The sequence below is a fragment of the Streptomyces sp. P17 genome, from assembly GCF_032436805.1.
Taxonomy (GTDB): Bacteria; Actinomycetota; Actinomycetes; order Streptomycetales; family Streptomycetaceae; genus Streptomyces.
Window position 1 is genome coordinate 1 of record NZ_JAVRBF010000023.1, and the last position, 112,773, is coordinate 112,773.

Annotated in this window: 102 protein-coding genes and 3 pseudogenes; 69 read left to right on the plus strand and 36 right to left on the minus strand. The window is 70.4% G+C overall.

The annotated features are described in order from the left end of the window. Nucleotides 1-211: pseudogene (locus tag RMT89_RS16670) on the minus strand (hypothetical protein); the annotation flags it as partial. Further along, nucleotides 208-1,191: an aldo/keto reductase gene (locus RMT89_RS16675; protein ID WP_315884536.1), complete on the minus strand. Its 984-nt coding sequence runs from the start codon at nt 1,189-1,191 to the stop codon at nt 208-210. The pseudogene RMT89_RS16670 and the gene RMT89_RS16675, both read right to left, overlap by 4 nt. Nucleotides 1,192-1,360: 169 nt before the next feature. Here RMT89_RS16675 and RMT89_RS16680 point away from each other — a divergent pair, with 169 nt between their 5' ends. Together RMT89_RS16680 and RMT89_RS16685 are read left to right on the plus strand one after the other, a co-directional pair. Next, on the plus strand, nt 1,361-2,416 hold the full coding sequence (locus RMT89_RS16680) for an LLM class F420-dependent oxidoreductase (RefSeq protein ID WP_315884537.1): 1,056 nt from the start codon (nt 1,361-1,363) through the stop codon (nt 2,414-2,416). A 225-nt stretch (nt 2,417-2,641) separates the two neighbouring features. Next, nucleotides 2,642-3,430 carry a ferritin-like domain-containing protein gene (locus RMT89_RS16685; RefSeq protein WP_315884538.1) on the plus strand — a complete coding sequence of 263 codons (789 nt, stop codon included), beginning with the start codon at nt 2,642-2,644 and terminating at the stop codon, nt 3,428-3,430. A 9-nt stretch (nt 3,431-3,439) separates the two neighbouring features. Here RMT89_RS16685 and corA read toward each other — a convergent pair whose 3' ends face one another. Further along, the gene (corA, locus tag RMT89_RS16690) at nt 3,440-4,438 is read right to left on the minus strand and encodes a magnesium/cobalt transporter CorA (RefSeq protein WP_315884539.1); all 999 of its coding nucleotides are present in this window, start codon (nt 4,436-4,438) and stop codon (nt 3,440-3,442) included. 62 nt (nt 4,439-4,500) lie between these two features. Between corA and RMT89_RS16695 the strand changes: the two genes are divergently transcribed. The 4 genes from RMT89_RS16695 to mshC all read left to right on the plus strand — a co-directional run bounded on the left by RMT89_RS16695 (nt 4,501) and on the right by mshC (nt 7,969). After that, nucleotides 4,501-5,187: a histidine phosphatase family protein gene (locus RMT89_RS16695; protein WP_315884540.1), complete on the plus strand. Its 687-nt coding sequence runs from the start codon at nt 4,501-4,503 to the stop codon at nt 5,185-5,187. 80 nt (nt 5,188-5,267) lie between these two features. Beyond that, nucleotides 5,268-5,858 carry a DUF3090 domain-containing protein gene (locus RMT89_RS16700; protein WP_315884541.1) on the plus strand — a complete coding sequence of 197 codons (591 nt, stop codon included), beginning with the start codon at nt 5,268-5,270 and terminating at the stop codon, nt 5,856-5,858. Continuing rightward, the gene (locus tag RMT89_RS16705) at nt 5,822-6,640 is read left to right on the plus strand and encodes an SCO1664 family protein (protein WP_315884542.1); all 819 of its coding nucleotides are present in this window, start codon (nt 5,822-5,824) and stop codon (nt 6,638-6,640) included. Before RMT89_RS16700 ends, RMT89_RS16705 begins: the two co-directional genes overlap by 37 nt. 99 nt (nt 6,641-6,739) lie before the next feature. Then, the gene (gene mshC / locus RMT89_RS16710) at nt 6,740-7,969 is read left to right on the plus strand and encodes a cysteine--1-D-myo-inosityl 2-amino-2-deoxy-alpha-D-glucopyranoside ligase (protein WP_315884543.1); all 1,230 of its coding nucleotides are present in this window, start codon (nt 6,740-6,742) and stop codon (nt 7,967-7,969) included. Nucleotides 7,970-8,030: 61 nt separating this feature from the next. Here the strand turns inward: mshC and RMT89_RS16715 are convergent, their stop codons facing one another. Together RMT89_RS16715 and RMT89_RS16720 are read right to left on the minus strand one after the other, a co-directional pair. After that, nucleotides 8,031-8,582 (minus strand): hypothetical protein, encoded by a 552-nt coding sequence (locus RMT89_RS16715; RefSeq protein ID WP_315884544.1) that lies wholly within the window; start codon nt 8,580-8,582, stop codon nt 8,031-8,033. 37 nt (nt 8,583-8,619) lie between these two features. Beyond that, nucleotides 8,620-10,338 carry a S8 family peptidase gene (locus RMT89_RS16720; protein WP_315884545.1) on the minus strand — a complete coding sequence of 573 codons (1,719 nt, stop codon included), beginning with the start codon at nt 10,336-10,338 and terminating at the stop codon, nt 8,620-8,622. Nucleotides 10,339-10,630: 292 nt separating this feature from the next. Here RMT89_RS16720 and RMT89_RS16725 point away from each other — a divergent pair, with 292 nt between their 5' ends. Next, nucleotides 10,631-11,590 (plus strand): superoxide dismutase, encoded by a 960-nt coding sequence (locus RMT89_RS16725; RefSeq protein WP_315884546.1) that lies wholly within the window; start codon nt 10,631-10,633, stop codon nt 11,588-11,590. A 45-nt stretch (nt 11,591-11,635) separates the two neighbouring features. Here the strand turns inward: RMT89_RS16725 and RMT89_RS16730 are convergent, their stop codons facing one another. The 6 genes from RMT89_RS16730 to RMT89_RS16755 form a co-directional block, all read right to left on the minus strand. Beyond that, nucleotides 11,636-12,607 carry a PAC2 family protein gene (locus tag RMT89_RS16730; RefSeq protein WP_315884547.1) on the minus strand — a complete coding sequence of 324 codons (972 nt, stop codon included), beginning with the start codon at nt 12,605-12,607 and terminating at the stop codon, nt 11,636-11,638. A gap of 143 nt (nt 12,608-12,750) precedes the next feature. Continuing rightward, nucleotides 12,751-13,422 (minus strand): FadR/GntR family transcriptional regulator, encoded by a 672-nt coding sequence (locus RMT89_RS16735; RefSeq protein WP_315884548.1) that lies wholly within the window; start codon nt 13,420-13,422, stop codon nt 12,751-12,753. Nucleotides 13,423-13,529: 107 nt separating this feature from the next. Then, on the minus strand, nt 13,530-15,146 hold the full coding sequence (locus RMT89_RS16740; protein ID WP_315884549.1) for a glycerol-3-phosphate dehydrogenase/oxidase: 1,617 nt from the start codon (nt 15,144-15,146) through the stop codon (nt 13,530-13,532). Between the two features lie 77 nt (nt 15,147-15,223). Then, nucleotides 15,224-16,765: a glycerol kinase GlpK gene (gene glpK, locus RMT89_RS16745; protein ID WP_315884550.1), complete on the minus strand. Its 1,542-nt coding sequence runs from the start codon at nt 16,763-16,765 to the stop codon at nt 15,224-15,226. A 50-nt stretch (nt 16,766-16,815) separates the two neighbouring features. Then, entirely contained in the window at nt 16,816-17,616 is an 801-nt protein-coding gene (locus RMT89_RS16750) for an MIP/aquaporin family protein (protein WP_315884551.1), read from the minus strand. A 337-nt stretch (nt 17,617-17,953) separates the two neighbouring features. After that, nucleotides 17,954-18,718, minus strand: coding sequence for an IclR family transcriptional regulator (locus tag RMT89_RS16755; RefSeq protein ID WP_315884552.1), 765 nt, complete (start codon nt 18,716-18,718; stop codon nt 17,954-17,956). Between the two features lie 304 nt (nt 18,719-19,022). On the opposite strand from RMT89_RS16755, the gene metH reads away from it, so the two are divergent. The 4 genes from metH (at nt 19,023) to RMT89_RS16775 (ending at nt 27,117) form a co-directional block, all read left to right on the plus strand. After that, a complete protein-coding gene (metH, locus tag RMT89_RS16760) occupies nt 19,023-22,538 on the plus strand; it encodes a methionine synthase (RefSeq protein WP_315884553.1) in 3,516 nt (1,171 codons plus the stop codon). Between the two features lie 172 nt (nt 22,539-22,710). Further along, nucleotides 22,711-23,412 (plus strand): HAD family phosphatase, encoded by a 702-nt coding sequence (locus RMT89_RS16765; RefSeq protein WP_315884554.1) that lies wholly within the window; start codon nt 22,711-22,713, stop codon nt 23,410-23,412. 444 nt (nt 23,413-23,856) lie between these two features. Continuing rightward, the gene (locus RMT89_RS16770; protein WP_315884555.1) at nt 23,857-25,461 is read left to right on the plus strand and encodes an ABC transporter substrate-binding protein; all 1,605 of its coding nucleotides are present in this window, start codon (nt 23,857-23,859) and stop codon (nt 25,459-25,461) included. Nucleotides 25,462-25,530: 69 nt separating this feature from the next. Next, nucleotides 25,531-27,117 carry an ABC transporter substrate-binding protein gene (locus RMT89_RS16775; protein WP_315884556.1) on the plus strand — a complete coding sequence of 529 codons (1,587 nt, stop codon included), beginning with the start codon at nt 25,531-25,533 and terminating at the stop codon, nt 27,115-27,117. Nucleotides 27,118-27,179: 62 nt separating this feature from the next. On the opposite strand, the gene RMT89_RS16780 is transcribed toward RMT89_RS16775, so the two are convergent. Both RMT89_RS16780 and RMT89_RS16785 read right to left on the minus strand, forming a co-directional pair. Continuing rightward, nucleotides 27,180-27,851 (minus strand): response regulator transcription factor, encoded by a 672-nt coding sequence (locus RMT89_RS16780; RefSeq protein ID WP_004002520.1) that lies wholly within the window; start codon nt 27,849-27,851, stop codon nt 27,180-27,182. Between the two features lie 14 nt (nt 27,852-27,865). Next, the gene (locus RMT89_RS16785; RefSeq protein ID WP_399498273.1) at nt 27,866-28,957 is read right to left on the minus strand and encodes a RecB family exonuclease; all 1,092 of its coding nucleotides are present in this window, start codon (nt 28,955-28,957) and stop codon (nt 27,866-27,868) included. Nucleotides 28,958-29,114: 157 nt separating this feature from the next. Between RMT89_RS16785 and RMT89_RS16790 the strand changes: the two genes are divergently transcribed. From RMT89_RS16790 to RMT89_RS16800, 3 genes are all read left to right on the plus strand, one after another. Beyond that, entirely contained in the window at nt 29,115-30,551 is a 1,437-nt protein-coding gene (locus RMT89_RS16790; RefSeq protein ID WP_315884557.1) for a site-2 protease family protein, read from the plus strand. Between the two features lie 38 nt (nt 30,552-30,589). Continuing rightward, nucleotides 30,590-31,492, plus strand: coding sequence for a tRNA (adenine-N1)-methyltransferase (locus RMT89_RS16795; protein WP_315884558.1), 903 nt, complete (start codon nt 30,590-30,592; stop codon nt 31,490-31,492). Nucleotides 31,493-31,705: 213 nt separating this feature from the next. Continuing rightward, complete coding sequence (locus RMT89_RS16800) at nt 31,706-32,284, plus strand: hypothetical protein (RefSeq protein WP_315884559.1); 579 nt, start codon at nt 31,706-31,708, stop codon at nt 32,282-32,284. 21 nt (nt 32,285-32,305) lie between these two features. On the opposite strand, the gene RMT89_RS16805 is transcribed toward RMT89_RS16800, so the two are convergent. Further along, the gene (locus tag RMT89_RS16805; RefSeq protein ID WP_315884560.1) at nt 32,306-32,608 is read right to left on the minus strand and encodes a ferredoxin; all 303 of its coding nucleotides are present in this window, start codon (nt 32,606-32,608) and stop codon (nt 32,306-32,308) included. A gap of 445 nt (nt 32,609-33,053) precedes the next feature. Here RMT89_RS16805 and arc point away from each other — a divergent pair, with 445 nt between their 5' ends. From arc to prcA, 6 genes are all read left to right on the plus strand, one after another. After that, a complete protein-coding gene (arc, locus tag RMT89_RS16810) occupies nt 33,054-34,820 on the plus strand; it encodes a proteasome ATPase (protein WP_315884561.1) in 1,767 nt (588 codons plus the stop codon). A 234-nt stretch (nt 34,821-35,054) separates the two neighbouring features. Next, nucleotides 35,055-36,566: a depupylase/deamidase Dop gene (gene dop, locus RMT89_RS16815; RefSeq protein WP_399498276.1), complete on the plus strand. Its 1,512-nt coding sequence runs from the start codon at nt 35,055-35,057 to the stop codon at nt 36,564-36,566. Between the two features lie 189 nt (nt 36,567-36,755). Further along, a complete protein-coding gene (locus RMT89_RS16820) occupies nt 36,756-36,974 on the plus strand; it encodes a ubiquitin-like protein Pup (protein WP_062722796.1) in 219 nt (72 codons plus the stop codon). Between the two features lie 402 nt (nt 36,975-37,376). Further along, nucleotides 37,377-37,610: an endonuclease VII domain-containing protein gene (locus RMT89_RS16825; protein ID WP_315884630.1), complete on the plus strand. Its 234-nt coding sequence runs from the start codon at nt 37,377-37,379 to the stop codon at nt 37,608-37,610. Continuing rightward, on the plus strand, nt 37,562-38,407 hold the full coding sequence (gene prcB / locus RMT89_RS16830; RefSeq protein WP_315884562.1) for a proteasome subunit beta: 846 nt from the start codon (nt 37,562-37,564) through the stop codon (nt 38,405-38,407). Before RMT89_RS16825 ends, prcB begins: the two co-directional genes overlap by 49 nt. A gap of 57 nt (nt 38,408-38,464) precedes the next feature. Further along, nucleotides 38,465-39,211 carry a proteasome subunit alpha gene (prcA, locus tag RMT89_RS16835; protein ID WP_315884563.1) on the plus strand — a complete coding sequence of 249 codons (747 nt, stop codon included), beginning with the start codon at nt 38,465-38,467 and terminating at the stop codon, nt 39,209-39,211. 57 nt (nt 39,212-39,268) lie between these two features. Here prcA and RMT89_RS16840 read toward each other — a convergent pair whose 3' ends face one another. Then, nucleotides 39,269-40,285: a LacI family DNA-binding transcriptional regulator gene (locus RMT89_RS16840; protein WP_315884564.1), complete on the minus strand. Its 1,017-nt coding sequence runs from the start codon at nt 40,283-40,285 to the stop codon at nt 39,269-39,271. A 104-nt stretch (nt 40,286-40,389) separates the two neighbouring features. Here RMT89_RS16840 and RMT89_RS16845 point away from each other — a divergent pair, with 104 nt between their 5' ends. From RMT89_RS16845 to RMT89_RS16920, 16 genes are all read left to right on the plus strand, one after another. Then, complete coding sequence (locus tag RMT89_RS16845) at nt 40,390-41,649, plus strand: MFS transporter (RefSeq protein WP_315884565.1); 1,260 nt, start codon at nt 40,390-40,392, stop codon at nt 41,647-41,649. Nucleotides 41,650-41,658: 9 nt separating this feature from the next. Beyond that, nucleotides 41,659-43,020, plus strand: a complete 1,362-nt coding sequence (gene pafA, locus RMT89_RS16850; RefSeq protein WP_186283315.1) for a Pup--protein ligase — start codon at nt 41,659-41,661, stop codon at nt 43,018-43,020. A gap of 130 nt (nt 43,021-43,150) precedes the next feature. Beyond that, on the plus strand, nt 43,151-44,152 hold the full coding sequence (locus tag RMT89_RS16855; protein WP_315884566.1) for an FKBP-type peptidyl-prolyl cis-trans isomerase: 1,002 nt from the start codon (nt 43,151-43,153) through the stop codon (nt 44,150-44,152). Nucleotides 44,153-44,213: 61 nt separating this feature from the next. After that, the gene (locus RMT89_RS16860; protein WP_315884567.1) at nt 44,214-44,585 is read left to right on the plus strand and encodes an FKBP-type peptidyl-prolyl cis-trans isomerase; all 372 of its coding nucleotides are present in this window, start codon (nt 44,214-44,216) and stop codon (nt 44,583-44,585) included. Nucleotides 44,586-44,714: 129 nt separating this feature from the next. Further along, nucleotides 44,715-45,668, plus strand: a complete 954-nt coding sequence (locus tag RMT89_RS16865; protein WP_315884568.1) for a WYL domain-containing protein — start codon at nt 44,715-44,717, stop codon at nt 45,666-45,668. Nucleotides 45,669-45,687: 19 nt separating this feature from the next. Next, entirely contained in the window at nt 45,688-46,695 is a 1,008-nt protein-coding gene (locus RMT89_RS16870) for a WYL domain-containing protein (protein ID WP_315884569.1), read from the plus strand. A gap of 113 nt (nt 46,696-46,808) precedes the next feature. Then, nucleotides 46,809-47,042 carry a hypothetical protein gene (locus RMT89_RS16875; RefSeq protein ID WP_399498297.1) on the plus strand — a complete coding sequence of 78 codons (234 nt, stop codon included), beginning with the start codon at nt 46,809-46,811 and terminating at the stop codon, nt 47,040-47,042. A gap of 10 nt (nt 47,043-47,052) precedes the next feature. Further along, entirely contained in the window at nt 47,053-47,247 is a 195-nt protein-coding gene (locus tag RMT89_RS16880) for a hypothetical protein (protein ID WP_315884571.1), read from the plus strand. A gap of 260 nt (nt 47,248-47,507) precedes the next feature. Beyond that, entirely contained in the window at nt 47,508-47,789 is a 282-nt protein-coding gene (gene tatA / locus RMT89_RS16885) for a Sec-independent protein translocase subunit TatA (protein ID WP_315884572.1), read from the plus strand. 47 nt (nt 47,790-47,836) lie between these two features. Beyond that, the gene (gene tatC / locus RMT89_RS16890) at nt 47,837-48,784 is read left to right on the plus strand and encodes a twin-arginine translocase subunit TatC (RefSeq protein WP_315884573.1); all 948 of its coding nucleotides are present in this window, start codon (nt 47,837-47,839) and stop codon (nt 48,782-48,784) included. A 327-nt stretch (nt 48,785-49,111) separates the two neighbouring features. After that, a complete protein-coding gene (locus RMT89_RS16895; protein ID WP_315884574.1) occupies nt 49,112-51,964 on the plus strand; it encodes a DEAD/DEAH box helicase in 2,853 nt (950 codons plus the stop codon). A gap of 360 nt (nt 51,965-52,324) precedes the next feature. Next, nucleotides 52,325-53,944 carry an ATP-binding protein gene (locus tag RMT89_RS16900; RefSeq protein WP_315884575.1) on the plus strand — a complete coding sequence of 540 codons (1,620 nt, stop codon included), beginning with the start codon at nt 52,325-52,327 and terminating at the stop codon, nt 53,942-53,944. Continuing rightward, the gene (locus tag RMT89_RS16905; protein WP_186283327.1) at nt 53,941-54,348 is read left to right on the plus strand and encodes a roadblock/LC7 domain-containing protein; all 408 of its coding nucleotides are present in this window, start codon (nt 53,941-53,943) and stop codon (nt 54,346-54,348) included. The genes RMT89_RS16900 and RMT89_RS16905 overlap by 4 nt, the downstream gene beginning before the upstream one ends. Beyond that, nucleotides 54,345-54,740: a DUF742 domain-containing protein gene (locus tag RMT89_RS16910; protein WP_315884576.1), complete on the plus strand. Its 396-nt coding sequence runs from the start codon at nt 54,345-54,347 to the stop codon at nt 54,738-54,740. Before RMT89_RS16905 ends, RMT89_RS16910 begins: the two co-directional genes overlap by 4 nt. Further along, complete coding sequence (locus tag RMT89_RS16915) at nt 54,721-55,341, plus strand: ATP/GTP-binding protein (RefSeq protein WP_315884577.1); 621 nt, start codon at nt 54,721-54,723, stop codon at nt 55,339-55,341. The genes RMT89_RS16910 and RMT89_RS16915 overlap by 20 nt, the downstream gene beginning before the upstream one ends. A gap of 50 nt (nt 55,342-55,391) precedes the next feature. Next, nucleotides 55,392-56,861, plus strand: coding sequence for a cytochrome P450 (locus RMT89_RS16920; protein ID WP_315884578.1), 1,470 nt, complete (start codon nt 55,392-55,394; stop codon nt 56,859-56,861). Here RMT89_RS16920 and RMT89_RS16925 read toward each other — a convergent pair. From RMT89_RS16925 to RMT89_RS16935, 3 genes are all read right to left on the minus strand, one after another. Continuing rightward, nucleotides 56,855-57,802: an RluA family pseudouridine synthase gene (locus RMT89_RS16925; RefSeq protein ID WP_315884579.1), complete on the minus strand. Its 948-nt coding sequence runs from the start codon at nt 57,800-57,802 to the stop codon at nt 56,855-56,857. The genes RMT89_RS16920 and RMT89_RS16925 overlap by 7 nt on opposite strands. 185 nt (nt 57,803-57,987) lie before the next feature. Beyond that, on the minus strand, nt 57,988-58,830 hold the full coding sequence (locus RMT89_RS16930; protein ID WP_315884580.1) for a siderophore-interacting protein: 843 nt from the start codon (nt 58,828-58,830) through the stop codon (nt 57,988-57,990). A 143-nt stretch (nt 58,831-58,973) separates the two neighbouring features. Then, the gene (locus tag RMT89_RS16935; protein WP_315884581.1) at nt 58,974-59,924 is read right to left on the minus strand and encodes a 5'-3' exonuclease; all 951 of its coding nucleotides are present in this window, start codon (nt 59,922-59,924) and stop codon (nt 58,974-58,976) included. A 170-nt stretch (nt 59,925-60,094) separates the two neighbouring features. Here RMT89_RS16935 and RMT89_RS16940 point away from each other — a divergent pair, with 170 nt between their 5' ends. From RMT89_RS16940 to RMT89_RS16955, 4 genes are all read left to right on the plus strand, one after another. Beyond that, nucleotides 60,095-61,183, plus strand: a complete 1,089-nt coding sequence (locus RMT89_RS16940) for a glycine betaine/L-proline ABC transporter ATP-binding protein (protein WP_315884582.1) — start codon at nt 60,095-60,097, stop codon at nt 61,181-61,183. Next, the gene (locus tag RMT89_RS16945) at nt 61,176-63,788 is read left to right on the plus strand and encodes an ABC transporter permease/substrate binding protein (protein WP_315884583.1); all 2,613 of its coding nucleotides are present in this window, start codon (nt 61,176-61,178) and stop codon (nt 63,786-63,788) included. The genes RMT89_RS16940 and RMT89_RS16945 overlap by 8 nt, the downstream gene beginning before the upstream one ends. 382 nt (nt 63,789-64,170) lie before the next feature. Beyond that, nucleotides 64,171-64,737 (plus strand): XRE family transcriptional regulator, encoded by a 567-nt coding sequence (locus RMT89_RS16950; RefSeq protein WP_315884584.1) that lies wholly within the window; start codon nt 64,171-64,173, stop codon nt 64,735-64,737. After that, entirely contained in the window at nt 64,737-65,456 is a 720-nt protein-coding gene (locus RMT89_RS16955; RefSeq protein ID WP_315884585.1) for a helical backbone metal receptor, read from the plus strand. Before RMT89_RS16950 ends, RMT89_RS16955 begins: the two co-directional genes overlap by 1 nt. Here RMT89_RS16955 and RMT89_RS16960 read toward each other — a convergent pair. Next, a complete protein-coding gene (locus RMT89_RS16960) occupies nt 65,368-66,513 on the minus strand; it encodes a TDT family transporter (protein WP_315884631.1) in 1,146 nt (381 codons plus the stop codon). The genes RMT89_RS16955 and RMT89_RS16960 overlap by 89 nt on opposite strands. 70 nt (nt 66,514-66,583) lie before the next feature. On the opposite strand from RMT89_RS16960, the gene RMT89_RS16965 reads away from it, so the two are divergent. Next, on the plus strand, nt 66,584-67,492 hold the full coding sequence (locus RMT89_RS16965) for a LysR family transcriptional regulator (protein WP_315884586.1): 909 nt from the start codon (nt 66,584-66,586) through the stop codon (nt 67,490-67,492). 79 nt (nt 67,493-67,571) lie between these two features. On the opposite strand, the gene RMT89_RS16970 is transcribed toward RMT89_RS16965, so the two are convergent. Together RMT89_RS16970 and RMT89_RS16975 are read right to left on the minus strand one after the other, a co-directional pair. Continuing rightward, nucleotides 67,572-68,270: a gamma-glutamyl-gamma-aminobutyrate hydrolase family protein gene (locus RMT89_RS16970; protein WP_315884587.1), complete on the minus strand. Its 699-nt coding sequence runs from the start codon at nt 68,268-68,270 to the stop codon at nt 67,572-67,574. A gap of 55 nt (nt 68,271-68,325) precedes the next feature. Next, nucleotides 68,326-69,060, minus strand: coding sequence for an FCD domain-containing protein (locus RMT89_RS16975; RefSeq protein WP_315884588.1), 735 nt, complete (start codon nt 69,058-69,060; stop codon nt 68,326-68,328). Nucleotides 69,061-69,147: 87 nt separating this feature from the next. On the opposite strand from RMT89_RS16975, the gene RMT89_RS16980 reads away from it, so the two are divergent. Genes RMT89_RS16980 through RMT89_RS16995 form a run of 4 tightly spaced genes read left to right on the plus strand, consistent with a single transcriptional unit; the run spans nt 69,148 to nt 73,606 of the window. Next, complete coding sequence (locus RMT89_RS16980; protein WP_315884589.1) at nt 69,148-70,506, plus strand: glutamine synthetase family protein; 1,359 nt, start codon at nt 69,148-69,150, stop codon at nt 70,504-70,506. 8 nt (nt 70,507-70,514) lie between these two features. After that, on the plus strand, nt 70,515-71,888 hold the full coding sequence (locus tag RMT89_RS16985; protein WP_315884590.1) for an aldehyde dehydrogenase family protein: 1,374 nt from the start codon (nt 70,515-70,517) through the stop codon (nt 71,886-71,888). Next, nucleotides 71,885-72,676, plus strand: coding sequence for a 3-oxoacyl-ACP reductase (locus tag RMT89_RS16990; RefSeq protein WP_315884591.1), 792 nt, complete (start codon nt 71,885-71,887; stop codon nt 72,674-72,676). The genes RMT89_RS16985 and RMT89_RS16990 overlap by 4 nt, the downstream gene beginning before the upstream one ends. Nucleotides 72,677-72,703: 27 nt before the next feature. After that, nucleotides 72,704-73,606 (plus strand): DUF2510 domain-containing protein, encoded by a 903-nt coding sequence (locus tag RMT89_RS16995; protein WP_315884632.1) that lies wholly within the window; start codon nt 72,704-72,706, stop codon nt 73,604-73,606. Here RMT89_RS16995 and RMT89_RS17000 read toward each other — a convergent pair. Then, nucleotides 73,603-74,805, minus strand: a complete 1,203-nt coding sequence (locus RMT89_RS17000) for an amino acid deaminase/aldolase (RefSeq protein ID WP_315884592.1) — start codon at nt 74,803-74,805, stop codon at nt 73,603-73,605. The two genes, RMT89_RS16995 and RMT89_RS17000, sit on opposite strands and share 4 nt — an antisense overlap. A gap of 1,236 nt (nt 74,806-76,041) precedes the next feature. Here RMT89_RS17000 and RMT89_RS17005 point away from each other — a divergent pair. Both RMT89_RS17005 and mycP read left to right on the plus strand, forming a co-directional pair. After that, on the plus strand, nt 76,042-76,755 hold the full coding sequence (locus RMT89_RS17005) for a hypothetical protein (RefSeq protein ID WP_315884593.1): 714 nt from the start codon (nt 76,042-76,044) through the stop codon (nt 76,753-76,755). Beyond that, nucleotides 76,752-77,930, plus strand: a complete 1,179-nt coding sequence (gene mycP, locus RMT89_RS17010; protein ID WP_315884594.1) for a type VII secretion-associated serine protease mycosin — start codon at nt 76,752-76,754, stop codon at nt 77,928-77,930. The genes RMT89_RS17005 and mycP overlap by 4 nt, the downstream gene beginning before the upstream one ends. 113 nt (nt 77,931-78,043) lie before the next feature. Here mycP and RMT89_RS17015 read toward each other — a convergent pair whose 3' ends face one another. Continuing rightward, the gene (locus RMT89_RS17015) at nt 78,044-78,979 is read right to left on the minus strand and encodes a serine hydrolase (protein WP_315884595.1); all 936 of its coding nucleotides are present in this window, start codon (nt 78,977-78,979) and stop codon (nt 78,044-78,046) included. 150 nt (nt 78,980-79,129) lie between these two features. Between RMT89_RS17015 and RMT89_RS17020 the strand changes: the two genes are divergently transcribed. After that, nucleotides 79,130-79,858: an SseB family protein gene (locus tag RMT89_RS17020; protein ID WP_315884596.1), complete on the plus strand. Its 729-nt coding sequence runs from the start codon at nt 79,130-79,132 to the stop codon at nt 79,856-79,858. Between the two features lie 4 nt (nt 79,859-79,862). On the opposite strand, the gene RMT89_RS17025 is transcribed toward RMT89_RS17020, so the two are convergent. Beyond that, complete coding sequence (locus RMT89_RS17025; RefSeq protein WP_315884597.1) at nt 79,863-80,231, minus strand: DUF1844 domain-containing protein; 369 nt, start codon at nt 80,229-80,231, stop codon at nt 79,863-79,865. Nucleotides 80,232-80,584: 353 nt separating this feature from the next. Between RMT89_RS17025 and infC the strand changes: the two are divergent. The 10 genes and pseudogenes from infC to RMT89_RS17075 all read left to right on the plus strand — a co-directional run bounded on the left by infC (nt 80,585) and on the right by RMT89_RS17075 (nt 91,715). Continuing rightward, a pseudogene (gene infC, locus RMT89_RS17030) lies at nt 80,585-81,257 on the plus strand (translation initiation factor IF-3). A 109-nt stretch (nt 81,258-81,366) separates the two neighbouring features. Further along, nucleotides 81,367-81,561, plus strand: a complete 195-nt coding sequence (rpmI, locus tag RMT89_RS17035; protein ID WP_007829094.1) for a 50S ribosomal protein L35 — start codon at nt 81,367-81,369, stop codon at nt 81,559-81,561. 110 nt (nt 81,562-81,671) lie between these two features. Further along, complete coding sequence (gene rplT, locus RMT89_RS17040) at nt 81,672-82,055, plus strand: 50S ribosomal protein L20 (protein ID WP_003977226.1); 384 nt, start codon at nt 81,672-81,674, stop codon at nt 82,053-82,055. A gap of 102 nt (nt 82,056-82,157) precedes the next feature. Beyond that, nucleotides 82,158-83,006 (plus strand): RNA methyltransferase, encoded by an 849-nt coding sequence (locus tag RMT89_RS17045; RefSeq protein ID WP_315884599.1) that lies wholly within the window; start codon nt 82,158-82,160, stop codon nt 83,004-83,006. A 51-nt stretch (nt 83,007-83,057) separates the two neighbouring features. Beyond that, nucleotides 83,058-84,215, plus strand: a complete 1,158-nt coding sequence (locus RMT89_RS17050; RefSeq protein WP_315884600.1) for an ATP-binding protein — start codon at nt 83,058-83,060, stop codon at nt 84,213-84,215. A 155-nt stretch (nt 84,216-84,370) separates the two neighbouring features. Further along, nucleotides 84,371-85,492 carry a phenylalanine--tRNA ligase subunit alpha gene (gene pheS, locus RMT89_RS17055; protein WP_315884601.1) on the plus strand — a complete coding sequence of 374 codons (1,122 nt, stop codon included), beginning with the start codon at nt 84,371-84,373 and terminating at the stop codon, nt 85,490-85,492. Continuing rightward, nucleotides 85,492-88,005, plus strand: a complete 2,514-nt coding sequence (pheT, locus tag RMT89_RS17060) for a phenylalanine--tRNA ligase subunit beta (RefSeq protein WP_315884602.1) — start codon at nt 85,492-85,494, stop codon at nt 88,003-88,005. The genes pheS and pheT overlap by 1 nt, the downstream gene beginning before the upstream one ends. Nucleotides 88,006-88,418: 413 nt before the next feature. Then, nucleotides 88,419-89,477 (plus strand): PP2C family protein-serine/threonine phosphatase, encoded by a 1,059-nt coding sequence (locus RMT89_RS17065; protein WP_315884603.1) that lies wholly within the window; start codon nt 88,419-88,421, stop codon nt 89,475-89,477. Nucleotides 89,478-89,759: 282 nt separating this feature from the next. Then, entirely contained in the window at nt 89,760-91,100 is a 1,341-nt protein-coding gene (locus tag RMT89_RS17070) for a transcriptional regulator (protein ID WP_315884604.1), read from the plus strand. Nucleotides 91,101-91,175: 75 nt separating this feature from the next. Continuing rightward, a complete protein-coding gene (locus RMT89_RS17075; RefSeq protein ID WP_315884605.1) occupies nt 91,176-91,715 on the plus strand; it encodes an NUDIX hydrolase in 540 nt (179 codons plus the stop codon). Here the strand turns inward: RMT89_RS17075 and RMT89_RS17080 are convergent. Together RMT89_RS17080 and RMT89_RS17085 are read right to left on the minus strand one after the other, a co-directional pair. After that, nucleotides 91,712-91,969 (minus strand): hypothetical protein, encoded by a 258-nt coding sequence (locus RMT89_RS17080; RefSeq protein WP_315884606.1) that lies wholly within the window; start codon nt 91,967-91,969, stop codon nt 91,712-91,714. The two genes, RMT89_RS17075 and RMT89_RS17080, sit on opposite strands and share 4 nt — an antisense overlap. Before the next feature lie 182 nt (nt 91,970-92,151). Further along, nucleotides 92,152-93,024 (minus strand): 3-hydroxybutyryl-CoA dehydrogenase, encoded by an 873-nt coding sequence (locus RMT89_RS17085; RefSeq protein ID WP_315884607.1) that lies wholly within the window; start codon nt 93,022-93,024, stop codon nt 92,152-92,154. A 174-nt stretch (nt 93,025-93,198) separates the two neighbouring features. Between RMT89_RS17085 and RMT89_RS17090 the strand changes: the two genes are divergently transcribed. Continuing rightward, on the plus strand, nt 93,199-94,419 hold the full coding sequence (locus RMT89_RS17090) for a family 10 glycosylhydrolase (RefSeq protein ID WP_315884608.1): 1,221 nt from the start codon (nt 93,199-93,201) through the stop codon (nt 94,417-94,419). 1 nt (nt 94,420) lies between these two features. Here the strand turns inward: RMT89_RS17090 and RMT89_RS17095 are convergent, their stop codons facing one another. Beyond that, nucleotides 94,421-94,618: a DUF1918 domain-containing protein gene (locus tag RMT89_RS17095; protein WP_315884609.1), complete on the minus strand. Its 198-nt coding sequence runs from the start codon at nt 94,616-94,618 to the stop codon at nt 94,421-94,423. Between the two features lie 92 nt (nt 94,619-94,710). Beyond that, entirely contained in the window at nt 94,711-95,646 is a 936-nt protein-coding gene (locus RMT89_RS17100) for a DMT family transporter (protein WP_315884610.1), read from the minus strand. Here RMT89_RS17100 and RMT89_RS17105 point away from each other — a divergent pair. The 3 genes from RMT89_RS17105 to RMT89_RS17115 all read left to right on the plus strand — a co-directional run bounded on the left by RMT89_RS17105 (nt 95,645) and on the right by RMT89_RS17115 (nt 98,260). Beyond that, nucleotides 95,645-97,081 (plus strand): PLP-dependent aminotransferase family protein, encoded by a 1,437-nt coding sequence (locus tag RMT89_RS17105; RefSeq protein ID WP_315884611.1) that lies wholly within the window; start codon nt 95,645-95,647, stop codon nt 97,079-97,081. The two genes, RMT89_RS17100 and RMT89_RS17105, sit on opposite strands and share 2 nt — an antisense overlap. 44 nt (nt 97,082-97,125) lie before the next feature. Continuing rightward, entirely contained in the window at nt 97,126-97,560 is a 435-nt protein-coding gene (locus tag RMT89_RS17110) for a GNAT family N-acetyltransferase (protein ID WP_315884612.1), read from the plus strand. Between the two features lie 106 nt (nt 97,561-97,666). Beyond that, nucleotides 97,667-98,260, plus strand: a complete 594-nt coding sequence (locus RMT89_RS17115; protein ID WP_315884613.1) for a histidine phosphatase family protein — start codon at nt 97,667-97,669, stop codon at nt 98,258-98,260. Here RMT89_RS17115 and RMT89_RS17120 read toward each other — a convergent pair. Continuing rightward, nucleotides 98,249-98,485 (minus strand): hypothetical protein, encoded by a 237-nt coding sequence (locus tag RMT89_RS17120; RefSeq protein ID WP_315884614.1) that lies wholly within the window; start codon nt 98,483-98,485, stop codon nt 98,249-98,251. The two genes, RMT89_RS17115 and RMT89_RS17120, sit on opposite strands and share 12 nt — an antisense overlap. A gap of 10 nt (nt 98,486-98,495) precedes the next feature. Continuing rightward, the gene (locus RMT89_RS17125; RefSeq protein WP_315884615.1) at nt 98,496-98,957 is read right to left on the minus strand and encodes a DUF6314 family protein; all 462 of its coding nucleotides are present in this window, start codon (nt 98,955-98,957) and stop codon (nt 98,496-98,498) included. A 143-nt stretch (nt 98,958-99,100) separates the two neighbouring features. Between RMT89_RS17125 and RMT89_RS17130 the strand changes: the two genes are divergently transcribed. The 7 genes from RMT89_RS17130 (at nt 99,101) to RMT89_RS17160 (ending at nt 107,670) form a co-directional block, all read left to right on the plus strand. Next, nucleotides 99,101-101,584 (plus strand): alpha-L-arabinofuranosidase C-terminal domain-containing protein, encoded by a 2,484-nt coding sequence (locus tag RMT89_RS17130; protein WP_315884616.1) that lies wholly within the window; start codon nt 99,101-99,103, stop codon nt 101,582-101,584. Nucleotides 101,585-101,799: 215 nt separating this feature from the next. Beyond that, nucleotides 101,800-102,759: a VCBS repeat-containing protein gene (locus RMT89_RS17135; protein ID WP_315884617.1), complete on the plus strand. Its 960-nt coding sequence runs from the start codon at nt 101,800-101,802 to the stop codon at nt 102,757-102,759. Nucleotides 102,760-102,836: 77 nt separating this feature from the next. Further along, the gene (gene argC, locus RMT89_RS17140) at nt 102,837-103,865 is read left to right on the plus strand and encodes an N-acetyl-gamma-glutamyl-phosphate reductase (RefSeq protein ID WP_315884618.1); all 1,029 of its coding nucleotides are present in this window, start codon (nt 102,837-102,839) and stop codon (nt 103,863-103,865) included. Then, nucleotides 103,862-105,013: a bifunctional glutamate N-acetyltransferase/amino-acid acetyltransferase ArgJ gene (gene argJ / locus RMT89_RS17145; protein ID WP_315884619.1), complete on the plus strand. Its 1,152-nt coding sequence runs from the start codon at nt 103,862-103,864 to the stop codon at nt 105,011-105,013. Before argC ends, argJ begins: the two co-directional genes overlap by 4 nt. Next, nucleotides 105,010-105,921 carry an acetylglutamate kinase gene (gene argB / locus RMT89_RS17150; RefSeq protein ID WP_315884620.1) on the plus strand — a complete coding sequence of 304 codons (912 nt, stop codon included), beginning with the start codon at nt 105,010-105,012 and terminating at the stop codon, nt 105,919-105,921. The genes argJ and argB overlap by 4 nt, the downstream gene beginning before the upstream one ends. Then, complete coding sequence (locus RMT89_RS17155) at nt 105,918-107,105, plus strand: acetylornithine transaminase (RefSeq protein WP_315884621.1); 1,188 nt, start codon at nt 105,918-105,920, stop codon at nt 107,103-107,105. Before argB ends, RMT89_RS17155 begins: the two co-directional genes overlap by 4 nt. Nucleotides 107,106-107,124: 19 nt before the next feature. Then, the gene (locus tag RMT89_RS17160) at nt 107,125-107,670 is read left to right on the plus strand and encodes an arginine repressor (RefSeq protein ID WP_315884622.1); all 546 of its coding nucleotides are present in this window, start codon (nt 107,125-107,127) and stop codon (nt 107,668-107,670) included. 102 nt (nt 107,671-107,772) lie between these two features. On the opposite strand, the gene RMT89_RS17165 is transcribed toward RMT89_RS17160, so the two are convergent. From RMT89_RS17165 to RMT89_RS17190, 6 genes and pseudogenes are all read right to left on the minus strand, one after another. Next, complete coding sequence (locus RMT89_RS17165; RefSeq protein WP_315884623.1) at nt 107,773-108,573, minus strand: FAD:protein FMN transferase; 801 nt, start codon at nt 108,571-108,573, stop codon at nt 107,773-107,775. Beyond that, nucleotides 108,566-109,387, minus strand: coding sequence for an FMN-binding protein (locus RMT89_RS17170; RefSeq protein ID WP_315884624.1), 822 nt, complete (start codon nt 109,385-109,387; stop codon nt 108,566-108,568). The genes RMT89_RS17165 and RMT89_RS17170 overlap by 8 nt, the downstream gene beginning before the upstream one ends. Before the next feature lie 29 nt (nt 109,388-109,416). Next, complete coding sequence (locus RMT89_RS17175; RefSeq protein WP_315884625.1) at nt 109,417-110,799, minus strand: ferredoxin reductase family protein; 1,383 nt, start codon at nt 110,797-110,799, stop codon at nt 109,417-109,419. A gap of 74 nt (nt 110,800-110,873) precedes the next feature. Next, on the minus strand, nt 110,874-111,569 hold the full coding sequence (locus RMT89_RS17180; RefSeq protein WP_315884626.1) for a L,D-transpeptidase family protein: 696 nt from the start codon (nt 111,567-111,569) through the stop codon (nt 110,874-110,876). Between the two features lie 3 nt (nt 111,570-111,572). Further along, nucleotides 111,573-112,160 carry a pyridoxamine 5'-phosphate oxidase family protein gene (locus tag RMT89_RS17185; protein ID WP_315884627.1) on the minus strand — a complete coding sequence of 196 codons (588 nt, stop codon included), beginning with the start codon at nt 112,158-112,160 and terminating at the stop codon, nt 111,573-111,575. Between the two features lie 113 nt (nt 112,161-112,273). Next, nucleotides 112,274-112,773 (minus strand): annotated as a pseudogene (locus RMT89_RS17190) (hypothetical protein); the annotation flags it as partial.

The window sequence follows — 112,773 nt, forward strand, 5'->3', positions numbered from 1 at the left end:
CCGATGTGGGCTCGTCGCTTCCGGGGGCGCCCTCGCCGCTCTGCGGCCCGGCGTCCTCGTCGCCTCCGGGCGCGCCCCCGCCGCCCCCCGTCGCGCGCTCGTCGCTTCCGGGTGTCCCGTCGCTGGTCTCCGGCCCGGCCTCGCCGCCCCCCAATGCGGCGCCCGGTGTCCCCGGTTCGGCGTCCCCCGTGGTCTCGGGCTCCGTGCTCACAGCGTGCTCCAGTCGTGATCGGGATAGCGGTGCACGGGTGCCGACACATCGTCGAGCGCCCGGCAGATCTCGTCAGGAAGACTAAGGGCCTCCACTGACAATGCCGCCGTGAGCTGCTGCGCGTTGCGCGCGCCGACGATGGGCGCGGCGACGCCCGGCCGGTCCCGGACCCAGGCGAGGGCGACCTGGAGCGGCGTCACCGCGAGCCCGTCCGCCGCGGTCTGCACGGCGTCCACGATCCGGCTCGCCGTGTCGTCGAGGTACGGCGCGACGAAGGGCGCCAAGTGCTCCAAGGCGCCCCGGGAGTCGGGCGGTGTGGCGTCCCGGTACTTGCCGGTGAGCACCCCGCGGCCGAGCGGCGAGGAGGGCAGCAGCCCGATGCCGAGGTCGAGCGCGGCGGGCAGCACCTCGCGCTCCACGCCCCGCTGGAGCAGCGAGTACTCCATCTGCGTACTGGCCAGCCGGGTCCGCGTGCCCGGCGCCGCGAGCTGCCAGGTCGCGGCCTTGGCGAGCTGCCAGCCGCAGAAGTTGGAGATGCCGGCGTACCGCGCGCGGCCGCTGCTGACCGCGATGTCGAGGGCCTGGAGGGTCTCCTCCAGCGGGGTGTCCGGATCGAAGGCGTGGATGTGCCACAGGTCGACATAGTCCGTGCCGAGCCGGGCGAGCGAGGCGTCCAGGGCCGAGAGCAGATGCCCGCGGGAGCCGTCGAACCGGCGGTCCGGGTCCGGCACGCTGCCCGCCTTGGTGGAGATGACCAGCTCCCGGCGCGGCACGAGCCCTTCTATGAGCTGTCCGAGCAGATACTCGGCCTCGCCGTCCCCGTACACGTCCGCCGTGTCGACGAGGGTGCCGCCGGCCTCCCAGAACGTCTTCAAGAGGTCCGCGGCGTCGTGGTCGTCGGTGTCCCTGCCCCAGGTGAGGGTGCCGAGTCCGATACGGGACACACGAAGGCCGGTCCGGCCGAGATGCCTCTGCTCCATGGACGCCGAGATTACTGGCCATGACCTGTCGCGTGGGGGCCTGTGGATAACCAGTTTTCCCATCAACGACATGAGGGTGTGCCGAACCCCGCCACCCTCCCCGCCACGCCCTTCACCGCGCTATGGTCTCGGCAACAAGGACGTTACTGATCAGTAAGGGGAATCGGCCATGCAGCTCGGGATCAACCTCGGCTACTGGGGTGCCGGAATGGACGGGGACAACCTCGCCGTCGCCCAGGAGGCCGACCGCCTCGGCTACGCCGTCTGCTGGGCCGCCGAGGCCTACGGCTCCGACGCCGCCACCGTGCTCAGCTGGGTCGCCGCCAAGACCGAGCGCATCGACGTCGGTTCGGCCATCTTCCAGATCCCGGCCCGTCAGCCGGCGATGACCGCCATGACCGCCGCCACCCTCGACTCCCTCTCCGGCGGCCGCTTCCGCCTCGGCCTCGGCGTCTCCGGACCGCAGGTCTCCGAGGGCTGGTACGGCGTCAAGTTCGACAAGCCGCTCTCCCGCACCCGCGAGTACGTCGAGATCGTCCGCAAGGCGATGAGCCGCGAGCGCCTGACCCACGAGGGCGAGCACTGGACGCTGCCGCTGCCCGGCGGTCTGGGCAAGCCCATCAAGCTCACCGTGCACCCCACCCGTGAGCACATCCCGCTGTACATCGCCGCCATCGGCCCGAAGAACCTCGAACAGACCGGTGAGATCGCCGACGGGGCGCTGCTGATCTTCCCCTCCGCCGAGCACCTGGAGGACACCGCGATCACGTACCTGCGCGCGGGCCGCGAGAAGGCCGGCAAGACGCTCGACGGCTTCGACGTCTGCCCGACCCTGCCGCTCGCCCTCGGCGACGACAAGGACATCGCGGCCCTCGCCGACACCTTCCGCCCCTACACCGCGCTGTACGTCGGCGGCATGGGCAGCCGCAAGCAGAACTTCTACAACCAGCTCGCCCAGCGCATGGGGTACGAGAAGGAAGCCGCCGAGATCCAGGACAAGTACCTCTCCGGCGACAAGCAGGGCGCCGCGGCCGCCGTACCGCACGACCTGATCGACAAGACGACCCTGCTGGGCTCGGTCGACCGGATCGCGGACCGGATGAAGGCCTACGCGGCGGCCGGTGTCACCACCCTCACCCTCGCCCCCGCGGGCTTCACCCTGGACGAGCGCCTCGCCTCGCTGCGCGCCGGCACCGAGGCCCTGGAGCGCGCCGGACTCGCGTGACAGCGGCGGGAGGTTTCTGCGGCCGTGGTGGGGGCTCGGGGGTCTTCCCCGCCACGGCCGTCACGCAGCACAACGCGCCCGGGGCCGCGCGGTTACGCCCCCGTCGTGATCCCGGCTGTCCTCCTTTTGGCGGAGTTGTCCGACACAACTGTTGCAGCACCCCTCGCGCCGCATTTGACTCGTTCTTTGCGGAGTCCCGCGGAGGCCCGCAGAGAGGTGCTCACGATGCTTTCGGCCAAGAGTCTGTTCCAGGAGATCCTCGACAACGACGAGTCCTTCGCCCTGTTCTGCTCCATCGCCGCGAGCGGGGAGTCCCAGGGCGGCTGGGAGAACGCCCGCATCGCCGCGCTCGTCCCGGACGGCGAGCGCGAACTGGCCCCCAAGATCACCCGGCATGGCGCCGACGAGGACAAGCACGGGCGGATCTTCAACGCCCTGATGAAGAAGCGCGGCCTGGAACCCGTCCCCGTCCCTCCCGAGACCGACTACACGATGCTCCTGGAGCGGCACGGCATCGGCCTGGCCCACGAGAAGCTCAAGGGCGAGGAGCGGCTGACGGTGCAGGACATCGTCACCTACCTCGCCCACAGCAGGGTCACCGAACAGCGCGCCTCGGAGGAGATGGAGCTGCTGCGCAAGCACTTCGCCGGCCACCCCGACATCGGACGCGCGGTGAAGATGATCTCCAACGACGAGGACAACCACCTCGCCTACTGCCACGAGGAACTGCTGCGCTTCGCGTACGCCGGGCACGGCCGCGCGATCCAGCAGACGCTCAGGGAGTGCGCGCTGGCGGAGATCCGGATCTACCGGGACGTCAGCCTCGCCGTCATGGCTCACATGGGGCGCATCCTCGGCTGGCCGCGCGCCAAGTCCGCGGTGCTCGCCGCCGGCATCCACGCCGTGTACGCCTGGGAGCGGGCGGCGGGCTGGCGGCGGATGGTGTCCCTGAAGATGCCGGAACGGCGCGACGCGCTCGGCGGGCCCGCGACCTCGGCCCCCGAGTTCGCGTAACCGCGCCGGCTACAACCACCCCCGGCTCTTGAAGAGCCGGAACAGCAGGACCTCCAGGGCGGCCATGCCCGCGATCAGCGCCGGATACGACCACACCCAGTGCAGCTCGGGCATGTGGTCGAAGTTCATGCCGTAGATCCCCGCGATCATCGTGGGGACCGCGGCCATGGCCGCCCACGCGGAGATCTTCCGCATGTCGTCGTTCTGCCGGACGCTCATCTGCGCCAGATGCGCCGAGAGGATGTCCGACACCAGACGGTCCAGGCCCTCCACCGACTCGTTCACGCGCGTGAGGTGGTCGTTGACGTCCCGGAAGAAGGGCTGCGCCTTCTCGTGCACGAAGGGCACCCGCACACCGAACAGGCCATCGCCCGCGAGCCGGGTCAGGGGCTGGGCGAGCGGACCTGTGGCCCGGCGGAACTCCAGGATCTGGCGCTTGAAGTTGTAGATCCGGGACGCCGTGTGCCGCGAGCCCCCGCTCGTCGGCGAGAACACCTCCGCCTCCAGCTCCTCCAGGTCGGTCCCCAGCTCGCCCGCCACCTCCAGATAGTGGTCGACCGCCGCGTCGGTGATCGAGTACAGCACCGCCGTAGGACCGTGCCGGAGCATCTCCGGCTCCGCCTCAAGACGGTGCCGCACGGCCGCGAGCGGTGACTCCTCGCCGTGCCGTACCGTCACCACGAAGGAGTCCCCGAGGAAGACCATGACCTCGCCGGCCGAGACGGTGTCGCTCTGCGGCTCGTAGCCCACCGGCTTGAGCACCATGAACAACGAGTCGTCGTAGACCTCCAGTTTGGGCCGCTGATGCGCGTTGAGGGCGTCCTCGACGGCCAGCGGGTGCAGCCCGAACTCCTCGGTGACCTGGTCGAACTCCTTCTCGGTGGGCTCGTAGAGGCCGATCCACACGAAGGCGTTCCCCGCCGTACGGCACTCGTCCAGGGCGTCGGAGAGGTCCGCGGGCCCCTCTGTACGGCGTCCGTCGCGGTATGTGGCGCAGTCGACGATCACGGAACGTATTCTCCCGCCACCGGCCCCCGGCGGCACCCCGCCGTGCGCCTACCCTGGGGCCCATGCCCACGCTGATCCTGGTCCGGCACGGACGTTCCACCGCCAACACCGAAGGGCTGCTCGCCGGCTGGACGCCCGGTGTCGCCCTCGACGAACGCGGCGCCGCGCAGGCCGCCGCTTTGCCCGGACGCCTCGCCGAGCTGCCGGTCTCCGAGGTCGTCACCAGCCCGCTGCAGCGCTGCGAGGAGACGGTCCGGCCGCTCCTCGACGCCCGGCCCGGACTGCGCGTGCACACCGACGAGCGGATCGGGGAGTGCCACTACGGCGACTGGTCCGGCCGCAAGCTCGCCGAGCTCAAGGACGAACCGCTGATGGAGGTCGTCCAGGCGCACCCCTCGGCGGCCGCCTTCCCCGGCGGTGAGTCGATGCGGTCGATGCAGACGCGCGCCGCCGAGGCCGTACGGGAGTGGAACGCGCGCGTGGAGCGCGATCACGGCGCCGACGCCGTGTATCTGATGTGCTCGCACGGCGACATCATCAAGTCTCTGGTCGCGGACGCACTCGGACTTCATCTGGACCTCTTCCAGCGGATCGCTGTCGAACCGTGTTCCATCACCGCGATCCGTTACACCCGCCTCAGGCCGTTTCTCCTCCGCCTCGGTGACACCGGGGACTTCGCGTCCCTGGCGCCGCGAGAGGAACCGCCGGCCGGCGACGCCCCGGTCGGGGGCGGTGCGGGCGCACCGTGATCGTCGGGCGCAGTAGGGTGAAGCGGTCGCGGTAGCGGCCCCGATCACGAGTCCGATCACGATTCCCATGGAGACAGGACGTGTCCCGTCAGGTGTTCCTCTACGACCCGCCGGAGCGTTTCGTGGCCGGCACGGTCGGACTGCCCGGACGCCGTACGTTCTTCCTCCAGGCCACCGCCGGCTCCCGGGTGACCAGCGTGGCCCTGGAGAAGACACAGGTGGCAGCGCTCGCCGAGCGCATGGACGAACTGCTCGACGAGGTCGTACGGCGCAGCGGCGGCAGCGCCGCCGTACCCGCCATGGCGCCCACCGAGGTCGCCGACACCGCCCCCCTCGACACCCCGATCGAGGAGGAGTTCCGGGTCGGCACCATGGCGCTGGCCTGGGACGGCGAGGAGCAGCGCATGATCGTCGAGGCGCAGGCGCTGGTCGAGCTGGAGGCCGACTCCGAGGAGGACCTCGCCGAGGCCGAGGAGCGGCTGCTGCAGGACGAGGAGAACGGCCCCCCGATGCTGCGGGTCCGGCTCACCGGCGCGCAGGCCCGGGCTTTCGCCAAGCGCGCCCTGGACGTCGTCAACGCCGGGCGGCCGCCGTGCCCGCTGTGCAGCCTGCCCCTGGACCCGGAGGGACACGTATGTCCGCGCCAGAACGGATACCGCCGCGGAGCGTGACCCCGGTGGATCTGCTCACCGAAGGTGAGCTGACCGTCCGCGGCCGCATCCGTGAGGCCTCCAACGCGGCCCTGTTCTGCACGGTGGGGTACGAGGGCCAGGAGGCGTCCTGCATCTACAAGCCGATCGCCGGGGAGCGCCCGCTGTGGGACTTCCCCGACGGCACCCTCGCCGAGCGCGAGGTCGCCGCGTACGCGGTCTCTGAGGCGACGGGCTGGGGGCTCGTACCGCCCACCGTGCTGCGTGACGGACCCTACGGCGAGGGCATGTGCCAGCTGTGGATCGACGTCGTGCCCGGCGCGGAACTGCTCGCGCTGGTGGACCGGGAGGAACCGGAAGAGGGCTGGAAGGCCATCGGGTTCGCCGAGGTCGGTGAAGGGCGGACCGCCCTGCTGGTGCACGCCGACGACGAACGGCTGCGCCGGCTCGCCGTCCTGGACGCGGTGATCAACAACGCCGACCGCAAGGGCGGCCATCTGCTGCCCGCCGCCGAGGAGCGGCTCTACGGGATCGACCACGGGGTCACCTTCAACGTCGAGAACAAGCTGCGCACCCTGCTGTGGGGCTGGGCGGGCGAGGCCCTGACCGGTGAGGCCTCGAAGGTGCTGAAGGGCATGAGGGAGGCCCTGGAGCCGGACGGGCCGCTGACGGCCACGCTCACCTCCCTCCTCACGCGGGCGGAGATCGATGCCACGCGCGCGCGCGTCGGGGCGATGCTCACCTCCGGGGTCCATCCCGAGCCGAGCGGGGAGTGGCCTGCGATCCCCTGGCCACCGGTGTAGCCGCGCGGCACAAGGGCCGGTGACGCGAAAGAGCGCCTTACCGGCCATCCGGCTCGGTCCGGTTCGTATATGGAACGCCGGTCCGGTTACGCTCGTGACATGTATGCCTGGCCCGCTTCTGAGGTCCCCGCCCTGCCCGGCACGGGCCGCGACCTCCGGATCCACGACACCGCGACCGGTGGACTCATCACCCTTGAGCCCGGTCCCGTCGCCCGTCTCTACGTCTGCGGCATCACCCCGTACGACGCCACCCACCTGGGACACGCGGCGACCTACAACGCGTTCGACCTCGTGCAGCGCGTGTGGCTCGACACCAAGCGGCAGGTCCACTACGTCCAGAACGTCACCGACGTCGACGACCCGCTGCTGGAGCGGGCCGAGCGCGACGGCCTCGACTGGGTGGCCCTCGCCGAGAAGGAGACCGCCCTCTTCCGCGAGGACATGACCGCCCTGCGCATGCTGCCCCCGCAGCACTACATCGGCGCCGTCGAGGCGATACCCGGCATCGTGCCGCTCGTCGAGCGGCTCCGGGACGCGGGCGCCGCCTACGAACTCGAAGGCGACATCTACTTCTCCGTCGAGGCCGACCCCCACTTCGGCAAGGTCTCCCACCTCGACGCGGCCGCGATGCGGCTGCTGTCCGCCGAGCGCGGCGGCGACCCGGACCGCCCGGGCAAGAAGAACCCGCTCGACCCGATGCTGTGGATGGCCGCCCGCGAGGGCGAGCCGAGCTGGGACGGCGCCTCGCTCGGCCGGGGCCGACCCGGCTGGCACATCGAGTGCGTGGCCATCGCCCTCGACCACCTCGGCATGGGCTTCGACGTCCAGGGCGGCGGCTCCGACCTCGCCTTCCCGCACCACGAGATGGGCGCCTCGCACGCCCAGGTGCTGACCGGCGAGTTCCCCATGGCCAAGGCCTACGTCCATGCCGGCATGGTCGCCCTGCACGGCGAGAAGATGTCCAAGTCCAAGGGCAACCTGGTCTTCGTCTCCACGCTGCGCCGGGACGGCGTCGACCCGGCCGCCATCCGGCTGGCGCTTCTCGCCCACCACTACCGGGCCGACTGGGAGTGGACCGACCAGGTGCTCCAGGACGCCGAGGCGCGTCTGGCACGCTGGCGCGCGGCCGTGTCCCGGCCCGACGGCCCCACCGCCGACGCGCTCGTCGAGGAGATCCGCGAAGCCCTCGCGAACGACCTGGACGCCCCGGCCGCGCTCGCCGCGGTGGACCGCTGGGCGGCGCTCCAGGAGGAGCGGGGCGGCACGGACGAGGGCGCCCCGGGCGTTGTGACCCGAGCCGTTGACGCGCTGCTGGGAGTGGCGCTGTAGGACACGGGAGAGGGCGCTTCCTCCGTAACGGGGAAGCGCCCTCTGTCATGTCAGGCGTGGGTCACAGCCGCTGGATCCTGATACTCCGCAGCACGTTCGGCGACTGGGTGTCCCAGACGCCGACGACCTGGTGGCCGAACGCGAAGGCCTGCTGGATCTGCTGGTGGATCTGCGGGTTCGGGTTGTTGAGGACCCGGAACTGGTTGTTGATGCGCAGGAAGATCTGGTGCGGCTGCCCCTGGAGCGGGTGGATGAAGTCGATGAAGCCGTTCGCCACGCCGGATGCGAGGGCCTGCGCCTGCACCTGCTGGACCAGCTGTTGTACGGCGGCCAGCGCGACCTGCTGCAACTGCTGCTGCACCTGCTGCTCGGCCTGCTGCGCCTGCTGGTCGTGCTGAGGCGGCATCTGCTGCAACAGCTGCTGGTACGGCTGCTGCTGACCGAGCTGCTGAAGCTGCTCCAGCGAGCCGCCGCCCGTGCCGCCGCCCATACCGCCGCCCGTGCCGCCGCCCATGTTGCCGAAAGGCTGCTGCTGGCCGTAACCCTGCTGCTGGAACGGCGAGGTGCTCGGGTACTGCTGTGCCGGTTGACCCATCTGCGGGGTGGTGCTCATGCGGGTGTCACCTTCCCTTGCTTGTATGGGCTTTGCGTCAGCCGGTGATCACCAGGCCGACGATCTCGTCGTCCGAGAACCAGACCCGGACGTCGGGCCGTCCCCCCGCGAAGGCGGTGTGCACCGCCTGGCGGATCTCGGGAGACGGACGGTTCAGGTTCCGCCAGCCGCCGGCCACGAACAGCCGGAGCCTCGGCGGGAGTTCACGCGGGTACGGCAGCAGTTCGTCCCAGTACCGCTCGGCCTGGCCGGTACCGACCGCGTGTGGCAGCAGATGTGTGACCGCCGCCTTGATGTCGGGCCGGCTGCCGATCCGCTGCGAGGCCGGCCGGCCCGGCGCGTCCTGCTGCGGCGAACCGCTCGCCCGCAGCACCGCGCGGGCACGTTCCGGGGACATCGGGCTCTGGTCGGCCGCCTTGAGCATGCCCTGCAGCGCGGCCAGCGCGCCGACCACCACCGGAGAGGCGGCGGAGGTCCCCGAGAACGTGTCGGTGTACCAGGCGATCTCCTCGGGCCCGCCCTGCAGATCGCCGGGCCGGTCCCAGAAGCCGCCCGTGGTCGTGACCTCGCGCCCCCAGCCCTGCGCGTCCACGCGCGAGCCGTAGTTGGAGAACGCCAGCCTCGACCGGTCCGGGCCGTGATCCCGGCCGTGCGTGCCGGGCGGCGGAGCGCCCGCGCCGACCAGGACGGCACCGGAGGACTGGTTGGACGGGTTGAACGGGTTGCGCCATCCCTGCGGGAACTCGTCCGGGCGGCGCTCGTAGACCGCGTCGTCGAGCGACTCGGCCCCGTTTCCGGCGGCGGCCACCACGAGCACGCCCCTGGCGGTGGCGTGCCGTACGGCCGCGAAGTCGTCCGGCCACCACTCCAGTGGGATGTAGCCGCGCTGGTCGTCGCGCTCGGCGTACTCGAACCGCGGTCCAGGGCGGTGCAGTTCGACCAGCACGATGTCGCCGGGGCCGAGCCGTTCCGCCGCCGCGTGGATCGCGGCCGCGGTGCCGAGCCCCTGGAAGGACGCGGCCGCGGTCACCGCGTCGGGTACGGCGCCCTGGACGCCGTACTGGCCCTGGTCGCCGCCGATCACGCCGATCACGGCGGTGCCGTGGTTGCGCCAGGCGAGATCGTCGACCGGGGTGCCGACGACCACCCCGGCGAGCTTCGCGGCCAGGTCCTCGTGGCCCAGCTGCCAGGCCCCCTCCACATCGATCACCGTCACGCCCTGACCGGTCCCGCCGGGCCGCTGCCAGGCCCAGTGGGCGTCGATCCCCTCGGGCGCGGGCCGCAGATAGCCCTGGCGGCTGCTGAAGTCGGGGGTGACGGTCGCGCCTTCCTTCAGTCGCCGGTTCTCCTCGCTCTGCAAGGTCGCGGGCACGGCGCCCGGTTTCACATACGCCGTGTCGACGCCCGGCAGCGCCGCGATCCGCGAGCGCAGCTCCGCCGCGCGGCTCTCCCCGCCGCGCACCCGGTAGAACAGCGCGAGATCGTTCTCCGTGCCCGCGGAGGGGCCCTGCTGCAGGCGCTCCTCGCTGCCGAACAGCGGTTCCAGGGCGAGCTGTTCGTCGTCGAGGAACATGTTCAGCGCCGACACGTCGGCGCCCGCCGCCGACCGTACGCCCTCCGCCTGCGCCCGCAGCCGGGCCTCCGGGCGGGCCACGACGATCAGTTCCTGCTCCGCTCCTCGATAGGTGAATCCCGCTCCGTCGGGTCCCGGTCCGGATGTCCCCGGGCCCTGTTCCGGCTGTACCTGCTCGGTCATCGGGTACCGCTCCCTTCGGTCCGCGCGGGTGTCGCCTTCGTGGGACAACCAAGCACTCGGACGGCGGCCCGTCCAGAGCATTTTCGTCAACTCGGTTTGAAAACATGTTGAATTGGGAAACCTGTGCAATCCGGCCTGAAACAGGTGTCACGCCGTAATCCGGCCAGATGCTGTCGAGACGCTGTCGAACATCTGGCGGACGCTGTGGAGGACGCGGCGCATGTGATGGGGTGGAGCGGTAGTTGACCGCTGGACCGGCCAACTGCCGGTCTCCCTCGCGGAAGGGCTCCCCGTGGCTCCCACTCACGGTTCCTTCGCACATCCCCTCAGCCGCCGCAGACTGCTGACCGTCGGCGCGGTGGCGACCGGTGCCGCACTCGCCGGCGCTCCCGCCCGGGCCACCGCCGGACCGGCCGTCATCGCACTGCCGAACGGCTTCCGCCCGGAGGGCATCACGATCGGCGGTGGACCGTACGCCTACCTCGGCTCCCTCGGCGACGGGTCCGTCTGCCGCGCCGACCTGCGCACCGGTGCCGGCTCCATCGTCTCCGCCGGACCCGGCACACCCTCGGTCGGGCTCAAACTCGACGACCGGGGACGGCTGTTCATCGCGGGACGCGGCCAGGGCGCCCGCGTGATGGACGCCCGCAGCGGCGAGATCCTCGGCTCGTACGTCCTCAGCACCACCACGCCCACCTTCGCCAACGACGTGTTCCTCACCCCGCGCGCGGCCTGGTTCACCGATTCCTACCAGCCGGCCCTGTACGCCCTGCCGCTCGGACGGCACGGTGAGCTGCCGGGCGCGGACGACGTCGTACGGATCACCCTCGGCGGCGCCTGGAGCCAGGTGCCCGGCGAGATCGTGAACGCCAACGGCATCACCCGCACCCCGGACGGCTCGGCGCTGCTCGTGGTGCAGTCCGGGGTCGGCGCCCTGCACCGGGTGAACCCGCGCACCGGCGTCACCGAACTCGTCGACCTCGGCGACGCGGCACCGCTCACCAACGGCGACGGCCTGCTGCTGATCGGGCGGACGCTGTACGTCGTGCAGAACCGGCAGAACGCCATCGATGTCTTCACGCTGGCCGCCGACGGACGCAGCGGCCTCTTCAGGCGCCGTATCACCGACCCCGCCTTCGACGTGCCGACGACGGTGGCCGCGTACAAGGGGCGGCTCTACCTGCCCAACGCGCGGTTCACCACGACGCCGACGCCCGAGACGACGTACGCCGTGGTCTCCGTGCCGAAGTGACGGCCGAGGGCGGTGCCCCGGCGCGCACCGCCCTCACTCACGACCTCAGTCCTCCGACGACTCGTCGTCCTCGGGACCCGTCTTGGGGGGCTTCGGCGGGCGGGTGCGACCACTGGGGTTGTCCCGCAGGTAGGTGCCGTCACCGCCCTCCGTCGCGTGTCCGCCGGCCGACGGGCCGCCGTCCCGGCGCCGCAGATACCGCTCGAACTCGCGGGCGATGGCCTCGCCCGAAGCCTCGGGAAGCTCGGCGGTGTCCCGGGCCTCCTCCAGCGACTGCACGTACTCGGCGACCTCGCTGTCCTCGGCGGCCAGCTGGTCCACGCCGACCTGCCAGGCGCGCGCGTCCTCGGCCAGCTCGCCCAGCGGGATGCGCACGTCGATCAGGTCCTCAAGACGGTTCAGCAGGGCCAGCGTCGCCTTCGGGTTGGGCGGCTGCGACACGTAGTGCGGTACGGCCGCCCAGAGACTGACGGCCGGCACGCCCGCGTGCGTGCACGCCTCCTGAAGGACGCCGACGATGCCCGTGGGGCCCTCGTACTTGGTCTCCTCCAGATCCATACGGCGGGCCAGATCCGGGTCCGAGGTGGTCCCGCTGATCGGGACCGGACGTGTGTGCGGGGTGTCGCCCAGCAGGGCACCCAGGACGACCACCAGCTCCACGCCCAGCTCGTGCGCGAAGCCCAGCAGCTCGTTGCAGAACGAGCGCCAGCGCATGGACGGCTCGATACCCCGGACGAGCACGAGATCACGCGGCTTCTCGCCGCCGACCCGGACCACGGACAACCTTGTCGTGGGCCAGGTGATCTTCCGCACGCCCGCGTCCATCCACACCGTGGGGCGGTTGACCTGGAAGTCGTAGTAGTCCTCGGCGTCCAGCGCCGCGAACACCTCGCCCTTCCACTCCCTGTCCAGATGCGCGACCGCGGTGGAGGCGGCGTCGCCGGCGTCGTTCCAGCCCTCGAACGCGGCCACCATGACTGGGTCGATCAGCTCGGGAACTCCCTCCAGCTCGATCACCCAGCGCCTCCTTCCGACGTGCCCTCGCCTGACGAACCAACCTTACGGCGTGCGGCGGGGGCGCCCGCAGCCCCCTTGCACGGGGGAGTGAACGGATCACTGCCCCGATCGCCACCCGGGAACACCCCCCCGTCCGGCGCTCCTCACAGCGTGGAGCGCAGCCACTGTTCCACGCTCGCGATGTGCACCGTCGCCCACGAGCGGGCCGCCTCCGCGTCCCGGTCGCGCAGGGCGGCGAGGATCGCGCGGTGCTCGTGCAGGGTGCGGCTGACGGCGTCCTCCTGGGTCAGCCCGCGCCAGATCCGGGCCCGGGTGGTGGGGCCGGACAGTCCGTCGAGCAGCGAGCACAGCACCGAGTTGCCGGAGCCGCGCACGATCGCCCGATGGAACTCCAGATCGCAGGCGACGAGTTCCTCCACCGAGGGTGACGCGCCGAGCTTGTCCAACTGTTCGGCCAGCTCGTCCAGTTGCTCCTCGCCGATCTGCGCCGCCGCCATGCCTGTCGCGGCCGGCTCCAGGATGCGGCGCACGGCCAGGAACTCCAGCACGGTGTCGTCGCGGTGGAAGTCGACGACGAAGCTCATGGCCTCCAGCAGCAGTTGCGGATCGAGGCTGGTCACATAGGTGCCGTCGCCCTGCCGTACGTCCAGGATCCGGATCAGCGACAGGGCGCGCACCGCCTCGCGCAGGGAGTTGCGGGACAGGCCCAGTTCGGCGGCGAGTTCGCTCTCCTTGGGGAGCCGGTCGCCGGGGCGCAGCCCACCGGAGACGATCATGCCCTTGATCTTCTCGATCGCCTCGTCGGTGACTGCCATACAGGCCTCCAGTGCGCTCAGACATCCGATGTCTCGGCACATTATGAGGCACGCGAAAGGGGCGGCTCCGTCGGCGGGGAGCCGCCCCTTCCTGCCCGGACCGGGACCTACTTCTTGTCGAGCAGGTCCTGGACCTTCGCCCGGACGTCGTCCGTGGCCAGGCCGCGGATCGTGAGGGTCGTACGGCGGCGCAGGACGTCGTCCGCCGTCTGCGCCCACTCGGTGTCCCGGGCGTAGACGACCTGGGCCCAGATCTCCGGGGCGTCGGGGTGGACCCGCTCGGCGAGCTCGGGGTTGTCGTTGGCCAGCCGCGCGATGTCGAAGGCCAGCGAACCGTAGTGCGTGGCCAGGTGCCTGGCGGTGTCGGCGCCCATGCGCGGGCCCGGCGCCGGACGGTCCACCAGGAGCCGGTGCGCGACCGCGCGCGGGTTGGCGACACCCGGCAGCGGGAGCTTCTTCGGCAGCGAGCTGATCGGCTCGAAGTCGTCGCCCAGCGGCTGGCCCGGCAGCGCCTCCAGCTTCTTCATGATCGTACGGCCGATGTGCCGGAAGGTCGTCCACTTGCCGCCCGCGACCGACAGCATGCCGCCGCGGCCCTCGGTGACGACGGTCTCGCGCTTGGCCTTCGCGGTGTCACCGGGACCGCCCGGCAGCACGCGCAGACCCGCGAAGGAGTACGTGATCAGATCCCGGGACAGCTGCTGGTCGCGGATGGAGAACGCGGCCTCGTCCAGGATCTGGGCTATGTCCTTCTCGGTGACGGAGACATCCGCCGGGTCGCCCTCGAACTCCTCGTCCGTGGTGCCGAGCAGGAGCATGTCCTCCCACGGCAGGGCGAAGGTGATGCGGTACTTGTCGATCGGGGTGGCGAGAGCGGCCTTCCAGGGCGAGGTCCGCTTCAGGACCAGATGCGCGCCCTTCGACAGACGGATCGACGGCGCCGCATTGGGGTCCTCCATCTTGCGCAGGTGGTCCACCCAGGGACCGGTGGCGTTGAGCACCAGGCGGGCACTGACGCCGAACTCGTCGCCGGTCGTACGGTCCTTGAGCTCCGCGCCCGTCACCCGGCCCTGGGTGAAGCGCAGGCCGGTGACCTCGGCGTGGTTGAGGACGACCGCCCCCGCCTCGACGGCCGCGCGGACCGTCATCAGGGCCATCCGGGCGTCGTTCATCTGGTCGTCGCCGTACACGGCCACGGCCTTGAGGTTGTCGGTGCGCAGCTCGGGCACGTCCTGCGCCGCCTTGGCGGGGGAGAGCAGGTGGCCGACGCCGTCACCGAAAGCGGAGAGCGCGGAGTAGGCGAAGACGCCCGCGCCGAGCTTCGCCGCGCCGTGCGGCCCGCCCTTGTACACGGGGAGGTAGAAGGTGAGCGGGTTCGCCAGGTGGGGGGCCACCTGGCGGGAGACCGCACGGCGCTCGAAGTGGTTCTCCGCCACCAGCTTCACCGCGCCGGTCTGCAGGTAGCGCAGACCGCCGTGGAGGAGCTTGGAGGAGGCGGAGGAGGTGGCGCCGGCGAAGTCGCCGGCGTCGACCAGTGCCACCCTGAGGCCGGACTGCGCGGCGTGCCAGGCGGTGGAGATGCCCAGGATGCCGCCGCCGATCACGAGAAGGTCGTACGACGCCTTGGAGAGCTGCTCCCGGGTCTCGGCGCGGCTCGGGTTCGAGCCGGGGGCCGGGCGCGTCCCGAGGGCAGGCACGGACTGCAGGGTGGACTGACTGGTCATTTCGGGTTCTTACTCCTCATCAGAGCGTGCGGCGGAGCTCGCCGGGGAGCCCGCTGCCGAGCTCCCCGGTGCTCCGGTCAGCTTTCGTCGTCGTCGATCCAGCCCATGGTCCGCTCGACGGCCTTGAGCCAGTTCTTGTACTCGCGGTCGCGGATCTCCGCGTCCATGTGGGGGGTCCACTCCGCGGCCCGGCGCCAGTTGGCGCGCAGTTCGTCGGTGCTGGACCAGAAGCCGACGGCGAGGCCGGCGGCGTAGGCGGCGCCGAGGCAGGTGGTCTCGGCGACCATCGGGCGCACCACGGGTGCGTCCAGGACGTCCGAGAGCGTCTGCATCAGGAGGTTGTTGGAGGTCATGCCGCCGTCGACCTTCAGGGCCACCAGCTCGTCGCCGGAGTCCTTGACCATGGCGTCGGCGATCTCCCGGGTCTGCCAGGCGGTCGCCTCCAGGACGGCGCGCGCGAGGTGCGCCTTGGTGACGTACCGGGTCAGGCCGGCGATCACACCGCGGGCGTCGGAGCGCCAGTGCGGGGCGAACAGTCCGGAGAAGGCCGGCACGAAGTAGGCGCCGCCGTTGTCCTCGACCGAGAGCGCGAGCGTCTCGATCTCGGCCGCGGTGGAGATCAGGCCCATCTGGTCGCGCATCCACTGCACCAGGGAGCCGGTGACGGCGATCGAGCCCTCCAGCGCGTAGACCGTCGGCTGCTCGCCGATCTTGTAGCCGACCGTGGTCAGCAGGCCCGCGTAGGAGTTGATGATCTTGTCACCGGTGTTCATCACCATGAAGGTGCCGGTGCCGTAGGTGGACTTGGTCTCGCCCTCGGAGAAGCAGGTCTGGCCGAACAGGGCCGCCTGCTGGTCACCGAGCGCGGAGGCGACCGGGATGCCGCCGAGCAGCTCGCCCAGCTTGCCGCCGGTGACCTCGCCATAGACCTCGGCGGAGGAGCGGATCTCCGGCAGGATCGCCAGCGGGACGCCGATGGACTCGGCGATCTTCTCGTCCCACTCCATGGTGTGGAGGTTCATCAGCATGGTGCGGGAGGCGTTGGTGACGTCGGTGACGTGCTTGCCGCCGTTGACACCGCCGGTCAGGTTCCAGATGACCCAGCTGTCCATGGTGCCGAAGAGGATGTCGCCCGCCTCGGCGCGCTGCCGCAGGCCCTCGACGTTGTCGAGCAGCCAGCGGGCCTTCGGACCGGAGAAGTAGGACGCGAGCGGCAGGCCCGTCTCCCGGCGGAAACGGTCCTGGCCGACGTTGCGGCCGAGCTCCTTGCAGAGCGAGTCGGTGCGGGTGTCCTGCCAGACGAGGGCGTTGTGGACGGGCTCACCGGTGTTCTTGTCCCACAGCACGGTGGTCTCGCGCTGGTTGGTGATGCCGATGGCCTTGATGTCGTCGCGGGTGATGCCGGCCTTCTCGATGGCTCCGGCGACGACCTCCTGGACGTTGGTCCAGATCTCGGTGGCGTTGTGCTCGACCCAGCCCGGCTTGGGGAAGATCTGCTCGTGCTCCTTCTGGTCGACGGAGACGATACGGCCGTCGCGGTCGAAGACGATGCAGCGCGAGGAGGTCGTGCCCTGGTCGATGGCGGCGATGAAGGGGCCTGCGGTGTGAGCGTCGGTCACTGTGTACTCCTGAAGGTTCCGAGAGTTAAGGGGACGTGTCTACCTGTGCTCTAAACGAAAGCAACGTTGTAGATGCCTGCAGCGATCGCCGCGCCGACCAGCGGGCCGACCACCGGGACCCAGGCGTAGCCCCAGTCGGAACCGCCCTTGTTGGGCAGGGGCAGCAGGGCGTGCACGATTCTCGGGCCGAGGTCACGGGCCGGGTTGATCGCGTAACCGGTCGGACCGCCCAGGGACAGACCGATCGAGACCACCACGAGTGCGGTGATCAGACCGCCCAGGATGCCGAGGCCGTCACCGGCCGCGTTCAGGCCCTGCGTGAGGACGGCCAGCACCAGCACGATCGTGCCGATGACCTCGGTGGCCACGTTCTGCCAGGCGACCCGGATCTCCGGACCGGTGGAGAAGACGCCGAGCACCGGGCCCGCGCCCTTCTCCTGGGCCTCGACCGCCTTGGCGGTGGTGGCCTGGGCGCCCGGACCGCCGACGATCTCCTTGTCGGTCAGGTGGGCGTGGAACTGGCCGTAGTAGGTGACCCAGACCAGGGCCGCGCCGACCATGGCGCCGACCATCTGTCCGGCCACGTAGGTCGGGACGTCGCTCCACGGGATGCCGTCGTCCTTGATCGCGAGCGCGAGGGTCACGGCCGGGTTCAGGTGAGCGCCGGACAGGGGCGCCGAGGTGTAGACCGCCGTGAGCACTGCGAAGCCCCACCCGAAGGTGATGGCGAGCCAGCCGGCGTTACGGGCCTTGGAGGCCTTCAGGGTGACAGCGGCGCAGACGCCGCCGCCGAGCAGGATGAGTATGGCGGTACCGATGGTCTCGCCGATGAAGATGTCGGAGCTGGACACCCGCGACTCCTTTGTCCTTCGTCCAGGGGAAGCCGAACCCCGGGTCCCACCGGTGGTTCGCGCCCTCGGGGGTGAGAGCAATACCGGCCCTTGGCGTTGTCACACTCTAGCGCGTATTGCCGGTAGGTGTTCGACAATGCCGACCGATGGACGGGAGTCTCGCTCCGGCGTTACGCACGCGTCAAGGGTTCTGTTATCGAAAGCGCGATCGTTATTGATCGTCATGAGCTATCTATGTGCGGCGGGGATGTTGAGACGAAGATCCCCATTTGTCCGTTACAGGGTATGGCGAAGTCCGGAACGCCGTACGGCGCTCCGGTGATCGTCAGCCTGTTGTTCAGAAGCGCCCGGCGCCCAGATCCCGCGACACCGCGCGGGCACAGTCCCGTACCGCGGCGATGACGTCGGGGCGTACTTCGCCGTCCTGGCACAGCCGTTCCACGGCGCCCGTGATCCCGACCGCGCCGACCGGCATCCGCCGCCGGTCGTGGATCGGGGCGGCCAGGGAGGCGACACCCTCCCAGGTCTCCTCCACGTCGGCCGCATAGCCACGCGCGCGCGTGACGTCGAGGATGTGCTCGAACGCCTCCAGCTCGCACACGGTGCGGTCGGTGAAGGCCTTGCGGTCGGCCTCAAGGGCCTCGCTGTGCGCGACCGGGTCGTACGCCGACAGCACCTTGCCCAGAGCCGTGGAGTGCAGGGGCTGCATGGCCCCGATCTCCAGCACTTGCCGGCTGTCGTCGGGGCGGAAGACGTGGTGCACGATCAGCACGCCCTGCTGGTGCAGGACGCCCAGATAGACGCTCTCGCCGCTGGAGCGGGCCAGATCGTCGGTCCACACCAGGGCGCGGGCCCGCAGCTCGTGCACGTCCAGATAGGTCGTGCCCAGGCGCAGCAGCTCCGCGCCCAGCTGGTAGCGCCCGGAGGCCTCGTCCTGTTCGACGAACCCCTCCTGCTGGAGGGTGCGCAGGATGCCGTGTGCGGTGCCCTTGGCAAGCCCCAGCGAGGAGGCGATGTCCGACAGGCCGAGCCGACGCTCGCCGCCCGCGAGCAGTCGCAGCATCGCGGCCGCCCGTTCGAGCGACTGGATGTTCCGTGCCATCGCCGTCCTGCCCTCCGTCCCCTTCGACCGCCGACCTCGACGATGTCGCTACCGTCGTTCGGCACAGCTGCCGTTGTTCGGCAATGTCGAACACTACCGGTCCATGCCGACCAACCGCCAATGGTCCGCAGTGATCTGTTGCGTCACTCGTATCCCGTACGCGACCCGCCCGTCATCCTCGTCCGTCCCGTGGACGCCCTGACCATCAGGTCCGGGTCCCGGTTACGCTGGCGGCGTGCGCCCACCGCGGAACCGACCGCAAGGGCGCAAAGCCGACAGCCGTCGCACCTCAGGGAGCCCCTTCATGGCCTCGTTGCCACAGACCCCTTCCGCCGACAGCCGGACCCGTGTGTCCGCCCTCCGCGAGGCGCTCGCCACCCGAGTGGTGGTAGCCGACGGAGCCATGGGCACCATGCTCCAGGCCCAGGACCCCACCCTTGAGGACTTCGAGGACCTTGAGGGCTGCAACGAGATCCTGAACCTGACCCGGCCCGACATCGTCCGCTCCGTCCATGACGCGTACTTCGCGGTGGGCGTCGACTGCGTCGAGACCAACACCTTCGGTGCCAACCACACGGCCGCGGCCGAGTACGAGATCGCCGACCGGGTGCACGAGCTGTCCGAGGCGGGCGCCCGGATCGCCCGTGAGGTGGCCGACGAGTACGCCGCCCGGGACGGCCGTACCCGCTGGGTGCTGGGCTCGGTCGGCCCCGGTACCAAGCTGCCGACACTCGGTCACGTCGGCTACGCCACGATCCGTGACGGCTACCAGGCGAACGCCGAGGGCCTGCTGGCCGGCGGCGCCGATGCCCTGATCGTGGAGACCACCCAGGACCTCCTGCAGACCAAGGCCTCCGTGCTGGGCGCCCGCCGCGCCATGGAGGCGACCGGCGCCGAGGTGCCCCTGCTGGTCTCCATGGCCTTCGAGACCACCGGCACCATGCTGCTCGGCTCCGAGATCGGCGCCGCGCTCACCGCGCTGGAGCCGCTCGGCATCGACATGATCGGCCTGAACTGCTCGACCGGCCCCGCCGAGATGAGCGAGCACCTGCGCTACCTCACCCGGCACTCCCGTATCCCGCTGCTGTGCATGCCGAACGCGGGCCTGCCGATCCTCACCAAGGACGGCGCGCACTTCCCGCTGGACCCGGAGGGCCTTGCGGACGCCCAGGAGAACTTCGTCCTGGACTACGGCCTCAGCCTCATCGGCGGCTGCTGCGGCACCACGCCCGAGCATCTGCGCCAGGTCGTCGAGCGCGCCCGCACCCTCACGCCCGGCGAGCGTGACCCGCGCCCCGAGCCGGGCGCCGCCTCGCTCTACCAGACGGTCCCGTTCCGCCAGGACACCTCCTACCTCGCGATCGGAGAACGGACCAACGCCAACGGCTCCAAGAAGTTCCGTGAGGCCATGCTGGAGGGCCACTGGGACGACTGTGTGGAGATGGCCCGCGAGCAGATCCGCGAGGGCGCGCACATGCTCGACCTGTGCGTCGACTACGTCGGCCGTGACGGCGTCGCCGACATGGAGGAGCTGGCCGGCCGCTTCGCCACCGCCTCCACCCTGCCGATCGTCCTGGACTCCACCGAGGTCGACGTCATCAAGGCCGGCCTGGAGAAGCTGGGCGGCCGCGCGGTCATCAACTCCGTCAACTACGAGGACGGCGACGGCCCCGAGTCCCGCTTCGCGAAGGTCACCGAGCTCGCCAAGGAGCACGGCGCCGCGCTGATCGCGCTGACCATCGACGAGGAGGGCCAGGCCCGCACCCCCGAGAAGAAGGTCGAGATCGCCGAACGGCTCATCGACGACCTCACCGGCAACTGGGGCATCCACGAGTCGGACATCCTCATCGACACCCTGACCTTCACCATCTGCACCGGCCAGGAGGAGTCCCGCGGGGACGGCATCGCCACCATCGAGGCGATCCGCGAACTCAAGCGCCGCCACCCGGACGTACAGACCACGCTGGGCCTGTCGAACATCTCCTTCGGCCTGAACCCGGCCGCCCGCGTTCTGCTCAACTCCGTCTTCCTCGACGAGTGCGTCAAGGCGGGCCTGGACTCGGCGATCGTGCACGCGTCGAAGATCCTGCCGATCGCCCGGTTCACCGAGGAGGAGGTGCAGACGGCCCTCGACCTCATCCACGACCGTCGCGCCGAGGGCTACGACCCGCTCCAGAAGCTGATGGCCCTGTTCGAGGGGGCCACCACCAAGTCCCTCAAGGCGGGCCGGGCCGAGGAACTGGCCGCGCTGCCGCTGGAGGAGCGCCTCAAGCGCCGCATCATCGACGGCGAGCGCAACGGCCTGGAGGCCGACCTCGACGAGGCCCTGGAGACCCGCAAGGCCCTCGACATCGTCAACGAGACGCTGCTGGACGGTATGAAGGTCGTCGGCGAGCTCTTCGGCTCCGGCCAGATGCAGCTGCCGTTCGTGCTCCAGTCCGCCGAGGTCATGAAGGCCGCGGTCGCCCATCTCGAACCGCACATGGAGAAGTCCGACGCCGAGGGCAAGGGCACCATCGTGCTGGCGACCGTCCGCGGCGACGTGCACGACATCGGCAAGAACCTCGTCGACATCATCCTGTCCAACAACGGCTACAACGTCGTCAACCTCGGCATCAAGCAGCCGGTCTCCGCGATCCTGGACGCCGCCGAGGAGCACAAGGCCGATGTCATCGGCATGTCCGGGCTCCTGGTCAAGTCCACGGTGATCATGAAGGAGAACCTGGAGGAGCTCAACTCCCGTGGCATGGCGGCCGACTACCCCGTCATCCTCGGCGGCGCCGCGCTGACACGGGCCTACGTCGAGCAGGATCTGCACGAGCTGTACGAGGGCGAAGTCCGGTACGCCCGTGACGCGTTCGAGGGGCTGCGCCTGATGGACGCCCTCATCGGCGTCAAGCGGGGCGTGCCCGGCGCGAAGCTGCCCGAGCTCAAGCAGCGCCGGGTCAGGGCCACCGCCCAGGCGGTGGTCGAGGAGCGTCCCGAGGAGGGGCACGTCCGCTCCGACGTCGCCACCGACAACCCCGTGCCCACCCCGCCCTTCTGGGACACCCGTGTCATCAAGGGCATCCAGCTCAAGGAGTACGCCTCCTGGCTGGACGAGGGCGCGCTGTTCAAGGGGCAGTGGGGCCTCAAGCAGGCCCGCACCGGCGACGGCCCGACCTACGAGGAGCTCGTCGAGACCGAGGGCCGTCCCCGGCTGCGCGGACTGCTGGACAAGCTGCAGACCGAGAACCTCCTCGAAGCGGCCGTCGTCTACGGCTACTTCCCCTGTGTGTCCAAGGACGACGACCTGATCATCCTGGACGACCAGGGCAACGAGCGCACCCGCTTCACCTTCCCGCGCCAGCGCCGCGGACGCAGGCTGTGCCTGGCCGACTTCTTCCGCCCTGAGGAGTCGGGCGAGACCGATGTCGTCGGCCTCCAGGTCGTCACCGTCGGCTCCCGCATCGGGGAGGAGACGGCGAAGCTCTTCGAGTCCAACTCCTACCGTGACTACCTCGAACTGCACGGTCTGTCCGTGCAGTTGGCCGAGGCCCTCGCCGAGTACTGGCACGCGCGCGTCCGTTCGGAGCTGGGCTTCGCGGGCGAGGACCCGAACGACATCGAGGACATGTTCGCCCTGAAGTACCGGGGCGCCCGCTTCTCGCTGGGCTACGGCGCCTGCCCCGACCTGGAGGACCGCGCCAAGATCGCCGAGCTGCTCCAGCCGGAGCGCATCGGCGTGCACCTCTCCGAGGAGTTCCAGCTGCACCCCGAGCAGTCCACGGACGCCATCGTGATCCACCACCCGGAGGCGAAGTACTTCAACGCACGCTGAGGCCGGGCCACCCCGGTTTCTGAGGCGCCCTCGACCGTGACTCCGGTGTGCCCCGGGCCACGTCGGTTAAACAGGGCATCGCAGCGACGCACGACGTACACTGGTCGGTCCACTGCAGGCCGGTTCCCCATGTGGGAACCGGCCTGATCGTCCCTCAAGGAGGTGCGCCAGGATGACCACCACGGTCCCCGCGCTCGGAACCCGTACGGCCGAAGGCTCAGCCCTGCAAGCCGTGCTCCTGGACATGGACGGCACCCTCGTGGACACCGAGGGATTCTGGTGGGACGTGGAGGTCGAGATCTTCGCCGGCCTCGGCCACACCCTCGACGACTCCTGGCGCCATGTCGTGGTCGGCGGTCCCATGAGCCGCAGCGCGGGGTTCCTGATCGAGGCCACCGGCGCCGACATCACCCTCGCCGAGCTCACGCTGCTCCTCAACCAGGGCTTCGAGGAGCGCATCGGACGCGCCCTGCCGCTGATGCCGGGCGCCGCCCGGCTGCTGGCCGAACTGGCCGCGCACGAGATCCCCACGGCCCTGGTCTCCGCCTCGCACCGGCGCATCATCGACCGGGTCCTCACCTCGCTCGGCCCGCAGCACTTCGCGCTGACGGTGGCCGGTGACGAGGTGCCGCGCACCAAGCCGCACCCCGACCCGTACCTCACCGCCGCGGCCGGGCTCGGAGTGGATCCGGCCAGATGCGCGGTCGTCGAGGACACCGCGACCGGTGTCGCGGCGGCGGAGGCGGCCGGCTGCCAGGTGGTGGTGGTCCCCTCGGTCTCCTCCATCGCCCCGGCCCACCGGCGTACCGTCGTCGGCTCGCTCGAAGAGGTGGATCTGGCATTTCTGCGCGGTCTGATGACGGAAAAGCGCTAGCCGTTCACCGAGCGTGCAACCGCGATACAAGGAAATTCCAGCGGGGCGGTTGCGAACCGGGAACGGCCCCACGGACCAAGGAATTCGAGCCCACCGGATGGCCGAATTCCGCCAGCACCCCACCTCCTTGCGGGTGTGACGTTCCCCACCCCGGGCGGTCTCGACAGGCCGCACCCCGTGTGCTGTTCACCCCCTTTCGGGCGGCATCGGCGTGCCCTTGTGTCCCGATTGGGGAGATGCTGCACGAATCCTTCCGCTGTCGGTTTTTCGTTGTGTCCACGCCCGATTTCGCTGCGTGATGGGGCCTCAACTCCGGTGACCGCGAAGCGTCCTCGGGACGCCGACTAATCTCATCGCGAGAACCTCGCCCTTTACCCCCGTGATCCGCCGCGACACCCCTGCATGCCGGATACACGGACGTGACAGCTCTGGAGAAACTCGAGCATGAACCGCAAGACTTTGGTGCTGCCGGCCGTCATCGGTCTGCTCGCCCCGGTCCTCGCCGCCTGCGGCGGATCGGACAGCGGCAGCGGCGGTGGGGACGCGATCGTCGTCGGTACCACGGACGAGTTCACCGCCACGAGTGAGGCACCCGCGCCGCTTGACCCGGCGTACGCCTACGACGTCGGCACCTGGAACATCCTGCGCCAGACCGTGCAGACGCTGATGATCCAGCCGCGCGGCGAGGGCGAGCCGGTGCCCGAGGCGGCCGAGCGCTGCGGCTTCACCGACACCGGCAACGAGCGCTACGCCTGCACCCTGCGCGAGGGCCTGAAGTTCGCCAACGGCGACGCCGTCACCGCGGCCGATGTGAAGTACTCCATCGACCGCGCCCTCAAGCTCAAGGCCGACAGCGGGGTGTCCGCCCTGCTGTCCACCGTGGACACCGTCGAGACCAAGGGCGAGCGCGAGGTCATCTTCCATCTCAACACCGCCGACGCCACCTTCCCGTACAAGCTGTCCACGCCGGTCGCGGGCATCGTCAACCCCGACGACTACGAAGCCGGCAAGCTCCGTGACGGTTTCCAGGTGGACGGCTCCGGCCCGTACACCTTCAAGGGCGAGGAGCAGGACGGCAAGCTGGTCAAGGCCGTCTTCACCAAGAACCCGTCCTACCAGGGCACGCTGAAGGTGAACAACGACGAGGTCGAGCTGCGCTCCTTCGCCGACGCGGACGCCATGAGCAGCGCCATCGAGCGGGGCGACATCCACCTCATGAGCCGCACCATGTCGCCCGAGCAGATCCAGCGGCTCTCCACGGCCTCCGACAGCGAGGTCGACCTGGTCGAGATGTCCGGCCTTGAGATCCGCTACCTCGCCTTCAACACCGACGCCCCGGCCGTCGAGAGCAAGGCGGTCCGCCAGGCGATGGCCCAGGTCGTCGACCGCGGCGAACTGGTCAGCAAGGTCTACGGCACCCAGGCCGAGCCGCTGTACTCGCTGGTCCCGGCCAGCCTCACCGGCCACTCCAACGCGTTCTTCAACAAGTACGGCGAGCCCAGCACCGCCAAGGCCAAGGCGCTGCTCGCCAAGGCGAACGTCAGCACCCCGGTGTCGCTGACCCTGCAGTACACCACCGACCACTACGGCGCGGCCACCAAGAAGGAGTTCGAGCTGTTGAAGGAACAGCTCAACTCCAGCGGCCTGTTCGACGTCAAGATCGAGGGCACCCCCTGGGAGACCTTCCGCCCCGCCGAGCAGAAGGGCGAGTACGAGGTCTACGGCATGGGCTGGTTCCCGGACTTCCCGGACGCCGACAACTACATCGCGCCGTTCCTCGACAAGGACAACTTCCTCGGCTCGCCGTACGCGAACAGCGAGATCCGCAACTCCCTCATCCCGGAGTCCCGTCGCGAGGCCGACCGGCAGTCGGCGGTCGGCAGTCTGACGGAAATCCAGGACATCGTCGCCGAGGACGTCCCCGTGATCCCGCTGTGGCAGGGCAAGCAGTACGTCGCCGCCCGCGACGACGTCACGGGCACCGCGTACGCGCTCAACTCGTCCTCCACCCTTCAGCTGTGGGAGCTCGGCCGTGGCGTGAGCGGCTGACGTCTCCCGTGCCCGGGGCCGCGGGACGGCGGCCCCGCGATTTCCGAAACGACGACAAGGCACCTGCACGTGAACATGCGCAACCAGTGGCCGGTCCTGCCCGTGATGGCGGGGCTGGCCTCCGGCCTGCTGACCGGCTGCGGCACGGAGACCGGCGACTCCGCGAGCGACAGCTCCTCCGTGGTGATAGGGATGTCCGACGACGTCCTCGCCACCGACCCGGCGTCCGGCTACGACCCGGGCTCGTGGCTGCTGTTCAACAACGTCTTCCAGTCCCTGCTCAGCTTCCCCAAGGGCGGCACCGACCCCGAGCCGGACGCCGCCGAGTCGTGCGCCTTCACGGACACCCAGACCAAGGTCTACAAGTGCACGCTGAAGGACGACCTCAAGTTCAGCAACGGTGACTCCCTCACCTCGAAGGACGTCAAGTTCTCCTTCGACCGCATGCTGAAGATCAACGACGACGCCGGTCCGGCGATCATGTTCCCGATGCTCGACAAGGTCGAGGCCCCGGACGAGAAGACGGTCGTCTTCCGGCTGAACACCCCGGACGCCACCTTCCCGAGCAAGATCGCCTCCGGTGCCGGATCCATCGTCGACCGCCGTCAGTACGACGCGGACGGACTGCGCGAGGACGGCGAGGCCGTCGGCTCCGGCCCCTACAAACTGGACTCCTTCGGCGAGGACGAGGCCGTCTTCTCGGTCAACGAGAACTACAAGGGCAACGCCGAGGTCAAGAACTCCGGCGTCACCATGAAGTTCTTCCGCGGCGACCGTACCGCCCTGAAGACCGCGCTGCGCGACGAGCAGATCGACATCGCCTACCGAGGTCTCAGCGCCGCGGACATCGCCGAGATCGAGAAGGCCGACGACAGCTCCAGCTCGGGCGCGGAGGTCGTCGACGGCACCGGCGCCGAGGTCCAGCACCTCGTGTTCAACATGGACGACCCGGTGGCCGGAAAGCTCGGGGTCCGCAAGGCCATGGCCTATCTGCTCGACCGCGAAGCCCTCATCGAGGACGTCTACCAGGGCACCGCCACCCCGCTGTACTCGATCATCCCGGCGGGCATCGGCGGCCACAACACGGCCTTCTTCGACACCTACGGCGCCCGCCCCTCCAAGGCGAAGGCCGCGGCGGCCCTGCAGGCTGACGGCATCACCGGCAAGGTCAAGCTGACGCTCTGGTCGACCCCGTCGCGCTACGGCCCGGCAACCGACCAGGAACTCAAGGCCATCGCCGGGCAGCTCAACGCCAGCGGCCTGTTCGACGCCGACGTGAAGTCCGTCGAGTACGACCAGTACGAGCAGGACATCGCCGCCGGCAAGTACGGCGTGTACGTGAAGGGCTGGATCCCGGACTACCCGGACGCCGACAACTTCACCTCGCCCTTCTTCGGCAAGGGCAACGTGCTGGACAACAACTACAGCAACGACTCCATCACCGGCACGCTGATCCCGCGTACGGCCGCACAGAGCGACCGCACCGCGACGGACGACGACTACGGCCGGCTTCAGGACATCGTGGCCGAGGAACTCCCGATCCTGCCCATCTGGCAGGCCAAGCAGTACGCGGTCGTCCGCGACGGCGTGTACGGCCTGGAGTACTGCCTCGACGCCTCCACGGTGTTCCGGTTCTGGGAGCTCAGCAAGGGCTGAGCCGACGTATGCCAAAGGGCGCCCGCTTCCTGCTCCGGAAGCGGGCGCCCTCTCGTGTGTCCCTACTGCGCGCCGGGACGCACAAGACCGCTCTCGTACGCGTACACCGCGGCCTGCACACGGTCGCGCAGCCCCAGCTTGGTGAGCACATGCCCGACATGCGTCTTGACGGTGGTCTCGCTGACGAACAGGTCGGCGGCGATCTCCGCGTTGGACAGTCCGCGCGCCACCAGCTTCAGCACCTCCACCTCGCGGTCGGTGAGGGTGTGCAGGGTGTCCGGGACGGGCTCCTCGCCGGACGGCAGATGCGTGGCGTACTTGTCCAGCAACCGGCGCGTGATGCTGGGCGCCAGCATCGCCTCCCCGGCGGCCACCACGCGAATGGCCTGAACGAGCTCGTTGGCGGGGGCGTCCTTCAGCAGGAAGCCGCTGGCGCCCGCCTTGAGCGCCTCCACCACGTACTCGTCGAGGTCGAAGGTGGTCAGCACGAGCACCTTCGCCGGGCCGTCCCGCCCGGGCCCGGTGATCTGCCGGGTCGCCTCCACGCCGTCCATCCGCGGCATGCGGATGTCCATCAGAACCACATCGGGCTGCAGGGCCCGCACCTGGTCGAGTGCCTGGAGGCCGTCTCCGGCCTCGCCCACGACCGCGATGTCCTGCTCGGCTTCCAGGATCATCCGGAATCCGGTGCGCAGCAGCGGCTGGTCGTCGACCAGTAGGACGCGGATGGCCACGTAAGTCTCCTTCGCTAGTCCGGCCCCATTCTGCCCTGCGCACCCTCGGCCGACTCGGGCGCCCTGACCGGCAGCGGCTGTGCTTCCCGGGGGACAACCCCCGGGCCCCCGGCCGAACCCCCGTCGGCCCCCCTGACCGGCAGCGGCTGTGCTTCCCGGGGGACAACCCCCGGACCCCCGGCCGAACCCCCGTCGGCCCCCCTGACCGGCAGCGGATAGGGCGGGGGAGTGCCGCCGAATTCCGGGCAGTGCTCCTGGTGGTCGCACCAGCCGCACAGCTTGGTGGGCCTGGGCCGCCAGTCGCCCGTCTCGGTCGCCGTGCGGATCGCCTCCCACAGCGCCAGCAGCTTGCGCTCGACCCGCTCCAGATCGGCGAGCACGGGGTCGTACGTCAGGACGTCGCCGCTGCCGAGATAGACGAGCTGGAGCCGGCGCGGCACGACGTTCTTCAGCCGCCAGACCACCAGGGCGTAGAACTTCATCTGGAACAGCGCGCCCTCGGCGTACTCGGGCCGGGGCGCCTTGCCCGTCTTGTAGTCGACGATCCGCACCTCGCCGGTGGGCGCGACATCGACCCGGTCGATGATCCCGCGCAGCCGCAGCCCGGACTCCAGCTCGGCCTCGACGAACAGCTCGCGCTCGGCAGGCTCAAGACGGGTCGGGTCCTCCAGCGAGAACCACCGCTCGACGAGCTGCTCGGCCTCACCGAGCCAGCGCGCGAGCCGCTCACCCTCCGGATCCTGGGCGAACAGCTCCTGGATCTCCGGCCGGGACTCGCGCAGCCGGTCCCACTGGCCCGGGATCAGTGACTTGGCGCGAGGGGCGGTCCGCTCGGCGGCCGGGGCGTCGAAGAGGCGCTCCAGCACGGCGTGCACCAGGGTGCCCCGGGTCGCCGCCTCACTGGGCTTCTCCGGCAGCCGGTCGATGACCCGGAACCGGTACAGCAACGGGCACTGCATGAAGTCACCGGCACGCGAGGGGGACAGCGAGGCGGGCGGTATGGCGGTGGGCACGGCCCGCTCCACTGCCGCCACGTCCTGTGCCTGTGCCGTCGTCGTGGCCTCGCCCGCCACCGACGGCTCCACGTCCTCCGTGCTCGTCTCCATGCCCACAGACCTTACGGCCCGCCACTGACAGTCACCCCGCCGACGTCGGGCAAACACAGGGGGTGCCGGGGCGGAACGCGTCGCGACGGACGCATACCATCGACCCGAGACCCTTCCGCCCGGCAGGCGCGGAAGACGCTTCGAACGAGGGGACACCGTGGACGAGAGCGGCGGGAGCGGGCAGCCGCGGTCCGGCACCGAGGAGCCGGCCAGCCACCACGCAACACCGACCACCCCGCCCGCGGACCCCGCACCCCCCGAGCCCTCGGACCCGCCCCCGACCCCCGAGGACGAGACACCCCGCGAGGACGAGGACAAGCCCGCCGACGCCGACACGTCCCGGCAGACAGCCGCCGGCCCCCCGGCCCCCGGCGAGCACCCCCCCACCGCGGGCGACCGCACCCTCGCCCACTCCGGAGCCGGCAAACCCCCCAAGCCCCCGGCGCCCCGCGGCGGACTCCTGATGGGCCGCCCCTTCGGCGTGCCCGTGTATGTCGCTCCCAGCTGGTTCCTCGTCGCCGCGCTGATCACCTGGGTGTTCGGCGGCCAGCTCGACCGGGTCCTGCCCGAACTCGGCGCCGCCCGCTATCTCGTCTCCCTCTTCTTCGCGGTCGCCTTCTACGCCTCCGTCCTCGTCCACGAACTCGCTCACACCGTCGCCGCCCTCCGCTTCAAACTCCCGGTCCGCCGCATCCAGCTCCAGTTCTTCGGCGGCGTCTCCGAGATCGAGAAGGAGTCCGACACCCCGGGCCGCGAATTCGTCCTGGCCTTCGTCGGCCCGCTGCTCTCCCTCGTCCTCGCGGGCGTCTTCTACGGCGCCATGCAGTCCGTGGAGCCCGGCACCGTCCCCGGCGTGCTGCTGGCCGGCCTGATGATCTCCAACCTCATCGTGGCCGCCTTCAACCTCCTGCCCGGCCTCCCCCTCGACGGCGGCCGTATGCTCCGCGCCGTCGTCTGGAAGATCACCGGCAAGCCGATGAGCGGCACCATCGCCGCCGCCTGGGTCGGCCGCGCGCTCGCCGTCTCCGTGCTCATCGGACTCCCGCTGCTCACCCAGTCCGGAGCCCTCGGGTCCAACGCCGAGGACAACGTCGGCATGGACACCGTCATGGACGCCCTGCTGGCCGCGATCCTCGCCGCGATCATCTGGACCGGCGCCGGAAACAGCCTCCGCATGGCCCGCCTGCGCGAGCACCTGCCCGAACTGCACGCCCGCACCCTCACCCGCCGCGCGGTCCCCGTGGAGGGCGACACCCCCCTCTCCGAGGCCCTGCGCCGCGCCAATGCCGCCGGCGCCCGCGCCCTGGTCGTCGTCGACGCCGACGGCACCCCGCTCTCCCTCGTCCGCGAGGCGGCCATCGTCGGCGTACCGGAACACCGCCGCCCCTGGGTCGCCGTCAGTGGCCTGGCGGCGGATCTCACCGAGGGCATGCGGGTCTCCGCGGAACTCTCGGGGGAGGAGCTCCTGGAAGCCCTCCGCGCGACCCCGGCCACCGAGTACCTGGTCGTCGAGGAGACCGGCGAGATCTACGGCGTCCTGTCCGCCGCGGACGTGGAGCGCGCCTTCGTGAAGGCCATGGCCAGGCCCTCCTGATGGTCGGCGGCCCCCGTAAACCCCGGTAGGCTGTTCACATGTCCGAACCGACCGGTGCCGCCCGCAGGCGCGGGCCCTTCAAGGTCGGGGACCAGGTTCAGCTGACCGATCCCAAGGGCCGTCACTACACGTTCACGCTCGAAGCCGGGAAGAACTTCCACACCCACAAGGGTTCCTTCCCGCACGACGAACTGATCGGTGCTCCCGAGGGCAGCGTTGTCCGCACCACCGGGAACGTCGCCTATCTCGCGCTGCGCCCCCTGCTCCCCGACTACGTCCTGTCCATGCCCCGCGGGGCGGCCGTCGTGTACCCGAAGGACGCGGGGCAGATCCTCGCCTTCGCCGACATCTTCCCCGGCGCCCGCGTCGTCGAGGCCGGCGTCGGCTCCGGCTCGCTCAGCAGTTTCCTGCTGCGCGCCATCGGCGACCAGGGCATGCTGCACTCCTACGAGCGCCGCGAGGACTTCGCGGCGATCGCCCAGCAGAACGTGGAGCGCTACTTCGGGGGCCCGCACCCCGCCTGGCAGCTCACCGTCGGCGACCTCCAGGACAACCTGTCCGACACCGACGTCGACCGCGTCATCCTCGACATGCTCGCCCCCTGGGAGTGCCTGGAGGCCGTCTCCAAGGCGCTCGTCCCCGGCGGCATCCTGTGCTGCTACGTCGCCACCACCACCCAGCTCGCCCGGACCGTAGAGTCCATCCGCGAGATCGGCTGCTTCAACGAGCCGACCGCCTGGGAGACGATGATCCGCAACTGGCACATCGAGGGCCTGGCCGTCCGCCCGGACCACCGGATGATCGGCCACACCGGCTTCCTCCTCACCGCCCGCCGCCTCGCGGACGGCGTCGAGCCGCCCATGCGCCGTCGCCGCCCCGCCAAGGGCGCCTACGGCGAGGACTACGCCGGCCCCAACGCCGACGGCGGCTCCGGCCGCTGAGGCGGCCCCGTGCCGCGTACAACGTAACGGCGCCGCGGTCGAGTTCCCCTCAAGCACCGGGAACTCGACCGCGGCGCCGTTGTGCTGACGGCACGCCACCTGCCGCAGCAATTCGGCACCGGAACTGCACACCCCCGCCGTTCCCCCGCGGTGTGACGTGTGGCACCATGCCTGGCACCCCCACCGGCACAGCCCTCACGGGAGACACTCCTAGTGCAGCACTCCGCCGTCCCGGAACTGGCACACACGCACACCCGTCCGATCCACTGGGTCGCGACCGCCACCGCGCTGGCCGGCGTCGTGGCGCTCTCCTCGGTCCTGCAGCCCGACGCGGCCAACGCGGCCCAGGCGCCGGGCGCGGAATCGAAGACCGCTCCCGCCGCCGTAGCGGCACCCGACCCCGAAGGCGCCGACTTCCCGCTCGAATGCGGCCCGGTGAAGGCGATCGTGGTCAAGAAGGCGTCGGGAGACCTCGACGGCGACGGCCGCCCCGAGACCGTGGCCGTCGTCCACTGCGACGCACCCATGGGAACCCCGCCGGACGGCGTGTACGTCCTCACGCGGGGCGCCGGCACCGGACAACCCCGGGTCGTGGCCACCCTTGTCGACCCGAAGGACCGCCAGACCGTCAGCGAGTTCGCCGTACGCGACGGAGCGGTCGTCGCGACCCTGCTCGGCTACTCCAAGCCCGACGTGCCCAGTTGCTGCCCCGACGTCAACGACCAGGCGAAGTGGCAGTGGGACAACGGCGTGTTCGTCCGCTCCACCCCCGCCGGAGCACAGAGCGTCTGACGACCCTGCGCGCCCGGTGCGTCACTGCGCGTCGGGCCCGTACACCTCGACCCGGTCCGAGACGCGGCGCACATGGATGCACTCGCCCGGACACTCCTTGGCCGAGTCCACGACATCCGTGAGCAGCGGCAGCGGTACGGGGGTCGTGGCGCCCTTGTCCTGCAGGAGCTCGTCCTCCGCGCCCTTCACGTAGGCGAGCCCGTCGATGTCCAGTTCGAACACCTCGGGCGCGTACTGGGCGCAGATGCCGTCGCCGGTACAGAGGTCCTGATCGATCCAGACCTCCAGCGCCTCGCCGACGGCGGCCTCCAGCTCCACGTCCATCTCTCCTACCGTTTCCCGCGCCGAACGGCCCCGCCCCCTACGAGACGGGCGCGCACCGACGGCCGTTGACCGACTTCGACCCTACCTCCGGCCCGCCCCCCGGCGACTGGCACCCTCGGTGACACAACCCGCCCGCACGGCCACCCTGCGTCACCATCCGCGCCCGCCGGATCAGACCCCGGCATATGCGACACTGGCCGGTCCGGTAACACCCCTACCGGGCCCGCGAGGCCGCAACTCCGGCCAAACTTGACGGTGTTTGACCACTCCGGCCTGGAACAGGCCGCTTCCGAAAGACGTTGAGTGGGTATCCACACGGCGTGAGAACGGCTCAGGGTGTGGCTGACGACACACCTTGACAGTCTTTGTGATCTAGGGGTTTCAATCGACACCCACCCAGGTAGGGTCTGGAAGCGTCCAGCTCCCCTTGGAGGAGGTGAGGACCGTGGCAGCCCACGACGACGACATGAACCGCGGCATCCGCCCGGGACGAGGGTCCGAAGACCCTGCCGGGCAGATCGCCTACCTTGAGCAGGAGATCGCCGTCCTGCGACGTAAGCTCGCCGACTCTCCGCGACACACGAGGATTCTCGAAGAGCGGATCGTCGAGCTGCAGACCAACCTGGCCGGCGTGTCCGCCCAGAACGAGCGACTCGCCAACACGCTCCGTGAGGCCCGCGACCAGATCGTGGCCCTCAAGGAAGAAGTCGACCGGCTCGCGCAGCCGCCGGCCGGCTTCGGTGTCTTCCTGCAGGCGAACGAGGACGGCACCGCCGACATCTTCACCGGAGGACGCAAACTCCGTGTGAACGTCAGCCCAAGCGTCGAACTCGACGACCTGCGCCGCGGCCAGGAAGTCATGCTCAACGAAGCGCTCAACGTGGTCGAGGCCATGGAGTTCGAGCGCGTCGGGGACATCGTCACCCTCAAGGAGATCCTGGAGGACGGCGAACGCGCCCTGGTGCTCGGGCACACCGACGAGGAACGGGTGGTACGGCTCGCCGAGCCGCTGCTGGACGTCACCATCCGTCCCGGCGACGCCCTCCTGCTCGAACCCCGCTCCGGCTACGTCTACGAGATCGTCCCCAAGAGCGAAGTCGAGGAACTCGTCCTCGAAGAGGTCCCGGACATCGGCTACGAGCAGATCGGCGGTCTGGGCAACCAGATCGAGATGATCCGCGACGCCGTCGAGCTCCCCTACCTCTACCCGGACCTGTTCAAGGAGCACGAACTGCGGCCGCCCAAGGGCGTCCTGCTCTACGGACCGCCCGGATGCGGCAAGACGCTCATCGCCAAGGCCGTCGCCAACTCGCTGGCCAAAAAGGTCGCCGAGGTCACCGGCCAGGCCACCGGCAAGAGCTTCTTCCTCAACATCAAGGGCCCCGAGCTCCTCAACAAGTACGTCGGCGAGACCGAGCGGCAGATCCGCCTGGTCTTCCAGCGTGCCCGTGAGAAGGCCAGCGAGGGCACACCCGTCATCGTCTTCTTCGACGAGATGGAGTCCCTCTTCCGCACCCGTGGCTCCGGTGTCAGCTCGGATGTGGAGAACACCATCGTCCCGCAGCTGCTCGCCGAGATCGACGGCGTGGAAGGCCTGCAGAACGTGGTCGTGATCGGCGCCTCCAACCGCGAGGACATGATCGATCCCGCCATCCTGCGCCCCGGCCGGCTCGATGTGAAGATCAAGATCGAGCGTCCGGACGCCGAGGCAGCCAAGGACATCTTCCAGAAGTACCTCACCGAGCGGCTTCCGCTGCACCCCGAGGACGTCGGTGAGCACAGCGGCGACAAGTCGATGACGGTCCAGAGCATGATCCAGACCGCCGTCGAGCAGATGTACGCCGAATCCGAGGAAAACCGCTTCCTGGAAGTCACCTACGCCAATGGAGACAAGGAAGTCCTCTATTTCAAGGACTTCAACTCCGGCGCCATGATCGAGAACATCGTGGGGCGTGCCAAGAAAATGGCGATCAAGGACTTCCTGGAGCACAACCAGAAGGGCTTGCGCGTCTCCCACCTCCTCCAGGCTTGCGTGGACGAGTTCAAGGAGAACGAGGACCTGCCCAACACCACCAACCCGGACGACTGGGCCCGGATCTCCGGAAAGAAGGGCGAGCGGATCGTTTACATCCGCACCCTGATCACCGGAAAGCAGGGCGCGGACACCGGACGCTCCATCGACACGGTGGCGAACACCGGTCAGTACCTGTAAAAGACAGGGCGGCTGCGGGTGCCCTCAGCGGGTACCCGCAGCCGACTGTTTTTCCGGCGACGACCGGAGCAAGGCAATGACGCAAATGATCTCCCCACCAGCGCAAAGGCGTTCTAGGCTCTTCCGTACCGCCGAGTCGCGCAGTGCGGGGACGGGCACCGCACACGCACCGGAGCGCCAGCGGTACTTGAGCAGCGCCCCCGACCGAGGGCGCCGCCGGGCAAGGAGGGCCGCATGACCGTACGGCGAGTAATGGGCATCGAGACGGAGTACGGGATCTCCGTCCCCGGTCACCCCAACGCCAATGCCATGCTCACCTCATCCCAGATCGTCAACGCCTACGCGGCGGCGATGCACCGGGCCCGCCGGGCCCGCTGGGACTTCGAGGAGGAGAACCCGCTGCGGGACGCGCGAGGCTTCGACCTCGCCCGCGAGGCCGCCGACGCCAGCCAGCTCACCGACGAGGACATCGGCCTGGCCAACGTCATCCTCACCAACGGCGCGCGGCTCTACGTCGACCACGCCCACCCCGAGTACAGCGCCCCGGAGGTCACCAACCCGCGGGACGCCGTCCTGTGGGACAAGGCCGGTGAGCGGATCATGGCCGAGGCCGCGGAACGCGCCGCCCAGCTCCCCGGCGCCCAGCCGATCCACCTCTACAAGAACAACACCGACAACAAGGGCGCCTCCTACGGCACGCACGAGAACTACCTGATGAAGCGGGAGACCCCCTTCTCGGACATCGTGCGCCACCTCACGCCCTTCTTCGTCTCCCGTCAGGTCTTCGCCGGAGCGGGCCGCGTCGGCATCGGCCAGGACGGGCACGAGCACGGCTTCCAGCTCAGCCAGCGCGCGGACTACTTCGAGGTCGAGGTCGGCCTGGAGACCACCCTCAAGCGCCCCATCATCAACACCCGCGACGAGCCGCACGCCGACGCCGAGAAATACCGGCGACTGCACGTGATCATCGGAGACGCGAACCTCTCCGAGATCTCCACCTACCTGAAGCTCGGCACGACCGCGCTGGTCCTCTCCATGATCGAGGACGGCTTCATCGCCGTGGACCTGGCCGTGGACCAGCCCGTCCGCACCCTCCACCAGGTCTCCCACGACCCGACCCTCAAGCGACTGGTCACGCTCCGCAGCGGTCGGACACTCACCGCGGTCCAGCTCCAGATGGAGTACTTCGAGCTGTCCCGCAAGTATGTCGAGGAGCGCTTCGGCGCCGATGCCGACGACCAGACCAAGGACGTCCTGACCAGGTGGGAGGACACCCTCAACCGCCTGGAGCACGACCCCATGAGCCTGGCCGGCGAACTGGACTGGGTCGCCAAGCGGGAGCTCATGGAGGGCTACCGGCGCCGCGACAGCCTCGACTGGGACGCCGCCCGGCTGCACCTCGTCGACCTCCAGTACGCCGACGTACGCGCCGAGAAGGGCCTCTACAACCGTCTCGCGGCCCGCGGGCGCATCAAGCGCCTCCTGGACGAGACCGAGGTCGAGCGGGCCCGCACGAAGCCGCCGGAGGACACGCGCGCGTACTTCCGCGGCCGGTGCCTGGAGCAGTACGCCGACGATGTCGCGGCGGCCTCCTGGGATTCGGTGATCTTCGATCTGCCGGGCCGCGACTCCCTCCAGCGCGTCCCAACCCTCGAACCGCTTCGCGGAACGCGTAATCACGTCAAGGAGCTCCTGGACCGCTGTCGCACGGCGGAGGACCTGGTCAGGGTCCTGTCCGGCGGCTGAGCGGGTACCCGGGACGAGGGGGCCGGACAGGGTGGAAAGTCCACCGTCCGGGAATCATCGAGGTGGCCCCCGCACGTTGAGGAAAGTGCGAGGCCGATGTCAGACCGGGCTTGTAGGGTCTGATCATCACCGATCGCCAGGAATGCCGACCTGGCGACCATGTCGGGCGAACTGAGCGGGGTGAGGGTTATGGCAACCAAGGACACCGGCGGCGGACAGCAGAAGGCCACACGCTCCACCGAGGAGGTCGAGGAGCAGGCGACAGAGGCGCAGGCTTCCGAGGACCTCAAGGAGCGACAGGAGAAGCTGAGCGACGACGTGGACTCGGTTCTGGACGAGATCGACGATGTCTTGGAAGAGAACGCCGAGGATTTCGTGAGGTCATTCGTTCAGAAGGGTGGCCAGTAGGCTGCTTTGCCTTCGAATTGAAGGTTCAGTCGGGGGAAGCTCGGAGTGGACGAGTCAGCGTCGAGACGCTGTTCGCGGTGTCGGCAACACCTGCCGCGTGCGGCCTTCGCAAGCAACAAGGCCATGCCCGACGGCCTCCAGGCGTACTGCCGGGAGTGCTCAGCCGAGTACTACCGGCAGCGCCAGGAGGCCAAGGGGAAGAAGGTCCGGGAGAAGGTGCCGGTCCCGCCGGGGCACAAACGGTGTCCGCAGTGCGACGAGGTGAAGGCGCACTCAGAGTGGGAGCGCAGTAAGTCCTCGTCGGACGGCTGGGCGAGTTATTGCCGTGCATGTCGGGCGGAGCGGAACCGGATCAGTTACTTCAAGCGCAAGTACGGTCTCACGCCAACGGAGTTGGATGCGATGGTCGCGGAGCAGCGAGGCGTCTGCTGTATATGCCTAGCCGCCCCCGCAGAGCATGTGGATCACTGCCATGAGACGGGTAGGGTCCGTGGCGTACTGTGCTTCAGCTGCAATGCCGCACTGGGGCAGTTCAAGGATCGGCCCGACGTCATAAGGCGGGCTGCTGCTTACGTGGAAGGAATCGCGTGGAAGCCAACACTCGTAGCACCGGGCGTCTACCAGCTGCCTTCCTGACGCCTGGGTCCTCCTCCTTCATGGACTTTCTCTCCGATCACCAGCCGGAGCTGCTGCCCGGCAAGCGTCAACTGCCGCCTGTGCAGGGCGTGATCGAGGCGCCGCATGGGACGACCATCGTGGCCGTCACCTTCCCCGGGGGTGTCGTGCTCGCTGGTGACCGGCGGGCCACGATGGGCAATGTCATCGCCCAGCGGGACATCGAGAAGGTCTTCCCCGCGGACGAGTACTCGGCCGTCGGTATCGCCGGCACCGCCGGGCTCGCCGTGGAGATGGTCAAGCTGTTCCAGCTGGAGCTGGAGCACTTCGAGAAGGTCGAGGGCGCTCAGCTGTCGCTGGAGGGCAAGGCGAACCGGCTGTCGACCATGATCCGGTCCAATCTGGGCATGGCCATGCAGGGGCTGGCGGTCGTGCCGCTGTTCGCGGGGTATGACGTGGACCGGGAGAAGGGCCGGATCTTCTCGTACGACGTGACCGGCGGCCGTTCCGAGGAGACGGGCTTCGCCGCCACCGGCTCCGGTTCGATCTTCGCGCGTGGCGCCATGAAGAAGCTTTACCGTGATGACCTGAGCGAGGCCGAGGCCACGACGCTGGTGGTGCAGGCCCTGTACGACGCGGCAGACGACGACTCGGCGACCGGTGGTCCCGATGTCGCCCGCCGGATCTACCCGATCGTCACCGTGATCACCGAGGACGGCTTCCGCAGGCTCACCGAGGACGAGTCCTCCGAGATCGCCCGTTCGATCCTGGAGCGGCGGCTGGAGCAGCCCGACGGCCCGCGGGCCGCGCTGCTGTAGTCGGCGACCCTCTTGCAAGGTGATCCAGTGACTTCCACAGAAAGGGACGGATAACCGGTGTCGACGCCGTTCTATGTCTCCCCCCAGCAGGCCATGGCCGACCGGGCGGAGTACGCCCGCAAGGGCATCGCCCGCGGCCGCAGCCTGGTCGTGCTGCAGTACGCCGACGGCATTGTCTTCGTCGGCGAGAACCCGTCCCGCGCGCTGCACAAGTTCAGTGAGATCTATGACCGGATCGGCTTCGCGGCGGCCGGCAAGTACAACGAGTACGAGAACCTGCGCATCGGCGGCGTCCGCTACGCCGACCTGCGGGGTTACACCTACGACCGGGACGATGTGACCGCCCGCGGTCTGGCCAACGTCTACGCCCAGACGCTGGGCACGATCTTCTCCTCCGCGGCCGAGAAGCCGTACGAGGTGGAGCTGGTCGTCGCCGAGGTCGGGGAGACGCCGGAGGGCGACCAGATCTACCGGCTGCCGCACGACGGCTCGATCGTGGACGAGCACGGCTCGGTCGCGGTCGGTGGTAACGCCGAGCTGATCAGCAACTACCTGGACCAGCGCCACCAGGACGGCATGACGCTCGCCGAGGCGCTGAAGCTGGCCGTGCAGGCGCTGTCCCGTGAGTCCAACGGTTCGCAGCGGGAGATCCCCGCCGAGCGGCTTGAGGTCGCTGTACTGGACCGTACGCGTCCGAAGCAGCGCAAGTTCCGGCGCATCGTCGGCCGTCAGCTCGCCCGGCTGCTGGAGGCCGGGGGCGCGGCCACCGAGGCCGAGAGCGCGGACGGCGCCGACGAGGAGTAACCCCGACCCATCTCCCTGCTGTGCCCCGGCCGACGACTCGGCCGGGGCACAGGGCGTTCAGGAGGCGCTGGGCGGGGCCGTGGAACCCCGTACGACCAGCTCCACGGGGATATCGCCCGCTTCGGGTGTACGCCCCTCCAGGACGGCCAGCAGGGCACGCATGCCGCGTTCCCCGAAGAGCTCCGCGTCCAGGCGTACGGTCGTCAGCTCCGGGTCGATGGCGGTGGCGAGAGCGAGGTCGTCCAGGCCGGTGACGGAGAGGTCCTCGGGGATGCTGAGGCCCAGGCGGCGGGCGGCCTTGTAGGCGCCGGCGGCGAGTTTGTCATCGTCGCAGATCAAGGCCGTGGGACGACGGCCGGGCGCGGAGAGGGCGGTCTCGGCCGCGCGCTGGGCGCCCTCGATCGAGATGGGCGCGTGTGCCGTCGTCAGCGTGGTGCCCGGAATGGCCGCCACGCGCGCGTGCAGTTCGTCGGCGCGGACCTCGAAGGTCCAGGAGGGCACATCCGCGGCCAGGTGCAGGAAGCGGCGGTGGCCGAGTCCGAGCAGGTGCTCGGCGATCTGTCGTACGCCGTCGGCGATGTCCAGGTTGACGGTCGCCGCGCCCAGGCTGCCGGCCGGGTCGCTGTCGAGCATGACGAGGGGCAGCTGGTCGCCGCGGATGGCGGTGAGGGCGTCGGCGGCCATGGAGGAGGCGATGACGCCGTCCAGGGCGGCCTGGGCGGAGGCGAAGGGGTCGCGGGCGGGTCCGATGCCCTCGGGGGAGGGGTAGAGGACGACGCCGAAGCCGTGGGCGGCGGCGACGCGGGCGGCGCCGGTGTAGACGCCGGCGAAGAACTCGGTGGTGAGCGCGGGGACGACCAGCAGGACGGTGCGGGTACGGCCGAGCCGGAGGTTGCGGGCGGCGAGATTGGGCCGGTAGCCGAGTTCGCGGGCGGCCTCGCGGACACGCTCGGCGGTGGCCTCGGAGACCCGGCCGCGCCATTTGTCGCCGAGCACGAGGGAGACGGCGGCCTGGGAGACGCCCGCGGCCTGGGCGACGTCCCGGCTGGTGGGGCGGGTGCTGCCTCGTGCCACCGTGTTGCCTGCGCTTTCGTCTGGACGCGTGAACAGCGCACATGGTACGTATGACGGAGGACGTTATACGTAAAACCTCAGGCGTTACGGCGAGGAGTGGGCGCATGGCCGCGGGATACCTGGAGATCCTCAGGGCGAGGCACGCCACGCGGCTGCTCGTGGGCACGCTGGTGGGACGGCTGCCGAACGCCACCGCCGCCATCGCGATCGTGCTGTTCGTCCGTGCCGAGGGCGGCACGTACAGCCTCGCCGGGGCGCTGGCTGCGGTCTACGGCGTCGCCAACGCCGTAGGACAGCCGCTGCTCGGACGGCTGGTCGATCTGCACGGGCAGCCGCGGGTGCAGTTGCCCTCCGCGGTCGTGTCCGCGCTCGCGATGGCCGCGTTCGCCTTCGCGGGCATCGGGCCGCTGCCGCTCGCCTACGCGGCCGTCGCGGCCGCCGGTCTGTTCACGCCGCCCCTGGAGGGCGGGCTGCGGGCGCTGTGGCCGTCGGTCCTGCGCAAGGAGGACCAGGTGCACACGGCGTACGCCATGGACGCCGTGGCGCAGGAAGTCATGTTCACCGTCGGACCGTTGCTGGTGACGGTGTGCACGGCGCTGTGGTCGGCGCAGGCGGCGCTGCTTGTGCTGAACGTCATTGGGGTGCTCGGCGCTCTCTCGGTGGTGCTCTCGCCGCCCTCGCGCGCGTGGCGTTCGGCGCCGCGCGAGGCACACTGGCTGGGCGCGCTGCGCTCACCCGGCCTGCTGGCGCTGCTGGGCGCGTTCCTGTTCGTGGGCATCGCGCTCGGCTCCATCACGGTCGCCTCGGTGCCGTATGCCGACGACCACGGTGGTGACGCGGTGTACGGCTGGCTGATGGCGGCACTGGGCCTCGGGGCGCTGATCGGCGGCACGGTGTACGGGGCGCGGCAGTGGGCGGGCGAGCCCGCGCGGCGACTGACGGTTCTGACGGCCCTTCTGGCGGTGTGTTACCTGCCGCTCATGCTGATGCCGGGCGCGTTCGCCATGGTGCTGCTGGCGGTGCTGTCGGGTGTGTTCCTGGCGCCCTGTATCGCTTGTGCGTTTGTGCTCGTCGACCGGCATGCTCCGCGCGGGACGGTCACCGAGGCTTTCTCCTGGCTTGTGACGACGTTCACCGTCGGCGCGTCGGTCGGAACAGGGCTCACCGGACCGGTCGTCGAGGCCGGCGGGGCGCTGTGGGGCTTCGCCGTTCCGGGTGTCGCGGGAGGCGTGTCGCTGCTGGTCCTGCTGGCCACGGGGCGGGTCCTCGCAGCGTCCGCGCAGACAGCGGTCGTTGCGGCTTCATCGGAAAATGATCCAAACCGTGCCGTCGAACCCCGTTTCAGCACAGGGGATCGGGCGTAATGTTCAGTCATGGACCGCCGCATTTTCGGGCTGGAGAACGAGTACGGCGTCACGTGCACGTTCAGGGGACAGCGCCGTCTGTCGCCTGACGAGGTGGCGCGGTACCTCTTCCGCCGTGTCGTGTCATGGGGCCGCAGCAGCAATGTCTTTCTGCGGAACGGCGCCCGCCTCTATCTCGACGTGGGCTCACATCCGGAATACGCGACACCCGAATGTGACAACGTGATCGAACTGGTCACCCACGACAAGGCCGGCGAACGCATTCTGGAAGGGCTGCTGGTAGACGCCGAACGACGCCTGCACGAGGAAGGAATCGCGGGCGACGTCTACCTCTTCAAGAACAACACCGACTCGGCGGGCAACTCCTACGGGTGCCACGAGAACTATCTCGTCGCCCGGCACGGGGAGTTCTCCCGGCTCGCGGACATCCTCATTCCGTTCCTGGTCACGCGCCAGCTGCTGTGCGGCGCGGGCAAGGTGCTGCAGACCCCGCGCGGGGCCGTGTACTGCGTCAGCCAGCGTGCCGAGCACATCTGGGAGGGCGTCTCCTCGGCGACGACCCGCTCCCGGCCCATCATCAACACCCGCGACGAACCGCACGCGGACGCCGAGCGCTACCGCCGGCTGCATGTCATCGTGGGCGACTCCAACATGTCCGAGACGACCATGCTGCTCAAGGTCGGCGCCACCGACCTGGTGCTGCGCATGATCGAGGCGGGCACCGTGATGCGGGACCTGACCCTGGAGAACCCGATCCGGGCGATCCGCGAGGTCAGCCATGACATCACCGGCCGGCGCAAGGTGCGTCTGGCCAGCGGCCGGGAGGCCTCCGCGCTGGAGGTGCAGCGGGAGTACTACGAGAAGGCCGTGGACTTCTGCGAGCGCCGCGGGATCCGCACCGGCACCGTCGAGCAGGTGCTGGAGCTGTGGGGCCGCACGCTGGACGCGATCGAGTCCGAGGACCTCGACCGTATCGGCACCGAGATCGACTGGGTCATGAAGTACAAGCTCATCGAGCGCTACCGCGCCAAGAACAACATGACCATGTCGCATCCGCGGGTCGCGCAGATAGACCTCGCCTACCACGACATCCACCGCCGTCGTGGCCTGTACTACCTGCTGGAGAAGAAGGGTCAAGCAGCCCGGATCTGCAACGACTTGAAGATCTTCGAGGGCAAGTCCGTTCCGCCGCAGACCACTCGGGCCCGGCTGCGCGGCGACTTCATCCGCCGGGCCCAGGAGCAGCGCCGGGACTTCACCGTCGACTGGGTCCACCTCAAGCTCAACGATCAGGCCCAGCGCACCGTGTTGTGCAAGGACCCGTTCCGTTCCGTGGACGACCGGGTGGAGAAACTGATCGCCGGTATGTGAGCAACGCGTTTCGGCCCACCGGCCCCGGAACGCAACACGGGCGCCGTACGTTTCCCGTACGGCGCCCTTCTCACGCCGTAGAGTTGCGCGCACGCCATCTACAAGATCGACCGATTACGAGGCCCCCACCGTGCGCCGACGCTCACTTCTCATTGCCGTACCCGCAGGACTCGCCACGCTCGCCGCGTGCGGGGACGAGGATTCCGGATCGAGCGAGGCGAGCGACAGCCCGTCGCCCTCGGCCCCCGAGACATCGGCCGCGCCCTCGCCGAAGATCGTGGACGGCCCGCTGCCGGCGATCACCGCGGGCACCGAGTTCGGTGAGAAGCCGACCGTCGCCAAGGGCAGCGGCGATCCGTCCAAGGACCTCGCCGTGAAGACGGTCATCGCGGGCAACGGCACGACCGTCGCCGAGAACGACTACATCAAGGCCAACTACCTCGGCCAGGTCTGGGCGACGGCGAAGGTCTTCGACAACTCCTACGACCGCAAGACCCCGCTGGTCATCCAGCTCGCCCAGGGCAGCATCATCGACGGCTGGCGCTACGCCCTGCCCGGCAAGAAGGTCGGCAGCCGCGTCGAGATGGCCGTCCCCCCGACCTGGGGGTACGGCAAGCAGGGCAACAGCCAGGCGGGCATCAAGGGCACCGACACGCTGGTGTTCGTGGTGGACATCCAGGGCACCTTCAACACGAAGAGCTCCGCCAAGGGCACCGAGGTCGCCCAGGACAACGTCGACCTGCCCAAGGTCGGCACCAACACCGACGGCAGGGCGCCCTCCATCGAGATCCCCGACGCCGACGCGCCGACCAAGCTGGTGGCGAGCTACATCCTGGAGGGCGACGGCGAGGAGGTCGGCGCCGAGGACAGTGTGCTGGTGCAGTACAAGGGCGTGCTGTGGGACGGCGGCAAGGAGTTCGACGCCACGTACACCAACAAGCAGCTCGCCTCCTTCTCGCTCCAGCAGGTCGTCAAGGGCTGGGCGCAGGGGTTGACCGGCAAGAAGGTCGGCAGCCGCGTCCTCGTCGTCATCCCGCCGAAGCTGGGTTACGGCGACAAGCCCCCGCAGGGCAGCGGCATCAAGAAGGACTCCACGCTGGTCTTCTCGGTCGACATCCTGGCGAAGATGTGACCCCGCGGGGGATGTAAGACTGTGACGGTTGCCTTTACACAACAAGCATGGAGCTGAACACGTGAGCATCGACAAGCCGGAGATCGACTTCCCGGGTGGCGAGCCGCCGGCGGACCTGGAGATCAAGGACATCTGGGAGGGCGACGGCGAGGTGGCCCAGGCGGGCCAGACCGTCACCGTGCACTATGTCGGCGTCGCTTTCAGCACCGGCGAGGAGTTCGACGCGAGCTGGAACCGCGGTACGCCGTTCCGCTTCCCCCTCGGTGGCGGCCGTGTCATCAAGGGCTGGGACCAGGGCGTGCAGGGCATGAAGGTCGGCGGCCGCCGCCAGCTGACCATCCCGGCGCACCTCGCGTACGGCAACCAGAGCCCGACGCTGGCCATCAAGCCGGGCGAGACCCTGATCTTCGTGGTCGACCTCCTCGGGGTCTGATCGTCGTACGACCGGACCCGATCACCTGGGGCCCATGCCTGTCCGGGCATGGGCCCTCGGCTTTTGCCGCGCCACCCGGGGGCGGTACGGTCATCGGTCTAAGGACCATAGGGAAGGCGAAGGGCATCGATGGCCATTGCCAAGGCCGAGCGGCTCATGAATCTGGCGCTGTGTCTGCTCGGGACGCGGCGGCCGCTGAGCAAGCGCGAGCTGCGTGAGTCCATCGAGGCCTATCTGGAAGCGGGGAGCGACGACTCCTTCAGCCGCATGTTCGAGCGGGACAAGGACGATCTGCGCGAGCTGGGCCTGGTCATCGAGACCGTCGAAGGCCTCGACGGCGAGGTGGGCTACATGGCGCGCCGCGACAGCAACCGGCTGCCCCCCATCACCCTCGACGCCGAGGAGGCCGCCGCCCTGGGCCTTGCCGCCAAGGTGTGGCAGCAGGCCCGGCTCGCCGGAGCCGCCAGTGGCGCCCTGCAGAAGCTGCGCGCGGCGGGACTGCCCGAGGACGTCGACATGTACGAGGCCCACGGCGCCCTGGAGCCGCGGATCCCCGTGCACGAGGCCGCCTTCGAGCCGCTGATGCTCGCCTGCCGCGACCGCCGCCCGGTCGCCTTCGAGTACCGCAAGGCCACCGCCGCCCGCCCCGAGCCCCGGCACGTCGAGCCGTGGGCGCTGGAGTGCTGGCGCGGCCACTGGTACCTAGCGGGCTGGGACCGCGACCGGGGCGCCGAGCGGGTCTTCCGGCTCTCCCGGATCACCGGCAAAGTGCGCTCGCGCGGCGGCAAGTTCACCGCCCCCGTGCCGGACGTCGTCACCGTGCGCGAGACCGTGGCCAGTTGGGCGGGGGAGACCGCCGACCGCTCCGCGCTGATCCGGCTGCGCACCGGCTCCGGGTACCCCTTGCGGGCGAAAGCCACCCGGGTACGGGAACTCGGCGACGGCTGGGACGAGTTGGAGATTCCGTACGGGCACGGCCTGGACGCCTGGCTGGTGGAGTTCGGCCCTGACGTGGTCGTACTGGAGCCCGCCGAGCTGCGGGCCGATGTGATGGACCGGCTGCGTGCCGTGGCCAAGGGCTGAGGGGGAGCGGACGAAGACAGTGGCAGGCAAACCGGTCAGGCCCGTGAACGCCATCGACCAGACCCGGCGGATGCTCTCCCTGGTGACCTATCTCAAGGAGCGCCCCGGCGCCCGGGTCGAGGACGTCGCGCGCGCCTTCGGCATCACCGAGGACGAGCTGGTCTCGGACCTCGATGTGCTGCCCATGTGCGGCACCAGCTTCCGCGGTGGCGACCTGCTCGACATCGACACCGACGGCGAGCGCATCTGGTGGCACAACCCCGATGACGTGGCCGAGCCGCTGCGGCTCGCCTCCGACGAGGCGACGGCACTGCTGGTCGCCGCCCGGGCGGTGTCCACGCTGCCCGGCCTGCGCGAGGGCGACCGGCAGGCGCTGCTGCGGGCCACCGCCAAGGTGGAGGCCGCGGCCGGCGAAGCCGCGGGGGCCAGCGCCAGGCTTTCGGTGACCTTCGAGTCCGAGGGCGGTGTCTTCGCGGACGTCGACCGCGCGATCTCCGAGCGCCGCCGACTGTGGATCCGCTACTACTCCCCGGCCCGCGACGAGGTCACCGAGCGCGAGATCGACCCGATCCGCCTGGTCAGCGTCGGGCACACCTATGTGGAGGCCTGGTGCCGCCGCTCCGAGGCGCGCCGCACCTTCCGGCTCGACCGGGTCGCCGAGATCAAGATCCTCGACGAGCCGTCCGCGCCGCCCGAGGTCGAGCTGCGGGACCTCTCGGAGGGGCTGGTGCAGCCCGCCGCCGAAGACCCGGAGGTCGTGGTCGAGGTCGGCCCGGGCGGGCGCTGGGTCGCCGAGTACTACCCGCACGACAGTGCGGATGAGCTGCCGGACGGCGGGCTGCGTATCTCTCTGCGTACGCCCGAGCCGGCGTCACTCAAGCGCCTCGCGCTCCGGCTCGGCCGCGACGGCCGTATCGTCACGCCGCCCGAGCTGGCGGAGAGCGCCCGCAAGGCGGCCCGGGAGGCCTTGGCGGCGTACGACGGGATCGAGGCGCAGGGTGCGCGGGAAGACGGCATCCGGGAGTGAGCCGCAGGGCGCTCTCGACACCGGCTCGGAGCGCCCGGAGGCGATCGACCAATCAAGAGGGGTGGATGAGCTTGAGTGATTCCGTGCTGTCCGTGACATCCGCGTTCGCCGGGATGAGAAGCGTGGCCCCCGTGGTGTTCAAGGCGGGCTGCCCTGACTGCCGGGGCCGGTTCGAACTCGCCGCGAGCGCCCTGCGGCTGGCCATCGGGGCCACGAGCCGTACCACCTTCTACTCCTTCACCTGCCCGGAGTGCGGCGCGGCCGTGCGCAAGCCGGCCGGGGAGCGCGTCGTCGAGCTGCTCACCGGCGGTGGGGTCCGCACCCTGCGGCTGCACTCGACCCTCTAGGCTCGGCGTCATGTTCTGGCCGATGTTCGCGGTAGCTGTGGGTTTCCTGGGTCTCACCGTTCTCGGTGTGCTCGCGGTGCGGGTCTTCCTGGAGGCGCAGCGCCTCGGCAGGCAGGTCTCGGACTCCGCTCAGCGCATCAACAGGGCGGCGGAGGACCTGGAACGGGCGGCCGTGAGCACGGCCCGGGCTGTGGACTCCCTGTGAGTCCGGCTGAGAACCGGGTGTGAGTCCCGCTCCACATGCGTTTTGGGCCACTTCGCCCTGTCAACCAGGCGCCTGTGCCAGGTACGCTGCTGGTCGCGGCCCGGAGAACGAGGCCCGGACCGCGGACCGGGAGTATGCACGGGGATTGCCGGACGTTTACCCCTGAGCGTTACGATCGCTGTCAGCACGGTCGTTCGGACATGTGTCCGACCGGTCGGACAGGCACACACCCGCCCGCCTCGGTGAGAAGGTAAAGACTTATGGGACGGCTCGGACCTACCGAGATCATTCTGATCCTCGTCGTCATCATCCTGCTGTTCGGTGCGAAGAAGCTTCCCGACATGGCTCGTTCGCTCGGCAAGTCCGCGCGCATCCTGAAGAGCGAGGCCAAGGCGATGAAGGACGAGGACAAGTCCTCCGCGCCGGCCGACCCGCCGCACCAGACCGACGAGCAGCCCGCGCAGCGCATCATCCAGGCCGCCCCCGGCGACGTGACCAGCTCGCGCCCGGTGACCGAGCCGACGGACACGACCAAGCGCTGACGCAGGGCCGGTGACCTCCGGCCCGCCGCACGAGATGGGAACGTGGGTTGCTGAAGCCTGCCCGCAACAAGGAGAAGGATCCCGAGGGGCGGATGCCCCTCGCGGAACACCTTCGTGAGCTCCGCAACCGGCTCGCGAAGGCGCTGCTGGCCATCGTCGCCGTGACGATCGTCGCCGCCTTCTTCTACATGGACATCATCAGCTTCTTCACGGAGCCGATCCTCAAGTCGGTCGGCTGCAACGAGAGCTTCGAGCAACTGGCGAACACCTCCACCGAGAAGACATGTGCGCAGATCACGATCAACGGTCTGCTCACCCCCTTCACGCTGGCGCTGAAGGTGTCGCTGATGGCCGGTGTCGTCCTGGCCTCGCCGATCTGGCTGTACCAGCTGTGGGCCTTCGTCGCCCCAGGTCTGCACCGGCACGAGAAGAAGTACGCCTACGCGTTCGTCGCCACGGGCTTTCCGCTGTTCCTCCTGGGCGCCCTCTTCGCGTACAAGGTGCTGCCCACCACCGCGAAGGTGCTGATCGAGTTCACGCCGTTCGGCGTCGAAAACCTCCTGCCCCTGGACGATCTGCTCGACCTCGTCACCCGCATGGTGATCGTCTTCGGTCTCTCCTTCGAGCTGCCGCTGCTGCTGGTCATGCTCAACTTCAGCGGTGCCATCACCGGCAAGCGCATGCTCGGCTGGTGGCGCGGCATGATCATGGGCATCACCGTGTTCGCGGCCGTCGCGACCCCGAGCACCGACCCGCTGACCATGCTGGCGCTCGCCGGACCCATCTGGATCCTGTACTTCGCCGCGACCTTCGTCTCGCTGCTCAACGACCGCCGCAGGCGCCGCCGTGACGCGCTGGGTCCCGCCGACGACGAGGCCTCCGACCTCGACCTCACCCCCGAGGAGATCGGCGAGGTCGAGTCCGTCTCCGCCAGCAGGGCGCTGCCCGAGCAGGCGACCACGGAGCGGGTCAACGGTTATGACGACGTGACGTAAACAACTCGGCCCTGAAGGAACCGAGCTTTCCGGCTCTGAGTCCCTGTGAGGCTCCGCTTATGCTCCCGTAGCGCTTGGCATGTGGTTGTGGTCGGCTTCCGTAGCCGCACGTCAGGCTCGCCACTGGCGTCCAAGAGGCGATTGACCACCCCGAAATACGGCTTGAGCTCAGGAAGGTCCCTCGATACCGCGTATGCGGACGACCCCTCTGGCCGCTGCCGCTGCCGCTGCCGCTGCCGCTCACAGCGCGATGCGTACCGGGCGCGGTACGGGTCGTAGGGCCGTGAGCTGCGCGGATCCTGGGTTTGCGGAACCCGGATCCGGATAATGATCGTCCTGTTGTCAGTGGGGCCCGGTACGCTCGAAAGCACGATGACAGAGGACCTCTCACCGGCCGAGCGGTATGCGGCTGCCCGTCTGCGGGCTGCCGAGCAGGCCACCGCGCTCGCCTCCTTCCGCGAGATGTACGACTTCGGCCTCGACCCCTTCCAGATCGAGGCCTGCCAGGCACTCGAAGCGGGGAAGGGCGTGCTGGTGGCCGCCCCCACCGGCTCCGGCAAGACGATCGTGGGCGAGTTCGCCGTCCACCTCGCCCTGGAGCAGGGCAAGAAGTGCTTCTACACGACACCCATCAAGGCGCTGTCGAACCAGAAGTACGCCGACCTGTGCCGCCGCTACGGCGCGGACAAGGTCGGCCTGCTCACCGGCGACAACAGCGTCAACTCCGGCGCCCCGGTGGTCGTGATGACCACCGAGGTGCTGCGGAACATGCTGTACGCGGGCTCGCAGACCCTCATCGGCCTGGGCCATGTGGTCATGGACGAGGTGCACTACCTCTCCGACCGCTTCCGGGGCGCCGTATGGGAAGAGGTGATCATCCACCTGCCCGAGTCGGTGACCCTGGTGTCCCTGTCGGCCACCGTGTCCAACGCCGAGGAGTTCGGTGACTGGCTGGACACCGTCCGTGGCGACACCGAGGTGATCGTCTCCGAGCACCGGCCCGTCCCGCTGTTCCAGCACGTTCTGGCCGGACGCCGGATGTACGACCTGTTCGAGGAGGGCGAGGGCCACAAGAAGGCCGTCAACCCCGATCTGACGCGGCTGGCGCGCATGGAGGCGACCCGGCCGTCGTTCCAGGACCGCAGACGCGGGCGCGCCATGCGCGAGGCCGACCGGGAGCGGGAGCGCAGACAGCGCTCGCGGGTGTGGACTCCGGGCCGGCCCGAGGTCATCGAACGGCTCGACGCCGAGGGCCTGCTGCCCGCCATCACCTTCATCTTCAGCCGCGCCGCCTGCGAGGCCGCCGTGCAGCAGTGCCTGTACGCCGGACTCCGGCTCAACGACGAGGAGGCGCGGGAGCGGGTGCGCGCCCTGGTCGAGGAGCGCACGGCGTCGATTCCGACCGAGGATCTGCATGTCCTCGGCTACTACGAGTGGCTGGAAGGCCTGGAGCGCGGTATCGCCGCCCATCACGCGGGCATGCTGCCGACCTTCAAGGAGGTCGTCGAGGAGCTGTTCGTGCGTGGTCTGGTGAAGGCTGTCTTCGCCACCGAGACGCTCGCTCTCGGCATCAACATGCCCGCGCGGTCCGTGGTGTTGGAGAAGCTCGTCAAGTGGAACGGCGAGCAGCATGCCGACATCACGCCGGGTGAGTACACGCAGCTCACCGGGCGTGCGGGACGGCGGGGTATCGACGTCGAGGGCCACGCGGTCGTGCTGTGGCAGCGGGGGATGAGCCCCGAGCATCTCGCGGGGCTCGCCGGCACCCGTACGTATCCGCTGCGCTCCAGCTTCAAGCCGTCGTACAACATGGCGGTCAACCTCGTCGAGCAGTTCGGGCGGCATCGCTCGCGGGAGCTGCTGGAGACGTCGTTCGCGCAGTTCCAGGCCGACAAGTCGGTCGTCGGGATCTCCCGGCAGGTGCAGCGCAACGAGGAGGGGCTTGAGGGCTACAAGGCCTCCATGACCTGCCATCTCGGCGACTTCGAGGAGTACGCGCAGCTCCGCCGTGAGCTGAAGGACCGGGAGACCGAGCTGGCCCGGCAAGGCGCGGCCCAGCGGCGCGCCGAGGCCGCGGTCGCGCTGGAGAAGCTCAAGCCGGGCGATGTCATCCATGTGCCGACCGGCAAGTACGCGGGGCTCGCGCTGGTGCTGGATCCGGGGCTGCCCGCCGGGCGGTCCAACGGCCACCGGGGCTTCGAGCACCATGACGGGCCGCGGCCGCTGGTGCTCACCGCCGAGCGGCAGGTCAAGCGGCTGGCGTCGATGGACTTCCCGGTGCCGGTCGAGGCGTTGGAGCGGATGCGGATCCCGAAGTCCTTCAACCCGCGTTCCCCGCAGTCCCGTCGGGATCTCGCCTCCGCGCTGCGCACCAAGGCGGGGCACATTCCGCCGGAGCGGGCGCGCAAGAAGCGGGCGCAGGCGGCCGACGACCGGGAGATCGCGCGGCTGCGGACCGCGATTCGCGCGCATCCCTGCCATGGGTGCAACGACCGTGAGGACCACGCCCGTTGGGCCGAGCGCTATCACCGGCTGCTGCGGGACACCTCGCAGTTGGAGCGGCGGATCGAGGGACGCACCAACATCATCGCGCGGACCTTCGACCGGATCGTGGCGCTGCTGACCGAGCTGGACTATCTGCGGGGTGACGAGGTCACCGAGCACGGCAAGCGGCTCGCGCGGCTCTACGGCGAGCTGGATCTGCTGGCCAGTGAGTGTCTGCGGGCGGGCGTCTGGGAGGGGCTTGCGCCCGCGGAACTGGCCGCGTGCGTCTCGGCGTTGGTGTACGAGGCCCGGGTCGGCGACGATGCCATGGCGCCGAAGCTGCCTTCCGGGAAGGCCAAGGCCGCGCTCGGGGAGATGGTCCGGATCTGGGGGAGGCTGGACGCCCTGGAGGAGGACTTCCGGATCAGCCAGACCGAGGGTGTCGGACAGCGGGAGCCCGATCTCGGCTTCGCCTGGGCCGCGTACATGTGGGCCGGCGGCAAGGGGCTCGACGAGGTGCTGCGCGAGGCGGAGATGCCCGCGGGTGACTTCGTGCGGTGGTGCAAGCAGGTGATCGACGTGCTGGGGCAGATTTCCGCGGCGGCCCCCGGTGAGGGGTCGACCGTGGCGAAGGCTGCGCGCAAGGCTGTTGATCAGTTGTTGCGGGGGGTTGTGGCCTACTCGTCGGTGGGGTGATTCCTCGCCCGATCGCGGGTGCGGGGTTCTGCGTGGTTGATCGCGCAGGGCCCCGTTTTCTTTTTCAGGATCACTCTTCACGGTGAGTGTTTTCGCACACGCATCCACTGTGACGCGCCGTGTGCGAATGATTCCCCAGCGTGCAAATGGAGTCGAGAGTACTCCTGACGCGGGGGTGATTTCAGGTGCTTGCTGAATATGACACGGCGATGATCCGGTCGGACTAAGCTCGCCCGCAGCGCACCGAGTTGAGGCGTATTCGTGCGCTTGTTCCCAAACCTCCCGAAGACGCAGAACGTTCCATGACGTACTCCCCTGCAAGTCCCCCGACTCCCAGCCGATTCCTTTCAGAGGGCCCACATGGTGAGTGTTCAACCCCCTCCCGCCTCCCAGCCCCGACGCCGTGAACTGCCGTACGCGCGCGTGCTGTTGCCGCCCGCCATACTGATGGCCGCGGCGACCGGAGCCGCCGCCGCCCTGGTGACGGGGCCGGCTCGGGCCGCCGTCGGCTGGTGCGGCGCCGTCGCCACGGTTCTGGTGATCGCCACCGCGGCCGAAGTCGTGCGCCGCGGCCGCGCCCTGCGCAGCGCGCGCGAGGAGCACGCCCGTCACACCGCGTATCTGGAGCGGCGGATCGACGCCCACCAGTACGAGATGGAGCGGCTCTCCATGGAGATCGTGCCCGTCGCGATCGACTACATGCACCGCGGCAATTCCCCCAAGGAGGTGATCCGCCACCTCGGGGAGCTCGACCCCGCCTACCGCGAACTCACCCACCCGCAGCTGGTGTTGATCGAGCGCGTGCTGGAGATCATCGACGACGAGGAAGCCCTGCGGGACTCCGCCCAGCGCTCCTTCGTCAACATCGCCCGCCGGGTCCAGGCGATCGTGCACCAGCAGAACGCGGAACTCCTCGAAATGGAGGAGGACCACGGCCGCAACCCCGAGGTCTTCGACGACCTGCTGCGCATCGACCACGGCACCGCGCTGATCGGCCGCCTCGCCGACTCCATCTCCGTCCTCGGAGGCGGCCGCCCGGGCCGTCAATGGCCCGAACCGGTCGCGCTCTACAGCGTGCTGCGCGGCGCGATGTCACGCATCCTGGAGTACCGGCGCATCTCGCTGGACAACATCTGCAAGGTCAACATCCGCGGTATCTCGGTCGAGCCCGTCATCCACGCGGCCGCCGAACTCCTCGACAACGCCACCCGCTATTCGCCGCCCCAGACCAAGGTGCACGTCACCGCCACCGAGGTGCAGACCGGCGTCGCCATCGAGATCGAGGACGCGGGCGTCAGCCTCAGCGAGGAGGCCCGCGCCAAGGTCGAGGGCATGCTGGAGGCCGCCAAGGCCGGCATCGACCTCCAGGAACTCGGCGACACCCCGCGCCTCGGCCTCGCCGTCGTGGGCCGCCTGTGCACCGCCTTCGACATGCAGGTCTCGCTGCGCAGTTCGGCGTACGGCGGCGTCCGCGCCGTCCTCATCGTGCCGCGCGAGATGATCACCAGCGACCCCGCGCCCGGCTACGCCCACGGCATCGGCGCCACCGCCAAGCCGCTGCCGGAACTCGGCGCTCTCGAAGGCCCCAAGCGCAAGCCCAAGACGCGCCGCCCCACCAACCCGCGCATCCCCGCCGGGCTCTCCCTGGAGGACGACGTCCCGGTCGTCACCGAGTGGACGCCCAACGGCCTGCCGCAGCGCCGCAGCCGGGTCAAGACGCCGCTGAGCGAGCGGATCGCCCAGCAGGCCAAGATCGAGCGCGAGGAGCAGGAGCGCATCGCGCGTGGCGAGAAGCCCCTGTGGGGCGACGCCATCAAGCCGGCCCCCGAGCCGGAGCCGGAGCCGGACGACACCCCGCCCGGCCTCTGGGTGGAGGCCTTCTGGGAGGGCCTCAAGCGCGACCCCGATCCCACCGCATTCCGCCAGCCGACCAACGAACCGGCCCACGCCCCGGCCGATGACGAGGGGGACCTCAAGTGATCCAGCAGCGAGCCAACTTCGACTGGATGCTCAAGGATCTCGCCGATGGCGTACCCGGCATCGAGATGATCGTCGTGCTCTCCGCCGACGGCCTGCGCATCGCCCGGCACGGCGGCGACCCCGACGCCGCCGACCGGGTCGCCGCGGCCTGCGCGGGCCTGCAGAGCCTGGCGAGCGCCGTCGCGCACGAGATCCCGGACAGCGACGGCAAGATGAAGCTGGTCATCATCGAGATCAACCGCGGCTACTTCTATCTGATGGCCGCCGGTCCCAACGCCTACCTCGCGGTCCTCTCCGACACGTTCGCCGAGCCCGGCCTGATGAGCAACCGCATGCGGGATCTGGTCGACCGGATCGGACCGCACCTGACCAGCCCGCCCCGGCGCAACGGGCAGACCGTATGACTCCTCCGCAACGCCAGAGGCGGTACCCCAAGCCACCGCCCGCCCCTCAGCCCCCCCAAGAGGGCGGGCGCAAGAACCCCGAGCGGATGTTCGTGGTCGGAGGAGGCGGCGAACTGCGCGCGGATCTCGACCTGGTGACCTTAATCGTGGCGTGCGCCGACCCTCCGCCCTCCGCCACGCCGGAGCAGGCGGCGCTGCTCCGGCTCTGCACGGCCCCGCTGTCGGTGGCCGAGCTCTCCGCCTATCTCAGCCTCCCGTTCAGCGTGGTGACCGTGGTGCTCACCGAGATGCTGGCGGACGAACTGGTCACGGCGCACAAGCCGCTGGTGCGGCAGTCGGTCGCCGACCGTTCCCTCCTCGAAGCGGTGATGCATGGACTTCAAAAACTCTGACACCATCCCGGGACCACGGACCGAGGACCGGCTGCCGCAGACGGCCCAGGCCGCGGTGAAGATCGTGATCGTGGGCGGTTTCGGCGTCGGCAAGACCACCATGGTCGGCTCGGTCAGCGAGATCAGACCGCTGACCACCGAAGAGACCATGACGCAGGCCGGGATCGGTGTCGACGACAACTTCGGCTCCGACACCAAGACGGCCACCACCGTCGCCATGGACTTCGGCCGTATCAGCATCACCGAGAAGCTGGTCCTCTACCTCTTCGGCACCCCGGGCCAGGAACGCTTCTGGTTCCTGTGGAACGGCCTGTTCGAGGGGGCGCTGGGCGCGGTCGTGCTGATCGACACGCGCCGTCTGGAGGTCAGCTTCGATGTCATAGGGCGACTTGAGGAGCGCGGGGTGCCCTTCGTCGTCGCCGTCAACTCCTTCCCGGACGCGCCCCGTTACCCCGTCGAGGAGCTGCGGCAGGCGCTCGACCTGGCCCCGGAGATCCCCATCGTGGAGTGCGACGCCCGCCGCCGCGCCTCCAGCCGGGACACCCTCATGACCCTGATGCGCTTCCTGCACTCGCTCGCCATGTCGGGCGCGCTCACCTGACCGACGTATCCCGAACTCCCCAGACACCGGATCCACTTCGGAGCGACCACGTGACGCCTGAATCCCACTCCCTGACCGGCACGGACGACCCGCGGTCCGGCCCCCCGCCCGGCTGCCCCGCCCACGGCCTCGGGCCCGGGGGACTGCGCCGGCTCTACGGTCCCGACGCGGAGGACCTGGACGAGCTGTACGAGGAACTGCGCGACGAGCACGGGCCGGTGGCGCCGGTGCTGCTGCACGACGACGTGCCCATGTGGGTCGTCCTCGGCCACGCCGAGAACCTGCACATGCTCCGCTCCCCTTCACAGTTCTGCCGGGACAGCCGTATCTGGACCCCGCTGCTGGAGGGCATGGTCAAGCCCGACCACCCGCTGATGCCGCACATCGCCTGGGAGCCGATCTGCTCCTACGCCGAGGGCGACGAGCACCTGAGGCTGCGCGGCGCGGTCACCGGCGCCATGTCCACCATCGACCACCGCGGCATCCGGCGGTACATCAACCGCTCCACGCAGCGCCTGGTGAACGAGTTCTGCGAGCAGGGCAGGGCCGATCTGGTCGGCCAGTTCGCGGAGCATCTGCCCATGGCGGTGATGTGCGAGATCCTCGGCATGCCCGATGAGTACAACGACCGGATGGTGCAGGCCACCCGTGACATGCTGCGCGGCACCGAGACCGCCATCGCCAGCCACGCCTACGTCATGGGCGCCCTGCAGCGGCTCACCGAGCGCCGGCGCGCCGAGCCCGCCGCGGACTTCGCCAGCCAGCTGATGAGCCACCCGGCCCGGCTCACCGACGACGAGGTCACCAAGCACCTCTGGGTCGTCCTCATGGCGGCCTACGAGGCCACCGCCAACCTCATCGCCAACGTCCTGCGCATGGTCCTCACCGACCCGCGGTTCCGCGCCCAGCTCAAGGGCGGCCAGATGACGGTGCCGGAGGCGGTCGAGCAGTCCCTGTGGGACGAGCCGCCGTTCAGCACGGTCTTCGCCTACTACGCCAAGCAGGACACCGAGTTGGGCGGCCGGCGCATCCGCAAGGGCGACGGTCTGCTCTTCGGTATCGCGCCGGGCAATGTCGACCCGCGGGTGAGGCCGGACCTCGCCGCCAACATGCAGGGCAACCGCTCCCACCTCGCCTTCGGCGGCGGTCCGCACGAGTGCCCCGGCCAGGACATCGCCCGTGGCATCGCCGACGTCGGCGTCGACGCGCTGCTGATGCGGCTGCCGGACGTCCGACTCGACTGCGCCGAGGAGGATCTGACCTGGCGTCAGTCGATCTCCTCCCGGCACCTGGTGGAGCTCCCGGTCCGCTTCGAGCCGAAGCCGCAGCAGGACGTCACGATGAAGCCGAGCCTCGGCCAGGTACCGCCGCCCCGCCCGGCATGGCAGGTCAGCACTGCCGCGCGCCCGCAGCCCACGCCCCAGCCGGCGCCCCCGGCCCCGCAGCCCGTGGCGCCCTCCGAGCCCCCGCGCAGGCCGAGCGCATGGCGCCGCTTCGTGCGCTGGTGGAGGGGCTACTGACCGGCCCAGGTGTCATACGACGCCCAGGCACCGAGCATCCGCCCGCTGCGGAACCGGTGCTCCGCCCCCGTGACCGGATCGGTGAACTCCAGCGCCCGCGCGAGCAGTTGCAGCGGCCGCCGGAAGTCACCGGCCGGCACGGGGTCGGCCACCACCGGGTAGAGCGGATCGCCGAGGATGGGCACACCGAGGGCGTTCATATGGACCCGCAGCTGATGGGTCTGCCCGGTGGCGGGAAGCAGCCGGTACCGCCCGAGTCCGTCGCCCCGGCGCTCGACGAGCTCGACCCGGCTCACGGCGTTGACCTCGCCCGGTACCTCCCGCGCGGCAAGCTCCCCGCGCTCCTTGAGGATCCGGCTGCGCACGGTCGTGGGCAGGGGGAGCGAGGCATCGTAGGGCGCGACAGCCTCGTACTCCTTGCGTACCAGCTTGTCGCGGAACAGCGTCTGATACGCCCCCCGCTCCTCGGGCCGCACGGTGAACAGCACCAGCCCGGCGGTGAGCCGGTCCAGCCGGTGCGCGGCCCCGAGCGTCGGCAGCCCGAGCTCCCGCCGCAGCCGTGCCAGCGCGGTCTCCCTGACATGGCTGCCACGCGGGGTGGTGGCGAGGAAGTGCGGCTTGTCGACGACGACGATGTGCTCGTCGCGGTGGACGACCTCCAGCGGGAACGGCACCGGCACCTCGGCGGGCAGCTCCCGGTGGAACCACACGAACATCCCCGGCACATAGGCCGCGTCGCCCGCGACGGCCCGCCCGTCGGCCCCGATGAACAGGCCATCCTCGAACATCCGGTCGACGATTCCGTCCCCCGCCGCGAGCCGCTCCACGAGATGCTCCCGCACGGTGACCCAGGCGCCCTCGCCCGGCAACCGCACCCGCACCGGATCGACCCCGTCGCGCTGCGGCAGAGGGGAAGGCGGGGGAGGGGTCCTGCGTCTCATCACGATCAAGGGTACGGCGCCGGAGTGCTGCCGCCGGGCGGTTGAGATCGCGCTCTCCAGCAGAACGATCATGGGGCGCCATGAGCAGGAGTCGGCGTGCGTGCGGACTTGCGGTGTGCGGGGTGTCGGCGGTGCTTGTCGTCGCGGCCGTCGGGTGGTGTTCGCCGGGCAAGGAAACCCGCCTCTCAAGCCGCCGAGGTGCCTTCCTGCTCCGCCTCGATGCGCGCGTTCCACTCCCGCTTCGCCGTCTGCCAGCCGTCCTCGTTGTGGCCGAGGCGCCAGTAGCCGGAGATCGAGAGGTCCTCGCGGGGAATCTGGCGCTCGACGCGCAGCAGGCGGCGCAGGTCCTTCACGAAGGCCGCCTCGCCGTGCACGAAGGCGTGCAGCCGGCCCTCGGGGAAGCGCAGCGCGCGGACCGCCTCGCTCACGGCCTCGCCGACCGGGCGGTTCCCGCGGTGCAGCCAGATCACCTCCACATCGGAGTCGATCTTCTGCTCCTCCTCGGGACCCGCGACCTCCACGAAGGCATACGCCTGGGCGCCGGCAGGCAGTGCCTCCAGGGAGCAGGCGATGGCCGGCAGGGCGCTCTCGTCGCCGACGAGGAGATGCCAGTCGGCGGTGGCGTCGGGGGCGTAGGCGCCGCCCGGGCCCATGAACCGCACGGTCTCGCCGGGCCGGGCGCGCAGGGCCCAGGGTCCCGCGAGGCCCTCGTCGCCGTGGATCACGAAGTCAAGGGTCAGCTCGCGGTGCTCGGGGTCCCAGGCGCGCACGGTGTAGGTCCGGGTCACCGGCCACTGCTCGCGCGGGAAGTCCTCCCGGATCCGCTCCAGGTCGAAGGGCTCGGGGTAGGTGACCCCCTCGGGGCCGAAGAGCAGCTTCACATAGTGGTCCGTGCAGGTGTCGGCCGAGAAGTCGGCCAGGCCCTCCCCGCCGAGCACCACGCGCTGCATGTGCGGGGTCAGCCGTTCGGTACGGACGACCTGCGCGGTGTGGGGCTTCCGCGGCTTGCGGGCAGGGCGTTCTGCCATGACGGCCTCCCTCGTGTAAGCTTAGGTTTACCTAAGTTAGCACTTTTGCCCGCCGAATGGCCCCGCGGCAAAGCGTGTGAAGGAGAATTTAAGGGACGAATTCCCTGCCCAACGAACCTCATTCACTCGATGGGGAACGCCCTTCACACAGCCAGCGTCGTCAGCAGCCGCTGCAACGATCCCCCGAGCCCCCACCGCTCCGCCAGCCCCTGGAGCGCCGCCGGATCACGGGGGATGCGCGGCAGTGTGGTGTCGACGTCCGGGAGCGGCACGTCGCCCGCGACCCGCACGACCGTCGGCGCCACCGCGACATACGGCCGCGACTCGTCCAGCCGCTTGCGCTGCGCCGGTGTGAGCTTCGCCTTGGGGTCGTCCACCGCGGCCATGATCCCGGCCAGATCCCCGAACTCGGTGAGCAGCTTGGCCGCCGTCTTCTCCCCGATGCCTGGCACGCCCGGCAGTCCGTCGCTCGGGTCGCCGCGCAGCAGCGCCAGGTCCGCGTAGCCCGGGCCGTCGACGCCGTACTTCTCGCGCAGCCACGCCTCGTCGGTGAGCTGGAGCGTGCCCACGCCCTTGAGCGGGTACAGCACCCGGATCCCGCGGGCGTCGTCCACCAGCTGGTACAGGTCGCGGTCCCCGGTGACGATGTCCACCGGGCCCTTCGCCCGCGCGGTGAAGGTGCCGATCACATCGTCCGCCTCGTACCCCTCGACCCCCACGCGCGCGATGCCGAGCGCGTCCAGGACCGCCTCGATGACCGGCACCTGCGGCGAGAGCGTGTCGGGCACGACCTCCTCGTCGGGGCCGACCTCGTGCTCCTCCGCGACCCGGTGCGCCTTGTACGAGGGGATCAGGTCCACCCGCCACTGCGGCCGCCAGTCGGCGTCCATACAGGCCACCAGGGCGTCCGGACGGTGGTCCTTCACCAGGCGGTCGATGAAGTCCAGCAGCCCGCGCACGGCGTTCACCGGGGTGCCGTCCGGGGCCTTCACGGAGTCCGGCACGCCGAAGTAGGCGCGGAAGTAGAGCGAGGCGGTGTCGAGGAGCATCAGTCGTCCGGTCACGCCACGCATCATGCCGTACCCCACTGACATCGGCTCTTCGCCGCAACGGGTTGCGTCAGGCGCGTCTTCTGTGGGGTGGATCACTTGTGCGTTTGTGCCCGTGGAACGAGGGCAGGCGCCGCCTCGGAGCGATGCCGCCCAGTGCGCCGCGTCGCTCCCTCTTTATTGAGGTCCTTTGCCGTCGAGACGAGAAGGTACGAGTGTCAGCCAGGCTAGAAGCCGAACATCTCCACAAGGTGTTCGGCAGACGACAGGACGAGGCAGTGGAGCGGCTCCGCGGTGGAGCCGACCGGGAGGAGCTGCGCGCCGACGGCACCACCGCGGCCGTCATCGACGCCTCCTTCACCGTGGAACCGGGCCAGATCTTTGTCGTCATGGGCCTGTCCGGCTCCGGCAAGTCCACGCTGCTGCGCATGCTCAACGGGCTTCTGGAGCCGACCGCTGGCCAGGTCCGCTTCGACGGCCAGGACCTGACCGCGCTCAGCGCCCGCGACCTGCGTGAGGTCCGCGCCCGGAAGATCAGCATGGTCTTCCAGCACTTCGCGCTGTTCCCGCACCGCAGCGTCGTCGAGAACGCGGCCTACGGGCTTGAGGTCCAGGGCGTCCCCAAGGCCGAGCGCCTCGCGCGGGCCACCGAGGCCCTGGAACTGTGCGGTCTGAAGGGCTGGGAGAAGTCCTGGCCCGACGAGCTGTCCGGCGGTATGCAGCAGCGTGTGGGTCTCGCCCGCGCGCTCGCCACCGACGCCGACCTGCTGCTGATGGACGAGTCCTTCAGCGCCCTGGACCCGCTGATCCGCCGCGATATGCAGGACCAGCTGCTGGAGCTCCAGACGAAGCTGAAGAAGACGATCGTCTTCATCACCCACGACCTCAACGAGGCCATGCGCCTGGGCGACCGTATCGCCGTCATGCGCGACGGCCGCATCGTCCAGATCGGCACCGCCGAGGACATCCTGGTGCGCCCCGCCGACGACTACGTCGCCTCCTTCACCCAGGACGTCGACCGCTCCCGCGTGCTCACCGCCTCCTCCGTCATGAACCGTGAGGTCCGCGGCGACGAGGCCGACTGCGCCTGCGCGACCGCGACGCCCGACACCCCGTTCCACGACCTGTGCGCCCTCAGCGCCCGGCTCTCCCACCCGGTCGCGGTGCTGGACGGCAAGAAGAAACTGGTCGGTGTCGTCCCGCGGCGGCGGCTCGTCGGCTTCCTCGGCGACGAGACCGCCGGGCCGGAGCCGTGCCCGTCCCCGCGGGACAAGGGCGGAGAGAAGGTGACCGCCCGTGCCTAGGATCGAGTTCGGTTCGTGGGTCAACGACGCGGTCGAGTGGCTCACCACCCACATGGGCTGGCTGTTCGACTTCCTTGAGCAGGTCTTCCGCGGCGCCTACGAGGGTGTCGACGCCGTCCTCCAGGCGCCCGAGCCGCTGCTTCTCACCGGCATCTTCGCGGTGATCGCTGTCTGGCTGCGCGGCACGCTCGCCGGTGCCCTCACCTTCGTCGGCTTCGCCTTCGTGATCTCCCTCGACCTGTGGGAGGACGCGATGGTGACCCTGTCGCTGGTCCTCGTCGCCACGGTCATCGCGCTGGTGATCTCGGTGCCGGTCGGCATCTGGGCGGCGCGCTCCCACCGGGTCAGCGCGATCGTGCGGCCAGGGCTCGACCTGATGCAGACGCTGCCGGCGATGGTCTACCTGATCCCGGCAATCCTCTTCTTCGGAAGCGGCGCCGCCGCGGGCATCGTCGCCACCCTCGTCTTCGCGCTCGCCCCCGGTGTGCGCATGACCGAGCTGGGCATCCGCCAGGTCGACAAGGAACTGGTCGAGGCCGCAGAGGCGTTCGGCACGACCCCGCGCGACACCCTGCTGCGCGTCCAGCTCCCGCTGGCCCTGCCCACCGTGATGGCCGGCGTCAACCAGGTCATCATGCTCGGCCTGTCCATGGCGGCCATCGCCGGCATGGTCGGCACCGGCGGCCTCGGCGGCGACGTCAACGAGGCCATCGGCCAGCTCAACATCGGTCTCGGCGCCGAGGCGGGCATCGCCATCGTGATCCTCGCGATCTACCTGGACCGGATGACCAGCGCGCTCGGCACCCAGGTCTCCCCGCTCGGCCGCCGTGCCGCCGCCCGGCTGCGCGCCGCCCAGGGCCTGAAGATCTGGTCGTACCGCCCCCGCGCCTCCGTCGCCGTGGTCGGCGTCGTCGTGCTCGCGCTCGTCGCGGGCGGCATGGGCGTCTTCGGCGGCGCCGGCAAGACCGACCCGGTCGCGGGCGGCGACAACGTCGGCCAGGGCAAGAAGATCAGCATCGGCTACATCCCCTGGGACGAGGGCGTCGCCTCCACCTTCCTCTGGAAGGAGATCCTGGAGCAGCGCGGCTACGAGGTCGAGGCCAAGCAGTTCGACGCGGGCCCGCTCTACACCTCCCTCGCCCAGGGCGACATCGACTTCCAGACCGACGCCTGGCTGCCCACCACCCATGAGCAGTACTGGAAGAAGTACGGCTCCCAGCTCGACGACCTGGGCTCCTGGTACGGCCCGACCTCCCTCGAACTGAGCGTGCCCTCCTACCTGAAGGGCATCGACTCCCTGGAGGATCTCAAGGGCAAGGCCGGGCAGTTCGACGGCAAGATCACCGGCATCGAGTCCAGCGCCGGCATGATGAGCCTGCTCAAGAGCAAGGTCCTCGGGGAGTACGGCCTGGACAAGGAGTTCAAGGTCGTCGACAGCTCGACGCCCGCGATGCTGGCCGAGCTCAAGCGGGCGTACGCCAAGCGGGAACCGATCGTCGTCACGCTCTGGTCGCCGCACTGGGCGTACAGCGACTACAAGCTGAAGAAGCTCAAGGACCCGAAGGGTGCCTGGGGCGAGGGCGACGGCGTGCACACCCTGTCCCGCAAGGGCTTCGCCGCGGAGAACCCGGTCGTCGGTGAGTGGCTGAAGGACTTCAAGCTCACCGAGGAGCAGCTCACCAGCCTGGAGTCGGAGATCAACAAGGCCGGCAAGGGCAGGCAGCAGGACGCCGTGCGCGCCTGGCTGAAGAGCAACCCGGGTCTTGTCGACAAGCTCGCCCCGGTCAAGAACACCGAGACCCCGGCCGAGGCGAAGCGCCCGCTGGACGTGGCCTGGTTCCCCTGGGACGAGGACATCGCCGTCACCTACCTGTGGAAGAACGTCCTGGAGCGGCGCGGCTACAAGCTGAACCTCAAACAGATGGACGTCGGCCCCGTCTACACCGGCCTCGCCTCCGGCGACCTCGATCTCAACTTCGACGCCTGGCTGCCGTACGCCCAGAAGAACTACTGGGACAAGAGCAAGGACAAACTTCACGACCTGGGGACCTGGTACGAACCGACCTCACTGGAGCTCGCCGTGCCGTCCTATGTGAAGGGCGTCGACTCCCTGGAGGACCTCAAGGGCAAGGGTGGCACCTTCGGCGGCAAGATCGTCGGCATCGAGCCCGGCACCGGGGAGATGAACCTCCTCAAGACCAAGGTGCTGCCGGGATACGGCCTGGACGACGAGTACGAGGTCGTCGACGGCTCCACCCCGGCCATGCTCGCCGAGCTCAAGCGCGCCTACGCCAAGAAGGAGCCGATCGCGGTCGTGCTGTGGTCGCCGCACTGGGCGTACAGCGAGTACGAGCTGACCAAGCTGAAGGACCCGCGGAAGTACTTCGGCGAGGGCAACACGATCCGGACGATCTCCAACAAGGACTTCCCCGAGCAGTACCCGCAGCTCACGAAGTGGATCAAGAACTTCAAGATGAGCGAGGACGAGCTCGGCACCCTTGAGCAGGAGATCAAGGACCGCGGCCAGGGTCGCGAGGAGGAGGCCGTCGCCGCGTGGCTCAAGGAGCACCCGGACATGGTCGACCGTATGACCCCCGCGGCCTGAACCCCGGATACGACGGGCGTCCGGCACACCTGACGGTGCCGGACGCCCGTCTTCTCTTTGTGCGCGAATTCCGGCCAACTAGGGTGAAGAGATGCCGCTCGCCGGGCCGACCAGGCACTTCGCCCACGGTCACCACGCCCCTGCGGAAGGGAATCGCCTGCGGTCCCGGGCCGATCCCGGTCCGGTGATGGCGCGAACTGTGAGGTCGTGCCTCTTGCCGTGTGTCGTCGATGTGACGGGCGCATGAAACGGTTTGCCGAACATGCGTAGGGTGCAGAGAACTCATCAGAGAGCGCATCAGAGAGCGCATCAGAGACCGCGATCAGAGACCGCGATCAGAGGACTCGGCACCGGACGACGAGCGAAGGAGGGAGCCGGAGCGATGGGCGACCACAAAGAACAGCCCCTGCGGGTGGGCGCGGCCGTACGGCGGCGCCGTCGCGCGCTGGAGCTCACCCTCGCCGTCGTGGCCGAGCGCAGCGGCCTGTCGGTGCCCTTCCTGAGCCAGGTGGAGAACGACCGGGCCCGCCCCAGCAGAGGCTCCCTGGAGAAGGTCGCCGACGCCCTGCGCACCACGGCCGTCGAGCTCCTCGCCGCGGCCGACCCGGCGTGCAGCGTGGACGTCGTACGCGCCGAGTGCGCTGAGCCGGCCCCCGAGCCGCGGGCGCGTTCCCTGGTGCGCGGACACCACCAGATGCACGCCTCGGAGTTCACCGGGGACCATGAGGCGGGACGCGAGTTCCAGTACCGCAACGACCAGTTGATGTACGTCGCCGACGGCGCCGTGGAGATCGAGGCGGAGGGGCGCGCCTACCGGCTCGGCCGCGGCGACACCTTGTACCTCACCGGCGGGGTCCGCCACCGCTGGCGGGCCACGGTGCCCGAGACCCGGGTGGTCGTCGTCGCGGTGGCCGAGCACATCGAGGCCGTCCAGGACCGGCCGCGCTGATGCGCGTCGTCTCCCTGGTGCCGTCCCTGACGGAGGCCGTGGCCCTCTCGGCCCCCGGCGTCCTGGTCGGCGTCACGGACTGGTGCACGCATCCGGCGGACCTCGACGTGGCCCGGATCGGCGGCACCAAGAACCCCAAGACCGAGCGGATCGTCGAGCTCGCCCCCGACCTGGTGATCGCCAACGAGGAGGAGAACCGTGCCCCCGACCTCGCGGAGCTGCGGGCGGCGGGTATCGAGGTGCTGGTCACCGAGGTCCGTGATGTCCCGGGGGCCTTCCGGGAACTGGACCGGGTGCTGACCGCGTGCGGGACCAGGACCCGGCCGCGCTGGCTGGACGAGGCGGAGCGGACCTGGTCGGCGCTGCCGCCCCCGGACCGCCGTACGACCGCCGTGGTGCCGATCTGGCGTCGCCCCTGGATGGTCCTGGGCCGCGACACCTTCGCCGGTGACGTCCTGGCCCGCCTCGGGGTGGACCACCTGTACGCGACGCACGAGGACCGCTACCCGCGCATCCCCCTGGAGGAGCTGCGGGCGGCGGCCCCTGATGCGGTCGTCCTCCCGGACGAGCCCTACCGCTTCACGGCAGACGACGGCCCGGAGGCCTTCCCCGGACTGCCCTGCGCGCTGGTCAGCGGACGGCACCTGACGTGGTACGGACCGTCACTGGCCGAGGCGCCGGAAGTGCTGGGCGCGGCCCTGCGAGCAGCGCGCCGCTGACCAGCCCGCGGGCGGTGTGCGCGGCGGCGACGAGCCAGGCGGTGACGAGCACGGCGTACAGGCCGATCGCGAGCCCCTCGTAGACCGCGAGTCCGGTGTGCCGGGCCAGTGCCTCGGCGCCGGTGACACAGGTGCCGACCGGGAAGGTGAACGCCCACCAGGTCATCGCGAACCGCATCCCCTGCCGCCGGGCACGGACCACGTGGGCGGTGGCGAACCCCAGCCACAGCAGCGCGAAGCCCATCACCGGCACGCCGTACAGCACGGCCAGTACGTCGAAGCCCTGGCTGTACGGGGCCGGTACGACGCCCGGCCCGTACTCGGCGAACTTGCCGACGGCGGTGGTCGACTGGCCGAGCGGGCCCAGCACCAGGAACAGCGTCGGGGTCAGCGCGAGCGGCAGCGGACCGCCGGTGACCAGCCGGGCGAAGACGAGCGGCAGCATCAGCAGGGTCGCGAGCAGGCTCAGCCCGAACATCGCGAAGCAGGCCAGCAGCAGCGTCTCCTGGGCCTGTCCCGCGGGCAGATACGGCACCAGCAGCGGGCCGAGGGCCGCGGACACCATGGGCGCGACGAGCGGCAGCAGCCAGACGGGCGTGGCCTGTCCGGGCTCCACCCGATGCCGTACGGCCATCAGGTACGGGACGGCGACCGCGGCCGCGAGCCCGATCGCCGTACCGGCGGTGAACAGGACGACGTCGAGCGCGACCGCCGCCTCGATGCCGATCCAGTCCCGGCCGACGGTGAGGGCGCCGCCGCCGACGGCCAGCAGGGCCATGGAGAGACAGCCGTAGAACGGGGCCGTCGCCGGGTCCATGAGGTGGGCGCGGCCCTGGTCGCGATGGTGGGTCCAGTGCAGCGCGCGGGCGGCGAGGAGCGTGACGAGCATGGCCAGGGACAGCGCCCAGACGGCGGTGCACACGGCTCGGGGGAGGGGCAGGGGCAGCGCGGCGCCGGCGGTGGCGACGATGGCGGTTCCCATGACGGGGGCGTACCAGTTCGGTCCGAGGTGACGGACGGCCATGGCACGGGGGTGGGGCTGGGCGGCGGTGACCATGCTCGTACGGTCCCGCCCTCGGACGTCCAGCACCAGGGAGTATGTCTCTATGGGGGCATAAGCTGGCTTTATGAGTAGTGCGGTGACGAGTTCCCTGGCCCATCGAGTCCCCGACCTCGGCGCGCTGGAGCTGCTGCTGGCGGTGGCGCGGCTCGGCAGCCTGGGCGGGGCGGCCCGCGAGCTGGGCATCACCCAGCCCGCGGCCAGCAGCCGGATCCGGTCGATGGAACGGCAGCTCGGGGTGGCGCTGGTGGACCGTTCGCCGCGGGGCTCGCGGCTGACCGACGCCGGTGCGCTGGTGACGGACTGGGCGCGGCGGATCGTGGAAGCGGCGGAGGCCTTCGACGTGGGCGCGCAGGCGCTGCGGGACCGGCGGGACTCGCGGCTGCGGGTGGCGGCGAGCATGACGATCGCCGAGTATCTGCTGCCGGGCTGGCTCCTGGCGCTGCGCGCGGGCCGCCCGGACACGGCGGTGTCGCTCCTCGCGGGCAACTCGACGGCGGTGGCCGAGCGGCTGCTGTCCGACGAGGCGGACCTGGGCTTCGTGGAGGGCCTGACCGTGCCCACGGGCCTGGACTCGGTGGTCATCGCCCATGACCGCCTGATCGTCGTGACGGCCCCCGGCCATGCCTGGTCCCGCCGCCGACGCCCGCTCACGGCCGAGGAGTTGGCCGTGACGCCTCTGATCCTCCGGGAGAAGGGCTCCGGCACCCGCCAGGTCCTGGACACGGCCCTGGGCGGCCTGGCCCGCCCCTTGATCGAGCTTTCTTCGACCACGGCGGTGAAGGCGGCGGCCGTGAGCGGCGCGGGCCCGGCGGTCCTGAGCGAACTCGCCGTCCGCGAGGAACTGTCGATGCGGCGGCTGGTGAGCATCCCGGTCGCGGACGTGTCCCTGGCCCGTGACCTGAGGGCGGTGTGGCCGACGGGACACCGGCCGGTGGGTCCGGCACGGGATCTGCTGCATCTGACGCGAGGCTGAGCGCTCCGCTGCGAGTGCCGCGAGGGGGGTGTGCAGTCTGCGGCGCCGTTGTGGCTGGTCGCGCAGTTCCCCGCGCCCCTCAGGGCGTTGCGGCGAGGCTCGCTTCCACCAGCGCCCTCATCACCCGCGTGTCCTCACCCATCTCCGGATGCCACTGCACGCCGAGCACCCAGCCCTCGGCGGAGGGCAGTTCCACCGCCTCCACCGTGCCGTCCGTCGCGTGGGCCGACGGGATCAGGCCCACGCCGAGGCGGTCCACGGACTGGTGGTGGTACGTCGGCACACTCGTCTCCTCCGGGGCGATACCGGCGTAGAGCGTGCCCGGGACCGGTTTGACCGGGTGCCGGCCGAAGACGCCGACGACCTCGGCGTGGCCCTCCAGATGCTGGACGAGGGTGCCGCCGAGGGCGACGTTCAGGAGCTGCATGCCCCGGCAGATCCCCAGCAGGGGGAGCCGGGCGGCGAGCGCGGCCTCGATCAGGGCCAGTTCCCACGCGTCCCGCTCCCGCGCCGGCGGCCCGGTGCGCGGGTCTCGCTCGGCGCCGTACCGCACCGGCTCCACATCGGGCCCGCCCGCGATCACCAGCCCGTCGAGGCGGGCCACTGTCGCCGCCGCCTGCTCCGGCGCGTCCGGAGGGAGCATCGCCGCGAGCCCGCCCGCGCGCTGCACCAGCCGCGGGTAACCGGCCGGCAGCAGCGCCGCGTCCAGCTCCCACACGCCCCAGCGCGCCCCGGTCTCCAGATACGTACTGACACCGATCAGCGGCCTGCCCGGCATACCGTGCCCCTCTCCAATGGACCGCCCTCATACCTTTGTGTCACATGGCTTCGGGTCACGCCAGGAACCCCCTGAGCAGCGCCGCCGTCCCCGCGCAGTGCTCCCGCATGATCTCCCGCGCCGCGTCCGCGTCCCCGTCCAGCACCGCCTCCACCAGCGACGCGTGCTGGCGCTGCGAGTGCTCCAGATTGCGGACCAGGATCGGGATGCAGTCCAGCAGTTCGTTCACCGTCGCCCGCACCGCCGCGTACTGCGCGGTCAGCGTCGGCGAGCCGCACAGCTCGGCCAGCGTGAGGTGCAGCAGCGTGTCCCGCCGCCGGTAGTCGCCCAGCGGCGCGTCCTGGGTGCGGGCCAGCGCCTCCCGCAGCCGCCCCTCCTGCTCCGGCGTCAGGCCGTGCGCCGCGCACAGCCCCACCGCGCCCACCTCCAGTACCTCCCGGAAGCGCAGCACGTCCTCGATGTCCACCTCGGCGATCCGGCGCCGCAGCTCGTCCTCGCCGCCGGCGTCCGTGCGCGGGAGCACGAACGTCCCGCCGTACCGCCCCCGCCGCGACTCCACCAGACCCTGGTCCTGGAGCACCTTGAGCACCTCGCGCAACGTCACCCGGCTGATCCCGAGCCGCTCCGCCAGCTCCCGCTCCGCGGGCAGCCGCTCACCGCCCGGCACCAGACCCAGCCGGACCACCTGGAGGATCTGCTCCAGCGCCTCCTCGAAGCCGTTGCCCGCCCGCACCGGCCGCAGTACCGGGGTGAGCCGGTCCTCCGGGCCCGGTTCAGTGTCCACCGACATCCGGCCGTGCCCCCTTCCCAAGCAATGGTTCTCCGCAATACCTTATGGCTCCGGAGCTGACCGAAGAAGCCTTAAGGAGGCTTTCCCGTGGCAGACCGCACACCGCCGCTCGGCGTCGAGGAGCTGCACGCCCTCGTCGCCGGCGGTGAGATCGACACCGTCGTCCTGGCCTTCCCGGACATGCAAGGGCGGCTCCAGGGCAAGCGGTTCGCCGCGCGCTTCTTCCTCGACGAGGTGCTGCACCACGGCACCGAGGGCTGCAACTACCTGCTCGCCGTCGACACCGAGATGAACACCGTCGACGGCTACGCCATGTCCTCCTGGGACCGCGGCTACGGCGACTTCGCCATGCACCCGGACCTGTCCACCCTGCGTCGCGTCCCCTGGAACGACGGCACGGCCATGGTCCTCGCCGACCTCGCCTGGGAGGACGGCTCCCCGGTCGTCGCCGCCCCCCGCCAGATCCTGCGCCGCCAGCTGGAGCGCCTCGCCGAGCTCGGGCTCACCGCCCAGGTCGGCACCGAGCTGGAGTTCATCGTCTTCAAGGACACCTACGAACAGGCCTGGGACGCGAACTACCGGGGCCTGACCCCGGCCAACCAGTACAACATCGACTACTCCGTCCTCGGCACCGGCCGGATCGAGCCCCTGCTGCGCCGCATCCGCAACGAGATGGCCGGCGCCGGGCTCACCGTCGAGTCCGCCAAGGGCGAGTGCAACCCCGGCCAGCACGAGATCGCCTTCCGCTACGACGAGGCCCTGGTCACCTGCGACCAGCACGCCGTCTACAAGACCGGCGCCAAGGAGATCGCCGCCCAGGAGGGCATGTCGCTGACCTTCATGGCCAAGTACAACGAGCGCGAGGGCAACTCCTGCCACATCCACCTCTCGCTCGCCGACGCGGCCGGCAACAACGCCATGGCCGGACCCGACGGAATGTCCGACGTCATGCGGTACTTCCTCGCCGGACAGCTCGCCGCGCTCCGCGACTTCTCGCTCCTGTACGCGCCGAACATCAACTCCTACAAGCGGTTCCAGCCCGGCTCCTTCGCGCCGACCGCCGTCGCCTGGGGCCACGACAACCGCACCTGCGCCCTGCGCGTGGTCGGCCACAGCCGCTCCCTGCGCTTCGAGAACCGCCTCCCCGGCGGCGACGTCAACCCGCATCTGGCGGTGGCGGGCATGGTGGCCGCGGGCCTGTACGGCATCGAGCAGAAACTGGAGCTGCCCGAGGCCTGCCCCGGCAACGCCTACACCGCCGAGTACGAGCACGTCCCGACCACCCTGCGCGAGGCCGCCGAGCTCTGGGAGAACAGCCCGATCGCCAAGGCAGCCTTCGGCGACGAGGTCGTCGCGCACTACCGGAACATGGCCCGCGTCGAGACCGACGCCTACGACGCCGCGGTCACCGACTGGGAGCTGCGCCGCTCCTTCGAACGCATGTGAGGCCCTCCTTGTCCGACCAGCTCCAGGTACTGAACCCGGCCACCGAAGAGGTCATCGCCACCATCCCGGCGGCCTCCGCGGCCGACGTCGACACGGCGGTCGTACGGGCCACCCGCGCACAGGCCGAGTGGGCGGCTCTGGCCCCCGCCGACCGGGCGCGACTGCTCCGCCGGTTCGCCGTCGCCGTCGACGAACACCTCGAAGAACTCGCCCGGTCGGAGGTCCGCGAGGCCGGCCACACCGTCGGCAACGCCCGCTGGGAGGCGGGCAACGTCCGCGATCTGCTCGACTACGCGGCGGGCGGCGTGGAGCGGCTCACCGGCCGGCAGATCCCGGTCCCCGGTGGCCTCGACGTCACGATCCTCGAACCGCTCGGCGTCGTCGGCGTCATCGCGCCCTGGAACTTCCCGATGCCCATCGCGGCCTGGGGCACGGCACCGGCGCTCGCCGCGGGCAACGCCGTCATCCTCAAGCCCGCCGAGACGACCCCGCTGACCGCCCTGCGGCTGGCCGAACTCGCCCTGGAAGCGGGCCTGCCCGAGGGGCTCTTCCAAGTGCTGCCAGGCCACGGCCCGGTCGCGGGCAACGCCCTCGTCGAGCACCCCGGCGTCGCGAAGATCGTCTTCACCGGGTCCACGGCTGTGGGCAAACAGGTGTGGGCGAAGGGCTCCACCCTCCTCAAGCGCGTCACCCTCGAACTCGGCGGCAAGAGCCCCAACATCGTCTTCGCCGACGCCGACCTCGAAGCCGCCGCCCGGGCCGCCCCCATGTCCTTCCTCGACAACGCAGGACAGGACTGCTGCGCCCGCACCCGCATCCTGGTCCAGCGGGCTGTCCACGACCGTTTCCTGGACCTGCTGGCTCCTGGCATCGAGTCGGTCCGCGTGGGCGATCCCGCCGACGAGCAGACGCAGATGGGCCCGCTGATCTCCAAGTCCCAGCTGGAACGGGTCCGTTCCTACGTCGACCAGGACGCGCCCGGCATCCGCGGCAAGGCCCCCGAAGGCCCCGGCTTCTGGTTCCCGCCCACCGTCCTCACCGGCGTCGACCCGCACGCGCGCGTGGCCGTCGAGGAGGTCTTCGGTCCGGTCGCCGTGGTCCTCCCCTTCGAGGACGAGGCGGACGCGGTCCGGCTGGCCAACGCCACCGACTACGGCCTGTCCGGCTCCATCTGGACCCGGGACGTGGGCCGCGCGCTGCGCGTCTCCCAGGCCGTCCGCGCGGGCAACCTGTCCGTCAACTCCCACTCCAGCGTCCGCTACTGGACCCCCTTCGGCGGCTTCAAGCAGTCCGGCATCGGCCGTGAGCTCGGCCCGGACGCGCTGGCCGCCTTCACCGAGACCAAGAACGTCTTCATCAGCACGGAGGGCCCCGCACAGTGACCTCATCAACCGAAGAGATCGTCTGCCGCCGCCTGGTCGGCCGTACCGCCGTCATCACCGGCGCCGGCAGCGGCATCGGCCTCGCCACCGCCCGCCGGCTCGCCTCCGAGGGCGCCCACGTCGTCTGCGGCGACGTCGACGAGCAGCGCGGCAAGGCGGCGGCCGACGAGGTGGGCGGCATCTTCGTCAAGGTCGACGTCACCGACCCCGAGCAGGTCGAGGCGCTGTTCCAGACGGCCCACGAGACCTACGGCAGCGTCGACATCGCCTTCAACAACGCCGGGATCTCACCGCCCGACGACGACTCCATCCTGGAGACGGGACTTGAGGCCTGGAAGCGCGTCCAGGAGGTCAACCTCACCTCCGTGTACCTGTGCTGCAAGGCCGCGATCCCCTACATGAGGCGTCAGGGCAAGGGCTCGATCATCAACACCGCGTCGTTCGTGGCGCGGATGGGCGCGGCCACGTCCCAGATCTCGTACACGGCGTCCAAGGGCGGAGTCCTCGCCATGTCCCGCGAACTGGGCGTGCAGTTCGCCCGGGAGGGCATCCGCGTGAACGCGCTGTGCCCGGGCCCGGTGAACACCCCTTTGCTGCAGGAGCTGTTCGCGAAGGACCCCGAGCGGGCCGCCCGCCGCCTGGTCCACATCCCGGTCGGACGGTTCGCCGAGGCCGAGGAGATCGCCGCCGCGGTCGCCTTCCTGGCCAGCGACGACTCCGCGTTCGTGAACGCCACCGACTTCCTGGTGGACGGCGGAATCTCGGGGGCGTACGTCACGCCGCTGTAGTCGGCGTCCTACAGTGCCCGCATGAGCATGACGCCCCCGCCCGGCTGGTACCGGGATCCCAAGGCCCCGCATCTGGAGCGCTGGTGGGACGGCACGGCCTGGACCGAACACCGGCGCACACCCGAGGTGACGGCGCCGATGCCGGTCGCGGGGTCCTCCGGGCGGGCCAAGGCCGTCGCCGTCACCGCGGCGGCGGTCGTGCTCGTGGCGGCGATCGTCACGGGCGCGGTGGTGCTGGGGCAGGGGGAGGACGAGGGCGGTGCGGAGATCGAGACGGCGCCCACGTACTACACGGAGGCCCCGACGTCCCCTTCGCCCACCCCTACCCCTTCCCCGAGCGAGCCGTCCGCCGACGACCCGGCCGTCGTGACCGACGAACTCAACGGCATCACCCTGCCGTTGCTCGACGGCTGGGTCCGGCCCAAGTACGTCGCCGACGACGACGTCGTCATGACCACGGACGGCACCTACGACTGCCCCGGCGACGAGGGCCTGTGCCGCCGCGGCCTCGTGATGTCGAGGACGGTCACCGCGAACGACGAGCGGTCCCCCGAGGCCCTGGCCAAGGAGGACGTCGAGGAGGCGGCCGAGTCCGCCTACGACCGCGACACGATCGGCCGACGGCCCTACGGCGGCATGGAGTCCCACAAGGTCGTCAAGTCCGGCCCGGTCGCGGTGGCCGGGCGGGCCGGCTATTTCGTGCGCTGGCGGGTCACCACCGCCGAGGGCCCCGGTGGCTACGTCCAGTCCACGGTCTTCCCGTCCCGCGTCGGCACCGAGTCACCGGTCTGCGTCCGCTATGTCTTCGACGCGGGCCCGGACGGACCGCCCCTGACCGACATGGACCGGATCACCAAGGGCATCCGGTCCGTCGACGACCCGGACGGGGGCGGAGGAGTGGGCAGCGGCGTGGGCCCGAGCGAGGGCTAGAGGAACGTGTGGCCCTCTCCGCGGTACGTCGGCACGGTCGCCGTCACCGTGTCGCCCTCGACCAGGTGCAGTTGCTCGAAGCGCTCGCACAGTTCGCCGGCCTTGGCGTGGCGGAACCACACCTTGTCGCCGATGAGCAGGTCGTCGGCGGGGGAGCCGAGCAGCGGGGTCTGCACCTCGCCGGGGCCCTCCTGGGGGTCGTAGCGCAGGCCCTCCGGCAGGTACGGCACGGGCAGCCGGTCGGGTCCGGCGGCACCGGAGGCCGGGTAGCCGCCGCCGAGCACGGTCACGACGCCGACGCCGGGCCGCCGGACCACGGGCTGGGCGAACAGGGCCGCCGGACGTCCGCTGAACGACGTGTAGTTGTCGAAGAGCCTCGGTACGTAGAGTCCCGACCCGGCGCCGATCTCGGTGACGCAGTCCTCGGCGGCCGTGAACTGGACGCTGCCGGTGCCGCCGCCGTTCACGAACGTCAGCTCCGGCGCCACGGCCCGGAGCGCCCGCACCACGTCGGCCCGCCGCTGGGCGAGCTCCCGGCGGGCCGTGGCCTGCATCAGCCGCACGGCACGCGAGCGCAGGGGGTGTCCGGCGATGGAGTCACCGACGCCGGCGATGTGTCCCTCGTACGCCATGATCCCGACGACCTCGAAGCCCGGCCGACGGGCGACGAGCTGGGCCATGTCGGCGACCTGGGTGGGGGAGTGCAGCGGGGAACGCCGGGCACCGACCCGCACCCGGCCGCCGAGCAGTTTCAGCGAGGTGTCCAACTCCAGGCAGACCCGGACGACTTCGCGCCCTCCGTCCCGGGCGTCCTCGATGAACCGGAGCTGTGCCGGGTCGTCGATCATCACGGTGATCGCGGAGGCGAGCTTGGGGTCGCTGGTGAGCTCGGCGAACCCGGAGCGGTCGGCGGACGGGTAGGCGAGCAGGATGTCGTCGAAGCCGGAGCGGGCCAGCCACAGGGACTCGGCGAGGGTGAAGGACATGATCCCCGCGAAGCCGTCGCGGGCGAGAACGCGTTCGAGCAGGGCCCGGCAGCGCACGGACTTGCTGGCGACGCGGATGGGCTTGCCGCCCGCGCGGCGGACGAGATCGTCCGCGTTGGCGTCGAAGGCCTCCAGGTCCACGATCGCGAGAGGGGCGTCGAGATGGGCGGTGGCCCGGTCGTAACGGGCCCGGTCGGCGGCGCGCGCAGTCATGAACGAAGCCTGCCAGACAGGATTACCGCAGGGTAGGGGGACGTTCCGGGCTAAAGCCCCGGGGCTCGTGGACTGGTTCCCGCCGGGCGGGGGTCAACCCGTAGAGTGACGCGCACGCACGTGAGGACCGGGATGCCGGCCCGCCCGTGCGGGTAGATGTTGCCCGGAACACCGGGCCCGGGCGAACGAAACGGGGCCCGCGTACGACACCAGGCCCGGGCAAGAGGAAACGGGGGGCGCATGAACACGGAAGCGCAACGCGCCTCCATCCCTCCACGGCCGCCGCATCCTCCGAAGCCGCAGCGGAACCCGACGTCCACGGATGCTGCCGGCGCGGGCACGGCGACTCCCGAGACCGGCGCACGACGGACACCGAGCACGGGCACCCCGGCCGACGCCCCACCCCCACCGAAGGCCTCCGCCCGCTTCCCGGACACACCACCGCCGACGTCCCCCGAACCGCACCACGAGACCACGCCGTCGGGCGACGCGCCTCCGCGCCCGGCGTCGGGGCCGACCGCGTCCGAGGGCACGCCGCCGCACCCGAGGGCTGCCCCTGAGCGCATGCCTCTGCCCCCGACACCGAGCCCGGCCGCCTCTGACGGCACACCGCCGCGCCCGGCAACGAGCCCGACCGCCGCTGATGCAGCGCAGCGCCCCACATCGCCGTCCACAGCCCCTCCGGGCCCGACCACGCCCTCCCGCCCCCTGACGAGTCCGAACGCCGCCCCGTCCGGTTCGCCCTGCCCGGTCGACGGCCGGGTGGCGGCCGACTCGTCCGGTGCCCCCTCCCGCCCCCTGACGAGTCCGAACGCCGCCCCGTCCGGTTCGCCCTGGCCGGTCGGTGCCCGGGGAGCGGCTGATCCGTCCGGTGCCCCCTCCCGCCCCCCGACGAGTCCGAACGCCGCCCCCACCCCAGCCCCCATCCGCCGCCCCCTGCCGCACCTGATCCGCCCCATCGCCCCCGCAGAGACCCCCTCGGAGACGACCAGGCGTCTGCGTCCCATCCCCGCGGAGCACGTCGCCGAGCCCGCCCCCCGCGAGGCCCCCACGGCTCCAGCTCCCGGGCTCGCCTCCCGCGGAATCCCCGCCACCCCCGATCCGTCCCTTTCCTGGAGTGCCCCCATGACCCCCGCCGCCGGGCGGCCCGTTGTGTCGTTCGGGGAGCCTGAGGGGTATGACGGGGACGCTCGGCCGAGGGCGCTCGGTGGGCGAGGGGGGCCGCGGGTTGCCGCTGTGGCCGCCTGTCTGGTGCTGGGGCTCGGGCTCGTCGGAGGTGCTGTCACCGGGAGTTGGCTGGTCGGGGACTCGCAGGCCGCCGGGGACCGGGACAGTTTCGTCGCGGCCCGGGGGCTATGGCACAGCATCCCCGTCGATCAGCTGTTCCCGCCCAGCGTGAAGGGCCAGGGCGCAGGCCCCGGCGGTGCCGATCGCACCTGGACGCGGATCGCCGTCGCCCCGGACAGCGGCTGCAAGGACGCCTTCGACCCGCTCCTGCGCAAGGCGCTCTCCCCCGTCGGCTGCCAGCGGCTGGTCCGCGCCACCTACACCGACGCCACCCAGACCTACGTCACCACCGTCGGCCTGCTCTTCACGAAGGCCGACGCCACCGCCATGGCCACACTCGCCAAGCGGTTCACCGACGAGGGCCTGGACCGCCGTACCGACCTCATGCCCCGCCCGTACGGCCCCGGCTTCGCGAGCGACCAGCGCGCATCCTGGACCGTCTCCGTCCTCACCGACGCCCCGGTCGTCGTCTACGCCGTCTCCGGCTGGGCCGACGGCCGTACCGTCGACGAGCCGCAGAGCGCCGAGGAGGCCATGGAGACCGGCGCCACCACGGCCCCCGCCCAGGCCGGCCTCGGCCACGAGGCGAAAGGTCTCGCCGACCGCGTCGAACGCTCCCTGCGCAGGCATGTCGGCCCGTACGCCACGGAGCAGGCCTCGTGACCGCCGCCCGTATCCGCCGCACGGGCCTGCTCAGCGTCCTCCTCGCCGCCTCTCTCGCCCTCGTCCCGGCCACCGCCGCGCACGCCGACGGCATCCGCGACCAGCAGTGGGCCCTCGAAGCCATGCACACGGAGGAGGCCTGGCAGACCACCAAGGGCAAGGGCGTCACCGTCGCCGTCCTCGACACCGGCGTCGACGACGAGCACCCCGACCTCGCCGGGAACGTCCTCACCGGCAAGGACATGGTCGGCTTCGGCGCCGAGCGGGGCGACCGCGCCTGGGCCCGCCACGGCACCGCGATGGCCGGGATCATCGCGGGCCACGGCCACGGCGACGGCAACGGCGACGGCGTGCTGGGCATCGCCCCCGAGGCCAGGATCCTCCCCGTCCGCGTGATCCTTGAGGACGGCGACCCCGCCCGCGCCAAGGCCCGCACCACCCGCGGCAACGCCCTCGCCGAAGGCATCCGCTGGGCCGCCGACCACGGCGCCGACGTCATCAACCTCTCCCTGGGCGACGACTCCAAGTCCGCCCATCCCGAACCCGCCGAGGACGAGGCCGTCCAGTACGCCCTGAGGAAGGGCGCCGTCGTCGTCGCCTCGGCCGGCAACGGCGGCGAGAAGGGCGACCACATCTCCTACCCGGCCGCCTACCCGGGCGTGATCGCCGTCACCGCCGTCGACAGGTTCGGCACCCGCGCCTCCTTCTCCACCCGCAGCTGGTACGCCACGGTCAGCGCCCCCGGCGTCGACGTCGTGATCGCCGACCCCGACCGCAAGTACTACGAGGGCTGGGGCACGAGCGCCGCCGCGGCCTTCGTCTCCGGTGCCGTCGCCCTGGTCAAGGCCGCCCACCCGGGCCTGACCCCGGCCCAGATCAAGAAGCTCCTGGAGGACACGGCCCGCAACGCCCCCGCCGACGGCCGCGACGACTCCCGCGGCTACGGCTTCATCGACCCCGCCGCCGCCATCAAGAAGGCCGCCGACCTCAAGCCGGTAGGCCTGCGGGCCAAGGCATACGGCGACGAGTACTTCGGCTCGGGCCCCGAGGCCACCAAGACCGACGACGACGGAACGGGCTGGGCCGCCCCGCTGGCGGGCAGCACCGGAGGGGTGCTGCTGGTGGCGGCGGTGGTCCTGTGGCGAGGCCGCCGCGAACGCCAGGACGACTTCTAGAAGTGTCCTGAAGATCTTGCTTGGGCCGCCCCGATCGCCCAGGTTCGCCCGCAAAAGTCGATCGGGGCAATCCGGTGCAAGTCGGTCGGGTTTTCAAGATTCTCAGTGGCCTCCTAGGCCGTCGCGAACACCGACACCGCCGCCTCGGCCGCCGCCTCGACCAGCGTGACCCCCTCGGCCTTCGTCGTGTTGCCCTTCGACAGCGCGGCCACCAGGTAGTCACGCCCGTCCACCGTCACCCGGCCGATGCTGTTGATGTCCCACAGCCCGGTCGTGCTCCGCGGCAGCCACCCGTTCTTGAGCGCCCACCCGGAGCCGTCCGCCACGGCCGAGACACCCCACCGCTGATCCACGGCTATCTGCCCCATCAGCCCCTGGAGATACGTCCGCGACGCCTCACTCAGCTCCGAATCCTCCCCGAACACCTGCTGAAGCAGGGTGAGTTGATCCGCCGCCGTGGTCTGCGTCAGCCCCCACAGCATCCCGTCGCCGCCCTCGGTGGCGGTCAGTCCGAGGCGCTCGTTCGCGGCGTCCAGCCCCTTCGCCCTGCCGATCGTCTCCCACGACGCCGACGTGGAAACGTTGTCGCTGTTCTCGATCATCGCGGTGGCGTACGCCTTCTCCGCCGAGTCCAGAGCCCGCCCCTCGTCCTGCGCCTGGAGCAGCAGCGTCGCCAGGATGTCGACCTTCACGATGCTCGCCGTGTCGAAGGAGGCGTCGCCGTACGCGGCGCTCTCACCCGAGTCCACCTCCAGCACCGCGACCGAGACCTCCACGCCCTCCGCGACGGTGACCGACTCCATGGCCTCCGCCAGCAGCCCGTCGAGATCCACCGTCGGCTGTGCCACCGGTTCCACGGATGCCTCCCCGCTCGCCGCGACCACTGAGGGCGTCGCCGACGACGATACGGCGCTCTGCGCGCCCCGAGGCGAGTGCGCCTGCGCCTTCACGTACACCGTCCCCGCGGCCGTACCGTCCACGACGGCCACGGAGGCGAGGGCGGCGTAGAGCAGCGGAACACGGCGCCGACGCGCTCTGGAGGACTCCATGCCCGCGATGGTCGGGCCGGTGACTGTGGCTGCCGTTAGACGGACGTTAGATCCGGGTCAGGGAAATCTGAGATTCCCGTGAGCGGTGTCACCAGCGCGTTTCCGGGCCCGCACAAGCGCAGCAGCATCCCCCCTATAGGGTCGGTGACCGTGGCGAACAAGAACATTCCCGACTCCCCCTTCCCCGACGACGACGGCTCCGCCGACCCCCGGCTGAGCGCGGCGCTCGCGGCCTGGGCCGGGGACCGCACAGCCGTGGCCCCGGTGCTCCAGGCGCTCAAGGGCGCCCGGCTGCTCGTCCCGGTCGTGGCCGTCCTCGGCGAGGCCGAGGAGGACGAGAACGGGCTGCGCCGCGAGAAGACCAGCGACATGGCCGTACCGACACTGCGGGCCGGCGACCGCAAGGCCCTGCCCGCCTTCACGTCCACCGACGCCCTCGCCCGCTGGGACGCGACGGCCCGCCCCGTCGCCGTACCCCTGCACCAGGCCCTGGAGGCCGCCGCCCACGAGAAGGCGGACACGGTCGTGCTGGACCTGGCGGGACCGGTGCCGTTCGAACTGACCGGACCTGCGCTGCTCGCGCTCGCCGAGGGGCGTACGACGGCCGATCCGCTCGCCGATCCGGCGGTGGTGGAGGCGGTACGCGCCGCGGTGGCCGCCGAGCCCGCGGTGCTCCGCGCCCACCTCGGGCCCGGGCAGGCCGACGGCACCCTGGCCCTCGTACTGGATCCGGCCGTCGCCCCGGCCGAACCCGCCCGCGCCGTCGCCGAGCGCATCGCCGCCGACGACACACTGAGGGCCCGCCTGGTGCGCGGCCTCGACCTGGTGCTGCTGCCGGCCGAGGCGACGCCACCGGGCGAGCCCCTGTACGTACGGTGATCGACTAGCCGTAGACCGGGCCCGTGTACTTCTCGCCCGGCCCCTGGCCCGGCTCGTCCGGGACCAGCGAGGCCTCGCGGAACGCCAGCTGGAGCGACTTCAGGCCGTCCTTGAGCGGGGCCGCGTGGAAGGAGCTGATCTCGGTCGTGCTCGCGTCGAGCAGACCGGCGAGGGCGGTCACCAGCTTGCGGGCCTCGTCCAGGTCCTTGTACTTGTCGCCCTCCTCGGTCAGACCGAGCTTCACGGCGGCGGCGCTCATCAGGTTCACGGCGACCGTCACGATCACCTCGACGGCGGGGACCTCGGCGATGTCGCGGGTCATCTCGTCGAAGTCGGGCGTCTCGGGGCTGTCCGAGGGGGAGGTGTCACTCATGACGCCCACGATAGGTGTACGGGGTGGCCGGCACCGACACTGCCTCGGTTAGCCCCGACCGACGGGAGCTGCTAACCTTTAGTGACGACCGGCCGAACACGCATGTGTCCGGCCCACAAGTGGAGGCTCCGAACTCCCACCTGACCGCCCTCCGGGACGGCGGGTCACCGGTCAGGCGGCCACCACCGTTCCGTACGGACGGTGGAGTCGCCCGAGATTGCGCCCCGCGGTTGACCGCGGCGGTGTTCCGGCATTCAAGGAGCCCCGCCTGTGTCCCGTCCGGGGCATTTTTCATGCGCCGCGATGGTTGGTCCTATGTCAAACAGACATACGCGGCTGTCCGCCAGACCGCCGTGTGGTGCTAACCGAGGAGGATCCATCAGCGCCGAGCCCCGCATCAACGACCGGATTCGCGTTCCCGAGGTGCGACTTGTCGGTCCCAGTGGCGAGCAGGTGGGCATTGTCCCGCTGGCCAAGGCACTGGAGCTTGCGCAGGAGTACGACCTGGACCTGGTCGAGGTCGCGGCGAACGCCCGTCCGCCCGTGTGCAAGCTCATGGACTACGGGAAGTTCAAGTACGAGTCGGCCATGAAGGCCCGTGAGGCGCGCAAGAACCAGGCGCACACGGTCATCAAGGAGATGAAGCTCCGGCCGAAGATCGACCCGCACGACTATGACACCAAGAAGGGTCACGTCGTCCGGTTCCTCAAGCAGGGCGACAAGGTCAAGATCACGATCATGTTCCGTGGTCGCGAGCAGTCCCGGCCGGAACTCGGCTACCGACTGCTGCAGCGTCTCGCGGAGGATGTCCAGGACCTCGGTTTCGTGGAGTCGAACCCGAAGCAGGACGGCCGAAACATGATCATGGTTCTCGGTCCGCACAAGAAGAAGACCGAGGCGATGGCCGAGGCCCGCCAGGCGCAGGAAGCCCGCAAGGCAGAAGCGAAGGCCAACCCCGGCAAGTCGCAGAACGCCGCGGAGACCGACGACGCCGAGGCCCCTGCTGAGGCTTCCGCCGAGGCGTGATCCCGGGGGACGCGAGTCCCCAGGGTGTAACCGAAACTGAACGACGCTCCACCGTGCCCGGTTTCACGACCGGGCACCGGAGCGCCACCGACGAGGAGAGAACGGCGCTATGCCGAAGAACAAGTCGCACAGCGGTGCCAGCAAGCGCTTCAAGGTCACCGGCTCCGGCAAGGTGCTCCGTGAGCGCGCCGGCAAGCGCCACCTGCTTGAGCACAAGTCGTCGCGCCTGACGCGCCGCCTCACCGGCAACGCCGAGATGGCCCCGGGCGACGCCAAGAAGATCAAGAAGCTTCTCGGCAAGTGACGCATCGGCGCCTGATCCTCTGATCAGTCCGCGCCGTACGTCAGGACCGGGACCCAATCGAATTCGGGCCGTGTGAGGACACCCACGGCCCCGCTACAAGGAGTCAACAAGTGGCACGCGTCAAGCGGGCAGTCAACGCCCACAAGAAGCGCCGGGCGATCCTGGAGCAGGCCTCCGGCTACCGCGGTCAGCGTTCGCGCCTGTACCGCAAGGCCAAGGAGCAGGTCACCCACTCGCTGGTCTACAACTACAACGACCGCAAGAAGCGCAAGGGTGACTTCCGCCAGCTGTGGATCCAGCGCATCAACGCCGCTGCCCGCGCCAACGGCATCACGTACAACCGCTTCATCCAGGGCCTGAAGGCCGCCAACGTCGAGGTCGACCGCAAGATCCTCGCCGAGCTGGCCGTCAATGACCCGAACGCGTTCGCCGCGCTCGTCGAGGTCGCGCAGAAGGCCCTGCCGAGCGACGTCAACGCTCCGAAGGCGGCCTGACGCAGGCGCTGGCTTGAGCCGACGTGACTGAACGGACCCGTGGGTTTCTGCCTGCGGGTCCGTTGCCTTGCCAATGGACCGCAGTTGCCGAAAGTGATGAGCATGCCCCCCATCGCCCCTGAGCTGATCTCCCCCCGTTCCCCCCGTGTCTCCGCCGCCCGGCGGCTGGCCAAGCGGAACTTCCGGGGCAAGGAGCGGCTGTTTCTTGCCGAGGGGCCGCAGGCGGTGCGAGAGGCGGCCGGGCATGACGACACGCTGGTCGAACTGTTCGCCACGGTCGAGGCCGCCGAGCGGTACGCCGACATCATCGGTGAGGCCCGGGACGCCGGTGCCCGTGTCCACCTCGCCTCCGACGAGGTCATCGCCGACATCTCCACCACCGTCACGCCGCAGGGCCTCGTCGGGATCTGCCGGTTTCTCGACACCCCCTTCGACGAGATCCTCGCCGCCCGGCCCCGGCTCGTCGCCGTGCTCGCCCATGTGCGCGACCCCGGGAACGCGGGGACCGTGCTGCGGTGCGCCGACGCCGCCGGCGCCGAGGCCGTCGTACTGACCGACGCCTCCGTCGATCTCTACAACCCCAAGGCCGTACGTGCCTCCGTGGGCTCGCTGTTCCATCTGCCCGTCGCGGTCGGGGTGCCCGTCGAGCGGGCCGTGGCCGGGCTCAAGGACGCCGGTGTGCGCATCCTCGCCGCCGACGGCGCAGGTGACGACGATCTCGACGACGAGCTCGACAAGGGGACCATGGGCGGGCCGACCGCCTGGGTGTTCGGGAACGAGGCCTGGGGGCTCCCGGAGGAGACCCGCGCGCTCGCGGACGCCGTCGTGCGCGTTCCGATCCACGGGAAGGCCGAGAGCCTGAACCTCGCCACCGCCGCGGCCGTATGTCTCTATGCGTCGGCCCGTGCACAGCGCGCCTCCGGAGGGTGCCGCTCCGTCACCGAGAGCTAGTAAGGTGACCAGCTCGGGGCCCCTCAGCCGTCTGAGAGGTGGGGAACGGGGATGAGTGTCGGCACGAGCAGCGCACCGGGAGCACGGGACGTGAGTCGCCCGCCCGCGCCCCGGTACGGCGACCTCGCCGAACTCGGCATCACCCCGGACGACCTCCCCGACGGCCTCGTGGTCGCCGACGAACACGGACATGTCGTCTGCTTCAACGCCGCCGCCGAGCGCATCACCGCCGTCTCCGCCGCAGAGGCCTTCGGGCAACGGCTGGAGAAGGCCCTGCCGTTGGAGGATCTGGACGGCCGGCGCTGGTGGCAGCTGACCGATCCCTACGGCGGACTCGCCATCCGGGTGCGGCAGCCCGAGCGGAATCTGCTGCTGCCGGGCGGCCGGGAGGTCCTCGTCTCCGTGCAGTACGTGCGCACCGAGCCCACCGGTCCCGTCCGCCGGGTCGTCGTCTCCCTCCGTGACACCGAGGCCCGCCGCCGCACCGAGCGCAGCCACGCCGAGCTGATCGCCACGGTCGCCCATGAACTGCGCTCGCCGCTGACCTCCGTGAAGGGCTTCACCGCGACCCTGCTCGCCAAGTGGGAGAGGTTCACCGACGACCAGAAGCGGCTGATGCTGGAGACCGTCGACGCCGACGCCGACCGCGTCACCCGGCTCATCGCCGAGCTGCTGGACATCTCGCGGATCGACTCCGGGAGGCTGGAGGTGCGCCGCCAGCCCGTCGACATCGGCGCCGCCGTCGGACGGCACATCCAGGCCTATGTCGCCGCCGGACAGCCCGCCGACCGCTTCATGCTGCGCCTTCAGCAGCCGCTGCCCGACCTGTGGGCCGACCCCGACAAGATCGACCAGGTGCTCAGCAACCTGCTGGAAAATGCGGTGCGGCACGGCGAGGGAACCGTCACGATTGACGTCACGCCCACGGCGTCACCCCGCGAGGGGGAGGGCGCCGGTACGTCGGTCACGGTGAGCGACGAGGGGTCCGGCATCCCGGAGGAGTCCATGAACCGCGTCTTCACCCGCTTCTGGCGGGGCAGCAAGCGCGGTGGCACCGGCCTCGGGCTCTACATCGTCAAGGGCATCGTCGAGGCCCACGGCGGCACCATCACGGTCGGCCGTGCCCAAGGCGGCGGCGCCGAGTTCCGATTTACGTTGCCCGTGGCCGCACCGGCGTTTGAATTCGATCTGCCGCGTAGCGTCAAATAGGGCGGTGGTGGGCGACGGGCGGGCCTGACGGCCGCGGGCGCATTCGTATACCTCCACCCCGTTAGACTCGGCCTTTGGCACCTTTGTGTCCCGGAGACGGCCGTCGGAGTCGGTGACGGGGACCTTCAGCCAGCCAATCGGAAGCACGGGAAGAGATGTCGGCACCGAATAAGTCGTACGACCCTGTAGAGGTCGAGGCCTTGAAACCGGAAGAGATCGAGCGCATGCGGGACGAGGCGCTCGCCGCCTTCGCCGCCGCGGACTCCCTCGACGCGCTCCAGGAGGCCAAGGTCGCCCACACCGGCGGCACCTCCCCGCTGGCTCTCGCCAACCGCGAGATCGGCGCCCTGCCCCCGCACGCCAAGGCCGCCGCCGGAAAGCTCGTCGGCCAGGCCCGCGGCGCCGTCAACAAGGCGCTGGCCACCCGCCAGGCGGAGCTGGAGGCCGAGCGCGACGCCCGGGTGCTGGTCGAGGAGGCGGTGGATGTCACGCTGCCCTACGACCGCGTACCGGCCGGCGCCCGCCACCCGCTGACCACACTCTCGGAGCGCATCGAGGACATCTTCGTGGCCATGGGCTACGAGGTCGCCGAGGGCCCCCAGGTCGAGGCGGAGTGGTTCAACTTCGACGCCCTCAACATCGGCCCGGACCACCCGGCCCGCGGCGAGGCGGACACCTTCTTCGTCGAGGGCCCGCAGGGCGGCACCGAGTCCGGTGTCGTGCTGCGCACCCACACCTCGCCGGTGCAGATCCGTTCACTGCTCGACCGCGAGCTGCCGGTGTACGTGATCTGCCCGGGCCGCGTGTACCGCACGGACGAGCTGGACGCCACCCACACGCCGGTCTTCCACCAGGTCGAGCTGCTCGCCGTCGATGAGGGCCTCACCATGGCGGACCTCAAGGGCACCCTGGACCACATGGTCCAGTCCCTGTTCGGCGAAGGCATGAAGACCCGGCTGCGGCCGAACTTCTTCCCGTTCACCGAGCCGTCCGCCGAGATGGACATGGTGTGCTACGTCTGCCGCGGCGAGTCCGTCGGCAACCCCGACCGGCCCTGCCGTACCTGCTCCAGCGAGGGCTGGATCGAGCTCGGCGGCTGCGGCATGGTCAACCCGCGGGTGCTCACCGCCTGCGGCGTCGACCCGGAGAAGTACAGCGGCTTCGCCTTCGGGTTCGGCATCGAGCGGATGCTGATGTTCCGCCACAACGTCGAGGACATGCGAGACATGGTCGAGGGTGACGTCCGGTTCACCCGGCCGTTCGGGATGGAGATCTGATGCGGGTCCCGCTTTCTTGGCTGCGGGAGTACGTCGACCTGCCGGCGACGGAGACCGGGCGCGACGTCCAGGCCAAGCTCATCTCGGCCGGGCTTGAGGTCGAGACCGTCGAGCAGCTCGGCGACGGCCTCAAGGGCCCCCTGGTCGTCGGCCAGGTGCTGACCATCGAGGAGCTGACGGAGTTCAAGAAGCCGATCCGCTTCTGCACCGTCGACGTCGGCCAGGCCAACGGCACCGGTGAGCCCCAGGAGATCGTCTGCGGCGCCCGGAACTTCCAGGTCGGCGACAAGGTCGTGGTCGTGCTCCCCGGCGCCGAGCTGCCCGGCGGCTTCGCGATCTCCGCGCGCAAGACCTACGGCCGTACCTCGCACGGCATGATCTGCTCCAGCGACGAGCTGGGCATGGGCGACGACGGCACCAAGGGCATCATCGTGCTGCCCCCGGAGACCGAGGTCGGCAAGGACGCCATCGAGCTCCTCGAACTGGTCGACGAGGTCCTGGACATCGCCGTCACCGCCAACCGCGGCGACTGTCTGTCCATCCGCGGCGTGGCCCGCGAGACCGCCATCGCCTACGGTCTGCCGCTGCGTGACCCGGCGCTGCTCGACGTCCCGGCCCCGAACGCGTTCGGCTACCCGGTGCAGGTCTCCGAGCCCATGGGCTGCGACCGCTTCACCGCGCGTACCGTCACCGGTCTGAGCCCCGAGGCGCGCTCCCCGATCTGGCTCAAGCGCCGGCTGCAGAAGGTCGGCATGCGGCCGATCTCGCTCGCCGTCGACGTCACCAACTACGTGATGATGGAACTCGGCCAGCCGCTGCACGCCTACGACCGGGGCCTGGTCCAGGGCACCATCGGCGTCCGCCGCGCGGCCGAGGGCGAGAAGATCGTCACCCTCGACGGCACCGAGCGGAAGCTGCACGCCGAGGACCTGGTGATCACCGACGACCGCGGCCCGATCGGCCTCGCGGGTGTCATGGGCGGCGCCAACACCGAGATCGCCGACCACGACGACGTCGAGAACGCTTCGACCGACGTGGTCATCGAGGCCGCGCACTTCGACGCCGTGTCGATCGCGCGCACCGCCCGCCGGCACAAGCTGTCCTCCGAGGCGTCCCGCCGATTCGAGCGCGGTGTCGACCCCATGGCCGCCGCCGCGGCCGCCCAGCGCACCGTCGACCTGCTGGTGCTGCTCGCGGGCGGCACAGCCGAGGCCGGCGTCACCGAGGTCATCGCGCCGTCCGCGCCGCACACCATCACGGTCCCGGCCGACCACCCGGACAAGGTCGCGGGCGTCGACTACGGCCGCGAGACCGTGGTACGCCGCCTCCAGCAGGTCGGCTGCGATGTGTACGGGCAGGACGAGCTGATCGTCACCGTTCCGTCCTGGCGGCCCGACCTGCTGGAGCAGAACGACCTCGCCGAGGAGGTCATCCGGCTCGAGGGCTACGAGAACCTGCCCTCCACGCTGCCCAAGCCGCCGTCCGGCCGTGGCCTGACCCACCGTCAGCGGCTGCACCGCCGCGTCGGCCGCGCCCTGGCCGGTGCCGGGTACGTCGAGGCGCCGAACTACCCGTTCATCGGGGAGCAGGTCTTCGACCAGCTCGGCCTCGACGCCGACGACCCGGCCCGCCGGGTCGTGAAGCTGACCAACCCGCTCAACGACGAGGAGCCCGCGCTCCGTACGTCGCTGCTGCCGGGCCTGCTCGGCGCGCTGCGGCGCAACGACGGACGGGGCTCGCACGACCTGGCCCTGTTCGAGACGGGCCTGGTCTTCCTCCCGCGTGAGGAGCAGCGGGCCGCCGTCCACCTGCCCGTGGACCGGCGTCCCACCGACGAGGAGATCGCCGCGCTCAACTCCGTACTGCCGGAGCAGCCGCGCCATGTCGCCGTCGTCCTCGCGGGCGCCCGCGAGCAGGCCGGCTGGTGGGGCGCCGGCCGTCCCGCCGGGTGGGCCGACGCGGTGCAGGCCGCGCGGACCGTCGCCGCCGAGACGGGCGCCGAGCTGATCGTGCGGCCCGGGCAGTACGGGCCGTGGCATCCGGGCCGGTGCGCCGAGCTGGTCGTCGCCGTCGACGGTGCCGAGCGGGTCGTGGGCCACGCCGGTGAGCTGCACCCGCGGGTGCTCAAGGCGCTGGGTCTGCCCGCGCGCACCTGCGCGATGGAGCTGGACCTGGACGCGCTGGAGCAGGTGGGCGACGGTACGCCGCAGGCGCCGAGCATCTCCTCGTTCCCGGTCGCCACGCAGGATGTCGCCCTCGTGGTCGACAAGTTCGTGCCGCACGCCGATGTGGAGGCCGCGCTGCGCGAGGGCGCGGGTTCCCTGCTGGAGGCCATCCGGCTGTTCGACGTGTACGAGAACGCTGAGCAGCTGGGTGACGGGAAGAAGTCGCTGGCCTATGCGCTGCGGTTCCGTGCGGCGGATCGGACGCTGACCGTGGATGAGGCTTCGGCCGCTCGGGATGCGGCGGTTGCCCTTGCGGGCGAGCGGACCGGGGCGGTGCTGCGGGGCTAGGGGGTGTTTTGAAAGTCCTGTGCGGTGCCCGCGGTGTTCGGTGCGTGCCCTCGGCGTGCCGGACGAAGGCCCTCGTACTGGACGTACTTGGGTCTTTGGCCGGTGCGGCGAGGGTGCGTGCCGGGCGCCGTGGGTGCTGTGCGGGACTTTCAAAACACCCCCTAGTGCGCCCAAGGGGTGGGGGACTCCTGTCGTTCGGCGGCTGCGGGCGGGTCTCTTGTGGCTGGTCGCGCGGTTCCCCGCGCCCCTGGGTGTGAGGGCTTCGCCCCACACCCCTCACAGTCACCTCACTCATTTGAGTGAGGTTTCTGGGCGAACTGGTCCTTCCGGGCCATGCGGTCGACAGAATCGGACCGGCCTTTCGGGGTCGGTCCGATTCTGCGTTGACAGGGCCTACATGGGGGGCCATCGGCATGATCCGCATCAAGGGTGTGTTTCCCCGCCGCCTGCTCGCGCTGGGGCTGCCCACCGCCTGGGGCGCGATGGCGATCACCTACAAGCTCACCTGCCCGCTCGCCCAGCAGGACGGCATCGGGGCGCGCGTGGTCACCAGTGCCGTGTTCTTCGCGGTCGGCACCGGCCTGATACTCCACGTCCGCCAGGCCCTCCTGCGTGAGCTGCGGCAGATCCGCCGGGTCGCCGGAGTCGCGCAGAGCGTGCTGCTGCGGCCGCTGCCGCCGCGTATCGACGGACTGAACATCGCCGCCGCCCAGCTCTCCGCCGACCGCGGCGCCAGTGTCGGCGGGGACCTGTACGAGGTCATCGCCACCGAGCACGGGGTACGCGTGGTGATGGGCGACGTCCGAGGGCATGGCATCGCCGCCGTCGGTACGGCCGCGGCCCTGCTCGGCAGCTTCCGCGAGGCGGTCCATGACGAGCCCGACCTGGACCGCGTGCTGCGTCGCCTGGAGCGTGCCTTTGACCGGCACCTGCGTACGCGGTCCCGTGACGACCACCCCGCTGCGGAGGAGTTCGCGACCGTCCTGCTGCTGGAGATCGGCGAGGACGGCGATGTCCGGGTCCTCAACTGCGGCCACCCATGGCCGTATTTGATCAGCGGTACGAGGGTCGAGCCGCTGGTCCGGGCGGAGCCACTGCCGCCGCTGGGCCCCTTCCCACTGCCTTCGGAACTGGCGGCCGTTCCCTGCGGGCCCCTGCTCCCCGGCGAGGCCCTGGCCCTGTACACGGATGGTGTGGAAGACGCACGCGACGCACGTGGCCGGTTCTTTTCGCTGAGGGCGGCTCTGGTGGGTGCGGTTCACACTCAGCCGTGTACTCCGCAGCTCATCCTGCGCACCGTCTTCAGAGCGTTGATGCGCCATGCGGGAGGCACACCGGCCGACGACATCGCGTTGCTGATCGTGCGGAACGATCGGACACACCTTTCAGGGGCGCGAGGCCGTGACATAGGTGGCTCCGCCACCGGGGCGCGACCAGCCACATCAAACCCGCAGCCGACAACGCACTCTTAGCGCACCGGCGTTCAGTCACCCAGCAAGCGCAGCGCCGGCGCGGCCGTCCGCCCCGCCACGGAGTGTCGGGCAGGCAGCTGGGCGGACGGCGCGGATGCGGGCCGCCGCACTGTACGAGGGGGAGCCGGCGGCCCGGCCGGCCTCTTGCGAGGCAATTCAGTCAACCGGGTGGAAACTCTCCGCGACAGTGCGCACACAGCCCGGATTCGAGCACTCCGTTCACACCCCGTGTGAAGACGGAACCACTACTCTGACGGACACCGAGCCACCCGGGGGGCATATATGCAGCCCAACACTCTGCTCGACGCGATCCTGGACGAGGCGGGGATCTCGCACGCGGGTCTTGCGGCACACGTGAACCAGGCCGGACGGGCGCGCGGGCTCGCGCTCAGATACGAACACACCGCCGTGGCACGGTGGTTGAAGGGCCAGCGGCCGCGCGGTCAAGTCCCCGACCTGATCTGCGAGGTGCTGGCGGGACGGCTCCAACGGCCCGTCACCCTCGACGACATCGGTCTCGGCGTACCCGGCGAACCCTCCGCCCCGCACGGCACCTCGCTGTCCGGCTTCGTCGAGCGGGCCACCGCCCTGTGGCGCTCCGACGAACAGCAGCGCCCGCACATCCTCGGCGCGCCCGCCGTCACCGGCACCCCCGCCGTGATGCCGGTGTGGGAGTGGGAGAACCCGCCCGAGGACGTCGACGTCTCGCGGGGCGGCCGGCACCGGGTCACGCCCGCCGACATCGAGATGCTGCGGGCCGCCCGCACCCACTACGAGCAGATGTACCGCAAGGCCGGTGGCATAGCGACCCGCACCCGGATCGTCGGCTTCCTCAACGCCGAGGCCGCCCCGCTGCTGCGCGGCAGCTACACCGACGCCACGGGCCGCCAACTCCACCGCGCCACCGGCGGCTTGGTGGCCATCGCCGGGATCTGCGCCTACGACTCCGACGCGCACGGCCTGGCCCAGCGCTACTTCCACCAGGCGCTGCGGCTCGCCAAGGCCAGCGGCGACCGGGGACTCGGCGCCTATGTGATCGCCCTGCTGGTCAACCAGGCCCTGTTCATGCGGGAGTTCCGCCAGGCCGTCGCCTTCGCGGAGGCCGCGCTGCGCGCCGCGGGCCGGCACATCACCCCGGCGCTCGCCTCCGACCTGTACGCGATGCAGGCGAAGGCGTACGCGCACCTCGGCGACGGCACGAGTGCCCTGTCCTGCATCCGGCGTGCCGAGCAGGCCGCCGAGCGCATCCGGCGCGGATACGAACCCGATGAAACGGGCTATGTCCAGCCGGGACTTGTCAACGTCCAGGTGGCGGAGGCGCTGCTGAGCCTGGGCGAGCTGGCGGCGGCCGGGGAGCACGCGGCCGCAGCCGTGGACAATCCCGCCCATGACCGGGGCCGGGTGCACCGGCTCGCCATGCTCAGCACGATCGAACTGCGTCAGGGTCACGCCGACAAGGCGGTGGCCACCGCCGTGCAGATGGCCGAACAGGCCAGGGGAATGGAGTCCCAGCGGCTGCGCGACAGACTCCGGGCGGTACGCGAGTATCTGGTGCGCAGCGGCTGTGCGGGCACCACCGAGGCCGCGGAACTCATCGACGGCGCACTACGCGTACCGCTGTAGGCCGGTGCTCGACCACCGACAGCTCATAGTCCCTGCTGCGATATTGCCACTTACTCGACGGAAGGTGGCAGAACCGTGCAGTGGACGAAGCAGAACGAACGAACTGTGTACTCAAATCGCTGGTTCAGCGTCAATCTCGCGGACGTCGGGCTGCCGGACGGCCGGCACCTCGACCACTTCCTGATACGGCTGCGGCCGGTCGCCGTGGCCACGGTGGTCAACGAGGCCAACGAGGTCCTGCTGCTGTGGCGCCACCGGTTCATCACCGACAGCTGGGGGTGGGAACTCGCGGCCGGAGTGGTCGAGGACGGCGAGGACATCGCCGTAGCCGCCGCCAGGGAACTGGAGGAGGAGACCGGCTGGCGGCCGGGACCCCTGCACCACCTCATGAGCGTGGAGCCGTCCAACGGACTGACCGACGCCCGGCACCACATCTACTGGGCCGACGAGGGTGAGTACGTCGGACATCCCGTGGACGACTTCGAGTCGGACCGCCGGGAATGGGTCCCCCTCAAGCTCGTCCCCGACATGGTCGCCCATGGGGAGGTCCCGGCCGCCAACATGGCGGCCGCGTTACTCCTGCTGCACCACCTCAGGCTCGGGCAGGACGCCTAACGCCCCAGCGCCTGCCAGATCGCCACGACCAGGGCGCCCACGGCCGTGACGGCCGCGATCGACGGCAGCGGCCAGCGAGCGTGCTCCAGGGTGACCATCCGCGTGTTCAACTCGTCCAGTTCCTTGGCGGTCTCCTCGGTGCGATGGGTGATCAGTGCCAGTCCGCCCTCGACGCGGGCGTATGCCACGTCGAGTCGGCGTCGTAACTCTGCGAGTTCTCCTTGGACGACGGATTGCTCGGGATCGGCGGTCACGAACCGCTCCTTTCCGTAGTCGTTTCACATCCCTTGCATACGCATCAGGAGTCAACTCCCCTGGTGGACACGTGGGGAGCGTGTGCGGGGGGCATATGCGTGCCCGGAGTGCACACGGTGTGTGAATGCCGCGGGCCCGGCACTCGCGGGAGTGCCGGGCCCTTTCAAGCCACCGTGCGTAATCAGCCGTAGGTGTAGAAACCAGAGCCGGACTTCCGGCCGAGGCGGCCGGCGTCGACCATGCGCTGGAGCAGCGGGGGAGCGGCGTACAGGGGCTCCTTGTACTCCTCGTACATCGAGTACGCGACCGAGGCGACGGTGTCCAGGCCGATCAGGTCGGACAGCTTCAGCGGGCCCATCGGGTGGGCGCAGCCGAGCTCCATGCCGTTGTCGATGTCCTCGCGGCTGGCGATGCCCGACTCGAACATCCGGATCGCGGAGAGCAGATAGGGGATCAGCAGCGCGTTCACCACGAAGCCGGAGCGGTCCTGGGCGCGGATGGCGTGCTTGCCGAGCAGCTTCTCGGCGAAGCCCTGGGCGCGGCTGAGCGTGCCCTCGGAGGTGGTGAGCGCCGGGATCAGCTCGACCAGCTTCTGCACCGGGGCCGGGTTGAAGAAGTGGATGCCGATGACATGGTCGGGCCGAGAGGTGGCGACCGCGAGCTTCACCAGCGGGATGGAGGACGTGTTGGAGGCCAGGATGGCGTCCGGCCGGGTCACGACCTGGTCCAGCACCTGGAAGATCTCGGTCTTGACCTGCTCGTTCTCCACGACGGCCTCGATCACCAGATCGCGGTCCGCGAACTCGCCGAGGTCGGTGGTGAAGCCGAGCCGCGCCTGCGTCGCCGCCAGCTCGTCCTCGCTGATCTTGCCGCGCTCGGCAGCCTTGGCCAGGGAGTTGAACAGCCGGGTACGGCCGATCTCCAGGGCCTCGCCGGTGGTCTCGGCGACCTTCACGTCCAGGCCGGCCCGGGCGCACACCTCGGCGATGCCGGCTCCCATCTGGCCGCAGCCCACCACTCCGACGCGCGCGATGTCTCCCGCGGGGTACGTCACATCGTCCCTTTCGCTGATCTTCGGCTGGGGGCAGGTCCGCCGTTGTCTCCGGGGCCTGCTCCGTTCGTGCACGTTACTCCCAAGTATCGATGATCGATCGTCGGGGTCGGGCATCCTGGGCGCGGAGACGGTCCGTGACGGTGCGGGTCCGCAGTGCTATTGGGGGTGCGGAGGATGGGCCGAGTCACGCGCAGGGCCTTCGCACTGGCCGCGCTGGCGACCCTCTCGACGGCATCGGGGGCGTCGGCCGCGCCGAGGTGGCGGCATCTGGCCGGCGAGATGCGGGGTATGTGGCTGGCGACGGTGGACAACCGGGACTGGCCCTCCCGGCCGGGCCTGAGCGCGGCGGCGCAGCGCGCCGAGCTGATCGCCCACCTCGACACGGCGGTACGGCGCCGGCTGAACACGGTGATCTTCCAGGTGCGGCCCACGGCCGATGCCCTGTGGCCCTCGCCGTACGAACCCTGGTCGGTCGTGCTGACCGGGACACAGGGCAAGGCCCCCGGCTGGGATCCGCTCGGCACGGCCGTACGCGAGGCGCACGCCCGCGGGCTGGAGCTGCACGCCTGGTTCAACCCGTACCGGATCGCCAAGCACACGAACCTGACCAGCCTCGTCGCCTCACACCCGGCCCGCAAGCACCCCGACTGGGTGGTGCGCTACGGCGGGCAGCTCTACTACAACCCCGGGCTGCCCGAGGTCCGCGCCTTCGTGCAGGACGCGATGATGGACGCGGTCCGCAAGTACCCCGTGGACGGCGTGCACTTCGACGACTACTTCTATCCGTACCCGCTGGCGGGCCAGACCTTCGACGACGATGTCGCCTACGACCGCCACGGCGGAGGCTTCTCCGGCCGTGCTGCCTGGCGGCGTCACAACATCGACCGGCTGGTCGAGGAGACGGCGGCCCGGGTCCAGGAGGTCCGGCCGGGGACGCGGTTCGGGATCAGCCCCTTCGGGGTGTGGCGCAACGCCGGCACCGACCCGCTCGGCAGCGACACCCGGGCGCTCCAGGCGTACGACGATCTGTACGCGGACAGCCGGAAATGGGTCCGGAAGAACTGGGTCGACTACATCTGCCCGCAGCTGTACTGGCACATCGGCTTCGCCGCCGCCGACTACGCCGTGCTGCTGCCCTGGTGGGCCAAGACGGTCCGGGGCACCGCGACGAAGCTCTACGTCGGCGAGGCGCTGTACCGCGCCGGCGACCCGGCGCAGGGCGCCGCCTGGCAGGACCCGGCCGAGCTGTCCCGGCATCTCACGCTGGCGCGCGAGCATCAGGAAGTGGCCGGGCATGTCTTCTTCGCCGCCCGGGAGGTGGCGGCGGATCCGATCGGGGCGATGGCGCGGGTGGTCGCCGACCACTACCGGCAGCCGGCGATGCCCCCGCGCTGATCTACCTCGGGGTGATGTCCTTGTGGCGGATCTCGGTGTCGGGGCCGGGGGAGCACAGGCCCTCGTGCCCGTCCTCGAAGCGGACGCGGTACGGCGGATTGCCCTCCTGGCCCAGTACTTCGACGATCTCGCCGACCTTGTCGTGCTGTCCGACCACCCTGCCGTGCTGGACAAGCTGGTCGCCCACGGTTGCACGCATCTGGGAGCCTCCTCAGCAAGTGCGGGAGCAGCGGTCCGTGGCCTTGAGTCTACGGCCCGGGGCGGCGGTGGGAAGTGGGTCGTACAACCCACTCAGCCACGCGCCCGCTGGGTGACGGCGATGCAGACGAGCACCGCCGCGGCCGTCAGCGGGGCGGCCACTGTCAGATGCTCGCCCAGCAGCAGCACCGACCACACCAGTGTGAGCAGCGGCTGGGCCAACTGCAACTGGCTGGCCTTCGGGACCCCGATGACCGCCATGCCCCGGTACCAGATGACAAGACCGAGGAACTGGGAGCCGGCCGAGACCCACAGCAGCCCGGTCACGCTGTGCGCGGTGAGCTGGACGGGTTCCAGGGTCAGGGCGAGCGCGGCGGCGGGCACGGACACCGGCAGACACAGCAGCAGCGCCCAGCCGACGACCTGCCAGCCCGGCATGACCCGGGCCAGCCGGCCGCCCTCGGTGTAACCGGCCGCGCACACCAGCAGGGCCCCGAACAGATACAGATCGGCGGTGGTGAGGGAGCCGCCGCTCTGCTGCACGGTGAAGGCCACCACAGCGGCCGCCCCGGCCAGTGCCGCCGTCCAGAAGGTGCGCGAGGGGCGGGTGCCCATGCGGAGGGCGGAGAGCAGGGCGGTGGTGAGCGGGAGCAGGCCGACCACGACCGCCGCGTGGGCTGTGGTGGACGTCTGGAGCGCGAGCGTGGTCAGCAGGGGGAAGCCGACGACGACTCCGGCCGCGACGACGGCGAGCCCCGCCCAGTGCCTGCGGTCCGGCAGCGGCACCCGCAGTGCCAGCAGACAGCCACCGGCGAGCAGCGCGGCGAGAACACCGCGCACGGCCACCAGCGACCAGGGTCCGAAGCCCTCCAGGCCCCAGGCGGTCGCCGGGAAGGTGAGGGAGAACGCGGTCACGCCGAGCGCGGCGAGGAGGGTGCCGGTGGCGACGGTCGTGGTGCTGCCCGGAGTGTCGGCCGGGATGGTGACCGCTATCGTATTCCGTGCAGTAGCGCTACTGTGTGCTCTCATGCAAGAGCGTAGCAGTGTCGGTGAACTGGCGGATCAGCTGCGACGGGAACTCGACCGCTACTCCTACGGTGGAAAGCTCCCGTCGAGCCGGGCCCTCGTCGAGCGGTTCCGGGTGAGCCCCGTGACCGTCTCGCGTGCGCTCGCGCACCTGGCCGCCGAGGGGCTGGTGGTGACCCGGCCCGGCGCCGGAGCATTCCGCGCCCGGCCGCGCGCCGAGGCGGCCCCCGCCGGCGACACCTCCTGGCAGGAGGTCTCCCTCAGCGCGGACGGCGCCGCCGACCTCGTACCGCGCTCGGTGGACGCCTCCGGCGTCCTGGTCTCGCTCGCCGCCCCGCCGCCCGGCGTGATCGAGTTCAACGGCGGCTATCTGCACCCCTCCCTCCAGCCGGAGCGGGCCATGGCGGCGGCGCTCTCCCGGGCCGGGCGCCGGCCCGGTGCCTGGGGCAGGCCGCCCATGGAGGGGCTGCCGGAACTGCGTGAGTGGTTCGCGCGCAGCATCGGCGGAGCGGTCACGGCGGCCGAGGTGCTGGTCACCTCCGGCGGCCAGTCCGCGCTGACCACGGCCCTGCGCGCGCTGGCACCGCCCGGCGCGCCCGTGCTGGTGGAGTCGCCCACCTACCCGGGGATGCTGGCCATCGCCCGGGCGGCGGGACTGCGTCCCGTGCCGGTCCCGGTCGACCCGGACGGGGTGCGCCCCGCCCTCCTCGCCGACGCGTTCCGGGCCACCGGCGCCCGGGTCTTCGTCTGCCAGCCGCTCTTCCAGAACCCGACCGGCGCCGTGCTCGCCCCCGGCCGCCGCGCCGAGGTGCTGAGCATCGCCCGCGAGGCCGGTGCCTTCGTGATCGAGGACGACTTCGTACGACGGCTGGTGCACGAGGACGCCGGGCCGCTGCCGCGTCCGCTGGCCGCCGACGATCCCGACGGGGTCGTCGTGCACGTCGGCTCCCTGACCAAGGCGACATCGCCGAGCTTCCGGGTGAGCGCCCTGGCCGCCCGTGGCCCGGTGCTGGAGCGGCTGCGTGCCATCCAGGTCGTCGACACCTTCTTCGTGCCCCGGCCGCTCCAGGAGGCGGCCCTGGAACTCGTCGGTTCGCCCGCCTGGCCGCGTCATCTGCGAGCGATCTCCACGGAGTTGCGACTGCGCCGGGACGCGATGACGGCCGCGCTGCTGAGCGAGCTGCCCGAACTCGCCCTGCCGCACATCCCGTCCGGCGGCTACCACCTCTGGCTGCGCCTGCCCGAGCGGACGGACGAGGCCACGCTGACCGCCGCCGCCCTGCGCGCGGGCGTCGCGATCACCCCTGGCCGCCCGTACTTCAGCGCCGAACCCCCGGCCGCCCACCTGCGGTTGAGCTTCGCGGCGGTCGCCGGGACGGGTGAGATCGCCGAAGGGGTACGGCGGTTGCGGACGGCTTGCGAGGAGGCCGGCCGGTGAAATCGGCTCGACGCCTCCTCCCGCCGCCTGCGAATCTCGGGCCCATGACCGACATGCCGCGCCTCGCCGAGGGCTACGAGATCTCCGCCGACCCCGCCCGTATCGACGCCGAGCGCGTGCACCGCTGGCTGTCCACGGACGCGTACTGGGCGCTCGAACGGTCCCGCGAGAAGCAGGACAGGGCGATCGAGGGATCGCTCAACTTCGGGGTGTACGAGGTGGTTTCGGGGGAGCAGGTGGCGTATGCCCGGGTCGTCACGGATCGCTCCACCTTTGCCTGGCTGTGCGATGTGTATGTCGATCCGTCGGTCCGCGGCAAGGGCATCGGTACGGCACTGGTCGGTGCCGTCCGTGAGGAGCTGCGGCCGTACGGGATCCGGCGGATCCTGCTCGCCACCCATGACGCGCACGGCGTCTACGAGAAGCTCGGGTTCGCTCCGCTGGAGCGGCCCGACCAGTGGATGGCGCTCCATTTCTAGCGGTTTGTCCGGCTGGTCCTGACCTTCGAGTAAGGTTTCGCACACCCTGGGTAACTCCCAGGTAACACCTCTTGACCTGCGCACTTTCGCGAATCACCATCGCGGCATGTCACTTCGGGTCACGTTCGTCGCCGCCGCGCGCAGCTCCCCGCTGCTCGCGGAGCGCTTCGAGGACGACCGTCCGCTGGACCAGGCCGGCTGGGACGAGGTGCAGCGCGTCGCCCACGATCTGGTGCCCCTGTCGGCGGCCGAGCTGCGCTACTGCTCACCCACGCCGCGCAGCCGCGCCACCGGCGACGCCCTCGGCTACGCGCCGCTGGTGCAACTCGCCCTGCGCGACTGTGACATGGGCCGCTGGCGCGGGCTGACGCTCGGCGAGGCGATGGCCCGCGAGCCCGAGGCGGTGGACGCCTGGCTCGCGGACCCGCGTGCCACCCCGCACGGCGGTGAGTCGCTGCTGTCCTTCATCACCCGGGTCGGCGGCTGGCTCGACACCCGGCCCGTGGGAGACGGCGGCCGGGTCGTCGCCGTGGCCGAACCCTCGGTGATCCGGGCCGCCCTGGTCTACGCCCTCAAGGCGCCCCCCGCGACCTACTGGAACCTCGACGTCCGCCCGCTGTCGTCGACGACGGTCACCGGCCGGGCCGGCCGCTGGAACCTCCGCTTCGACGGGATGCCGACCGAGCCTTCACGGACGTAGACCCGTGGGAAGCCCGAAGTGATCCACGATGATCCGCAGCGTGTGGGCTCCGTCCGCGTTGAGCATGTCGTGGACGGCCCATGTCCAGCCGTTCCCCTCCCCCTGGTCGAGGGGTTCGCGCGCCAGTTCGCGCGGGCCGCCGGTGAGCGCGTCGAGTGAAGTGCCCCGCGCGAAGACGACGTTCACCTCGTGGTGGCCGTAGCAGTCCTGGGTCCATGTGGTCATGCCGAGCACCTCAGAGGCGGGCGCTGACAGTGGGTTCGCGCAGATAGTCGGTGGTGAGCACCAGGTCCTTCGCGGGCCCGCGCACCCGCCACACCGTCCGCCAGCGGTCCTCGTCGAGGACGGTGAACTCGCCCCGGTAGAGGTCGGCCGCGCAGGGGTGGTCCGCGATATGACGGCCCGTGGACAGGTCAAGATCGTGGAAGGGGCGGCCGTCGGCGAAGCGGACGTCCGCGGTGCCGGGCGTACTCCCGCGCAGGAAGCGCAGCGTCCGCTCGGCGGGCCGGGCCATGCCCTGCCAGACGAAAGAACCGGACTCCTCGTGCAGCAGCCCGCCGCCCTGCAGAGGGCTGAAAACCGTCGTGCCGGTGAACTCGCCCCGCTCGTCGCTCGCGTGATCCCGCACGGAACGGACGGCTCGCCAGCCGCCGGCGAGATACGTCAGCACATCCGGTACTGGCCGGAACTCGCCCATCCCACCCTCACTTCCGACACTTTCGATCGTGCGAGACCCGTTGACGCTCCGGGTCCCCCTCCCTATCTTGCCGTTCGAAGTGCTGATCAGCGTCTGATATTTCGAACAGACTTCTCTGTCGAACAACGAGCCGCGGAGTATCCATGCCACGCACCCGCACCCGCTGGAGACTAGGTCTCGGCGCCACCGCCTTCCTGGTGGCGACCGCCGGACTCGTCCCCGCACCCGCGCACGCCGAGGACGTCACCGACTACGCGATCACCGTCGACCCGACGGCCCAGGGCGCGAAGATCGACGACACCATGTACGGCGTCTTCTTCGAGGACATCAACCGGGCCGCCGACGGCGGTCTGTACGCCGAGCTCGTGCAGAACCGGTCCTTCGAGTACTCCACCGCCGACAACGGCTCGTACACACCGCTCACCTCCTGGGCGGTCTCCGGCACGGCCCAGGTCAAGAACGACACCGGCCGCCTGAACGAGCGCAACCGCAACTACCTCTCCCTGGCTGCCGGTTCGTCCGTCATCAACGCCGGCTACAACACCGGCATCCGTGTCGAGCAGGGCAAGCGGTACGACTTCTCGGTGTGGGCCCGCGCCGAGGCCGCCAGCACCCTCACCGTCGGGCTGAAGGACGCGGCCGGCACCCTCGCGAGCGCCCGCCAGGTGGCCGTCTCCGGAGGCTGGAAGAAGTACACCGCCACCTTCACCGCGAGCCGCACCAGCTCGTACGGCCGCCTCTCCGTCGCGTCCTCCGGGACCGCCGCGCTGGACATGGTGTCGCTCTTCCCGCGCGACACCTACAAGCACCAGGCGAACGGCCTGCGCAAGGACCTGGCCGAGAAGATCGAGGCCCTGAACCCGTCGTTCGTCCGCTTCCCCGGCGGCTGTCTGGTCAACACCGGCTCCATGCAGGACTACAGCGAGGCCTCCGGCTGGCAGCGCAAGCGCTCCTACCAGTGGAAGGACACCATCGGCCCGGTCGAGGAGCGCGCCACCAACGCCAACTTCTGGGGCTACAACCAGAGTTACGGACTCGGCTACTACGAGTACTTCCGCTTCTCCGAGGACATCGGCGCCATGCCGCTGCCCGTCGTCCCCGCCCTGGTGACCGGCTGCGGCCAGAACCGCGCCACCGACGACGAGGCACTGCTCCAGCGGCACATCCAGGACACCCTCGACCTCATCGAGTTCGCCAACGGCCCCGCCACCAGCACCTGGGGCAAGAAGCGTGCCGAGATGGGCCACCCGAGGCCCTTCGGCCTGACCCACCTCGCCGTCGGCAACGAGGAGAACCTCCCCGACGAGTTCTTCGCCCGCTTCCAGAAGTTCCGGACCGCGATCGAGGCGAAGTACCCGGACATCACGGTGATCTCCAACTCCGGCCCGGACGACACCGGTTCGACCTTCGACCGGGCCTGGGAGCTCAACCGCGAGGGCAAGGCCGACATGGTCGACGAGCACTACTACAACAGCCCGCAGTGGTTCCTGCAGAACAACGACCGCTACGACAGCTACGACAGGAACGGACCCAAGGTCTTCCTCGGCGAGTACGCCTCCCAGGGCAACACCATGAAGAACGCCCTCTCCGAGGCCGCGTTCATGACCGGCCTGGAGCGCAACGCCGACATCGTCAAGCTCGCCTCGTACGCCCCGCTGCTCGCCAACGAGGACTACGTCCAGTGGCGGCCCGACCTGATCTGGTTCAACAACGACGCGTCCTGGAACTCCGCCAACTACGAGGTCCAGAAGCTGTTCATGACCAACGTCGGCGACCGCGTCGTCCCGTCCACCGCGACCGGCACCCCGAACGTCAGCGGCCCGATCACCGGCGCCGTCGGACTGTCGACGTGGGCGACCAGTGCGGCGTACGACGATGTGAAGGTGACGGCGGCGGACGGAACCTCGCTGCTGAGCGACGACTTCTCCGGTGACGCCTCGAAGTGGACGCACAACGGCACGGGCAGCTGGACCTTCCAGGACGGCGCCTACGTCCAGACCGACGAGGCCGCCGAGAACACCCTGGTCACCGCCGGTGACCCCACCTGGCGCGACTACGACCTGCACCTGAAGGCCACCAAGAAGTCCGGCAAGGAGGGCTTCCTGGTCGCCTTCGGGGTCAAGGACACGGGCAACTACTACTGGTGGAACCTGGGCGGCTGGAACAACACCCAGTCCGCCGTCGAACAGGCCTCGGACGGCGGCAAGTCGACGCTGATCTCCAAGGCCGGTTCGATCGAGACGGGCCGCGCCTACGACATCGACATCAAGCTGCGGGGCCGCCAGGTCACCCTCTACCTCGACGGCCAGGAGTGGGGCAGCTTCACCGACGACAAGCCGGCCGAGCCGTTCCGGCAGGTCGTCACCAAGGACGCGGCGACCGGTGACCTGATCGTCAAGGTCGTCAACGCCCAGGCCGCCGAGGCCCGTACGGCGATCGACCTGGGCGGCGCGAAGGTCGCCTCCCGGGCCCGGGTGACCACCCTGGCGGGCGACCCGGACTCGGTGAACACCGAGACGAACACCCCGGTCACTCCGGTGACGTCCACTGTCTCCGGGATCGCCTCGAAGTTCGAGTACACCTTCCCGGCGAACTCGGTCACCTTCCTGAGGATCAGACAGGGGTAGTCCTCGCTCACGTACGACCTCGTGGTTCACCTCAGAGCCGTACCGGGGACGGCGGGCGTTCGCACGGCGCCCGCCGTGTCCGGAACGTGGTGAGAGCGGGGCGGCAAGTGAAGCGTGTGCGGCGGGCAGCTGTGGTGGGTGCCGTGACGGTGGTCGCGGTCGCACTGGCGGGGCCTTCCGCACCCGCGGGCTCGCCCCCGGGGTCCCGGGGGCCCGTGACGGACTTCGACGGGGACGGCTGCGAGGACTTCGCGAGCCCCCATGAGTTCGGCACCGTGGACGGCGAGCGGTCCGCCGGACACGTCGGCGTGGTGTACGGCCCGGCGACTGCCGGGAGGCCGCGGACCCAGGTGATCTCGCAGAACTCGCCCGGTGTGCCGGACCGGGCGGAGCGGAACGACAGCTTCGGTGCGAACCCGGCTACGGGCGACCTGGACGGCGACGGCTACACGGACCCGGTCGTCAGCGCGGACGGCGAATTCCGCGGCCCCGACCGGATGGTGCTGTGGGGCGGACCGCGAGGCCTGTCCGGCGGTACCGCGATCGACCTGCGCGGCGGACCCGCGGTCACGGGCGACTTCGACGGGGAGGGACACCTGGATCTCGCATCCGCGGAGACGGTCGCCCACGGACCGATCACCCGGCGGGGCAGGGCGGCGCGCACGGCCGAGATCACCGTGCAGACCCGCGAGCACCCTGTGGACGAGGACGAACTTGAGGTGTGGGAGACGTTCGCCCTCGCGGCCGGTGATGTGAACGGCGACGGCATCGCCGATCTCCTGGCCACGGCCTGGGTCGACTACGACGGCGAACTGGTGGGCACGCCCTTCCTGCTGTATCTCAGGGGTACGCCCGACGGCCTTGCCAAGCCGAAGGCCGTGGAGAACTCCAAGGGCAAGGACCTACGGGCCGGCCAGGCACTCGCGACGGGTGACCTGGACGGGGACGGATTCGACGACGTCCTGTTCGGAGACATCTACGACTCGGACAACGGCCGTGTGGGCGTGGTGCGCGGCAGCGCGTCCGGCCCCGACGGCGCCGACGCGGCAGTCGTCTCACCGTCGCCGTCGACGTCCCCGACGGCGAGGGCGGAGCCGAAGTCCCTGTCCGCGCTCCTGGCACGCGGCCCGGCCGGCTCCCAGCCGTGCTTCATCGAGGTGCCGAAGTACCGCTGAACCCCCTCCGGTGAAGCCAGCAGATTGCATAAACGTGCATCGAAACGTATAGTCATGCCATCCAGGAGGAGGATGACATGGCGGTACGTGCGGCGGTGGCCGGAGCAAGCGGATACGCGGGCGGAGAGCTCCTGCGTCTGCTCCTGGCGCATCCGCAGGTCGAGATCGGGGCCCTGACCGGCAACTCCAACGCGGGTCAGCGGCTCGGCGCGCTGCAGCCGCACCTGCTGCCGCTGGCCCACCGCGTTCTGGAGCCCACCACCCCTGAGGTCCTCACCGGGCATGACATCGTCTTCCTGGCGCTGCCCCACGGCCAGTCCGCCGCCGTCGCCGCGCAACTCGGCCCGGAGGTGCTGGTCGTGGACATGGGCGCCGACTTCCGGCTGAAGGACGCGGCCGACTGGGAGAAGTTCTACGGCTCCCCGCACGCCGGCACCTGGCCGTACGGTCTGCCCGAGCTCCCGGGTGCCCGCGCCGCGCTGGAGGGGTCCAAGCGCGTCGCGGTGCCCGGTTGCTACCCGACCGCCGTCTCCCTCGCCCTCTTCCCGGTCTACGCCGCCGGACTCGCCGAGGCCGAGGCCGTGGTCGTCGCCGCCTCCGGCACCTCCGGCGCGGGCAAGGCCCCCAAGCCGCATCTGCTGGGCAGCGAGGTCATGGGCTCCATGACCCCGTACGGCGTCGGCGGCGGCCACCGGCACACGCCCGAGATGAGCCAGAACCTCAGCGCGGCGGCGGGGGAGCGGGTCTCCGTCTCCTTCACGCCGACCCTCGCGCCGATGCCGCGGGGCATCCTCGCCACCTGCACCGCTGCCGCCAAGGAAGGCGTCACCGCCGAGTCCGTCCGCGCCGCCTACGAGAAGGCCTTCGCCGACGAGCCCTTCGTCCATCTGCTCCCCGAGGGACAGTGGCCGGCCACGGCGTCCGTCTACGGTTCCAACGCCGTTCAGGTGCAGGTCGCGTACGACGAGGCCGCCGGACGCATCATCGCGATCAGCGCCATCGACAACCTGACCAAGGGCACCGCCGGCGGTGCCGTCCAGAGCATGAACATCGCCCTGGGACTCGACGAGACCACCGGGCTGACCACGATCGGAGTTGCGCCGTGAGCGTGACGGCAGCAAAGGGATTCACGGCGGCGGGCATCACCGCCGGGATCAAGGAGAACGGCAACCCCGACCTGGCCCTCGTGGTCAACAACGGGCCGCGCCGCGCCGCCGCGGGCGTCTTCACCTCCAACCGCGTCAAGGCCGCGCCCGTGCTGTGGTCCGAGCAGGTCCTCAAGAGCGGTGAGGTCTCCGCGGTCGTCCTCAACTCCGGCGGTGCCAACGCCTGTACGGGGCCGAAGGGCTTCCAGGACACCCACGCCACCGCCGAGAAGGTGGCCGAGGTGCTCGGCCGGGGCGCCATCGAGGTCGCCGTGTGCTCGACCGGCCTCATCGGGGTGCTGCTCCCCATGGACAAGCTGCTGCCGGGCGTCGAGACCGCCGCCGCGCAGCTCTCCGAGCACGGCGGCGAGAAGGCCGCCATCGCCATCAAGACCACCGACACCGTCCACAAGACGTCCGTCGTGACCAAGGACGGCTGGACCGTGGGCGGCATGGCGAAGGGGGCCGGCATGCTCGCGCCCGGCCTCGCCACCATGCTGGTCGTCCTCACCACCGACGCCGCCCTCGACAGCGACGTACTGGACAAGGCGCTGCGCGCCGCCACCAAGGTCACCTTCGACCGCGTCGACTCCGACGGCTGCATGTCCACCAACGACACGGTGCTGCTGCTTGCCTCCGGTTCCGCCGAAGTCACCCCGGAGTACGAGGAGTTCGCCGAAGCCGTACGGCAGGTCTGCGACGACCTCGGGCAGCAGCTGATCCGCGACGCCGAGGGCGCCGGCAAGGACATCAAGGTCGAGGTGATCAACGCCGCGACCGAGGACGACGCCGTCGAGGTGGGCCGCTCCATCGCCCGCAACAACCTCCTCAAGTGCGCCATCCACGGCGAGGACCCCAACTGGGGCCGGGTGCTCTCCGCGATCGGCACCACGTCCGCCGCCTTCGAACCCGACCGGCTCAACGTCGCCATCAACGGCGTCTGGGTCTGCAAGAACGGCGGCGTCGGCGAGGACCGCGAGAAGGTCGACATGCGCTACCGCGAGGTGCACATCGTCGCCGACCTCGCCGCCGGGTCCGAGACCGCCACCATCTGGACCAACGACCTCACCGCCGACTACGTCCACGAGAACAGCGCGTACTCCTCATGAGCAATACGACGCGCAAGCACACCGCGCTGCCCAAGGCGCAGATCCTCATCGAGGCGCTGCCCTGGCTGGTCCGGCACAACGGCAAGACCGTCGTCATCAAGTTCGGCGGCAACGCCATGGTCGACGAGGAGCTGAAGGCCGCGTTCGCGCAGGACGTCGTGTTCCTGCACCACGCCGGTCTCAAGCCCGTCGTCGTGCACGGCGGCGGCCCGCAGATCAGCGCCGCCCTCGACAAGCACGGCATCGTCAGCGAGTTCAAGGCCGGCCTTCGGGTCACCACCGAGGACGCCATGGACGTCGTACGGATGGTGCTGGCCGGGCAGGTGCAGCGCGAGCTGGTCAATCTGCTCAACGAACACGGCCCGCTGGCGGTCGGACTGACCGGCGAGGACGCGCACACCATCACCGCCACCAAGCACCAGCCGGAGATCGACGGCGAGTTGATCGACATCGGGCGGGTGGGCGAGATCACCGCGATCGACACGGGCGCGATCGAGGCCCTGCTCGCCGACGGCCGGATCCCGGTCGTCTCGTCAATCGCCCGCAGCCAGGACGACGGACATGTCTACAACGTCAACGCTGATACGGCGGCTGCGGCACTCGCTGCGGCACTGGACGCCGAAACCCTCATGGTCCTCACCGACGTCGAGGGCCTCTACGAGGACTGGCCGCACAGCGACGAGGTGATCAGCCGCCTCACCGCTTCCCAACTGGAGAAGCTGCTGCCGGAGTTGAGCTCCGGGATGGTGCCGAAGATGGAGGGCTGTCTGCACGCCGTCCGCAACGGCGTGCACACCGCCCGCGTCATCGACGGCCGGGTCCAGCACTCGATCCTGCTGGAGATCTTCACGGACTCGGGCATCGGCACGATGGTCGTGCCCGACGGAATCGATCAGGGGGAGTCTTGAGCAACCAGGAGCTGACCGCCCGCTGGCAGGGCGCGCTCATGAACAACTACGGCACTCCCCGGCTGCCGCTCGTGCGCGGCGCGGGCACCAGGCTGTGGGACGCCGACGGCAAGCAGTACCTCGACTTCGTCGGCGGGATCGCGGTCAACGCGCTCGGCCACGCCCACCCCGCGATCGTCGAGGCGGTCAGCAACCAGATCGCCTCCCTCGGCCATGTCTCCAACCTGTTCATCGCCGAGCCGCCCGTCGCGCTCGCCGAACGGCTGCTGCAGCACTTCGGCCGTGACGGCAAGGTCTACTTCTGCAACTCCGGTGCCGAGGCCAACGAGGGCGCCTTCAAGATCGGGCGGCTGACCGGGCGGGGGCACATCGTCGCCACCCACGGCGGCTTCCACGGCCGCACCATGGGCGCGCTGGCGCTGACCGGCCAGCCCGGCAAGCAGACGCCCTTCCTGCCGCTGCCCGGCGAGGTCACCCATGTGCCCTACGGCGACGCGCAGGCGCTCGCCGCCGCGGTCACCGAGGAGACGGCCATGGTCGTGATCGAGCCGATCCAGGGCGAGAACGGTGTGGTCGTGCCGCCCGCCGGCTATCTCAAGGCCGCCCGGGCGATCACCGCCGCCACGGGTTCGCTGCTCGTCCTGGACGAGGTGCAGACCGGCGTCGGGCGGACCGGGCACTGGTTCGAGTACCAGGCCCACGACGGCGTCCTGCCCGATGTGGTCACCCTGGCCAAGGGCCTCGGCGGTGGGCTGCCGCTCGGTGCGACGGTCGCCTTCGGGCGCGCCGCGGAGCTGCTGCAGCCGGGCCATCACGGGACCACCTTCGGCGGCAACCCCGTCGCGTGCGCGGCCGGACTCGCGGTTCTGGAGACCATCGCGAACGAGGGATTGCTGGAGAACGTCAAGCGGCAGAGCGAGAAGTTGCGGGACGGAATCGAGTCAGCCGGGCATTCGCTGGTCTCCCATGTCCGGGGTGCGGGGCTCCTGCTGGGTATCGTGCTCACCGAGCCGCTCGCACCGCGGGTGCAGCAGGCGGCTCAGGACGCCGGCTTTCTGGTGAACGCGCCCGCCCCCGAGGTCGTACGGCTGATGCCGCCGCTGAATCTCGGCGACGACGAGGTGGACGCGTTTCTCCGGGCGCTGCCCGGTGTTCTGGACGAGGCCCAAGGGGTGGACGGATGAGCCGGAGAATGAGACGACGATGAGTCAGGCGCAGGATCACGAGCACGCGGGGGGCGCCGGGCCTGCCGTGCCGCAGACCCGGACCGCCCGTCACCGCCGGATCGTGGACATCCTCAACCGGCAACCGGTGCGGTCGCAGAGTCAGCTGGCGAAACTGCTGGCGGACGACGGGCTGACGGTGACGCAGGCGACGCTGTCCCGGGACCTGGACGAGCTGAACGCGGTGAAGATCCGCAACACCGACGGTGACTTGATCTACGCGGTGCCCAGTGAAGGGGGTTTCCGGACCCCCAGGGCGCCCTTGGGCGGGTCGGCGAAGGAAGAGCGGATGCGGCGCCTGTCCCAGGAGCTGCTGATCTCGGCGGAGGCCTCGGCGAACCTGGTGGTCCTGCGGACCCCTCCGGGGGCGGCGCAGTTCTTGGCGTCAGCGATCGACCAGGCGGAACTCCACGACATCCTGGGCACGATCGCGGGCGACGACACGCTGCTGTTGATCAGCCGTGAGCCGACGGGGGGTCAGGCGCTGGCGGAACATCTGCTGCGGTTGGCTCAGAACGGCCACTGAAGGGGGTTTGGCGGTTCGTCGCCGGGTGCGGGAGCGTGGGGCTGGTCGCGCCCCGCGGCGGAGCCGCTGATCAATGCGGCCCCGCGCCCCTGGGAGGTGCGCTCACCCGAGTCGAGCAGCCAGGCCTCCCGTGCATCTCACCTCGTCGCCTGCCGTGATCAGCAGTGCCTCCACGTCCGGCAGCGACTCCAGCCAGCGCAACCCCGCCCGCGAACCCATCGCGAACGCCGCCGTCGCCCAGCAGTCCGCCCAGGTCACCGTGGGGGCCACCACCGTCACCGCGACCAGGTCCGTGACCGCGGAACGGCCGGTCCGGGGGTCCACTACGTGCGCCCCACGCTCCGCCGTCCCCGACGTCGCCACCGCCAGTTCCGAGGCCCCCGCCGCCGAGATCACCGCCGCAAGACCACCCGGCCGGAGCGGATCCGAGACCCCCACCCGCCACGGGCGCTGCGGACCGGGTACGCCCAGCAGCTGCACATCGCCGCCGCCGTTGACGCTCGCACCACTCGCCCCCGCCGCGGCCAGACGTCGTGCCGCCCGCTCGACCGCCCACCCCTTCACGATCCCGGTCGGATCGAGCCGCCCCTCGTACGACGTGCTGAACCACCCGTCGCTGAGCCGAGCGGCCTCCTCGCCCAGCGCCAGCACCTCGGCCACCTCGGGAGCACACTCCTCGACGGTCAGCTCCCCCCGCCCCAGCCGGGAGATCTCACTGGATTCCCGGTACGTGCTGAACACCTCGTCGACCCGGTGCAACCCCGCCACCGCCTCCGTCAGCGCCACCCGTACCGCCTCCGGATCCCCGCCGCGGACGTCGAAGGAGAAGACGGTCCCCATGACCTCCTCCACATGACGCACCGCGGCGGGAGCCTGCGCCGGATCCGCCACCGACTCAGCCACCGGCCTGGTCCAGAGCCGACTGCAGCGACTGCTTGTAGCCGTTGCTGGTGTACGTCGCCCCGGACACGGCGTCGATGTCGGCGCTCCCGGCCGCCACCGCGGCGGCGTTCAGCTTCGGCACGGCGTTCCCGTTGATCTGCGTGCTCTGCCCGCCGCTCGGCGCCTGTACGGCCTCGGCCGCCGTGATCTTCCCGCCGTCGACGGTGATCCGCACCTGCACGGGCCCGTACTGCGTCTTCACGGTCTCCCCGGTGACCGTACGGGCGGCGGCCTCGGCGGAACCTCCGGCTCCGGCAGAACCTCCGGCTTCGGCAGAACCTCCGGCCTCGGCGGAGCCACCGCTCTCCGCGCCGCCGGGCGCCTTCTCCACCTTGTCCAGCGCCGACTGCAGGGACTGCTTGTACCCGCTGCTGGTGTACGTCGCCCCGGTCACCGCGTCGATCTCCGCGCTCTGCGTCGCGAGCGCCGCCCGGTTCAGCCGGGGTACCGCGGTGTTGGTGACCTCGGTACTGCGGCCGCCGCTGGGCGCCTGGACGGCCTCCACCTCGGTGACCTTGCCGCCGGACACCGTCAGCCGTACCTGCACCGGCCCGTACTGCGTCCGCACCGCGTCCCCGGTGACGGTCCCGGCCTGTGCCGCGCTGCCGCCCTGCGCGGACTCCTGGGCCGCCGCGGTCTGCTGCGGTGCCGCGTCGCCCGCCGCCGACGCGGACGCCGGATCGGACGCCGGCTTCAGCGACAGCAGCAGCACGATCCCGGACACGGTGGCGGCGCCCGCCAGCACGACACGCCGGATGGGGTGAGTCTTCCTCATCGCTCCTACAGCTCCTGAAGTCCCGTCGCTCACATCTCGAACGACTCGTGATGGATGCGGCGGGCGGGGACTCCCGCACCGCGCAGTGCTTCGTACACGGACTGCGCGAAGCCGGGCGGCCCGCACAGGAAGACGTCGTGCTTGTCGATGTCCGGCAGCTTCTCCTGCAGCCGTTCGGCCGAGATGTCCGGGCGTTCGCCGTCCGGGCTGTTGACCGCGTACATCAGCCGCGCCCCGCGCTCGTCGGCGATGGCGGCCAGCTCGTCCCACAGCGCCAGGTCCTGGGTGCTGTTGGCCCGGTACAGCAGCGTGATGTCACCGGACGCCCCGGGCAGCGTCTCGAACAGCGCCCGCATCGGCGTGATGCCGACCCCGCCCGCCACCAGCAGCACCTTGCCCCGGCTGCGCCGCTGGGCGGTGAGCGCGCCGTACGGGCCCTCCGCCCACACCTTGGTCCCGGCCTCCAGCTCGCGCAGCCGTTCGCTGTGGTCGCCGATCGCTTTCACGGTGATCCGCAGCATGTCCGGGCGGGGCGCCGCCGACAGCGAGTAGGGGTGGGAACTGAACCGCATGCCCGGCGCCAGGAACCGCCACCGGAAGAACTGCCCGGCCTCCGCGCCCATCCGGTGCAGCTTGCGCCCGCCGATCAGCACCGACACCACGCCCGGGGCCTCCTCGATGACCGCCTCGACGTACATCCGGTGCCGCACGTTGAGGCGGATCGGGGTGAGGATCCGGTACCAGACCACCAGCGCGGTGACGACGCCGTACAGCCCGTACCAGAAGGTCTTCGCGGAGGGCTCCACGGCGAACTCGTTGCCGGCGGTGATCTGGTGCCAGAACGTCAGGTACACCGCCGCGTATGTCAGCAGATGCACGTGGTACCAGGTGTCGTACGGGATCCGGCGGCGGACGCCCCCGATCGACAGGAACGCAATCAGGAACAGCAGCCCGGTGCCGATGGCCGCCTTGCCCATGTCCGGCAGCGTGTTGACCGAGTCGATCGTCTGCTGGACGATGTCGCCGAGCGTCTTGCCCGCCTGCAGCGCGTACGCCCACATGATCAGGAAGATGTGCGCGATGACCAGGCAGATCGTGTACCGGCCGCTCATCGCGTGCCAGCGTGCGACCCGGTCGGAGCCCACCCGGCGCTCCAGCGCGGGCACCCGGGCCATCTGGAGCACGACGAGCGCCATCAGATAGCCGGCGAGCAGACCGGTGATCCGGCCCGCGGCGAGGATCTTGGCGGTGTTGTCCGCGAGGGACGGTGTGTTGTCCCACCACAGCCACAGCACCGCCGCAGCGCCGGCCCACAGGGCGACCACCAACGGGACGGCCGGGGAGCGGCGCGGACGGATGCGGCGCATCGTCTGGCGGCGGGCGGCACGGCCGCCTGCGAGCGTGGTGGTCACGGTTCCTCCGGGAACGGACAAGGGGGGTGGCGTGGTCCCTCGGCCCAGAGGTACGTGCGGGGCGGCCGGTGTGTTCAGTACCGGGTGACCGCGGTCGGTCCGCCCGTCGTTCCGATGGCGATGTGCGGCTTTCGGGCGGGATCGGCCCACCCCAGGATCCGCCGCATGTCCTCGACGGGCACCGACACACAACCGGCGGTCGCCCCACGCCCGTTGACATGCAGGAAGATCCCGGCACCCCGGCCGCGCACCGGCTGCGCGTAGTTGAAGCCGATGACGAGGGCGTGCGCGTACTGGGTGGTGTAGGAGATCAGATGCTCCGACTCGGCGGCCCGGCAGTCGGCCGGCCGGGGCTCGGTCCAACGGTTGTAGGAGCGCGAGTCGTTGTCCTGGCACCACCAGGAATTCCGGTGCACCGGGCGGTACTTGTACGCGGTTCCGGTCGGCGCCGCCTTGATGCCGAAGGCGTACGGCAGGTCGTACAGCCCGGTGGGTGTGGTGCTGGTGCCCTGCCGCCGCGAAGAGCCCTCGACCAGACCGTTCGACCCGAAGCGGGCGTCGGCGGAGCCCGCCTTCACCCAGCGGCCGTCCCGCAGGTCCCACCAGGTGACCGTGCCGGTGGTGGCGCCGGTCCGCGCGGCTACGGCGGTGATCAGCTGAGTGCCGCCGCCCGTGTCCGCCATCCGCGCCGGCAGCGGCGGGTCGCCGGCGGGCGCGGCACCGAGCACGAGGAGGGAGGCGGAGGCGAGGGCGACGACACCGGGGCGCATGGCTCAGACCGTAGACGGCGGCAGCGGCAACGGCAGCCCGGGTAGGCCATCCAGACTGGTGGCGATGTGCTCCTTCTTGGTGAAGTAGGCGTTCAGCGACTCGTCGTCCTCCCGCGCGAACCGCTTCTCGTGCAGATCACGTTCCTCGTCGTACGACATGAAGGGCACCGCGTAGCCGCAGGTGTCCCGGACGAGTTCGGCCGTCACCACGATGATCGCGCGCAGCCCGTGCGGGCGCGGGTCGATGTCGGGGAAGTGGGCGAAGAGTTCCGGGAAGCGCGGGTCGTCACGGAAGACCGGCTCACCGCGGCCGTGCACACGGACGATGTTGGGCGGGCCCTGGAAGGCGCACCACATCAGGGTGATCCGGCCGTTCTCCCGCAGATGCGCGATGGTCTCCGCGTTGGATCCGGCGAAGTCCAGGTAGGCCACGGTCACCTCGTCGAGGACCGCGAAGGAGCCCTTGAGGCCCTTGGGGGAGAGGTTGATCGTGCCGTCCCCGGCGAGGGGCGCGGTCGCCGTGAAGAAGAGGGGCTGTGCCTCGATGAAGGTGCGGAGTCTGCCGTCTACGCGCTCATAGGTCTTTCCCATGCCTCATGATCGTACGGACAAGTATTTCGTTTGTCTAAGGAATTCTTCCTTCCGCACCCGGCCATGGCCGCCCCGGCCGGCGTGCCACGGGGCGGCCATGACTGCCTGTCACGTCAGTCGTTGAGCGTGCAGGCGGCCAGGGCGCCAAGGCCCTGGGGCTTCTGCGCGGTGCGGCCGATGGAGATGGCGATCCGGTCGATGGCGGCGGTGCGCTTGCCGGCCAGTGGGCCGAGGATGGCGTTCTGGACGAAGTCGGGTCCGCCCTGGCCGACGGTGTCGACGAGTCGCTTGTTGGCCTCGTCGATCTGGGTCTGGAGGAGGGCGAGGTTGCGGTCGACCTCCGCCTGGGCGGTGGCCGGGATGGCGGGGAGCTGCGAGGCGACGTCGGGGCAGCTGATGGTGCCGACGCCGGTGTTGCCCTCTTCCTCGGGCGCCGCCGCGCTCGGCGTGGCCTCGACCTCCTCCTCGCCCGGGTCGGCGGCCCCCTCCGCATTCAGCGTGCAGGTAGCCAGAGCATTCAGCCCCTGGGGCTTCTCCGCGGTGCGGCCGATGGAGATGGCGATCCGGTCGATGGCGGCGGTGCGCTTGCCGGCCAGTGGGCCGAGGATGGCGT

Bases quoted from the DNA above. Each gene is read 5' to 3' on its own strand.
- dop (WP_399498276.1), top strand. From the start codon at position 35,055: ATGACCGTACGGCGAGTAATGGGCATCGAGACGGAGTACGGGATCTCC.
- RMT89_RS17120 (WP_315884614.1), bottom strand. From the start codon at position 98,485: ATGACCACATGGACCCAGGACTGCTACGGCCACCACGAGGTGAACGTC.
- RMT89_RS16680 (WP_315884537.1), top strand. From the start codon at position 1,361: ATGCAGCTCGGGATCAACCTCGGCTACTGGGGTGCCGGAATGGACGGG.
- RMT89_RS16965 (WP_315884586.1), top strand. From the start codon at position 66,584: ATGAGTAGTGCGGTGACGAGTTCCCTGGCCCATCGAGTCCCCGACCTC.
- RMT89_RS17025 (WP_315884597.1), bottom strand. From the start codon at position 80,231: ATGAGTGACACCTCCCCCTCGGACAGCCCCGAGACGCCCGACTTCGAC.
- RMT89_RS16675 (WP_315884536.1), bottom strand. From the start codon at position 1,191: ATGGAGCAGAGGCATCTCGGCCGGACCGGCCTTCGTGTGTCCCGTATC.
- RMT89_RS16795 (WP_315884558.1), top strand. From the start codon at position 30,590: ATGTCCGAACCGACCGGTGCCGCCCGCAGGCGCGGGCCCTTCAAGGTC.
- rpmI (WP_007829094.1), top strand. From the start codon at position 81,367: ATGCCGAAGAACAAGTCGCACAGCGGTGCCAGCAAGCGCTTCAAGGTC.
- RMT89_RS16955 (WP_315884585.1), top strand. From the start codon at position 64,737: ATGCGCGTCGTCTCCCTGGTGCCGTCCCTGACGGAGGCCGTGGCCCTC.
- RMT89_RS17015 (WP_315884595.1), bottom strand. From the start codon at position 78,979: ATGGAGTCCTCCAGAGCGCGTCGGCGCCGTGTTCCGCTGCTCTACGCC.
- RMT89_RS17065 (WP_315884603.1), top strand. From the start codon at position 88,419: ATGATCCGCATCAAGGGTGTGTTTCCCCGCCGCCTGCTCGCGCTGGGG.
- RMT89_RS17070 (WP_315884604.1), top strand. From the start codon at position 89,760: ATGCAGCCCAACACTCTGCTCGACGCGATCCTGGACGAGGCGGGGATC.
- RMT89_RS16995 (WP_315884632.1), top strand. From the start codon at position 72,704: ATGACGCCCCCGCCCGGCTGGTACCGGGATCCCAAGGCCCCGCATCTG.
- argB (WP_315884620.1), top strand. From the start codon at position 105,010: ATGAGCAATACGACGCGCAAGCACACCGCGCTGCCCAAGGCGCAGATC.
- RMT89_RS17130 (WP_315884616.1), top strand. From the start codon at position 99,101: ATGCCACGCACCCGCACCCGCTGGAGACTAGGTCTCGGCGCCACCGCC.
- RMT89_RS16895 (WP_315884574.1), top strand. From the start codon at position 49,112: ATGATCGTCCTGTTGTCAGTGGGGCCCGGTACGCTCGAAAGCACGATG.
- RMT89_RS17170 (WP_315884624.1), bottom strand. From the start codon at position 109,387: ATGAGGAAGACTCACCCCATCCGGCGTGTCGTGCTGGCGGGCGCCGCC.
- RMT89_RS16740 (WP_315884549.1), bottom strand. From the start codon at position 15,146: ATGACCAGTCAGTCCACCCTGCAGTCCGTGCCTGCCCTCGGGACGCGC.
- RMT89_RS16695 (WP_315884540.1), top strand. From the start codon at position 4,501: ATGCCCACGCTGATCCTGGTCCGGCACGGACGTTCCACCGCCAACACC.
- RMT89_RS16975 (WP_315884588.1), bottom strand. From the start codon at position 69,060: ATGTCGGTGGACACTGAACCGGGCCCGGAGGACCGGCTCACCCCGGTA.
- RMT89_RS16720 (WP_315884545.1), bottom strand. From the start codon at position 10,338: ATGACCGAGCAGGTACAGCCGGAACAGGGCCCGGGGACATCCGGACCG.
- RMT89_RS17045 (WP_315884599.1), top strand. From the start codon at position 82,158: ATGCCCCCCATCGCCCCTGAGCTGATCTCCCCCCGTTCCCCCCGTGTC.
- RMT89_RS16770 (WP_315884555.1), top strand. From the start codon at position 23,857: ATGAACCGCAAGACTTTGGTGCTGCCGGCCGTCATCGGTCTGCTCGCC.
- RMT89_RS17115 (WP_315884613.1), top strand. From the start codon at position 97,667: ATGTCACTTCGGGTCACGTTCGTCGCCGCCGCGCGCAGCTCCCCGCTG.
- RMT89_RS17000 (WP_315884592.1), bottom strand. From the start codon at position 74,805: ATGACTGCGCGCGCCGCCGACCGGGCCCGTTACGACCGGGCCACCGCC.
- tatA (WP_315884572.1), top strand. From the start codon at position 47,508: ATGGGACGGCTCGGACCTACCGAGATCATTCTGATCCTCGTCGTCATC.
- RMT89_RS16960 (WP_315884631.1), bottom strand. From the start codon at position 66,513: ATGGTCACCGCCGCCCAGCCCCACCCCCGTGCCATGGCCGTCCGTCAC.
- RMT89_RS16875 (WP_399498297.1), top strand. From the start codon at position 46,809: ATGAGAAGCGTGGCCCCCGTGGTGTTCAAGGCGGGCTGCCCTGACTGC.
- RMT89_RS17185 (WP_315884627.1), bottom strand. From the start codon at position 112,160: ATGGGAAAGACCTATGAGCGCGTAGACGGCAGACTCCGCACCTTCATC.
- RMT89_RS17110 (WP_315884612.1), top strand. From the start codon at position 97,126: ATGACCGACATGCCGCGCCTCGCCGAGGGCTACGAGATCTCCGCCGAC.
- RMT89_RS17160 (WP_315884622.1), top strand. From the start codon at position 107,125: ATGAGTCAGGCGCAGGATCACGAGCACGCGGGGGGCGCCGGGCCTGCC.
- RMT89_RS16910 (WP_315884576.1), top strand. From the start codon at position 54,345: ATGACTCCTCCGCAACGCCAGAGGCGGTACCCCAAGCCACCGCCCGCC.
- RMT89_RS16785 (WP_399498273.1), bottom strand. From the start codon at position 28,957: ATGGAGACGAGCACGGAGGACGTGGAGCCGTCGGTGGCGGGCGAGGCC.
- RMT89_RS16865 (WP_315884568.1), top strand. From the start codon at position 44,715: ATGGCCATTGCCAAGGCCGAGCGGCTCATGAATCTGGCGCTGTGTCTG.
- pheT (WP_315884602.1), top strand. From the start codon at position 85,492: ATGCGGGTCCCGCTTTCTTGGCTGCGGGAGTACGTCGACCTGCCGGCG.
- RMT89_RS17090 (WP_315884608.1), top strand. From the start codon at position 93,199: ATGGGCCGAGTCACGCGCAGGGCCTTCGCACTGGCCGCGCTGGCGACC.
- RMT89_RS16950 (WP_315884584.1), top strand. From the start codon at position 64,171: ATGGGCGACCACAAAGAACAGCCCCTGCGGGTGGGCGCGGCCGTACGG.
- RMT89_RS16755 (WP_315884552.1), bottom strand. From the start codon at position 18,718: ATGGCACGGAACATCCAGTCGCTCGAACGGGCGGCCGCGATGCTGCGA.
- RMT89_RS17180 (WP_315884626.1), bottom strand. From the start codon at position 111,569: ATGCGCCCCGGTGTCGTCGCCCTCGCCTCCGCCTCCCTCCTCGTGCTC.
- RMT89_RS16930 (WP_315884580.1), bottom strand. From the start codon at position 58,830: ATGGCAGAACGCCCTGCCCGCAAGCCGCGGAAGCCCCACACCGCGCAG.
- RMT89_RS17095 (WP_315884609.1), bottom strand. From the start codon at position 94,618: ATGCGTGCAACCGTGGGCGACCAGCTTGTCCAGCACGGCAGGGTGGTC.
- RMT89_RS16820 (WP_062722796.1), top strand. From the start codon at position 36,756: ATGGCAACCAAGGACACCGGCGGCGGACAGCAGAAGGCCACACGCTCC.
- pheS (WP_315884601.1), top strand. From the start codon at position 84,371: ATGTCGGCACCGAATAAGTCGTACGACCCTGTAGAGGTCGAGGCCTTG.
- RMT89_RS16715 (WP_315884544.1), bottom strand. From the start codon at position 8,582: ATGAGCACCACCCCGCAGATGGGTCAACCGGCACAGCAGTACCCGAGC.
- RMT89_RS16900 (WP_315884575.1), top strand. From the start codon at position 52,325: ATGGTGAGTGTTCAACCCCCTCCCGCCTCCCAGCCCCGACGCCGTGAA.
- pafA (WP_186283315.1), top strand. From the start codon at position 41,659: ATGGACCGCCGCATTTTCGGGCTGGAGAACGAGTACGGCGTCACGTGC.
- RMT89_RS16935 (WP_315884581.1), bottom strand. From the start codon at position 59,924: ATGTCAGTGGGGTACGGCATGATGCGTGGCGTGACCGGACGACTGATG.
- RMT89_RS16735 (WP_315884548.1), bottom strand. From the start codon at position 13,422: ATGGCAGTCACCGACGAGGCGATCGAGAAGATCAAGGGCATGATCGTC.
- RMT89_RS16765 (WP_315884554.1), top strand. From the start codon at position 22,711: ATGACCACCACGGTCCCCGCGCTCGGAACCCGTACGGCCGAAGGCTCA.
- argC (WP_315884618.1), top strand. From the start codon at position 102,837: ATGGCGGTACGTGCGGCGGTGGCCGGAGCAAGCGGATACGCGGGCGGA.
- RMT89_RS17105 (WP_315884611.1), top strand. From the start codon at position 95,645: ATGCAAGAGCGTAGCAGTGTCGGTGAACTGGCGGATCAGCTGCGACGG.
- RMT89_RS16805 (WP_315884560.1), bottom strand. From the start codon at position 32,608: ATGGACGTGGAGCTGGAGGCCGCCGTCGGCGAGGCGCTGGAGGTCTGG.
- RMT89_RS17050 (WP_315884600.1), top strand. From the start codon at position 83,058: ATGAGTGTCGGCACGAGCAGCGCACCGGGAGCACGGGACGTGAGTCGC.
- RMT89_RS16685 (WP_315884538.1), top strand. From the start codon at position 2,642: ATGCTTTCGGCCAAGAGTCTGTTCCAGGAGATCCTCGACAACGACGAG.
- RMT89_RS16970 (WP_315884587.1), bottom strand. From the start codon at position 68,270: ATGCCGGGCAGGCCGCTGATCGGTGTCAGTACGTATCTGGAGACCGGG.
- RMT89_RS16825 (WP_315884630.1), top strand. From the start codon at position 37,377: ATGGTCGCGGAGCAGCGAGGCGTCTGCTGTATATGCCTAGCCGCCCCC.
- RMT89_RS17100 (WP_315884610.1), bottom strand. From the start codon at position 95,646: ATGAGAGCACACAGTAGCGCTACTGCACGGAATACGATAGCGGTCACC.
- RMT89_RS16845 (WP_315884565.1), top strand. From the start codon at position 40,390: ATGGCCGCGGGATACCTGGAGATCCTCAGGGCGAGGCACGCCACGCGG.
- RMT89_RS17125 (WP_315884615.1), bottom strand. From the start codon at position 98,957: ATGGGCGAGTTCCGGCCAGTACCGGATGTGCTGACGTATCTCGCCGGC.
- RMT89_RS16925 (WP_315884579.1), bottom strand. From the start codon at position 57,802: ATGAGACGCAGGACCCCTCCCCCGCCTTCCCCTCTGCCGCAGCGCGAC.
- RMT89_RS16880 (WP_315884571.1), top strand. From the start codon at position 47,053: ATGTTCTGGCCGATGTTCGCGGTAGCTGTGGGTTTCCTGGGTCTCACC.
- RMT89_RS16915 (WP_315884577.1), top strand. From the start codon at position 54,721: ATGGACTTCAAAAACTCTGACACCATCCCGGGACCACGGACCGAGGAC.
- metH (WP_315884553.1), top strand. From the start codon at position 19,023: ATGGCCTCGTTGCCACAGACCCCTTCCGCCGACAGCCGGACCCGTGTG.
- mshC (WP_315884543.1), top strand. From the start codon at position 6,740: ATGTATGCCTGGCCCGCTTCTGAGGTCCCCGCCCTGCCCGGCACGGGC.
- RMT89_RS16705 (WP_315884542.1), top strand. From the start codon at position 5,822: ATGTCCGCGCCAGAACGGATACCGCCGCGGAGCGTGACCCCGGTGGAT.